The organism is Sorangium sp. So ce1014, from assembly GCF_051521505.1.
Lineage (GTDB): Bacteria > Myxococcota_A > Polyangia > Polyangiales > Polyangiaceae > Sorangium.
The window spans coordinates 2,189,517-2,304,859 of record NZ_CP150356.1 but is presented as its reverse complement, the minus strand read 5'-3'; the positions used below and the strand labels follow the sequence as shown (position 1 = coordinate 2,304,859).

The following is a 115,343-nucleotide window of genomic DNA, read 5'->3' as shown; positions in this document are numbered from 1 at the left end:
TGTCGCCTTCCCTGCGCGCCTCGGCGAGGAGCAGGCTCGCCCTGTCCAGGTAGCTCCCGGCCCAGGCCGGCAGCGCGACGAAGAGCGAGCAGAGCGCGAAGGTGAAGGCAAGAAACAGGTGACGGATCATCGACTGGGTCCTCGGTCGTTCACGGATTGCTCGGAGGATACCCCGCCGGCAGGCGGAGCACCCCTGCCCTCGGGCGTGCCATGCAGCGCCTCGGCGGGCGCCCGTTCATCGGATGCGGTCGCAGGCTCCGGCGCGGCGCACGCCACGAGCGCGGCGCGCGCGGCCGCCTGCTCCGCGAGCTTCTTCGACCGGCCCCGGCCGGTGCCGATGACCCTGCCATCGACCTCCACGGCGACGAGGAACGCGCGGTCATGGTCCGGCCCCTCCGTGCCCATCAGCCGGTAGCGCGGCGACGCCGCGCCGCGCGCCTGCACGCGCTCCTGCAGCTCGCTCTTCGCGTCGCGCCCGAGCATGCTGCCGCTCGCGAGCTGGGCGAGCGGGCTCGCGACGATCTTCCGGCTCAGCGCGCGCGCGCTCTCGAAGCCGCGATCGAGGTACAGGGCCGCGACGAGCGCCTCGGCGGCGTCGGCGAGCACGTTCGTCTGGTCGCGCTCCCCGGCGACCTCAGCGCCGCGTCCGACCCGGAGCGCCGCGCCGAGCTCGATCCCTCGCGCCCACGCCGCGAGCGCGTCCGTGTTGACGAGCGCCGAGCGCATCATCGAGAGCTCCCCCTCCCGCGCGCCTGGAAATCGCTCCATCAAGAGCTCCGTCACGCAGAGCCCGAGCACGGCGTCCCCCAGGAACTCGAGGCGCTGGTTGTCCACGCGCCGGCCGCCTCGCTGCTCGTTCGAGAAGCTCGGGTGCGTCAGCGCCTCCTCGAGGTGCGGCAGATCCCCCTCCAGCCCCAGATCCAGACGTTGCAGCAGCTCGCTCGGGAGCATCCCCAGCACCTTGCCCACGCGCGGAGTCAGCCCGCGCTCAGACGGTCGGTCAGCTCGGCCAGCTCTAGGTCGAGCGCCGTCAGACCGCCAGCGTCATGCGTGGACCACGCGACCCGCACCTTGCCCCACGACAGCTCGATGTCGGGGTGATGGTCACGCCGCTCGGCCAGGAGGGCGACCCGCATCACGAAGCCCACGCTGGCCCCGTAATCCGGAAACGAGTAACTCCGCTCAATCCGCTCGCCCGCCTGCGCCCAGCCCGGGTGAGCAGCGACGAACCCGGCGATCTCATCGCCCGAGAGCCGATCACGCTTGCCCATGAGGCGCAACTATGAGCTAAGCCCCGCCCCGGTGGAACCCCGGAATGCGGACCCCAGCCCCGCGCGCGCCGCTCGACGCGCGCTCGGCCGCGGTGCGCTATACCTCCCGCCGCGATGACCGGGCTTTACGCCTGCCCCTTCTGCCGGGAGATGTTCGAGGCAAAAGAGGCCCCCACCTGCCCCGCCTGCGGCCTCCGGCTGGAGGCGCTCTCGAAGCTCCCCCCCTCCTACGACGCGCTCCACGACGAGCCCGACGAGCCGCTCCCGCCGCACATGGAGCCGCTCCCGTGGAGCTACGCCGGGCGCGGCAGGGGGGTCCTGCTCGCGCTCGCCGTCCTCGGCCTCGCGGCGTTCTTCTCGCCGTGGATCCACGAGACGGCCCCGGAGCTCCGCGACCTCAGCGGCTTCGGGCTCGCGCGCAGGCTCGGGTGGATGTGGGCCCCCGCGGTCGCGTTCTTCGTGATGATCCCGCTCGTGCTGACGCGGCGGTCGATCCACAAGATGCGCGGCGCCCGCGTGGCCGTCGCGTTCCTCGCCGCGGTCGCCCTCACCACCGTCGCGATGCGCCTGCTGTTCACGCCGGCCAGCACGCTGCTCCGTCCAGTCCGCTTCACGTGGGGCTACGGGCTCTACGCGACCGGGGCGATCGCGCTCCTCGCGCTGGTGACCGCAGCGCTCTTCGGAGGAAGGAGCGACGACCTCCCCACGGGAAGGCGGCGGCGGGGCGACGAGGTGCTGCACTGAGCTCGCAGAGCGCGCAGCGCATGTGAACCATGGCCGACCTCCGGCGTCGCGACCCTCTCCGCTCCGAGCGCGACCCCGATCCCGATCCGCGAGGATCACGGCGCGCGGCCAGGCAGGAAGAGCGTGCTCAGGGGCATCTCGGGTCGACAGGCCCGCTCGTGCGACGTAACCTTGGTGGGAGTAGCCTCTGTCCGCTCCTCGAAGGTGCGCAATGGCCAAGAGATCTGCCAGCGTACGCCGTGAGCTCGCGCGGGACGACGAGGTGTTCGACGTCCCCGCAGCGGTGCTCTGCGCGTGCTGCGGCCAGCCCGATTGCGCCGGGTGCTCCGCTGCAAGCGACGAGGGCTCGGGGGTCGTCGCGATCATCCCCTGGGAGCGCCCGATCGACGGGGTCTGGTCGCGGCTCTGGGCCACCTCGAAGGCGACCACGCTGGGGGCCGAGACGTTCTTCGCGGCGATCCCCGACGGCACGATCTCGGCGGCCATGCGGTTCGCCCTGCTGGCGGAGACGCTCGCGATCCTCTCGATGATCGTCGCGCTCCTGCCCATCGCCGCGCTGGCGCTGCCGGGCCTGACGCTGGAGCTCGCCCGGAACCCGGCCGCGCGCGCGAGCGCCCTCCAGTGGCTCGCGCTCGGCGTCCCGGGCCTCACCGTGTGGATGGTGCTCGCGCACGCCTTGCACGGAGCCGCGCTCGACCTCGGCGCGCGCCGCCAAGGCGCGCGGCCAGAGCGACGGCGCGCGCTCCGCTTCGGGCTCTACGCATGCGGCTGGGACCTCATGGCCGGCCCGCTCGGCGCGCTGGTCATGCTCGTCACCGGCGGCGTCAAGGGCGCCGAGCAGGCCCTGTCGGCCTCGCTCCGGGTGCCGGGCAAGGCCTCCACAGCGCTGCTCCTCGGCGTCTATGCGCTCCACCCCGGCGCCGCAGAGCGCGCTCGGCGCGCCGGAAGCCTCGCCGCGCTCGCGCTCACCATCGCCTCCGGCTTCGCCGCCATCGCGCTCGCCGTCGCCTTGAACTGACGCTCACCCGACGATCGACGGCGGTGATCCGGGGCGGCGGCTCCGCCCTCCATGCGAGGTAGCGGTCCTCAGCGCATGTCGTTGCGCGGCACGGGCGAAGGCGGGGGCGCGCCCGGGCGGCGGCTGCTCGCGAGGGTGCCCGGGCGCTTCAGCGGCTGCAGATCGCCCGTCGAGGTGACGTCGAGGAGGTCGACGAGCTCGGGCGCGTGACCCGAAACGTCCTGCGCCCGCAGGCGCTCGAGGAGCTGCTTCAGCTGCGCCTCTGCCTTGCCGTGCGCGAGGATCTGGCGGATTGACGGCGCTTCCTGCTCCAGCGAGCGGCTCACGGGCCTCCTGCTCTGCCGCCGCCATAGCACGGCGAAGCGATCGCCCTCCGGCACCGGCTCGGGCACGAGCTCCGCGTCCTTCACCCGGGCGATAGCCTCCAGGAGCTCCGGGGCGACCTTGAGCCCCGGCTCGGTCGTGGTGCCGTCCGACGTCACGAAGCCGAGGTCGCCGCCGCGCATGCTGGTCGCCTTGTCGAGCGACTTCTCGCGCGCGATGTCCTTGAATCGCTGGGGCGACGGGTCCTTCTTGAGCTCGGCCAGGATCGCCTCGGCCTCCTCGCGCGTCGCGACGAGGATGCGCCAGAGCGCCACCATCGCCGGGGAGCTGAACCTGTCGCGGTGGGCCTCGTAGTAGGCGCGGAGCTCCTCGTCCGTCACCGGGGAGCTCGAGGCCGCCTCCGCCTGGATCCGCTGCAGCAGCGCGGCGCGCAGGACGCCGCGGATGCGATCCTGCACGTCGGCGCGCTCGGTGAGCTTCTGCGCGGCGGCCCCCTGGACAAGGAGCAGCTCCCGCGCGAGGACCTGGCTCACGAAGTTCTTCCGGATCTCTTCCGGGGTACGCCCGAGGCTCTGGAGCTGAAACGGCGGGATCTGCGCGATCCTGCGCTCGACCTCCGGCGCCGTGATCACCCTGTCGCCGACGCGCGCCACCACCGCGTCGACCGCGGCGCCGGCCGCTGGCTGGGCCTGCGCGCGGAGCGACAGGCCGGTCGACGCCGCGCACACGGCCGCCACGGCGGCCGCGGCGAGGGAGAGCTTCACCGTTCTCGCGCGCATCGGAGCGGGTTATCCCCGCGCCGGCGGGCAGGGTCAAGCCGCGCCGCGGCGCGCTGTCTCGGCGGACACGCCGCGCTCGCCGCTCCGCAGCACCCCTGCCTTCCGCAGGGCGTGCGCGTCGAGCCCGACGAACCGGTACACGTCCGCGGAGAAGCCGTAGGCGCGGTGGAGGTGCCGCAGGCCCTCGACGAGCTCGGCGGTCACCTCGACCGGGGGCGGCGGCGGGTATGCCTTGCGGATCGAGGCGAGCGGCTCGCCCAGCTCGAGGAGCTCCTCGACCCGCGACAGCACGTCGATCGGCTTGAGCGCCCGCTTGCCGCGCCGCGCGACGCCCTCGGCCAGCTCCGCGAGCAGGCGCCGACGCCGGCGCTCGGTGCGGCCGTCCCCGGCGCGTCCGCCGCCGCCCAGGAGCAGCTCGTTGAACCGGCGCGCCGCCCGGCGCTTCTCGACCGCATCGGGGCTTCCCCGGCGGTTCTGCGCATCGCCATCCCGCTTGGCTGGACGGGGCGCTTTGGTGGACCCGGCCCTGACGGCCGGCGAGCTCTTCGTCTTCACGGTCCTCGGCAGGAGCACAGCGGCGCGCGAGGAGCCGGTAGTCCCCGGCACATCTTCGTGCTGCCCCCGCAGTATAAGCAGCTCATCCCTCCGCTTCGAAGAAAGCGGCGAGCGCACGGCCGCGCGCGCGCCGCCCGGAGCGGGAGCGTCAGCCTCCGCCCTCACACCACGCGATGGCCGTTCCAACGGCCGCGATCAACCAGGCCGGCCACGTCGCGCGCGCGAAGCCGGCGAGGTCCGACAGGACGCCGCGCCGCGCGCGCCGCGCGGCCTCGGCGTGGCCGATCCGGCGCAGCTGCTCGCGCTCGATCTGCGCATGCTCCTCGTCGTCGACCGGATCGCTGCCGGCCAGGTGGTGCAGGTGGTGGATCACCTCGTGATCGATCGTCTCGGTGATCTCGGCGTTGACGTCGAACCCGGGGTCCTCGCGGGCTTCCGATCGAAACGTCCGGTAGAAGATCCGGATCTCCGGAGGGCGGGCGATCCCGAGCTCGTCCGCGGGCGTCCCGGGCGTGTAGCAGCCGAGCAGCGGCTCGCCTCCGTCGTCGCAGGCCGGCACCCCCGCGTCGATGAAGAGATCGATGTTCCGCACGCCGCGGGCCTCGTAGATGCGCTCGGCCGCCGCGCGAACGCGCGCCTCGAAGGCGTCGAGATCCGGGAAGGCGCCCGCGCTCCCCGCCGCGGCGCCGGGCTCCGCGGCATCGTCCGCGCCTGCGTCGGGAGCGCGGAGCGGCGCGCGCGCGAGCTCGCGCTCGAGAGGCACATCGAGATCGTTGCGGGCGCCGCAGCCCTGGCAGCGGTGGACCGCGACGAGCCGCGCGGGGTAACGCGCCTCGTGGTAGAGGTCGACGATCGCCGCCCACGCCTCGTCCGGAGCCCTGACGAGCGCGTCGGCGATCACCGGGGCGCGGCGCTCGCGGCCGAGCGCCGCGATCCCCATGGCCACGACCAGCGACGGCGTGATGCGGAGCGCGCCCTCGCCGGACAGGCGCAGCAGCGGCATCGCCTCCTCGACGGTCCGCTCGGCGAACCGCACGCCGCGGCAGACGGCGCGACCCACGCGCAGCGCCGGGATCGGGTGCACCACGTCGAAACCGAACGGGCGATCGAGCTCAGGATCGTCAAGCTCCCCGTCGGTGAAGGGCCCGATCTCGAGCAGGCTCGACGGGGCGACCTCGAACGGGGCGCCGCAGTTCTCGCAGGTGTACGCGCCCGGCTCCTCGGGGACGACGCCGGCCGACGCGAGGAGCGCGCGCAGGACATGGGCGTCGGCGAGCGGGAGGTCGAGCGGATCCAGCGGCGCGCCGCGCGCGTCGGTCAGGACCGACGGGCCCGCGAGGACCTGCACGTCGCGCGCGCACCTGCCGACGGAGGAACGCTCGTCGCCGCCGCGTCCGCCGGGAGCGCCGAAGACGGTCTCGGCCTGGGCGCGCACGGCCGCGTCCGACAGGCGCGCCACAGTGCCGGAAGGGAGGTGAACCTGAGCGGGGAGCTGGTGTTGCGCGGACCTCGGCATCGCTCGGCGGCCTATAAAGAAACGCGAGCGCGCCTTCCAGCACGGCGCGGCCTCGTCCGGCCTGGTGCTCCGCCGCGGGCAGCTGTCGTCAGGGGTCCTCGGTCACCGGCGAGCCGCCGGGGGCGCCCTCGTCGGTCGGAGCGGGAGAGCCCCACGCTTCGCGCGCCCTGTCGGCGCCGGGACCCCTGTCGGCGCCGGTGGGCTCGCGCGCCGCGCGGCCGCCGTCGATTCCGGCGGCGCTGGCGAGCTCGGCTGCCACCGCGGCGGAGAGCGAGCCTCCGCTGAGCGGAGACGCTCCCGCGACGACGGACACGGGCGACGGCTCCGACGACAAGCGATCGCGGCGGCGATCTCGACCGAGCACCGGCGCACGCTCGCCGTCGCCGGCCGGATCCGGCGCGGCGGCCCCCACGCGATGCACGGTGGCGCGGAGCTGCATGCGCCCGAGCGACAGGCTCGCCGCGCTGGCGGGCGGCACGCTCGACGAGGGCTCCGCGCTCACCGGGATGCCCTTCCCGAAATCGAGATAACGGGTGATGGCCAGGGCGTAGATGAGCTTGCGCACGGTCGGCTCCGGCGCGATCCCGGACCGGACGAGCGCCGCGAGCGAGGGCGTGGCGCTGCTCTGGAGCACGTCGAGCACGGCGAGCTCGCTCTCGCCGAAACCGAAGCGACCCGGCTCGAGGGCGGGGTGCAGGCGGAGGGGCACCGACCCGATCCGCTCCAGGGTCCGCTCCAGCCGCGTCGAGCGCTCGCCGTGGTCGCGCACCCCTGCCCAGAGGAGCGCGAGCGGATCGACCTTCGCCGGATCGCCCCCCCAGTCGGCGAGCACGTCGAGGCCGTCGAAGTAGCGGTACTTCGTCTCCGGAGGCAGGTCGAAGAGGCGCACCATCCGCCGCACGAACTGGACCTGGGCGAGCGAGTCGATGGTCGGGACGTCGAGGCACCCCGACAGCAGCAGCACGTCGCCCAGGAGGCCCCTGGTCGCGAGCGCGTCCCTCAGGATCTCCGCGGAGATCACCCCCTCCTCGAGCAGGATCTCTCCGAGCCGGGCGTAGTCGTCGCTCGGACGGAGCTTGACCGGGGACCCCCGGACGATCCGCAGGGTGTGCTCGGCGCCCGTGGGTTCCAGGAGGATGAGCGCGCCGGTCAGCCGATGATCGACGGCATAGACGAAGAGGTGAGCGAACGGCGTCCGCTCCAGATCTCCTTCCGCCGTCACGGGACTGTCGGCAGACATTCCACGCCAAGGTACCATAGCGCACGCGCGCCGGAGCCCCTTTCTCCACGCCGGACGGCGGAGGCGCGGCGGGCGTCGGCCACGGCGGTTCCGCGCTACGGTGGCAAGCATGCCGCGCGGACATGTGCTGGTGCTCGACGACGAGCGGGCGATCCTGACGACACTCCAGAAGGCCCTGTCGCTCGAGGGCTACACGGTCGACGTCGCCGGCGGCGTCGGGGTGGCCGAGGAGAAGCTCGCGAAGCGGAGCTATGACATCGCGCTCTTCGACGTCTCGCTGCCCGACGGCGACGGCGTGGAGCTGCTCAAGCGGATACGCGCTGCAGGGTCGGAGCTGCCCGTCGTGATGATGAGCGGGCACGCGACCGTCGACGCCGCCGTCCGCGCGACGCGGCTCGGCGCGATCGATTTCCTGGAGAAGCCGCTGTCGACCGATCGGCTGCTGCTCGTGCTCGAGAACACCCTGCGCCTCATCCGCGCCGAGGCCGAGGCGAAGGCGCTCCGGACGCAGACCGGCCAGGTGGGCGAGCTCATCGGGGAGAGCCGGGCGATGCTCGATCTGCGCGAGCAGATCGCGCGCGCGGCGAAGGCGACCGCGACGGTGTTCGTGACGGGCGAGCGCGGCACCGGGAAGGAGCTCGTCGCGCGCGCGATCCACGGCGCGTCGAAGCGGGCGCGCGGGCCGCTGGAGAAGATGAACTGCGCCGCGGTCCCGAGCGAGCTCATCGAGAGCGAGATGTTCGGCCACGAGGCGGGGGCGTTCACGGGCGCGACGAAGCAGCGACGAGGGAAGTTCGAGCGCGCGAGCGGCGGAACGCTGTTCCTGGACGAGGTCGGGGACATGCCGCTCGCGATGCAGGCGAAGCTGCTCAGGGTGCTGCAGGAGCGCGAGATCGAGCGCGTGGGCGGGAACGAGACGCTCAAGGTCGACGTGCGCGTGGTGGCGGCGACGAACCGCGACATCGAGGCCGCGTGCCGCGAGGGGCAGTTCCGGCCGGACCTCCACGACCGGCTGAACGTGCTGCCGCTGTCGCTGCCGCCGCTCCGGGCGCGGCGCGAGGACGTGCCGCAGCTCGCGCGGCATTTCCTCGCGATCGCGACGCAGGCGAACGATCGGCCCGGGATGGCGTTCACGGAGGGCGGGATGAGGATGCTCGTCGCCTACAGCTTCCCGGGGAACGTGCGGGAGCTGCGCAACATCATCGAGCGGCTGGTGATCCTGACGCCCGATGAGACGATCGACGAGGGCGACGTGAAGGTCTGCCTCGGCGGGCAGCAGGCCGCGATGAAGGGCGGGATCTTCCGGCCGGGGGTGCCGTTCCGGGTGCTCGCGGAGGAGGCGGAGCGGACCATCCTGGAGGAGGCGCTCGTCCATCACGGAGGGCAGATGGCCGCGACGGCGCGGGGGCTCGGGCTCGAGCGGAGCCACCTCTACAAGAAGTGCAAGGCGCTCGGGTTGCGCGGGGACAAGGGAGAGGCCGAGGACGAGTAGGCGGGGCGGCTACACGGCAGACGAGACCGTTTCCGGTCCGCCGAGGGCTCCCAGCTGCCCCCCAGGTCTCAGCAGCGCGACGGCCGCGCTGTCGATCACCTCAATCCGGCATCGCCCGCGGCGCGGGCGGCGACGCGCCCCTCATCGCCTTCTGATACTCCAGCGCCTGCTTCGCGTAGTCGTCCCGCTTCATCTTCGCGTACGCCTTGGCGAGCTCCCCGTAGATCTCGGCCGCGTCGCCGGCCTTCGGCCCGGACAGGAGCGCGCTGTTCAGCTCGTAGACCGCCGAGACATGCCGCCCCGTGCGCGCCAGCGCCCGCGCATAGAGCCGGTGGATCTCCGGGTTCGCCACGTCGACGTAGATCGCGCTCTCGCCGACCTTGCGCGCCTCCTCCCACGCGCCGCGCTCCACGAGCAGCCGGAGGAGCCGACGCCAGACCCGGCGATCGTGCTGATCGAGGAGCGCGAGCCGGCGCAGCGCCGAGAGCTCGCCCGCCGCGTCCTTCTGCCGGCGCGCGAGATCGCAGAGGCCCTGGAGCGGCTCGGCCTGCGTGGGATCCAGGCGCGACGCCGCCTCGAGGTTCGCCTTCATCCTCGCCGCGTCCTTCCTCAGCTCGGCGAGATCGGCCAGCTTCATCCGCACGACGTAGCCGTCGTGGCCGTCGGCGATCATCTTGCTCAGCAGCCTCGCCGCCTCGTCGGGCTTCTTCTCGCCGAACGCCGCGCGCACCTTGAGGTAGCTCGCGTCGGGCTGCTTCGGGTCCACCCGGAGCGCCTCGGCGAGCACCGCCTCCGCCTCCTGTCGCTGCCCGTCCTTCTCCAGCGCCAGCGCGAGCTCGACGAGCCGCTTCGCGTCCTTCGGCGCGCGCGCCGCTGCCTTGCGCGCCTCGTCGAGCGGCGGCGCCTGCAGGTCGGGGACGTACTGCTTCTCGTAGCGCCCGAGGCGGGGCTCCAGCCACGCGCGGAAGCGCCGATCCAGCTCCTCGGCGCCGATGCCGAGCGACTCCTTCACGACGTCCGGCGTCCGCTTGCCCGCGGCCCACCGGGGCAGCATCGACACGACCTTCGGGAAGCCGAACTCCTCGACCATGAAGACCACGATCTGGCTCGCCGCGAAGTAGGCCATCGTCACGTCCTCGATGTCGTCGACGTGCGTGAAGGCCCGGTTGAACCCCTCGACCCCCGGGATCCTCCCGCCCTTCAGGGCGGCGAACAGCGCCGGATCCTCCTCGCGGTGCCACTCCGGCCGCCGCACGATCGTCTCGTACTCGCTGAGCCCCTCGGTGAACCAGCGCGGGACGTGGTTCTTCGAGAGCTGGATCGCGAAGACGTGCCCGAGCTCGTGCCACAGCACGTTCCCCCAGTTGAACTCCGCCGCCGCCGGGCTCAGCGCGGCGAGCGTCTGGCCGAAGCAGACGCCCTGGATGCCCACGTTGGGCAGGCCGCTCGTCCTGACGCTGAAGTTCTCCGTCGACGCGTAGAGCTCGATCGAGACCGGCACCTTCGGCGTGAAGCCGTAGCGCTTCACCATCGAGCCCCAGGCCTCCTCGAGCATCCGCGGCACGTACCGCTCCAGGATCGCCCGCTCTTGCTTGTGGTAGCGGACGCGGAACGTCTGTCCCTCCACGGTCACGTACTGGGTGGCGATGTCCTTCTCGAAGAGGTTCAGCGTGTTGAAGACCCGCACGTTGAAGCGGTCCTTGTCCCACGCCTTCTGGAGCGCCTGGAGGCCGCCCTTCTCGTCGCCGGCGCGGATCAGGTTCAGCCCGAGCGTGGCGTACGCCTTCGCGTCGTTCGGATCGACCTGCGCGGCCTCCCCCATCATCTTGACGATGTCGTCGTAGCGGTGCTCCCACTCCGCGAACTCGCCGACGATCTGGAAGAACCGCGAGAACTCCGGGTTCAGGCCGAGCACCTTCGCCTTGAGGGCCTCGAAGCCAGCCGCGTCGTCGGCGAGGAAGCGGCCCGCCGCCTTGATCGAGAGCAGCTCCAGGTCGCTCGGGTTCACCTTGAGCCCGCGGTCCGCGGCGGCGTCCGCGGCGCCGATGTCCATGTCGCGAAGCGCGAGCCCGGCGCGCACGAAATAGGCCTGCGCGAGGTTCGGGTTCACCGAGAGCGCCTGCGCGATCTCGCTGTCGGCGCCGCCGAAGTCCAGCGCGCTGTCGAGCTTGACCCGCGCCATCGCGACGCGGGCCACCGGGTCCTTCGGGGCGAGCTTGAGCGCCTCCTTCAGCACCTGCCCGGCGTGGCCAGGGTCGTACTTGTCGAGGAACAGCTCGGCCCGCCAGAGCAACGTCTCGACCCGCTGCTTGCCCCCGACCTTCTCGGCCGCGTTGAACGCGTCGTTCGCGTCGCGCGCGCTCCGGAGCAGGTGCGCCGCGCGCCCGACCAGCGACAGCCCCTCCGCGTCGTCCGCGGTGATCTTGTCGTCGTTGTAGTCGTCGATGATCGTCATCAGCGGCGCGCGCGCCTCGCCGCGCTTGCCCGATCGGATCAGGAGCTCGCCGAGCAGGAGCCGCGCGCGGCGGGCCTCGTCCTCCCGCTCGACCTCGCGCGCCGCCGCGATCGCCTCGGCCATCTTCCCGCGGCGCGCGAGCGCCTCGACCCGGAGCGGCGCGGCGGCGATCTTCGCCTCCTTGCCGAGCGCGGCGGCCGCCTTCGCCGTCTTCGCCGCGTCGTCGTAACGGCCGGTGAGCAGCTCGATCCGCGCCTTCGTGAGCAGCGCCCCGGCGCGCTCCGTCCCGCCCTGGAGAGCGAGGACGACCTTCTCGGCGCCCGCGTGGTCGCCTTGCGCGAGGAGCGCCTCCGCGCGCGCGAGCGAGGGAGGCGGCTCGGCGGACACAGGAGCCTGGGCCGCGCAGGCGGCGGCGACGAGGAGAGCGGCGAGAGAGCGGCGGATCGAGTGGCTTCGCATGGGACCCCGTGCACAACCGTGCGCCATCGTTCGCAGTCGTAGGAACCCGCACGTCACCGCGCGGGTCCACTCGGAGCTGGCTGCTGGAGAGGCGGCGCCCGGTCGAGCCGGGCAAGGCCATCCTAGCCGAGAGGAGGAGGGCCGAGCATGAGCGAGCGGCCGGAGGCGCGCCAGGGCTCGCTCCCGCGCGATCGTGGTATGCGGGGAACCATGGCAAGCAGGCTCGCAGGGCAGGTCGTTCTGATCACGGGCGCGTCGTCGGGCATCGGCGAGGCGCTCGCGCGGGAGGTCGTCCGGCGCGGCGGCCGGGTCGTCCTCGCGGCGCGGCGGACCGAGCGGCTCGAGGCGCTCGCGAGCGAGGTCCGGGCGTCCGGCGGCGAGGCGATCGCGGCCCAGTGCGACGTCACGCGCGACGGCGACGTGGAGCGCGCCGTCGAGCAGGCGCGCGTGGCGTTCGGGCGCCTCGACATCGCCATCGCGAACGCCGGGTTCGGCGTGACGGGCCGCGTCGAGGATCTCTCGCTCGACGACTTCCGGCGGCAGCTCGAGACGAACGTCTTCGGCGCGCTGCGCACCGTGAAGGCCGCGCTGCCGGAGCTCAAGCGATCGCGCGGCGGCGTCGCGCTCATCGGCAGCGCGAGCGGCTACGTCGCGTTCCCCACGATGGGCGCCTACACCATGAGCAAGTTCGCGGTGCGCGCCCTCGCCGAGACGCTGCGCGGCGAGCTCCACGCCGAGGGCGTGGCGGTCACGCACATCGCGCCGGGGTTCGTCGAGAGCGAGATCCGTCGTATCGACAACGCGGGCAAGCTCCGCGACGGCGCCCCGGAGCCGGTGCCGCGCTGGCTCGTCATGCCGACGGAGGCGGCGGCACGGCAGATCATGGACGCCATCGTCGCGCGCCGCGCCGAGGCGATCGTCACCGGCCACGCGAAGCTCGGGGTGTCCCTCGCGAGGCACGCCCCCGGGCTGCTCAACGCGGCCATCGCGAGGCTCCCGCGCAGGAGCAGAGGCGCAGGCCGCTGAGCCGGCGCAGGCCCGCCTACGGCGCGGCCGTCCCGAGCTCGCGCCGGACGAGCGCCTCCAGGGCGTCGATGAAGCGCGGCCGCGCGTTCACGGCCGGCGCCCGCTCCAGGCGAGCGAGGCCTGCGTCCCGCGCGACGACGTGCGCCTCCACGTCGAGATCGTAGAGGGTCTCGACGTGATCCGCGACGAAGCCGATCGGCGCGATGAGCGCCTCGCGCGCGCCGCGCGCGGCGAGCGCCTCGAACGTCGACCGGAGATCCGGGCCGAGCCAGGCGTCGCCGGTCATGCCCTGGCTCTGGAAGGCGACGAGCACCGGGTTGCCCCGGGAGGCGACGCGGCGCTCCACCTCGGCGGCCATCGCGCGGAACTGGCGCTCGTACGGATCGCCCGCGTCGAGGATCCGCTGCGGCAGGCTGTGGGCCGAGAGGATCACCGCCACCTTCGCCCGGCTCTCCTCGGGGAAGCGCGCGAGCGCCTCGTCGATCACCTCGACGAAGGCGTCGATCAGCGCCGGATCGAGCCCCCACGCGGGCACGCACCGGACCTCCATGCCGCCGAGCCTGGCGGCCGCGTCGCGGACCACGGCGTGGTAGACGTCGACGGACTGCGGCGCGAGCGGCAGCGAGATGACGCGCCGCACGCCGCTTCCGTGGAGCGATCCGAGCACCTCCTCGGGATACGGGTGCCAGAGACGCCCCGCGATCACCACCGGGAGACCGAGCCGCGCGGCGAGCGCGTCCGCCTGGGCCTGCGTGATGCGCAGCAGCGGCGAGCCGCCGATCGTCTCGAAGCGGCGCCGCACCTCCGCGGTAAGCTCCGGCGGGGCCGGCCGGCCGCGGCGGATGTTGGAGAGGAACGCGGGCAGATCGTCGAGCCGCTCGACGGTGCCGTGGCAGCTGAGGAGGACGGCGGTGGTCACGGCGGCACTCTACATCGCCTCCGAGCGAGCAACGCCAACGTCGTCGGCGCGCGGCGGCGACGTCGCCGGTCCCTGGCAGCGGCTCACTCCGCGTCCCAGACGACGACGACGCGATCGTGGCCGATGAGCCCGTTCTCCTTGCGGGCGAGGTGCTGCGCGAAGACCCGATCGCCCGCGGCGTAGACCCGCACCTCCATGAACGCCAGCCCGTCGTCGGTCTCGATGCCGTCCAGGATCTCCGTCGCGTCGAGCTGGCGCTCCCAGCCCGAAACAGGATCGCGGAAGAGCTCGTTCTTGAGCCGCTCCAGGATCGCCTGCCTCCCGGTAGTGACGTTGGGGTGGGCCGGGGGATGTCGGCTGCTCACCTCCTCGATCACCGCGCCCTCGGCGTAGAGCTTGGAGAGGGCCTCGATGTCCTGGCCCTTCAGCGCGCGGGTGATCTCCGCGAGCAGTCCATCGCTCCCCCGCTGGGCCCAAGGTCGCGTCCGCGCCGAACCTTCCATGCCTGCTTGCATGGGACGCGGCGGTGGGGGCGTCGAGCCCACGAGGGCCGTGCCCGCGACGGCGGCGTGGAGGGCCGAGCTCGTCGGGTTGCGGTCCTCCGTCCTGGCGAGATCGCGCGACGGGCGGCCAGTTGCAGCGTCCGGACGGACGTGGTGAATAGGAAGGATCATGACGCAGCGCCGCACGGTCGTGCTCGCAGATCTCCATCTCGTGCGCCAGACGCCGGGCGACGTGACCGCCGATCTCGCCCGGTTCGTGGCGGCCCATCCGGGAGCCCGCATCGTGATCGCGGGCGATCTGTTCGATCTCTCCTCCGAGTCGCCCTGGATGCCGCGGCCGCGCGCGCTGCGCGAGGCGCTCTTCGCGCACCCGACCGCGCGGGCGGCGCTCGCCGAGCACCTCGACCGGGGCGGCGAGCTCTGGCTCGCGGGCGGCAACCACGACGCCGAGGTCGGAGCGCCCGACTTTCCGCAGGCGCTGGCGGAGGCGCTCGAGGCGACCGGCGAGGCCCGGTCGCGGATCCGGACGACGCCCTGGTTCTTTCGCGAGGGGGCGATCCATATCGAGCACGGGCACCTGTACGATCCGGATAACGCCCCGGCTCACCCGCTCGTGGTCGGCGAGCGCAGCCTCGGCGTTCACTTCGTCGAGGAGTTCATCGCGCCGACCGGAGCGCACCGCTACCTGCAGGCGAACGACCAGACGCCGCTCAGCCTGTTCGTCTCGGCGTTCACCTGGTACGGCCCCCGCGCGCCCCACGTCATCTACCGCTACTTCCACGCGGCGATCGGCGCGATGTTGAAGAGCGGGCCGCTCTACCGCGCGCGAGGCGAAGCGACGGTGGGGGCCGCGGTCGTCGAGCGCTTCGCGCACGAGCTCGGGGTGCCGCGCGCGATGGCCGACGAGCTCCTCGGGCTCGCGGCGACGCCGACGCTCGAGAGCGCGGCGAGCACGTTCACGCGGCTGTACTTCGATCGCGTGATCGCGACGCTGTCGATGGGCGCCGGGCTCGCGGCGCTCGGGCTGCGCGCGCGGGAGACCGGCGCCGCGGCGCTCGGGCTGGGCGCGCTGCTGATGGGCGTGAGCTGGGCGAACGGACACAACCGCTACGCCGGCACGGTCGCGGAGCGGCTGGCCGAGAGCGCCGGCCACGTGGCGAGGACGACCGGCGCGAAGCTTGTCGTCTTCGGTCACACGCACCGCGAAGCGCTCGGCGACGGGTACGCGAACACCGGCAGCTTCTCGTTCCCGCGCACCGCGCCCGGCAGGCCGTACGTCGAGATCGAGGGGCCTCCGGACGCGCCGCGCGCGGTGAGCCGCTTCTGGAAAGCCGTGGCCTGAGGCCCTAGCCGCCGCTCGCGTGCGCGGTGAGCGCGCCCTCCACCAGATCGAGCGCGATCGGGACGTCCTCGTCCGGGATCGGGGTACCGCCGAGCATCGCCGCGAGCAGGCGCTCCCGCGGCTCCGGGCGCAGCAAGAGAGGGCCGCCGCCGCACGCCCGGCACACGAGGCCGCCGCGCGCCGGGTCGACCCGGGCGGACTGCGTCGCGTCGCAAGCGCGCCCGCACCGGACGCACTGCGCGAGCTCGAGACCCCAGCCGAAGGCGGTCAGCAGGCGCAGGCCGGTCTCCGCCAGCAGCGCCTGCGGAGGCGCCGGGGACACCTCGTCGAGGCGGTCGAGGAGCTGGTTCAGCTCGTGCCACGCCGCGCGCTCGGCGGTGTGCGGCGGCGCGATCTCGCGCACCCAGCGCAGCGCCCGCCCGGCCACCTCGAGGCGCCCGAGATCCCCCGCGAGCCGCAGGCGCGGGCGCTCGATCCCGGCCTCGGTGAGCTGCGCCAGCTCGGCGCCGGGGCGGATCTCCAGGGTCACGCGGAGCAGGTGCATCGGCTCGAGCGCCGGGAAGCGCTTCGTCGAGCGGCGCGCGCCGCGCGCGGTGGCAGAGAGGAGCCCGCCCTGCTCGGTGAAGAGCCCGACCAGGAGATCGGCTTCACCGAAGGGGACACGCCGGACCAGGAGCGCCTCGGTACGGAGCCGCTCCGTCCGCGGGCGAACGGATCGGGGCATGGCAGGTGATGGACGGGGACAGCGGGTTGCAGCGCGAGCCGCGGCGAGCGCGCGGCGAAAATTTGGCCCTCAGGTCGAGAGGGCGTTACGAGCCCGCGAGAGGGTGCCCTCCGACAGCTCCGGCGGCATGTCATGGCCGCGGGGTCGAAGCACGATGCTGAGCGCCAGCGTGAACAGGATGAGCAGCAACACGAACGCGATCGCGACCCCGAACCGCCTGCTCTGGGTGCGGCGCGCGGGCGCTGCGATCGGCAGCGGCGTCACAAGCGCGATCCGGCGGCTCGCCGTGTACCGGGCCAGCACCTCCTCCATCGGGAGCGAGACGGCGCGGGCATACGCCTTCAGGAACCCGCGAACGAACACCTCGCCAGGCAGGTCATCGAAGTGATCTGCCTCGATCCGTTCGATGGAGATCACGGGGATGCGCGTGGCGCGGGCGACCTCCTCCACGCTCATGGCTCGGGCCTCACGCGTGCGTCTCAGGTAGCGTCCGATCGACTCCATCCCATTCCACCCATCGTCATTCGGTCGTCACTCTACTCACCCCGAGAACCGTTGCTCAACCCCTCATCGCGCCCCGACATCCTTCTCGGAGAGAGCGGCGCCGAGGGCCTATTGCAACGTCTGTAACTGTGCAGCGCAGCGCTGCCCTACCGCCGTCCTCTCATCGATCTCGCGGCACCGCTCGAGATCGGCGCGCGCGTCGTCCACAAGCCCCCTCTTCTCAGCGATACGGGCGCGCGCGTCAAACGCGTCCTGCAGCCGCCGGCACTCCGGCTGGTCGGTCTCGACCGCCCTGGTGAACGCTTCGCGCGCCAGATCGAGCTCGCCCCGCTTCTCATAGGCGAGGCCGAGCCGGTACTGCCCAACGCAGAAGAGCGGCTGCGCCGCGACGGCGCGGCGTAGCGCGTCGATCGCCTCGTCATTGCTGCCCTTGAGCAGGTACGCCCAGCCCAGGTTGCCCCACGATTTCTCCGGCGAGGCGTACAGGATGTCCTCGGTGAGCGGCTTGAGCACCGTGATCGCCTCGTCGTAGCGCCGCTGGTGCACGAGGATGACCCCCAGCGCGTTCTTCGCGTCCCGCATCTCGGGGTTCGCCTCGAGGGCCCGCCGCGCCATCTTCTCGGCGCTGTCGAAGCGGCAGTCGCTCGACTGAGCGTCGCCCGCGCAGAAGCCGAGCAGGAGCAGGGCGCCCAGATAGGCCGCCTCCGCGTTGTCCTCGTCGAGCGCGAGCGCCTGCTCGATGTGCGCGAGCGCCTCGCGCAGGCGGCCGTGCTGGAACGCATCGCGCGCGAGATCATACTCCGCGATCGACCGCGTCTCGTCCGCCTGCGCCGCAGGCTGCGCACCGCCGCACGCCGCAAGCGTGAACGACGCAACCGGCGCAACCGGCGCAACCGACAACAGAGAGCAGAGCGACGAGATGACAGCCGCGCCGCGGATGCACCCCGCGCGGGTCGCTGCTGTCATGTGTCGCTGCGATGTCATGTGCGATCTTGAATCCGCTGCTGAGCAACGCCGCAGCGCGGCAACACGTCAGGGCGGGAGGTCGACTGCCCTGCGGGGACCCCTGAGTAAACCAGGCCGCTGGTCACGTCAACCCGCGAATCTGCCCTGAAGACGCGGCGCGTCCTCGTGATCGCGATTCCGCTTCCAGCAGATGTCAGGTCGACTTAGGATGACGGAGCAGGCCATTCCTGGCCGTCACTGTTCGCCACGGATCTCGTCCTTGACGCCGAGTAGGCTGAACAGTCGCCGCAGCGCATCGATGTCGGGGATCTCGAGGCGCTCGTCGGCGACGCGCAGGTACTGGCCCTCGCGGAGCTGCTGCACCGCGCGCTTCACGGTATCCACGTCGAGACCGACGCGGGTCGACAGCTCCATCGGCGAGATCGCGAACGAGGCGCCGTTCGAGGAGGTGCCGCTCGCGGCGCGCGACTGCTGCGCGAGCTTGAGCAGCGCGTTCACCACCTTCGATTGCGTGTCGTTGAGCATCATGATCTCGATCTGGTCCTCCGCGTCGCGGAGCCGACCCACGAGCTGCTTGATGATGCGCAGGGCGACGGCCGGGTTGCGCTCGACGAGGTTCTGCAGCGTGCCGTGATCGAGCGCGAGCGCGACGCCGCGGGACAGCGCGATCGCCGTCGACCAGCGCGCCGCGCCGCCGAGGAGCGCGGACTCGCCGAACAGGTCGCCGGGCTTCAGGACCATCAGGCTGCGCTCGGCGCCGCGGACCTTCTTGATGAGCCGGATCCGCCCCTCCTCCAGGAGATACGCCTCGGTCCCGGGCTCGCCCTCGCGGAAGATGACGTCGCCCGCCTCGAACGGGCGGCCGAACCGAGCGCGGAGCCGCTCGAGATCAGGCCCCGAGCCCACCGGCTCCCCGTGGGCGGCGAGCTCGTCGGGCGCATCGAGCGCTGCAGAAGGGCTGGAGCGAGGACGCGCAGGCGCCGCGGCGGCGGGCAGCGGCGCGCGCTCCGCGTCGCCGGGGCCCGAGGCCTCGCCCTCCGCGTCGGGTGCGACGCCGTCCCCTTCAGACGAGCTGGTCATCGGGGCGCAGTGTATCCCAGCTCGGCTGGCTTCGCGTCCGGCGCACGCACATAGAGCGGCTCGAGGAGCGCCGGGTCGTGCTCGGCGGCCGCTCGCCCGCGCTCTCCGCCCGCAGCGGCGGCCCGAAGCCGGTCGATCGCAAGGCGCCCGATGAATGCGGCGTCGGGGAAATCGAGCGCCTCGCCCCGGGCGGCGAGCGGCCGGAGCGCCTCGATCTCCGCAGCGACCGCGCCGACGACGACGATCCGGCGCCCCGCGGCGAGCGATGCCACCGCGTCGAAGGCCGCGTCGCGCGGCAGGTGTCGCGGCGACATCTCCGGCGCGCCTGCGGGCCGGTCGAAGGCGGCGAGGAAGACCTCCCCCTTCTTGGCGTCGATCAGCGGGACCAGCAGGTCGCCGGGGGCCGCCGCGCCTCCGGCGAAGGCGGCGGCGGCCATCGCCTCGAGCGACGTGACGCCAGCGACCGGGACATCGAGCGCCAGCGCGACGCCCTTGGCCGCCGCCACCGCCACACGGACCCCGGTGAACGAGCCGGGCCCCACGTCGCAGCCGAGCGCCTCGATCGCGGAGGCCGGGATGCCTGCCGCGGCGAGCACCTCGTCGATGGCGCCGAAGATGCGCTCCGCGTGCCCGTGCAGGTCAGCGTACGTCGCCGCGGCGAGCAGGCGTGCGCCTGCGCCCGACGCCGCCGCGCGCTCACCGCCGGAGAGGGCGCCGCCTCGAGGCGCGGCCGCCTCGGCGGAACCGTCCAGGTCCGCTGCATCCAGGAGCGCGACGCTGCCGCGCGGGGTCGATGTCGAGAGGGCGAGGAGCTTCAAGGCGCGCTCGGGAACGTTGCAGACGCGATGCTGTCTGGCAGAACCACGGGCCACGGGCAACGAGCTTCAGCGAGGTGCTGGGAGTCGCGGCCCTTCGACCGGGCCCAGGCGCGGAGTGCGAGCCGATGCGCGATCAACGAGCGATGCTGCCGGCGCTCCTCGTATCGGCGCTCGTCCACCTGGGCGCGTGGGGGTCCGCGCGGCCGTCGCCGGAGACGCCAGAGAGCGATTCCGCCGTGCCCACGGCGGAGCGCGAGCCCATCGATCTCTGGACCGGGACCACCGCTGCGCTGCCAGGCAGCGGGGGTTCGACGCCCCCGGTCGACGCTCGCACCGGACCGGAGAGCGCCCCGGCGGCGCACGCTCCCGCAGACGCCACGCGGGCTCCAGCGCCCGCGGAGCGCCACGCAGCGGGCGGCGAGCCGGCGCCGCCGCCCGCGACGGCCGCGCCGCGCGTCCAGGCGGCGCCTCGGCCGAAGACGGGGCCTCGACCCAGGGCAGCGCCTCGGCCCGCAGACGAGCGCCGGGAGCCGGCGGCGAACGAGACCGCCGGCGACACGGCGCGCTCCGCCACCCCGCGGACGAGCGACGGCGCGGGCGAGGCCGGCCAGGGCGACTTCGGGGCGGCCGGCGCCAGCGCGGTGCGCAACCTCGGGCGCGCTTTCACGCGGGCCATTCCCCCTGCGTGCCAGGCGGACCCGATCTGGGCAACGCTGCCGCTGGGGAGCGCCGGCAAGGCGCGCTTCGTGATCGACATCGACGAGACCGGGCACATCGCGTCGTGGCGTCCAGAGGGGGAAGAGCCGCCCGCGCGGCACCTCGGCAACCTGGCGAAGCGGACGGTCGCGCTGCTCGGCCGCGGGACGTTCGCCGTGGGCCGCGGCGCCGTGACGGCCGGGAAGCAGACGCTGGAGGTCAGCGCCGTGATCCGCGCCGGCGCGGATCACGGCGAGACAGGCGCGCCGGCCGATCTGGCGTGGCGCTTCGAAGACGGCCGCGGCAAGGCGTCGTTCGCTCAGCCCGGCGGCCGCCTTGTGGAGGTCGTCGTCCAGGTGGTGCGCACGGAGGCCGCGCGAGGCGCGCCTCCCGGCTGAGCGCGCCGCGCCGCCCTGTCCAGGCCAGGTCGCCGCGTCGCCCGCCTGCGCGCGGGGCGCCCGCCTGCGCGCGGGGCGCCCGCCTGCGCGCGGGGCGCCCGCCTGCGCGCGGGGCGCCCGCCTGCGCGCGGGGCGCCCTTCAGCGCGTGGTCCTGGCGCTCCTTGCGGTCCGCCGTCGAAGCTCTACGTGCGGCGCGTGGGACGGCTCCGCGCTGCCGCATGGGCGTGTTGTGTCGGGTGGCTCGGCGCGGCGCCGCTCGCTGCCTGCGACAACCGGGCGGCCGCGCTCGTACCCCCGGCTGCGCCGCGCGAGGAGGCGAGCGCGCCGTGCTCGATCCCGCGCGAGGAGGCGCCGCCCGCGCCGCCGGCGGCCGGCGCCACGATGACCCTGCCTGCGCTGATCGAGCGCGCGCGGCCCGTGGTGGTGACCGTCGCCACCCTGCGAGCGACCTCGCTGCCGGGCGGGCGCGCGACGCCCATCTACCCCTTCGGCGGCGGCGTGCCGCGGGTGGAGCGGGCGATCGGATCGGGGTTCGTGATCGCCACGGAGGGGCTCGTGCTGACGAGCGATCACGTGGTCGGCGACGCGTTCGGCATCGAGGTGCAGCTCTCGGACGAGCGCGCCTTCGAGGCGACGGTGGTCGGGCGCGATCCGATGCTCGACGTGGCGCTGCTGAAGCTGCGCGGGGCGGGGTCGCTGCGCGTCGCGTCCCTCGGATCGAGCGCGCCGATCCGGCTTGGCGACGACGTCATCGTGATCGGCAACCCGTTCGGGCTCGGACCGACGGTGACCCGGGGCATCATCAGCGCGACGTCGAGGCCGATGGGCGCGGGGAGCCTCGACGGCTTCCTTCAGACCGACGCCGCCATCAACCCCGGCAACAGCGGCGGGCCGCTCTTCAACGCGGCGGGACAGGTGATCGGCATCGCGACGGCGATCCACGAAGGCGGCCGCGGCATCAGCTTCGCCGTGCCGATCGACGAGGTCCTGGAGATCCTCCCCGAGCTGCGGGAGACCGGCCGCGTGGACCGCGGGCGAATCGGGATCAGCTTCCAGGAGGTGTCCTCGCAGCTCGCGCGGGTGCTCCGGCTGCCCGTCCGGATGGGCGCGCTGATCACCGAGGTCGAGCCGGAGAGCCCCGGGTCGCGCCTGGGCTTCAAGCCCGGCGACGTGATCACGTCGGTCGAGGGGCGCCGCGTCGATCACGCCCGCGAGCTCGCGCGCGCGCTCCGGCGCACCAAGCCCGGAGACGAGGTGAAGCTCACCTACAAGCGCGACGGCGCGGACCGGCGCGCCACGGTGAAGCTCGAGCGGTCGGCCCGGCACGATGCGTGGCCGAGCCGGCGCGTGCCGGACGACCGCGCCCACGGGGACGCCGAGGAGCCGCCGCTCGGCGTGCTGGCGGGCGACGCGCTCGAAGGAGCGCGCATCGAGTCGATCGCGCCGCAAAGCCCGGCGGCCGGCCACCTCGAGGTCGGCGACGTGGTGCTCGACCTGAACGGCGCGCCGGTGCGGGACGGGACCGATCTGACCGCGCGCCTGCGCGCGGTCAGGCGCCAGGATCTGCTGCTCCGGGTGCGGCGCAACGGAGCGACCCGGTACCTCGCTGTCCCGGCGCGCTGAGCGAGCGCCGCTCCGGCGAGGTCGGTCCGCCGCGCCGAGGCGGGCTACATGCCCGCGCTGGACGCTGCTACGGTACGCCGCATGGGAGCTTCGGCAGGCGCGATGTGCCCGATTTGCCGCAAGCCGGCGGGGCCCAGGCCCGAGAACCCGGCCTTTCCGTTCTGCTCGGCCCAGTGCAAGCTGGTGGACCTCGGCCGCTGGCTCGACGGCGGCTACCGGGTGCCGGGCCCACCCGTTTCCTCGACAGAAGATGCCGAGGCGCTGGAGTCGATGGGACGGACAGGCGGGCTCGACGGCAATATCCAGGAAGAGGACGAATGATCGCTCGCCGCGCGCTTTGCCTGCTCACGGTGCTCACGTCAGCCGCCGCCGCGTCCACCGCCGCGGCGCAGCAGGGCCAGCCGGCGCCGGGGACGTCGCCGAGCGGTGCCAGCGCCGCCTCGCCCGCCGGTGCCGCCCCCGCGCAGCCGAACCCGTACGATCCGTCGATGCAGGCCGGAGGCCTTGCGCCGCCCCCTCCGATGACGATGCCCGAGCCGGAGCCCGTGTCGCCCGACGGCGGCACGGAGCGGCGCCTCGACGAGGCAAAGAGGGAGGACTCAGGACGAGGTCTCGAGATCGTCTGGTTGAACGTCGAGGGAGGCTACGAGAACGTCGGCCTCCAGACGTTCAACATCGACGAGGACGAGCTCACGGCCGGGTTCATCTCGAGCTCGGCGAACGGCGGCGTCCTCGGCGCCGGTGTCGGCGTCCGGCTCCTGTACTTCACGCTGGGCGCGCGCGGGCGGGTCGGGTTCTTCAGCGACTGGCAGCTCTTCAGCGCCGGCGGCGAGATCGGCATGCACCTCCCGCTCGGCCGGCTCGACCCGCACGTCGATCTGGGCTTCGGCTACGCCGGCCTGGGCAGCTTCAAGAGCGCGGTGAGCGGCGCGGCCGACGCCATCGCGATCCGCGGCTTCTACGGGAGGATCTCCGGTGGGCTCGACCTCTACCTGTCGCCGGTCTTCTCGATCGGCGCGAGCGCGAGCTGGGAGCTCCTGGCGCTGACCAGGCCGGGCCTCTCGTCGGCGGAGATCGACCGGATCAAGGGCGAGGCCGCCACGACTCCGCAGCAGGCCAAGGCCGATCTGCTGGCGGCCGAGGGCTCCAGCGTGGGCTCGGCGCTCGCCCTGACCGCCGTCGCCGGGCTCCACTTCTAGCCGCCGCGAAGCCGGCTCCGCCGCCTCGCCCCCCGCGCCATGAACGCCGTCTCCGTGCTCCTCTGGCTCGCCACCGTCGCCGCGCCGGTCGGAGGGCTCGCCGCGCTCCTCCTCGGGTCACGGCGCCTCTATGGCAGGCGCCGGTTCGTGGTGGGGACCGCGCTGCTCGGCGCGCTCGCGTTCGTTCCGGCGCTGCTGATCGAGAGCTTCCTCCAGCGCTGGCAAGGCCTCGACAAGAACGCCAGCACGCTCGATGCCGTGACGCTCGTCTACCTCTTCGTGGTCGCGGCGCCGCTGGAGCAGGGGCTGAAGGTGGCGGCTGTCGCGCCGATCGCGCGGCTGCGCGCCGTGGACGAGCCCTTCGATGGGCTCGTCTACGCGGCTGCCGCGGCGCTCGGGTTCGTGTCGGCCCACAACGCCGTGTACCTGTGGGGCCGGCCCCTCTCGTCGATCGACATCGTGCGGGCCCTGCTCGCCGTGCCGGCGCACCTCTCCTTCGCCTCGCTCTGGGGCTACGCGCTGGGTCGCGAGCGCAAGCGGCCGCTGGGCGGGCGTCGCTTCAACGCCGCGTGGCTCGGCGCGATGCTGCTCAACGGCGCCTACGACTACATCGTCTTCGCGTGCCGCCCGGTCGCGCTCTTCCTCGCGGCGCCGATGCTCCTCGGCATCGGCTCCGTGACCTTCCTCGCCGCGCGCGACCTGCTCCGCCGGAGCGCGTTGCCCCACAGCTCGCAGCGCAGGGAGCGCCGCTTCCTTCCGCACATCGCGCCGCCGTCGCTCGGAACGATGCGCGAGGCGCTGAGGCGCACGGAGCGACCGGTGACGCTCACCTGGATCGCCTTCGGCGCGCTCGTCACGGTCGGGGTCATGACGACCACGCTCGCCCTCGCGATCGCGCTCGGCCACCGCTTCGGCGTCGATTTCGCGGCGGTGGATCGGGGCGACGCCACGACCGCCGCGGCAGCGCCGCTCCTGCTGCTCGTCGCGGGGGCGATCGCGGCCTTCCCCTTCGCCGGCTACCTCGTCGCCCGGGCCTCGTCGACGAGCAGCCTCCTCGAGCCGGCCGCCTCCGCGGCGCTCGCCATCCTGGGCACCCTGGTGCTGCTCGGCCTCGCAGCGCCCGTCGCCGTCGTGTTCGCGACCGCGGTCGCCCCCATCGCCTTCAGCCTCGCCTGCGCGGGCGCCTGGATCGGCACGACGCGCTGAGCCCGGTGCGCTCTCGCGCCGCGCGCCCGAGCTCCTGCAAGACGCCGGGCCGCCGCATTGCGGCAAGATGCGCGCGGCCCTGACCGCGTCTCCCCTGGCGCTCTCCCCCGCCCCCGGCGGTCCGCCTGGCGCGGACCGGTCCTCGCGCGACCTGCGCTACGCGGTCGCCGCCTTCGCCGCCGGCTGGTTCTTCGCTACCTCGTCCTGGAACCTGCGGAGCAGCTCCTGCGCCGCGGGCGAGAGGTTCCGCGGCACCTCGACCTGGATGAGCACCTGGAGCGTGCCGCGGCCGCGGCCGTCGATCCGGGGCGCTCCCTTGCCCTTGACCGAGATCACCTCGCCGGGCTGGACGCCCGCCGGGATCTCGACGTCGACCGCGGTGTCGTCCGGCAGGTCGATCTTGACCGTGCTGCCGAGCGCCGCGTCGACGAAGGGGATGGGCACCCGCGTGATGAGGTCGAGGCCGTCACGCTCGAAGCGCTCGTCCGCGGCGAGATCGACGTCGACGTACAGATCGCCGGGCGGCGCGCCCTGGGCGCCCGGCATGCCCTGACCGGGCACCCGCAGCCGCTGGCCGCCGTCGATGCCGGCCGGGAAGTTCACCACGACCTTCCGCGTCTTCTCGACGGCACCGAACCCCTTGCAGATGGCGCACGGCGTCTTGATGACCGACCCCTCGCCCGAGCACTCGGGGCAGGTCTGGGTGAACATCACGAAGCCGCGCGAGGTCGAGACCTGACCGGCGCCGCCGCACGTACCGCACGGCTTGCGCTTGGTCCCCGGCTTCGCGCCCGAGCCGGAGCACTCCTCGCACGCCACCGGCGTGCGAAGGACGACCTCCCGCTTGCAGCCGAGCAGGGCGTCGCGCAGCGAGAGCCGCTGCTGAACCCGGATGTCCTGGCCGCGCGCCGGCCCGCGCCGCCGGCGCTGCCCGCCGCCGAAGCCGCCGAAGAACTCCGAGAAGATGTCCTGGAAGTGGGAGAAGATGTCGCTGTCGGCCCCGCCGCCCATCCCCTCGAGGCCGGCGTGCCCGAACTGGTCGTACCGCCCGCGCTTCTCCTCGTCGGAGAGGACCTGGTACGCCTCGGTGGCCTCTTTGAACCGAGACTCCGCCGATGCATCGCCGGGATTTCGGTCCGGGTGATACTTCAACGCAGCCTGACGATAGGCCTTGCGAATGTCGTCAGGCGTCGCGTCTCGCGCGAGGCCAAGAACTTCGTAGAAGTCGCGCTTTTCACTCATGAATCGTGGACCGCCGCGTCGATCCTGCCCGACAGGGGGCATAGGCGCCGGCAGACCATAAGTCCTCGCCTGCGCCTGTCAACGCGTAATACAGCGTGAACGCCCTGATGGGCTGTGCGTCGCGAGGTCCTCCGTGCAGACCGCGGCGCTGCTACTGGCCGCGGCGCTGGAACGCGGGCGTGTCCCAGTCGGAGTCGAGCGGCGGGACGAAGCTCGCGCGGTCGCGCGGGCCGCCGCCGCCGCCCGCCGACTGCACCTGCGGCGCGGGCCGGCGGGTGGTCGGGTACGCGACCTCTTCATGACGGTGCGGCTGGCGCTGCGTCATGGGAGGAGCGCTCGGGGCGGAGCGGGCCGACATCGGCCCGGCCGCCGCGGCGAGCGACGCGCCGATGGAGTGCGCGGTGGAGCGGGGCTGCGCGGCGCTCGCGTACTGCTGGGGGACCTCGGCGACGAGGTGATCGAAGCCGGTCGCGATGACCGTGACCTTGATCATCTCGCCCATGTTCTCGTCGATCGTCGCGCCGAAGATGATGTTCGCGTCCTCGTGCGCCTGCTCCTGCACGAGCGTCGCGGCCTCCTCGATCTCGCGCATCCGCATGTCGGGGCCGCCGACGATGTTGATGAGCACGCCCGTCGCGCCCTCGACCGAGATGTCGTCGAGCAGCGGCGAGCTGACCGCCATCTCGGCGGCGAGCCGTGCGCGGCCCTGACCCTTCGCGCAGCCGGTGCCCATGAGCGCGCGGCCCATGTTGGACATGACCGTCTTCACGTCCGCGAAGTCGACGTTCACGATCCCGTTCTGCGTGATGAGATCGCTGATGCCCTTGATCGCCTGGTAGAGGACCTCATCCGCCTTGCGGAACGCCTCGACGAACGAGAGGTCCTCGTCGCCCAGCGAGAGGAGCTTCTGGTTCGGGATCGTGATCAGCGTGTCGACGTGCTCCGTGAGCATCGCGAGGCCGAGCTCGGCGCGGCGCGAGCGCTGCTTGCCCTCGAAGAAGAACGGCTTCGTCACGACGCCGACGGTGAGGCAGCCCTCCTCGCGCGCGAGCTGCGCGATGACCGGCGCGGCGCCCGTGCCGGTACCGCCGCCCATCCCCGCGGTGACGAACACCATGTCTGCGCCCTGGATGCACTCCTTGACGCGGGTCACGTCCTCGAGCGCCGCCTTGCGCCCCTTCTCGGGATCGGCGCCCGCGCCGAGCCCCCGCGTGACGCTCGCCCCGATGTGGAGCTTGGTCGGAGCCAGGCTCGCGCCAAGCGCCTGTGCGTCCGTGTTGACGACGATGAACTCCACGCCCTCGAGGCCGAAGTTGATCATCGTGTTGACTGCATTGCCGCCAGAACCGCCACAACCGATGACCTTGATCCGGGCGTCGTACCCGGTGTGTTCGTCGGCAAACTCGATGGAGAAACTCATGAACTCCTCCCGGGGATGTACAGCTAGCCGCTCGGCCCGGCGCCGACCCTCGCGGTGGTCGAGCGGCACGGAACCCTAATGCGCGAGGACGTCCTCGCTCCGGACGGCGTTCCGAGGGGCGCCTCTTCCCCTTCGAACACCGTTTTCTCAAACCCTCTTGACTTAGATTTCAAGAGGGAACGCCGGTGCGTTCTCCGACCCTCTCAAACCCAATTCTCTAACAACTTTCTCTTGCTACGTCATGCCTAGAATGCTGCTCGGAGCCAGTTCCAGAACCTTCCGCTCGACCTCTTTTCAATCGACATTTCTTCGATGACTTCACGGCGCGACTCGCGCTCTCGGAGCTTCTCGCGGCGGCTCTCCGCGCGGCCGGCGTGGCCGACCTCGAGCTTCACCGGCGCGAGCGCGCGCGCCTGCGCGAGCGCGTTGGCGCCGTACTGGACGAGGCCCACGCCGGTCGCGTACTGCGGGCCGGCCACGAGCTGCGTGATACCCCGCACGCCGACCGGCACGCCGAGGCGCACCGGCATCCCGAGGATCTCCTCGGCGAACTCCGTCATGCCTTCCATCAGGACGCCGCCGCCGGTGAGCACCGCGCCGGCCGAGAGCTGCTCCAGCATCCCGGTGTCCTCGATCCGCTTGCGGATGACGGCGAAGATCTCCTCGACGCGCGGCTCGATGATGTCCGACAGGACGCGGCGCGACGCCTTGCGCGGCAGGTGCCCGCCGACGCCGGGGACCTCGATCTCCTCCTCGTCGCCGACCATGCGGCCGAGGGCGCAGCCGGCGTTGCGCTTCAGGCGCTCGGCCTCGCCCATCGGCGTGCGAAGCCCGGCGGCGATGTCCGCGGTCACGTTGTTGCCGCCCGCCGGGATCACGCTGGCGTGCGCGATGCCGCCGTCCACGTAGAGGAGCAGGTCGGTCGTGCCGCCGCCGATGTCGATGATGGCGACGCCGATCTCCTTCTCGTCCTCGGAGAGCACCGCCTCGGCGCTGGCCAGCGGCTCCAGCACGACGTCGGCCACGGTGAGGCCGCAGCGCTCCGCGCAGCGGACGACGTTCTGCACGCACGAGGTCGCGGCGGTGATGAGGTTCACCTTGACCCCGAGCCGGACGCCGCTCATGCCGACCGGATCGCGGATGCCGTCCTGGTTGTCGACCATGAACTCGCGCGGCAAGACGTGCATGATCTGGCGATCGGCGTCGACCGGGATGGCCCGCGCGCCCTCGAGGACCCGCTCGACGTCGAGCCGGGTGACCTCGCCGCCGGAGATCGCAGCGACGCCGTCGGACTGCTGGCAGCGGATGTGGCTGCCCGCGACGCCGGCATAGACGGTGCGGATCTCGACACCCGCCATCGTCTGCGCGGCCTCGATCGCCTCGGCGATCGAACGGACCGTCCAGTCGATGTTGCTCACGACGCCCTTTCGCAGGCCGCGGCACGGGACGTTGCCCACCCCGAGGATGGTGATCCCATCCGCGTCGATCTCGCCCACGACCGCCGAAACCTTGGTCGTCCCGATGTCCAGGCCGACGACGATCTCAGTAGTCTCCATCCGGCTCTTCATTGCGTGCACCACCTCATGCGGGGACGAGCCCCATGCGCGTGTCAGGCGGGCACGACGCTGCCATGAGCCAGCAGAACCGGCCAAATTTTGCTCGGCGATCGCCGACGCAGAGAGCGGGCGCGACGGCGGTCATTTCATCCTCACCACGACGCGCTCGGGGTGCGCGTCGTTGTCCAGGAAGATCACCGACGCGCTCGCCTTCCGCTGGGCGAGCTCGGTGAGCACCCGCGCCGCCTGGCCGACCTTGTCGCGGTAAGGCGGCTGGCCGAGGTGGAGCGCGATCCCCTCCTTGCCGATGGTGATGACGACCGACCCGTCCCGCTCGACGTGGAGCTCCTGGATCGGATAGCGGCGAGCAAGGCCGGCGCGCTCCATGTCCTCGACCACGTCGAGCAGGCGCCGCACCGCGATGACGACGCCGGCGCGATCCCGCGCCACCTGCTCGCCGGTGATCCCCGTGACGATCGGGAGATCGACCGGATCGTCCTCGGCGAGCTCCTTGAAGAGCTCGCCGTCGCGCGTCGCGAGGTAGAGATCGCCGCCGATCGCGACCAGGGCCTGCGCCTCCCGCTCGACGACGCTGACGTGGATCGTCGAGGGGAGCTTGCGGATGACCGTCGCCCTCTCGATCCAGGGATCGGTGGAGATCGAGGCGCTGGCGAGCTCGAGGTCGAGCGTGAAGATGTTCTTGCCGACCTCGATGCCGCCGGAGCTCGCCACCTGCTCGGCGGTGCGGCGCTGGACGCCGTCGACGAGCACGGTGCGCACGGCGAAGCGCGGGCTCGACACGATGTAGCGCCGCGCGCCCCACGCGACCGCGGTCGAGGCGATGAGCACGACGGCGGCGCCCGCGAGGAGCTGGAGCGCGCGGAAGTGGCGCGACATCGGCCGCGCAGGGCGCGCCTCTCCGGGCGAGCCGCCCTTCACCGGCGGGCGCGGCGGGCGCACGGAGACGCTGGTCGCGGGCGGGGCCGGCGACTCGTGCGACGACGGGGTCGCCGCGCGCACGCGCGCGTTCTTCGGCGCTCGCACCGGGGCCACAGGCTCCGGCTTCGAGCCGCGCGCGGCCGCCGCCCGACCAGGCGGCGCCGCGGGCGCCGGCGTCGACGCGCGACGACGGTTCGGCGGCGGGGCGCTCGGGCGCTCGGTCATGAGCTGCCCTCCTGCGGCGGGCTCTTCGCCTCGAGCCGCGCCTTCAGCTCCCGCACGCAGGCGTTCACGTCGCCCGCGCCGAGCGCGATGACCACGTCGCCCGGCCGGACGATCCGCTCGAGGGCCTCCGGGAGGTCGGCCTTGTCCGCGACGAAGCGCGCGTCGTGGTGGCCGTGCTCCCGGATCGACTGGACGAGGCGCTCGGCGGTGACGCCGGGGATCGGCGCCTCGCCGGCGGGGTAGATGTCCGTCACGAGCAGCACGTCGGCCTGGTTGAAGGCGCGCGTGAACTCGTCGTAGAGATCGCGCGTGCGGGTGTGCCGGTGCGGCTGGAAGGCCACGACGACGCGGTGGTCCTCGCCGGGGAACGCGCGCCGGGCCGCGTCGACGGTGGCGCGGATCTCGGCCGGGTGGTGGCCGTAGTCGTCGACCAGCGTGACGCCGCCGATGGAGCCGACGACGGAGAAGCGGCGCGCGACGCCGCCGAACGTGGCGAGCGACTGCTTGGTGACGTCGAGCGGCACCTCGAGCTCGTCCGCGACCGCGATCGTGGCGAGGCAGTTCAGGACGTTGTGCGCGCCCGGCATCTTCACCGTGAAGCCGCCGAGCGGCTCCCCCCGGCGGTACGCGTTGAAGCTCGTCTCGAGGCCGCGGAACTGGATGCCGCGCGCGGAGTAGTCCGACTGCGGCGAGACGCCGTACGTCACGTGGCGGCGCGGGATGCGCGGGAGCAGATCCTGGACGTGCGGGTGGTCGAGGCAGAGCACGGCGAGCCCGTAGAACGGCACGCGCGCGGCGAACTCGACGAAGGCGTCCTTGATGCGCTCGTGCGTGCCGTAGTGATCGAGGTGCTCGGCGTCGATATTGGTGACGACCGCGATCGTCGGGGTGAGCCGCAGGAACGAGCCGTCGCTCTCGTCGGCCTCGGCGACGAGCAGGTCGCCGGCGCCGAGCCGCGCGTTCGAGCCGAGCGCCGCCATCTTGCCGCCGACGACGACGGTGGGATCGAGGCCGGCGGCGCGCAGGACGGTGGCGACGAGGGAGGTCGTGGTGGTCTTGCCGTGCGAGCCCGCGATCGCGACGCCGTACTTCACGCGCATCAGCTCGGCGAGCATCTCCGCCCGCCCGATCGCCGGGATCCCGAGCGCGCGCGCCTCGGTGAGCTCGGGGTTGTCGGGCCGGACGGCGCTCGAGTAGACGACGACGTCGACGCCGCAGACGTTCTCGGCGCGGTGGCCGATGTCGATCCGGACGCCGAGCGACGTGAGCCGCCGCGTCGTCGAGCTCTCCTTGAGGTCCGAGCCGGAGACCTCGAACTCGAGCGAGCGCAGGATCTCGGCGAGGCCGCTCATCCCGACGCCCCCGATGCCGACGAAGTGAACGTGGCGAACGCGACCGCGGAACATCAGCCTGCCTCCTCCCGACCGAGGGCAGCACCGAGCGGCGCGGCCTCGTTCATCGCGGCGCGGCGCGGCGCCTCCCCCGCGCGCTCCGCGCGACCGCCGAGGACGGGGAGGCGCAGCGCGCGGTGGCGCGGAGCTCGCGCGAGATCGAGCAGATCGGCGGCGACGCGCGCCGCGGCGTCCGGCGTGGCGAAGGCCGCCGCGGCGTCCGCCATGCGGGCGCGGAGCGCCGGGGCCGCCGCGAGGCGGGCGATCTCGCCGGCGAGGCGCGCCTCGGTGGCGTCAGCCTGGGCGATGGCCACCGCGGCGGAGGCCCGCTCGAGGGACTGCGCGTTCTTCAGCTGGTGATCGTCGGCCGCGAACGGGTAGGGGATCAGGATCGAGGGGCGCCCGACGGCGCAGAGCTCGGCGAGCGTCGACGCGCCCGCGCGGGCGATCACGACGTCGGCCGCGGCGAGCGCCTCCGCCACGTCGTCGATGAACGGGACGACGCGCGCGCGCCCGGAGAGGCCGAGCTCGGCGTAGAGCGACCGGACGGCGGCCTCTCGGTCCCTGCCCGTCTGGTGCACCACGTCGAGGTCGACGCCGCGCTCGCGGCCCTGCGCGATCGCGCGCGGGACAATGTCGTTCAGTGCGAGCGCGCCCTGACTGCCGCCGAGCACGAGCAGGCGGAGCTTGCCCTCGCGCGGCGCGTACGGCGCGCGGGCGAAGGCGCGACGGAGCGGGACGCCGAAGAGACGCACCGTGCTCGGACGCAGCGCGCGCGCCGTCTCGGGGAAGGCGACGTACGCGCGATCGACGATGGGCGAGAGGAGCCGGTTCGAGAGCCCGAGGACGCTGTTCGGCTCCAGGATCGCGACCGGCACGCCGAGCGAGCGCGCCGCGAGGGAGACCGGGCCGCCCGCGTACCCGCCGAGCGAGAGCACCACGCGGGCGTCGAGCCGCTCGACGAGCCGCCTCGCCTCCGGGAGCACGCGGCCCGCGCGGACCGCGCCGCGCACGAAGCCGGAGAGGCCGCCCCCGCGGAGCGGCAGGACGTGGAGCAGCTCGAGGGTGTCGCCGCGCTCGCGCATGACGCGCGCCTCGATGCCGCGCGCGGTGCCGACGTAGACGACGCGCGCGGCATCGTCGCGCGCCGCGGCGCGGACGGCGTCGCCCACGGCGACCATCGGGAAGACGTGGCCGCCGGTGCCGCCTCCGGCGATCAGGACGGTCACCATGCGCCGCCCTCCTCGGCCGACGCGACGACCACGGCCGAGGCGCTCGGCGCGTTCGGGACGGGCGACGCGCCCGCCGCGCCGCGCTGCTGGGAGGCCACCGGGGTCCGCGATCGGCTGATGCTGAGCAGGATGCCCGCGGCCGCGGCGTTCACGAGCAGCGACGAGCCGCCGTAGCTGAGGAACGGCAGCGTGAGCCCCTTCGTGGGGAGGATCGCCATCGCCACCGCGAGGTTCGTCATCGCCTGCACGCCGAAGAGCGTCGCGATGCCGAACGCCATGAAGCTGCCGTAGTCGTCGTCGGCCTCGAGGGCGATCTTCACGCCCCGCGAGACGATGACGAGGTACGCCGCGCAGAGGCCGACGATGCCGACGAAGCCGAGCTCCTCGCCGACGATCGCCGACACGAAATCGGTGTGCGCCTCCGGCAGGTAGAGCACCTGCAGCCCCCGCCCGAGGCCGAGGCCGAAGAGCCCCCCGGAGCCGAAGCTCATGACCGACTGGAACGGCTGGTACGCCAGGTCGGCGCGGTTGTTGTCCATGTCGATCCACGCGAGGTAGCGCGCGTAGCGGTAGCCGCTGAAGCGCACGAGCGCGGCGCCGGCGAGCGCCAGCAGCATGGAGAACGCGGCGATGTACGGGACGCGCGCGCCCGCCACGAACAGCAGCGTGAAGGTCAGGAAGAGCAGCACGACCGCGCTGCCGAAGTCGGGCTGCTTGAGGCAGAGGAGCATCAGGATCCCGACCACGAGGAGGTGCGGGAGGAAGCCGACGGAGAACGACCTGATGCGGTCGGCCTTCTTGGAGAGCGAGTAGGCGAGCCAGAGGACGATCCCGAGCTTCGCCACCTCGGCCGGCTGCACGTGGACCGGGCCGAGCGCGATCCAACGGTAGGCGTTGCCCGCCTTGTGGCCGAGCCCCGCCACGCAGGCGACGAGCATCCCGGTCACGACGATGAGCACCGGGTACGTGAGGACCTTGAGCCGGCGATGATCGATGCGGCTCGTGATCCACATCGTGGCGATCGAGAGGACCGCGTAGATGGCCTGGCGCTTGAGGAAGAACTGCGCGTCCTTGTAGCGCACCGTCGCCTCGACCGCGCTCGCGCTGTAGACCATCACCACGCCGAAGCCGATGAGCGCCGTGACGACCGCCGCGAGGAGGGCGTCGACGGGCCCCGAGGGGCTCGATCGCCCCTTCCAGAACGCCTCGGCGACCGCCGCGACCGCGCCCTGCGCCGACTTGTCCTGCTCCGAGGGACCGATGTGCCGGTTCTTGGGCGCGTCGCCGCGCGCGCCGAGCCTGTCGCTCCACGACATCACGACGCCACCTCCCCGGCAGCTCGCTGGAGCTCGCCGACCGCGCGGACGAAGGCGTCGCCGCGATCCTTGTAGTCGCGGAACATGTCGAAGCTGGAGCACGCGGGGCTGAGCAGCACCGCGTCGCCCGGCCGGGCGAGCGCCCGCGCGGCGAGGACCGCTGCATCCATCGAGCCGGCCCGCGCGATCGGCAGGACGCCGTCGGCCGCGGCGGCGATGCGGTCCGCCGCCTCGCCGAGGACGACGAGGGCGCGCCCCCGCTCGCGCAGCGCGGCCACGAGCGGCGCGTAGTCGCCGAGCTTGTCGCGACCGCCCGCGATCAGCACGGCCTTCGCCTCGCGCAGGCCGGTGAGCGCGGCGACCGAGGCGCCGACGTTGGTCCCCTTGGAGTCGTCGTAGTAGCGGACGCCCTCGACGTCCGCGACGAGCGCGGTCCGGTGCGGGAGCCCCTCGAAGCGCGCGAGCGCGTCGGCGATCGCCGACGCGGGGGCGCCGAGCGCGGCGGCCAGCGCGACGGAGGCGCAGGCGTTCCCGAGGTTGTGCGCGCCCGTGAGCCGGACGCGATCCAGCGGATAGCTCGCGCCGGTGACGCGGTCGACGATCGCGCCGCCCGGGGCGCTGACGTCGGCGCGGGCGTCGCGCGCGCTGAACGTCACGACGCGGGCGCGCCCGCGCGCCGCCTGGCCGGCGGTGAGCTCGTCGCCGAAGGGCACGACCGCGACATCCTCCGGCGTCATGCGCTCGAACGGGTTGCCCTTCGCGTCGGCGTACGCCGCGAAGCTCGGGTAGCGATCGAGGTGATCGTCCGTGATGTTCAGCAGGGCATGGGCGCGAGCGCGCAGCGTCGGGACGCGCTCCGCCTGGTAGCTCGAGATCTCGAGGACGAGCACATCCCACGCCTCCCCGACGACCTCGGCGAGGGGGGTCCCGAAGTTGCCGCCGACGAAGGTGCGGAGGCCGGCCCGCTCGAGCATCGCGCCCGTGAGCGCCGTCGTGGTGCTCTTGCCGTTGGTCCCGCCGACGAGCACGATCGGCGCCGACACGAAGCGCGACGCGAGCTCGAGCTCGCCGATGACCTCGCGCCCGGAGCGCGCGACCGCGTCGAGCGCGGGGAACGACGGCACGCCCGGCGAGACGACCACGAGGTCGGCGCCGTCGAACAGCGCCGGGTCGTGCCCGCCCGGCGCGAGGACAGCGCCCTCCGCCTCGAGGGACGCCGCCGCGGCGGAGAGCCGCTCGCGCGGCGCGCCGTCGTTCGCGATCACGCGCGCGCCGCGCTCCAGCAGGAGGCGCGCAGCCGCGACGCCGCTCCGGCCGAGCCCGACGATGATCACTGTTCGCCCGCGGACGTCCATCATGCCCTCAGCGCAGCTTCATCGACGCCAGGGAGACCAGCGCCAGGAGGATGGAGATGATCCAGAAGCGGACGATGATCTTGGGCTCCGCCCACCCCTTCTTCTCGTAGTGGTGGTGGATCGGCGCCATCAAGAAGACGCGCTTGCCGGTGAGCTTGAACGAGAGGACCTGCGTGATGACGCTGACCGTCTCGATGAAGAAGATCCCGCCGAGGATGATCGACAGGAGCTCGTTCTTGGTGAAGACGGCGAGCATCCCGAGCCCGCCCCCGAGGGCGAGCGACCCGACGTCCCCCATGAAGACCTGCGCGGGGTACGTGTTGTACCAAAGGAAGCCGATCCCCGCGCCGATGACCGAGCCGCAGTACACCGACAGCTCGCCGGCCGACGCGATCGCCGGGATGTCGAGGTAAGTCGCGAGCGAGAAGTTCGCGATGGAGGCGCCGACGATGTACGCGAGGATGAGGTACGTCCCCGCGTTGATGATCACCGGGCCGATCGCGAGGCCGTCGAGGCCGTCGGTGAGGTTCACGGCGTTCGACGTCGCGACCACGACGAAGACGGCGAACGGGACGTAGGCCCAGAGCGGCAGCTCGATCGGGAACTTCGAGAACGCGACGAACGGGATCGAGAGCCGCGTCCTGATCTCCACCCAGTCCGGCGGGAGCTTGGACGCGAGCAGGAACGTGTAGGCCACGGCCGCGCCGCCGATGAGCACCTGGCCGATGAGCTTGTAGCGGCCCGGCAGGCCGCCGCTGCTCCGCCGCTTGATCTTGAGGAAGTCGTCCAGGTAGCCGATGACGCCGTAGCCGGCGGTCACCGCCGTCGTCGCGAGGACGAACGGGTTCCTGAGGTCGGCCCACAGCACGGTGGGGAGCAGCAGCGAGAGCAGGATGAGCGCGCCGCCCATCGTCGGCGTGCCCGCCTTGATCTTGTGCGTCTCCGGCCCCTCGGCGCGGACCACCTGCCCGATCTGCTTGCGCCGGAGCTCGCGGATGAACCACGGCGCGAGCACGAACGTCAGCACCATGGCGGTCATCGTCGCCATGATCGTGCGGAACGGGATGTAGCGCAGGACGTTGAGCCAGCTCAGCCAGCCGTAGTGGAACTTGAGCGGGTAGAAGAGCTCGTAGATCATCCCGCACCTCCGTGCGGCTGCCGCTCGGCCTGGACCCGAGCGCGGCGGGCGGCGAGCGCGCGGCGCGCCTCGTCGCGGTCGTCGAACGGCAGCGTGACATCGCCGATGATCTGGTACGGCTCGTGGCCCTTGCCCGCGATGAGGACCAGATCCCCGGGCTCGGCGTCGAGCACCGCGCGCTCAATCGCGCGCGCTCGATCGAGCTCGACGACGACGCGCGCGCGCCCGGCGGAGAGGCCCGGCAGGATGGCGCCGGCGATCGCGCGCGGATCCTCGCTCCGCGGGTTGTCGTTGGTCACGATGGCGACGTCGGCGGCGAGGCTGACCGCCTCGCCCATCCGCGGCCGCTTCAGCGGATCGCGGTCGCCGCCGCACCCGAAGACGCAGCAGATGCGCCCGCCGCCGAGGGCGCGGACGCTCGCGAGCACGCGGGCGAGCGCGTCCGGCGTGTGGGCATAGTCGACGAGCACGATCACCTCGTCGACGCCCGGCGTGTCGCAGCGCTCCATGCGGCCCGCGACCTGGATCGGCGACGAGAGCGCCGCGGCGGCGTCGTCGACGTCGAACCCGAGCAGGTAGGCCACGGCGAGGGCCGCCAGCAGGTTCGACACGTTGTACGCGCCGAGCAGGTGGGAGCGGATGGTGACCTCGCCGGCGGGCGTGCGGGCGCGGAGGAAGATGCCGCGCGCGTCGTGCGCGAGCTCGACGGGGGCGATCTCCGCCGCGTCCGGGCCGGCGCCCACCTCCGTCGAGTACCGCGCGAGCGTCGCCGCCGCCGGACGCGAGAGCCCGCCCGGGGCGATCCTCTGGACGAGCTGCCTCCCGAACGGATCGTCGACGTTGATGACCGCGGCGCCGGGGCCGAGATCCACGAACAGGCGCGCCTTCGCCTCCGCGTACGCCTCCATCGTGCCGTGGTAATCGAGGTGATCCTGGGTGAGGTTCGTGAAGACCGCGATCCGGAAGCGGACCGCGTCGACGCGCTTCGCGGCGAGCGCGATCGACGAGACCTCCATCGCGAGGTGCGTCGCGCCGCGGTCGACCATCGCGGCGGCGACGCGCGCGAGCTCGTCGGCCTCGGGGCTCGTGTGCGAGGCGTGGACGTCGAGATCGCCGAAGCGGTAGCCGAGCGTCCCGACGATCCCGGCCCGACCGCCGCACCGATCGATGCAGGTCTGCACGAGGTGGGCCGTCGTCGTCTTGCCGTTCGTGCCGGTGATGCCGACGACCTCGAGCGTGAAGGCCGGGTGCCCGTAGGCCACCGCGGCCGCCAGGGCGAGCGCGAGCGGCACGTCGGACACCTCGACGCGGGCGGCGCCGAGCGTGTCGGCCGTGCTCCCGCGCGCGAGGATGACCGCCCGCGCGCCGCGCGCGACGGCCTCGGGGATGAAGTGCTCGCCGTGCACCCGCGCGCCCGCGCGCGCGACGAAGATGTCCCCCTGCCCCACCTTGCGCGAGTCGAGGTGCACGCCCGTCACGAGCAGGTCCGCGGCGCCGGCGGGAGAGAGCGCGGCGCCCGGGATCTCGCGCAACACATCGCCGAGACGAAGCGCGAGCTCGACCTCGGCCACGCCGGCCTCGCTGGGATCGCGCCCTGTCATGTGGGGGGCTCGAAGATCAGCTTCAGGGGCGATCCCTTGGGCAGCACGGTCCCGGGCGGGGGCTCCTGGCGCGTGAGCCTCCCCGTGCCCTCGACGCTCGGGTCGAGCCCGAGCGTCGCGGCGCTCCTCACCGCCTCGCGCTGCGGCAGGCCGGTGAGATCGGGGACGCGCAGCTCCCCCGTCTTGAGCGGCGCCGACGGCGTGACCACCCCCGTCGAGATCGGCGCCGCCGCGGCGCGCGCCTCGCTCAGCACCTGGTAGGTGTTCGCCGCGATGTCCTCGCCCGACTGCTCGGCGACCTCCGACAGCTTCATCGGCACGCTCCCGCGCGGGGTAACGCCCAGGTAGCGCAGCGCCATCTCGCCGATCCGCCGGAAGACGGGCGCCGCGACCGAGCCGCCGCCGTAGGTGCCGCCCAGGGGCTCGTCCAGCACCACCGCGATGGCGAGCCGCGGCCGCTCGGCCGGGACGAACCCGACGAAGGACGCCACGTAGTGGGTGTCCGTGTACTTGCCCGTCGCGGGATCGATCTTCTGCGCCGTGCCCGTCTTGCCCGCGACGCGGAAGCCCGGGATGGCCGCCTCGACGCCGGTCCCGTCGCCCTCCGTCACCGCGACGAGCATCTCCGACACCATCCGCGCGATCGACGAGGGGACCGCGTCGCGGCGCACGCGCGGCGACGGCTCCGACAGCGTGACGCCTGTGCCGTCGGTGATCCGCTTGATCAGGATGGGCTCGAGCAGCCGCCCGCGGTTGGCGATCGCCGCCGCGGCCATGGCGAGCTGCAGCGTGGTCACGCTGATCCCCTGGCCGAACGCGGCCGACGCCGTCTCGACCTGCACCCAGGGGCGGCCGCGCGGCCGGAGCACGCCCACGGACTCGCCCGGCAGCGGCACGCCGGTCAGGTCCCCGAAGCCGAACCGGCGGAGGCCCTCGTAGAGCCGCTGCTCGCCGAGCCCGAGCGCGATCTTCGCCGTGCCGATGTTGGACGACTGGCTGAGGATCTGCGGCAGCGTCAGCCACTTGTGCACGTGCGTGTCGTGGATCACGACGTTGTCGATCGCCATGTTCCCCTCCTCGCAGTAGATGGTCGCGCTGGGGGCGACGCTCTTCGCCGCGAGCGCGCTCGCGATGGCGAACATCTTCACCGTGGAGCCGGGCTCGAAGCGATCGACGACGCAGCGGTTGCGCCGCGACCCCGGATCGCTCTGCGAGTAGTCGTTCGGGTTGAACCCCGGGGAGCTCGCCATGGCGAGGACCTCGCCGTTCTCGGGGTTGACGACCACGATCGAGCCGCCGATCGCCTCGTAGGTCTTCATCGCCGCCTCGAGCTCGCGCTCGGCGGTGAACTGGATGCCCTTGTCGATCGTGAGGTGGACGTTGTGCCCGGCGAGCGCCTGCTCGTCCTCGATCCCCTCGGAGAAGATGAGCCGGCCCGAGCGATCCCGGAGCCCGCGCACCTCCGATGCGTTGCCGCGGAGCTCGTGCTCCAGGCTGAGCTCGATCCCCTCCTTGCCCTCGCCGTCGGTGGCGACGAAGCCGAGCAGCGGGCCGGCGAGCTCGCGGTTCGGGTAGAAGCGGCGCCCCTCGCCCTCGATCACGAGCCCGCGCACCGGGTAGCGCTGCGTCCGGTCCCCGAGCGCGCGGACGCGCTCGACCTCCTGCTCCGAGACGCGGCGCTTGAGCCAGGCGAAGCGGCGCCGCCGGCTGAGCTTCTCCACGACGTCCTCGGCCGGCAGCGAGAGCGCCTGCGCGATGCGCTCGGCGTACTGCTGGATCCGCATCGGGATGTACTGCTCGTCGACGCCGCGGAGCATCTCGACCGCGTCGACGGAGACGCTGGGCACCTCCACGCTCTCCGCGAGCGGCGCGCCGTTCCGGTCGTAGATGGTGCCGCGCTTCGGCGTGATGTGGAGCCGCCGCTGGCGCTGCCGCTCCGCGAGGTCGTACCACGCGTCGCCGTCCTCGACCTCGATGCGGTAGGCGCCGTTCACGACGCCGCCCAGGCCGAGCGCCATCAGGCCGCAGAGCAGCCCCATGCGGATGCGGATCCACCGCGCGCGCCGGGGGTCGAGGTTCCTCATTCCCGGCGCCCCCCGCTCGGCGGCGCGCTGCCGGCCTCCCCGCTCGTCGGATCGCGCTCGGGCGGCGCCGTGTAGCCCCGCACCGGGATGATCCGCTCGGACGGGGGCGGCGTCATGCCGAGCAGCGAGCGGGCGACCATCTCCACGCGCTGCGGCGTCTCGTAGCTGGCCGCCTCGAGCGAGAGCACCCGCTTGACCTCGCGCAGCCGCGCCTGCTCGGCGCGCGCCCGACCGAGCCGGTAGCCGAGGTCGACCGTGCGCCCCCGCAGGGCCAGGTGCACGACGAACGCCGCCACCGTCGCGGCCACCGCGAGCGTCCAGAGCACGAGGAACGGGCGCTGCTGCGTCACGCGAGCGCCTCGCCGCAGACCCGTTGCGCGGCGCGGAGCTTCGCGCTGCGGGCCCTCGGGTTGTCGGCGATCTCGTCGTCGCCCGCGGTCACCGGCTTCTTCGTGAGCGGCTGCCAGACCTCGGGCTCGCGCAGCGCGCGCTTGACGATGCGGTCCTCGAGCGAGTGGAACGAGATCACGGCGAGCACGCCGCCAGGCGCGATGATCCTGGGCGCCGCCTCGAGCAGCGCCTCCAGCTCGTCGAGCTCTCCGTTCACGGCGATGCGCAGCGCCTGGAACGTGCGCGTCGCCGGATCGACGCCGCCGATGCGCGCCGGCCCGACCGCGCGCACCACGGCCCGCCGCAGGTCGAGCGTCGTCTCGAGCTCGCCGCTCTCGGCCGCCTGCTTGATACAGCGGGCGACCCGCCGGCTGCGGCGCTCCTCGCCGTAGCGGTAGATGAGGTCCGCGAGCTCCTCGTCGCTGAGCCGCTCGATGAGCTCGAGCGCCGTCTCGCCGCGGCTCGGGTCCATCCGCATGTCGAGCGGCCCCTCGGCGCGGAAGCTCATGCCGCGGGCCGGGTCGTCGAGCTGCATGGAGCTCAGGCCGATGTCGGCCACGAGCCCGTCCACCTGCGGGACGCCGAGGGCGGCGAGGTGCCGCTCGATCTCGGAGAACGCGCCGTGAACGTAAGTCACCCGCTCCCCCATCCGGGCGAGCCGGGCGCGCGCGATGGCGAGGGCGCGCTCGTCGCGATCGATCCCGATGACCCGGGTGCCGGGCGTCTCGAGGATCGTCGCGGTGTGGCCGCCGGCGCCGAGCGTCGCGTCGACGTAGACGCCCTGGCTGACCGGCGAGAGGGCGGCGAGCACCTCGCGGCCGAGGACGGAGACGTGCTGCTCGCCGCGCGGGCGCGGCGGCGGAGGGGGCAGGTGCATGGGGACTACATTGACGACGTTCATAGGCGGAACTGCTCCGCGATTGCTGTCTTGAAGCTCTGAAGCTCGACCTCGTTCATCTGCTGAGCGGCCTTCCACCGCTCCGTCGACCAGAGCTCGATCGTCTGTCCCATCCCCGCCCACAGCACGTCCTTCGTGAGGCTCGCGTGCTCGCGGAGCGACGGCGGGATGAGGATCCGGCCCTGCTTGTCGAGGTCGCACTCGACAGCCGCGGAGAGGTAGCGACGCCGGAATGCGACCACGTTGGAATCGAATTGCGGCAACGCTGCAATTTTAGCCTCCAGCTCCTCCCAGGCCTTCATCGGATACGCGTGCAGACAGGGGTCGAAGAGGGCCGGGGTGATGACCATGCGCAGGTCGTTCGCGGCCGCGAGCACATCGCGAAAGCGCGAAGGGAGGCTCGTGCGCCCCTTCGCGTCGATCGCGTGCTCGAAGTGACCGCGAAACATCGTGCTCATCGACCCCAGCTCCGGCTGGCCTGTCCCGCCGAGGGCTTGGCGCCGCGTTGCTCCACCGGGTGCACGCCGCGTCGTGACATTCTCTGCCACTTCTTCCCACGAAGCTCCGCCACGCTACGGAGGGAGGTGCCGAGTGTCAACAGTTTGGGAGATTTCTGGACCTCATCCACCACCTATGTAGGACACCTACCCCCAAGGTAATACCCCACAAAACAGCGAGAATTCTCGCGATCCGCTGGCAGACCCAGGTCCGTGGGAGGAAGTGGGGGGCCGCTCGGAGGGTTGCGCGACCGCCGCAGGCGGACGCTGGCAAGGCGGAAAGGAAGCGAGGCGGATCGCCGCCCTGGGCGCATGACGTCGCGCCCTGACAGGCGGGTCTACGCCGGATTACCGGACGGGCTCAGCGAGCCGGTTGCCCGGGAGGAGGTCCGGCGGGGAGTCGTGCGGTGGAGGAGAGTGGGGGCGCGCGCGGTGGGGGAGAGTGGGGACGCGCGCCGGCGCGGCGGTCAGCCGTGGGGGGTCACGTGGGTCTGGACCCACTCCACGATGCTCTTCAGGGTGGTCCCGGGGGTGAAGACGCCCTTCACGCCGGCGTCCTGGAGGCGCGCGATGTCCTCGTCCGGGATGATGCCCCCGCCGAACACAACGATGTCCTCGGCGCCGTGCTTGCGGAGGGCCTCGAGGACGGCGGGGAAGAGGGTGTTGTGCGCTCCGGACATGATCGACAGCCCCACGGCGTCGACGTCCTCCTGCACGGCGGCAGAGGCGATCATGTCGGGGGTCTGGTGCAAGCCCGTGTAGATCACCTCGAAGCCCGCATCGCGGAGCGCCCGGGCGACGACCTTGGCGCCGCGGTCGTGGCCGTCCAGGCCGGGCTTCGCCACGAGGATTCGGACTTTGCGCTCTGCCATGATCGCGTTCGATTACCGCCTGCCCGGGCAGGCGTAAAGCGCAGCGCCCCGGCGACGTGGGCCTCCCCTCCACGGGGAGCGTGTGCTCACTGGGCGGCGAAGACGAACGGAATGGTCACGGGCGTGGAGCCCGAGGACGGGGGAAACCGCCAGGACTTGATCCGCGAGCCGATACAGCTCGCCAGGCCGGGGTAGTCCTTCTCCGAGCCGCCGGCCGAGACGGACTGGACGGCGCCCGAGGCGCTGATGACCACGGAAGCCGAGACGCGGGCGGTGGTGGATGCGTTGCGGTCGCGCGCGTCGAGGGCGGGCTGCCAGCAGTGGCGCCGGACGCTGGGCCGGTTCGCCTCGACGACGCCGGCGATCTCCCCTTGAGAGAGCTGGCTCAAGCCGGAGCCGGCGCCCTGGCTGCCCGGCCCTGACGTCGGGCCGGGGACCGCGGCACCGAACCCGGATCGGTCGAGCGGAGCGGCGGTCGCGGAAGCGACAGGCTTCTCCGGCTGGGGGCGCTGGCTCGCCACGGCGCCCGGCTTGCCGGGCGAGGCGGGCTCCGGCCTGGCAGACGCTGTCTCGGCCGTCGGAGGCGTCTCCGGGTCGACGCTCGGCGGCGGCGGAGGGGCGGCCGTGGGCAGGTCGGCCGGGTGGCTCGGCGGCGGGGTCACGACCTGCACGGGGGCCTGCTGCGGCTTGGGCGACAGCAGGACATAGGCGGAGACGCCGCCGAACGCCGCTGCCATGGCGATGAAGGCGTAGGCGAGCGGGCTCATGCCCGAGCGCCGCCTCGGCGCGACCGTCTCCACCAGGCTGCCCGGGTTGGCCACGAGGGGGGCGGGCTCCGCGGAGGAAAGGCCACCGGCCGGCGCCGACGTCACGCCACCCGCGCGGGCCGTTGACGAGGGCGAGCCGCCGAGGGAAAGGCCGCCTGCGCCGCGAGCGATGTCGGCCGAGACGGGCGGCGCCAGCTCGGATCTCGGCGCGGAGACGACGGGGGCCGCCGGCCCGGCCGCAAACGGATCGGCCAGCACCGCGATCGGCGCCGCGCCCGCGGCGTGGGCCCGCGCGGCGCCCCCAGAAGCGTCGGGCCACGCGGCCGGCGCGCTCGCAGCGGGCGTCCCCGCCGCGGAGAAGGCAGCGACCGAGCCGACGCCCACCGACGACCGCTCGCTCAGGCCGGGAGGCTCCGGATCGCGCGTTGCCGAGCGCGCGGGCGCGGCCGCAGCGAGCGGAGGGACCCTCGCCGACGAGGGCGCCTTCGTCGAGGGCGGGACCTGCTGTTGGCCGACGGAGAAGCCCGTGCTGCTGGTGCGGCGCGCGGGCGCGGACACGCGGGTGGACTGGGCCTGGGTGACGATCTCGAGCAGCTCCGGGAAGTTCTTGAGGGGCAGCCACTCGTCGAAGCCCTCGCGCCAGACGAGCGAGTCGCCGTCCACCGCGCCGGCCAGCGCCTTCTCGCGGATGACGGCGAGCCGCACCGGGCCGAGCGGGACGCCGCCGACCCCGACGTACCAGTCCTCGCTCGACGTCGTGCGCGCGGCCGGCGTCTTCCCGAGCGGCCGGTCGTTGGACATCGATTGCGTGAACACGCTGGCGGCCCCCGCCGGCGGCATGGGCTCCGCCCGCGCGGCGGGCGCCGGCTGGGCGGCCCGCGCTACGGCCGGCGCCGGCTGGGCGGCCCGCGCCGCGGCGGGCGCCGGCTGGGCGGCCCGCGCCGCGGCGGGCGCCGGCGGCGCGGGCGCCGGGCGCGGGCTCGACACCGGTCCGGGCGCGGCGCGCGGCGCGACCGGAGGTCGAGGCGCGCCCCCCGGGCGCGGGAGGGCCTGCGATGCCGGTCGGGGCGGCGACGGCGCGGCGCCGTGGCCCAGGGCCGAAGCCGGCGGCGGCCTCGGGGCGCTCGCGCCGGCGGCGTCCGCCGCCGGCGTGCCGGCCGGCGCCTCGTCGCTCGGAGGGGCGATCTGCGCGTCGTCGCCCGCTGCGCGCGGCGGCTCGACCGGGAGAGCCCGCGCCACGGAGCTCTCGGTGACGCTCGCGCTCACCTGAATGAGGTGCCCGCATCGCCGGCACTGCATCCGCACCATCTTGCCGGCGACCTTCTCGTCGCCGATCTGGTACTTGGCCTTGCAGTTATCGCAGATGAATTTCATCCAAGGACGCGCCTGCCGGTGGAATCGGCGCAGTCTACGACAGCTTGGCCCCGGACGACATGGGGTAGGCGGTCAGAGCAACCCGAGCAGATGCTCCTTGATGGATTGCCGCGTCGGGTCATCGGGCGCGACGCCCAGGGCGCGCTCCCACGTCTCGATGGCTTTGTTGCGGAACCCGGCCTTCTGGTAGAGCACGGCGAGGTTCTTCAGCGCGGGGAAGTGCTTGCCGTTGATGTGCAGCGCCGTCTCCAGCTCCTGGATGGCGTCGTAGAGCTGGCCCTGCTTGCCGTAGAGCAGGCCGAGGTGAAAGTGCAGCCGGTAGGCGAGCGGATCGATCGCCGTGCCCTCGCGCAGGTGCCGCACGGCTTTATCGAAATCGCCCGCGCGGTACGCCGCGATCCCCGCGGCGAGGAGGCGCTCCGCCTCTGCCGAAATCCGGTCCTGGTCCCCGCGGATCGAGCGCGCCTGGAGCGCGTTCTCCACGGCGGCGACGACGTCGGCGACGCGGAACGGCTTCTCGATGTAGGCCTCCACGCCGTAGCTCGACTTCAGGTCCTCGGCGAAGCGCCACCCGCGGTAGACGGCCGAGATCATGATGATCGGGATGTGGCCGTAGCGCTGCGTGCCCTTCATGCGGCGGGCGATGTCGAAGCCGTGCACCTCGGGCAACATGGCATCGAGGATCATCACGTCGGGCGGATGCTCCTTGACCATGCGCAGGGCGAGGAGCCCGCGGTCGGCCTCCTCGACGCGGTACCCGCGCTCCTCGAAGATGCGGCGGAGCAGCTTCCGGATCTCGGGCTCGTCGTCGACGACCAGGATCGTGGTCTGATCGCCCTGCGGCGCCTTGCTCGCGCCCGGGAGCGACTCGACCACGGACAGGTCGCGGTCGGCGGTGCCGAAATCCGTGTCCGTGAGCTCGTCGGCTGCCGCTGCCCTCCGCATGGCGTCGTCGACGACGAGCGGCGGCCCCGCCGAGGACATGCGGCCCGGCGAAGCGGCTGCGCGCGGGCTCGGTTCGTCGGTGAGATCGGCGAACGAGATCTCCGCCTCTTCGCGCGAGCGCTCCGGCGCGGGTCGCGCCGGCGGCGGGGCGCTGGGCGCAGGAGGGGGATGGGCCACCATCGCCGGCGGCACGGCGGACGCAGACCGGCGCGCCGCAGGCTGCGCAGGGGCGGGCGCGGGCGGCGCTTCGGGAGCGGACGCCGCCGCGGCGCCGAGCCCGGCCCGCTTCAGCACCTCGGGCGGGCACTTGGCGCCGACGTAGAACGGCTCGCCCTGCTCCTTCATGTCGTAGGCGGCCGCGATGGTCCGCACGAGGGGGCCTGCGAGCGCGATGTACGGGAAGACGCGCTTGCCGGTCACGAACTCGAGCTCGTCGATCACCTTCTTGTCGGCGGGCGCGGCCATGGCCACGAGGATGCGGTCCTCGCGGACGAGCACGGGCAGGAGCTTGTGCTTCGCGGCGATCTCGCGGGGCAGGATCGAGAGGTCGCTCAGCTTGATGCAGACCTGGTTGAGATCGATGCCAGGAACACCGCTCTGCTCGGAGAGGGCCTTCAGCGCAGCGACCTCGGAGACCGTGCCGCTCTCGATGAGGTTCGTGGCGAGGGGAACCCCCTTCGCACGCGCATCGAGGAGCGCTTGTTCGAGCTGGGGCTGGGTGACCGCCCTTTGCTGGAGGAGGATGCGTCCGAGCGGCTTCTTGTTGGCGTCTTGCGTCATTCCGCGGGCCGAGTCCGAAGGCTAATGGACGAGGAAAGCGCGGGCAAGCACGCGACCCGCGCGCGAAGGCGGCCGTTCGGCTGGCACGACCGGCTCGGGCTCGTGCGCCGGCGGCTCGGACCTACGGCCTGGTCGAGCGCGGCCGAGGCGTCGCCCGGCGCACGCGGATGCGAGCGCGCGGCGCGGCGGAGGCGAGAGCTCACCATCCGCCCATGTTACTCCGGAACCCTCCGGACAGCGCGGACGTTGCGCCCGCCGCGCGATCCTCGCCGCGCCCGCGTCCGGACCGCATCGAGAGGCCATGGAGACGATGTAGGGCCACTCGATCACTCGGTCACATCGGGCGCGCCGAGCCACGCGCGGGCGAACGCCGCGTACCGCCCCTCGGCGATGGCCGCGCGCGCTTCGCGCATCAGGCGGCCATACAGGTGGAGGTTGTGCTCCGTCAGCAGGCGCAGCACGAGGATCTCGCCCGCCATGTAGAGGTGCCTCAGGTACGCGCGGCTGTACCCCCCGACGCAGGTCGGGCAGGCGCAGGTCGGGTCGAGCGGAGATCGGTCTTCCTTGTAGCGCGCCTGCTTGATGACGATCTTGCCGTGCTGCGTGAGCGCCTGCCCGTTGCGAGCGTTCCGGGTGGGGAGCACGCAATCGAACATGTCGACCCCGGCGCCGACGGCGTGAAGGAGGTCGAGCGGCGTCCCGACGCCCATGAGATAGCGGGGGCGCGAAGGGTCGAGGTGCGGCGCGATCTGCGCGACGACCTCGTGCATCAGCGGGATCGGCTCGCCCACGGAGAAGCCGCCCAGGGCGAGCCCGTCGAACGGCAACGCGCCGAGCTCGTCCGCGTGCGCCGTGCGGAGGGCGGCCGAGGTGCCGCCCTGCACGATGCCGAAGAGCGCCTGGGTGGGGCGCTTGGCGGCGAGGCAGCGCTTCCCCCAGCGCGTCGTCAGGCGGCAGGCCTCCTCGACCTCCGCGTGCGGCGCGCCGCCGGGCGGGCACACGTCGAGCTGCATCGCGATGTCGGCCCCGAGCAGCCCCTGCACCTCCATCGCGACCTCGGGCGTGAGCGCCTTGCGGGCGCCGTCGAGGTGCGAGCGGAACACGAAGCCGTCCTCCGTGAGGGTGCGCCGCTCGGCGAGCGAGAAGGCCTGGAAGCCGCCGGAGTCCGTGAGCATCGCGTGCGGCCAGCGGGTGAACGCGTGCAGGCCGCCGAGCTGCGCGACGAGCTCGGGGCCCGGGCGGAGCCACAGGTGGTACGTGTTGCCGAGGACGATCCTCGCGCCGGTCGCGGCCACCTCGCCGGGGGCCAGCGTCTTCACGCTGCCCTGGGTGCCGACCGGCATGAACGTCGGGGTCAGCACGTCGCCATGCGGCGTGGAGAGCACGCCCGTACGGGCATGACCGTCCCGCGCGAGCTCGGAGAAGGCGAAGCCAGGCGTCCGGCTCATGACGCGCTCGCTCCGGAGATCAGCATGGCGTCGCCGTACGAGTAGAAGCGGTAGCCGGCGTCGATCGCCGCGCGGTACGCGAGCAGCGCGCGCTCGCGGCCGGCGAAGGCGAACACGAGCGCGAGCAGCGTCGAGCGCGGCAGGTGGAAGTTCGTCAGCAGGGCGTCGACGACCTGGAACCGGTAGCCGGGCTGGATCAAGAGGCGCGTCTCCCCGGACTGCGCCCGCACGAGGCCCGCGCGCGCCGGGTCGGCCGCGCTCTCGAGCGCGCGCACCACGGTGGTGCCGATCGCGATCACCGGCGCCCCGCGCTCGCGCGCGGCCGCGACCGCGCCGGCGGTCGCCTCGGGGACCGAGTAGACCTCGGCGTGCATCGGGTGCAGGTCGAGGTCGTCGACCGTGACCGGCTGGAACGTGCCGAGGCCGACGTGCAGCGTGACGCTCGCGATCTCGACCCCGTTCGCGCGGAGCCGCTCGACGAGGCCGGGCGAGAGGTGGAGGCCCGCCGTGGGCGCGGCGATCGCGCCCGGGACGCGGGCGAAGATGGTCTGGTACCGCTCGCGATCGGACGCGTCGTCGCCCCGGCCGAGGTAGGGAGGGAGCGGGACGTGCCCGTAGGCCTCGATCGCAGCCGCGACGGACAGCCCTGCCGGCGAGGAGAGCTGCACCGTGAGCACCCCGTCCTCTGCGCGCTCCAGCACCTCCGCGACAAGCGCCCCGTCGCGCTCGAGATCGAGCACCGCGCCCGGGCGGATCGGCTTGGACGCGCGCCCCATCGCTCGCCAGCGCTCGGGGTTCGCCGCGCCCTCCCCGGGCCCGCCGGCGAGCTCGCGGTACCCGCCAGCGGGGTCCTCCCCCCCGGCCGGCGCCTCGTCCAGCCGGTGCAGCAGGAAGAGCTCCACCTGCCCGCCGGTGCCACGCTTCTTACCGAACAGCCGGGCGGGCACGACCTTCGTGTCATTGACGACGACGAGCGCGCCGCGCTCGACGTACCGGCCGAGATCGCGGATCGCGGCGTGCTCGACGTCGCCGGCCCCGCGGCCGCGGTCCACCAGGAGGAGCCTGGCGCCGTCCCGCTCCTCGGGGGGCCGCGACGCGATGAGCGCTTCAGGGAGTTCGTAGTCGAGCAGCTCGCAGCGCACGCCGCGCTACTAGCACGACGCGGGCGTGAGCACGTTCGTCTTGGCGCGGAGGAAGCGACAGATCTCGCCCACCTTGTACGGCTTCGGGACAAAGGCCACGGCGCCGCAGTCGGCGCGCTCGACCTGACGCGCGGAGAGGTGATACGCGCTGGAAAGCACGACCCGCACACTCGGGAACGCATGCCGGATGTGACGCGCGAGCTCCAGGCCGTTCAGATCCGGCATCATCAGGTCGATCATCGCCACGTCGACCGGGGAAGAGCCGAGGACGCGGTTCGCATCCTGGAACGAGGCGGCGAACACGACCTCGAACCCCTCGACGCTTAGCCCAGCTGAAAGGGCGCGACGCTGGGAATTCTCATCGTCCACGATCAGCATGCGGGCCATTAAGCGTCCTCCTGCGGCGAGCGCCGCCAACCATGACTACGCCTATCGGTCTAGGACCTAGCAATTACCGGGCCAAGCTGACGAATTATCGAGTTGCTGTTATCGACGCCGAAGTGAAACAGAAGCGCACAGTCTACATCAGCTGCCCCATTGCACTAAGGCAAATCCCGACCCACTTACATTGCAAAGATGCAAGCCAACGTGGGCTAGCTACCCTGATTTACTACCGAGTCAGGGGTGTTGCTCAGCCCGGTCGTACGTGCTGGTCGAACTGTGGGCAGGCGCGCGCAGGCGCAGGACGGCTGAGCCCGGTGAGCAGCAGCGGGCTCCACAGGTGAGCACAGGCAGGCTCGGCCGGGTCTGCAGGCGCCGGCTGTATCCCGAGGGAACGCCCTGCCGAGCCGGGTCGTCAGGAACGGCGGAGGCCGGCTGAGGAGGCGCTGGCTCAGCCCGGGGGGTACGTGATCGCCAGGCGGGTCATCTTGCGCCACAGGGTTGTCGCGCTGATCCCGAGCACCTCGGCGGCGCGCTCCCGGCTGCCGTCGCACTCCCGCAGCGCGGCCTCGATCGCCTGGCGCTCGGCGCAGTCGACAACGTCGGCGAGCAGCCTGCCGCCGCCTTCGGGCGCCCGCGTCGGCAGCAACGAGGCGGGCAGTACGTCGTCGACGCTGATGATGCCGCCGCCCGAGAGCGCCACCGCCTGCTCCACCATGTTCTCGAGCTCGCGAATGTTGCCCGGGAAGTCGTACTGCGTCAGCGCCTCGACGACGCCGTCCGCGGCGCGCGCGCGACAGGTCATCTTCCGGTTGTACTTCTCCAGGAAGAACTCCCAGAGGATCGGGATGTCCTCGCGCCTCGAGCGCAGCGGCGGGAGCACGAAGCGCGCGACGTTCAGCCGGTAATAGAGGTCCTGGCGGAACCGCTTCTCCGAGACCGCGGCCAGGAGCTCCTGGTTCGTCGCGGCGATGATGCGCACGTCGACGTTGATGGGCTTGTTCTCGCCCACCCGGCGGATCTCGTTCTCCTGGATCGCGCGGAGCAGCTTCGCCTGGAAGGTGAGCGGGGTCTCGGCGATCTCGTCGAAGAAGAACGTGCCCCCGTCGGCCTCCTCGAACAGCCCCTTCCTCGCCGAGATCGCGCCCGTGAACGAGCCGCGCGCGTGGCCGAACAGCTCGCTCTCGAGGAGCGTCTCGCTGATGGCGGCGCAGTTCACCGGGACGAACGGGCGATCCGCGCGCTTGCTGTTGGCGTGGATGGCCTTGGCGACCAGCTCCTTGCCGGTGCCGCTCTCGCCGGTGATGAGCACCGTCGCGTCGGTCGGCGCGACCTTCACGATCCGGCCCAGCACCTCGCGGACCGCCTGCGAGCGGCCCACGATGTTCTCGAACCGGTAGCGCTCCTTGAACTCGCTGGCGAGCAGCTGCACCTCCCCGGTGAGCTTCCGGTTCTGGATCGCGCGCTCCACCTTCACGAGCAGCTCCTGCTCCGAGAACGGCTTCTGGATGTAGTCGAAGGCGCCGAGCCGCATCGCCTCGACCGCGCTCTCGATGGTGCCGTACGCGGTCATCACGATGACCTCGGTGTTCGCGTTCGACTCCTTCACCGCGCGCAGGACGCCGATGCCGTCGAAGCCGCCCATCCGCAGGTCGGTGAGCACGGCGTCGTACGCGCCCTTGGCGCCCAGGTCGGCTCCCTGGCTGCCGTCGGCCGCCTCATCGACCTCGTACCCCGCGCCACGCAGCATCATCGCGAGCGTGGTCCGCATGTTCCGCTGGTCATCGACGACAAGAATCTTCGACATGGATTTCCCCCGCCGCGCTCATCCTCCTCGCGGGACGGGCGCGGCGCGACGAGCACGACCGACGCGCCGCGCTGGCGCGTAACCGCTCGAGCGCGGTCGTCCGCGGCGTCTTGGACATGCGTCCAGCGTATCGTACGTCAAGCGCGGCCTCCGCCGCCAGAAGGCGCGCGGGGTGCGGGGCGAGCCCCACCCTACCCTACTCGCGGATCTGCTGGGACAGGTAGGCGGTCTCCCCAAGCTTCTCGATCAGACCGATTTGCGTCTCTAGCCAGTCGATGTGCTCCTCCTCGGACTCGAGGATCTTGGCCAGGAGCTCCTCGGAGGTGCGATCTCCCTTGTCGCGGCAGAGGACGATCGCCGTGTTGAGCCGCTTGACCGCCTGGTACTCGAGCTCGAGGTCGCTCTTGAGCTGCTCCGGCACGGTCTGCCCGATGCGAAGGGTGTCCAGGCGCTGCAGGTTGGGCAGCCCCTCCAGGAAGAGGATGCGATCGATGATCGCGTCGGCGTGCTTCATCTCGTCGATCGACTCGGCGCGGCCGTGCGCAGCGAGCGTGACGAAGCCCCAGTGCGCGCACATCTTCGCGTGCAGGAAGTACTGGTTGATCGCGACGAGCTCTCCCGCGAGCACCTCGTTCAACACGTCGACGATATCTTTCGCACCCTTCATCGGACCCTCTCGCGCTCGTGCCTGTCGTGCTCGCCCCGCCTCGGCCGGCAAGGGGGCGCCGGCTGGAGCGCCAGCGCCCAGGTCAAATGCGCAAGGTCAGCGGAAGTGCGCAAGAAATTTCTAAGAAAACGGGCGGCAGCCCCCGCCGGCTCCAGGAAATCGGAGCGCAGCGGGGCGAGCCCGAGAATCAGGCGGCGCTGGAGACCGGCGCCATCGTCAGGCGGCGCGGCGCGGCGACGGGCGGGGAGGCGCCCTCGTCATCGCCGATGAGCTTGGCGATCGTCGGCTGGCAGGAGCCGCACCGCGTACCGGCGCCCGTGCACTCCATCACCTCGGCCACGGAACAAGCCCCCTCGTTCATCGCTTCGCGAATCTCTCGATCACAGACGCCCATGCAGAGGCAGACGTACATGCAAACCCCCGGCTCCGTTAACGGGTAGATTGATATTGAACATAGCTTTCAATATCGACGTGTCAAGCGAGAATGCTTCGTGGGCGGATCGCCGGGGTGGCTCGTGGTCCGGGGCGGGGCGAGAACGCAGGGACGCGGCAGGACGGCGGGGACGCGGTGGGGGGTACGCAGGGACGCCGCTGCGGTGGCGGCGTCACATCGTGAGGCCGCCGTCGACGTCGATGCAGCGGCCGTTGAAGTACTCGCACTCGATCACGAAGCGCACGGCCTGCCAGATGTCCTCGGGCACGCCGATGCGGCCGACCGGGATCATGGCGACCAGGGCGTCGCGCGCCTTCGGGTGCATGCCCTGCGTCATGGGGGTCTCGATCATGCCGGGCGCGACCGCGCCGACGCGGATGCCGAACGGCGCGAACTCGAGCGCCCACGTCTTCGTGTTCGCCGCGAGCGCGCTCTTCGCGGCGGTGTAGTTCGACTGGCCGCGGTTGCCGTGGCGCGCGATGGAGCTGATGTTGACGATGACGCCCTTCTGCTCGGTCTCGACCATCTTCGCGACGACCTCGCGGACCATGAGCGTGGCGCCGGTCAGGTTGACGTCGATGACGGCCTGCCACTGCGCCGCGCTCAGCTTGACGACCGCGCCCGTCTGGCGGTCCTTCTTGACCAGGAGGCCGTCCCGCAGGATGCCGGCGTTGTTCACGAGGCCGTTCAGGCCGCCCATCGCCCCGTGCGCGAAGCGGACGAACGCCTCGACCTCCGCCTCCACCGCCACGTTGAAGGGCCGCGCGTGGATCTTCCCGGGGAGCCCCTGGCTCGCCTCGACAAGCGACGCGAGCCCCTCCTCGTTCACGTCGCCCGCGGCGACCTGACCCCCGAGCTCCGCGAGCCGCAGCGCATAGTGACGACCCAGCCCCTGGGCGGCGCCTGTGACGACAAACCTCGTGTCCTCGAGTCGCATGATCGCATTCCTCCAGGGATCGCTCCCGACCGGTGTCTCGAAGGCGCGTCTACCATGGCGCTGCCACGAGGCGGCGGTCGACCTCGCGGCGCGCCGCGCTCCTCCCGCGCCACGCGCGGTAGCCGCTTGCGCCGGGTCGCATCGATGTTATTCAGCGCCCATGAGGTCGATCGCGCTCGCCGCCGCCGTGTGCGCAGGCACCCTGACGCTCGCACCGGCCTGTAACCGCGCGCCCCCCGTCCCCGAAACCTCCGATCCGACCGGCAAGGATCTGGTCGTCGGCGCCGTGGTCGCGGCCACCGAGAAAGCCGGAGGGATCCGCATCTACAAGATCGTCGAGGTGGAGGACCTGCCCCCGCCGTTCGGGCGAGACCTGCACATGATCGCCTACGATCCCAAGGTGCAGACCTTCCAGGAGGCCGCGGAGCTCCGCCGCAAAGGGGAGCTGACCGTCGCGATGGACCACCTGATGGTCCGGCTCGTGAACTTCATGCCGCGCGACCACCGCGTGATCAGCAACGAGCCGGTCAGCGACGACGAGCGGGCCCCGTATCTCCGCTCGGTCAAGAGCCAGCAGCGCTGACGGCGGTCCGTCGAAGGGGCGCGACGCGCCCGCGCTCGGCGCGCGTCAGCGCATGGCGCGGAGCAGCTCGCCCAGCCGCTCGATGGCCTGGCTGTGCAGGCGGCTCGCCCAGCTCTTGCTGATCCCGAGATCCTGCGCGATCTGATCGAAGCGCTCGTCGTCGAAGTAGTGGCGCTCGACGAGGGCGCGCTCGCGCTCGGGGAGCTCGCGCACGGCGTGCCGCACGGCCTGCGCGAGCTCGGCGCGCGAGGCGCGCTCCTCGGGGCTGTCGGCGGCGTCCGGGACCGCGGCGACGTCGCCCTGGGCCGAGAGCAGGCCGAGCGCCATCGCGGCCGCGTGCCCGGCGAGCAGGCCGCCGAGCCGCGCGGCGTAGGCCTCCTGCGTGGCAGGCGCGTCGGCGTCATCGTCCGCGCCGCGCCCCTCCGCGAACCGCGCCGACGCAGCGAGCGCGCTGGCCCGCGCGGCCGCGGATCGCCAGCGCGTCTCCCGCCGGATGCCGTCGAAGATCGCCCAGCGGATCTTCCGCTTGGCGTACGCCTCGAACGTGGATCGGCTCGGATCGTGCGTCCGCACCACATCGAGCAGCGCCGGGTGCCCGAGCGCGACGAGGTCCTCGACCGGGATGCGGCGGCCCAGACGGCGCGCGATGCGCTTCGCGACGAGCCGGAGCAGGTCGAGTCCCTCGGCGACCAGCCGGTCTTCCGCAGTGCGCACCGCTAACCCGCCTTGGCGCGCCCCGCTGCGCCGAGCACCCCGAAAGCCCGCTCGCCGCTCTCGTCGACCTCGCGCGGTTGCGCGCGCCGGAGGAGGCGGATCGCCTCCTCGTCGTGCAGCAAGACCTCGGCGAGCTGCTCGCGCATCCACGCGACCTCTTCCGCCGGCAGGCGACCCACGTAAGGCGCCACGGCGGCGTCGACCTGAGCGGCGATCCAGGGGTCGTCGAGGGGCGAAGCGTCCATGCGGGGCCACATTATATCTGCATCGAGCGCGCCGTCATCCGGCGCGCGCCGCGGAGGCGTCACTTGGCCGGCGGCGGCGCGTTGAGGCAGGCCTCGAACGCCCTGACGCTCCGCGCGTCGAACGCGCACTTGAGCGACCTCGGCTCCACGTGCTTGCCGACGTTCTGCTCGCACGCCTGCGCATACTGCTCTCCGAGGGTGGCGGCGACCGCGTCGATCTTCTTCTCGGTCTCGCCCCGCTGCTCCGGCGTCAGCTTGGCGCTCAGCGCCGCGACCTGCTCCGTGCGCGTGAGGGCCGTGAGCTGTTTGCCGAGATCCACGCAGTCGCCATGCATGAGCGCATAGTCGTCGGGCACCGAGCCCTCGCGCCGCGGCGCCGCCGGCGCTGCGGACGGCGGCGTCGCAGCGGGCTCCGCCTCCGGCGCCTCGACGCCCAGGGCGGCCTCCGGCGCGGGCTCGGCGCCCGGCGCGGGCTCCTCCGGTCGCGCGGGCTCGGGCTGCTCGGCCGGAGGTGGCGGAGCCCCGCCGCACCCGAACAGCAACATCGTCAACGGACCTGTGATCAAGAAAAGAGCTCTCCCCATGCGACCAGGGTTGATCGGTTCGCGCCGTGCGTCCATGCCGCGCCGGGCGCGCTCGGCGCGGCTCATGGGTCGAGCCCTCCCACGGCCTGCGCCCGACGGTGCACTGGCCGCCTTGGCAGGCTCCGTGCAGGGCGCACCGGGGCGACGGGCCGCGCCTGCGGGCGACGTCCCCTGTCCGCGCGGAGGCGAGCCATGCGGTCGCTCTGGATTGTTCTCGTCCTGGTGCTCGGCTCGGCGCTGCTGCTTCAGGTGGTGGTGGCGTCCGAGAGCCGCATTCCGTACGCGCGCTTCCGCTCGCTCGCGGAGAGCGGAGAGCTCGCCGAGGTCGAGATCCGGGACGGCGTGTACATCGGGCGAACGGCGCCCGGCCTGAGCGCGAGCGCGCCGCGGAGCTACCGCACGGGGCGCATCGAGCCGACCGAGAAGGATCTGCTCGCCGACCTCGACGGGCGCGGAATCCCGTACACGCGCGTCGCGGACGAGCGGGGGCTGCTGCCGTACCTCTGGCTGGCGCTGCCGCTCGCCGCGCTGGTCGCGATGGTCCATCTCGTGTCGCGGCGGGCGACGGCGGCAGGGAACGTGTCGAGCGCCGCGACCGCGTTCGGCAAGAACAAGGCACGGCTCTACGAGGAGCGGGGGGCGACAGCGACGTTCCGCGACGTCGCGGGCAGCGCCGAGGCGAAGGCCGAGCTCGGCGAGATCGTCGACTTCCTCAAGGCGCCCGAGCGCTACGAGAAGCTCGGCGGCCGGATGCCCAGGGGGGTGCTCCTGGTGGGGCCGCCCGGCACGGGCAAGACGCTGCTGGCGCGGGCGATCGCCGGAGAGGCGAGCGTCCCCTTCTTCAGCGCGTGCGGGTCGGAGTTCGTGGAGATGTTCGTCGGCGTCGGCGCCGCGCGCGTGCGCGACCTCTTCTCCCAGGCGCGCGAGAAGGGGACCTGCCTCGTGTTCATCGACGAGCTCGACGCGGTCGGCAAGGCCCGTGGCATCGGCGGCTCCGTCGGCGGCCATGACGAGCGCGAGCAGACGCTCAACCAGCTCCTGACCGAGATGGACGGGTTCGACGCGCGTACGGCGATGATCGTGCTCGCCGCGACGAACCGCCCCGAGATCCTCGATCCGGCGCTCCTCAGGGCGGGGCGGTTCGACCGCCGGGTGCACGTCGACAGGCCCGACCTCGCCGAGCGGAGAGAGATCCTCGCGGTGCACGGGAGGAAGGTGGTGCTCGATGCGGACGTGGACCTCGACGCCGTGGCCGCGCAGACCGCGGGGCTCGTCGGGGCCGACCTCGCGAACATCGTCAACGAGGCGGCGCTGCTCGCGGCGCGACGCAGGGCGGCCGCGGTGCGGCAGAGCGACATGGAGGCCGCGATCGAGCGCGGGATCGCGGGGATCGAGCGGCGAGGCCGGCGGCTCGGAGCGCGCGAGAAGCTCGTGGTCGCCTACCACGAGGTGGGGCACGCGCTGACCGCCACGCTGCTGCCGACGCAGGACCCGGTGCGCAAGGTGTCGATCGTGCCGCGCGGGGCGGGGGCGCTCGGGTACACGATGCAGCAGCCGCGCGAGGACCGTTACCTGTGGAGCCGGCAGGAGATCCTCGACCGGCTCGTCGTGCTGCTCGGCGGGCGCGCCGCCGAGGCGGAGGCCGTCGGGGACCTGTCGACCGGCGCGCAGGACGACCTGCTCAACGCGACGGAGCTCGCGCGCCGCATGGTGCGCGAGCTCGGGATGGGCCAGGGGGTGGGGCTCTCGGCGCTGGAGCCGCGCCGGCCGCTGTCGTTCCTGGGCGAGTCGCGGGGCGCGCCCTCACCGGGCGCGGGGCGGGAGTGCAGCGACGCGACCGCGCGCGAGATCGACGCGGAGGTCGCGCGGATCCTCGCGGACGCGGAGGCGCGGGCGCGCGCGATGATCCACGAGCGCCGCGCGACGCTCGAGCGCATCGCCGCGAGGCTGTACGAGGTCGAGACCCTGAGCGGCGACGAGATCAGGGCGATGATGACGAGCGGCGAAGTGTAGGGCCGCGGGCGCTCGGTCGACCTCAGTCGACGCTCAGCAGGGCGCGGGACAGGTCGAAGCCCTCGCCGTCGTGGTGATAGACGACGCTGAGCACGCGGCCGCGGACGAGCTCCCTCGGCACCGCCCCCATCGCCCGGCTGTCGAGCGAGGCGGCGCGGTTGTCGCCCATCACGAAGAGGTGGTCCGGAGGCACGACGACCGGCCCGAACGCGGCGAGGTCGGGCTCGCCCGCCGCGTGCGTGACCGATCCGAGGTGCTCCACCCGCGTGCCGTCCCCGAGCTGCTCGATCGCCTGCGCCGCGCCGTCGACGTACAGCAAGCCTCGCCGGAGCATCACCGTCTGCCCAGGGAGCGCGATCACGCGCTTGACGAGGAGGGTGGAGCCGCCGCGCGGATCCGCGAAGAGCACCACGTCGCCGGCGCTCGGACCGCTGCGCTCGAACAGGTAGCGATCCGTGAGCGGGACGCGGACCCCGTAGGCGACCTTGTCGACAAGGATGCGATCGCCCGGGGCGATCGTCGGCCACATCGAGCCGGTGGGCACATGGTACTGGTCCGCGAGGGTCGAGCGACCCAGCGTGAGGATCACGAGGGCCGCGAGGACCTTGAGGAGGCTCCGGGCGAGCGGCGCGACCGTGCGGTAGGCGCGCCGCGCGAACGCGCGATCGGATCGGGGCACGAACAGGCCGGCCTTGACGGGCTGGAGGCACGCTGTCGCAACCTCCACCGCCGGCCCGGGGGAGCTGGGTTCGCTCATCGCTGGCGGGGCTAGCATCCGCGCTGGAGACAGGCCAGCTTCGCTGCATGCACGGGTGTACTTCGTCGACTGCATCGTTCTCCCAGGATCTAGGCCGTCTCACACTCTGCGGATCAATGTCGCGTCATCCGGTATCGACAGGGGCCGCCATGCACCTCGCCGGCTACCGCGCGCTGGGGCTCGAATTTACCTATATCCCTTTTGCGGTGACCGATGTTGAGGGCGCGACGCGCGGGATGCGGGCGCTCGGGATCCGCGGCCTGGGTGTGTCGATGCCCTACAAGCAGGCGGTAATTCCATTGCTGGACGAGATCGACCCCGTCGCCGCGCGGATCGGCGCGGTGAACACCATCGTCAACGACGACGGGCGCCTCCGGGGCTACAATACCGACTGGATCGGCGCGGTGCGGGCGCTCGAGGAGGTGACGCCGCTCGGAGGCGCGCGGGTGCTGCTCCTCGGCGCGGGCGGCGCGGCGCGCGCGGTCGCGTTCGGGCTCGCGGAGCGCGGCGCCCGCGTCACGGTCGCGAACCGCGATCTCGAGAAGGCGCGGCAGCTCGCGGCGGCGGTCGGCGGCGCGGCCGCGCCGCTCGACGGGGAGGCGCTCTCGCCCGACCACGACGTCCTCGTCAACGCGACGTCGCGCGGCATGGCCGAGGTCGACCCGCGGAGCCCTGTCCCGGAAGAGGCGTTGCGGGAGGGTCTCCTTGTGATGGACATCGTGTACAAGCCGATGATCACGGAGCTCGTGGAGGCAGCGCGGCGGCGCGGGGCCACCGCCGTTCACGGCGGGAGGATGCTCCTCCACCAGGCAGCAGAGCAGTTCCGGCTCTACACGGGGCGGGAGCCGCCGCTCGACGTCATGGACGAGGCGCTCCGCGCTCAGCTCGGCTGACGCGCGCAGCCCACCGGGCCGACTCCGCTGTCCGGCCCACCGGCGCGGCCAGGCGGCGCGGCGCGCGACGACCGCTGTCGTAGGCCTCGATCGCCGCAGCCGGAGCAATGGCCAAGCGCGAGCGCCACGCGTAGGCTTCACCCGATGATCTCGTTTGAAATACGCGCAGCCGTGACCGGCGACGAGGAGCAGCTCCTCTATGTCGCGCGCCACCTGAACTCGGTCAACCTGCCGAACAACCGTGACGCAATCCACGAGATCGTCGCCGAGAGCCACAGGAGCTTCAGCGGGGCGATCCAGGACCCCCGTCTCCGCCAATACGTGTTTGTGCTCGTCGACCGGACGAAGGGCGACAAGGGCATGATCGTCGGCACCTCGATGATCATCGCGCAGCTCGGCCGGCGCGGCATCCCGTACATCTTCTTCGACGTGTTCGACGAAGAGAAGTACTCGGCCACGATCGACAAGCACTTCCATCATACCGTGCTGCGCATCGGCTACTCGTACAGCGGCCCCACGGAGATCGGCGGACTCGTGCTCATGCCAGACTACCGGCAGGGGCCCGAGCGGCTCGGCACGATGATCTCGTATGTTCGCTTCCTCTACATGGCCGCGCGCCCCGACCTGTTCCAGGAGGAGATCCTCGCGGAGCTGATGCCCCCGCTCGAGCCGGATGGAACAAGCCACCTGTGGGAAGCGCTCGGGCGCAAGTTCACCGACATGAGCTATGCCGAAGCAGACCTCCTCTCCAAGAAGAACAAGGAGTTCATCAAGGGGCTCTTCCCGGAAGGGACCATCTACGCTTCGCTGCTGCCCGAGGACGCGCAGCGCGTGATCGGAAAGGTGGGGTCGCAGACCCGGGGGGTGGAGAAGCTCCTGCGCCGCATCGGCTTCCGCTACGCCCACAGGGTCGACCCGTTCGACGGGGGGCCGCACTTCACCGCCCGCATGGACGAGATCTCGCTCGTGAGCGACACGCGCCGGGCGAAGGCAGGCCGCCCGTTCGCGCCGAGCCCGTCGGACCCGAAGGGCATCGTCGCGATCGAGCGCCCGGACGCCCCCTATTTCCGCGCGGTCGCCGCGCACTTCCGCGACGAGGGAGAGCGCGGCCTGGCGATCGCCGAGGACGCCTGGGACCACCTCGCGCTCCAGCCCCGCGCGCCGATCTGGGCCCTGCCCCTGCCGTGATCGGCGACGCCTGCGCGCTTCGTCCGGGACGCGCAAGACCGAGCGGGCCGGGCCACCTTGATTTTTGACGATTCTATTGCTACAGAATTAACAGAAGTTTTCGAAGGGGTTCGGACGACCATGACCCTGGGATTGGACCTCGATTTCAGGCGCTGGCCCGCGCTGGAGCGGAGAGGGCGCTGGGCCGGGACGGCGCAGCAGGCGGAGGGCGGCGCCGAGAGCGCGCCGCGGACAGGGGGCGGCGCGGGTGAGGGGCCCGCGCTCTCGGAGCGGGAGCTGCGCATCGCCGCCGCGCTCGCCGAGGCGGCGATGCCGGCCGGCCGCTTCCTCGAGGGCGCTGGCGCGGCGACCGCCACCCGCCTCGCGGCCTGGCTCTCCTCGATCCCGCCGCACCTCGCGCAGGGGCTGCGCGCAGCGCTGTGGGCCATCGAGCTCGCCCCGGTGCCGATGCGGCTCAGGCCGCTGTCGGCGCTGCCGCTCCAGGAGCGGATGGAGGTGCTCCGCAGCTTCGAGCAGAGCCGGGCGCTGGCGCTGCGCTCGCTGCTCCGCGCCGTGCTCACGCCGCTCAGGTTCATCCACTACGACCAGCCCGAGATGTTCGAGCACGTCGGCTGCCGCTACGAGCTGCCCACGGTGCGCGACGAGGCGCCCCGGTGGCTCTCGCAGGTGACGAACGGGCGCGAGGTCGAGGAGGACCTGGAGCTCGAGTGCGAGGTGCTCGTGATCGGCACCGGGGCCGGCGGAGCGGCCGCCGCCTACGAGCTCGCGTCGCGGGGACACGCGGTGCTCATGATCGAGGAGGGCGACTACCACCGCCGCTCGAGCTTCACCGGGCGGCCCGCGCGGGCGTACCGGGAGATGTACCGCGACCACGGGCTCGACATGGCGATCGGCAACGTGGGCATCCCGGTGTTCGCGGGGCGCGCCGTCGGAGGGAGCACCGTGATCAACTCCGGCACCTGCTACAGGGCTCCGGAGAGCACCTTCGCTTCGTGGCGGGGCGGCATGGGGATGCCGGCGGAGTTCTCGTCCGACGGGCTCGCCCCCTACTACGAGCGCGTCGAGCGCATGCTCCAGGTCGCCCCCGCCGATCCGCTGCACCTCGGGGCGATCGGGCCGATCGTCCGGCGCGGCGCGGAGCGGCTCGGCCTCCGCCACGGGGCGCTCCAGCGCAACGCGCCGGAGTGCGATGGACAGGGGATCTGCTGCTTCGGCTGCCCCACCGGGGCCAAGCGCTCGACCGACGTGAGCTACGTGCCCGAGGCGCTGAAGCGAGGCGCGCAGCTCATCACGGCGGCGCGCGTCAGGACGATCGACATCGTGGCGGGCCGCGCGCGTGGGGCGACGGCTGTGCTCGGCGGCGACGCGAGGGCCGGCGGTCGCGCGCCGAGCGGCGCCAGGCGGCGGAGGCCGCGGCTCGTGGTCAGGGCGGAGGCCGTCGTGGTGGCGGGCGGCGCGCTGATGACGCCGCTGCTGCTGCGCCGGAGCGGGGCATGCCTCTCGAGCGGCATGCTGGGGAAGAACCTGTCGATCCACCCGGCGTCGAAGGTGATGGCGCTCTTCGATGAGCGGATCGACCAGTGGCGAGGCATCCCGCAGGGCTACCAGATCGATCACTTCGCCGATGAAGGGCTGATGTTCGAGGGAGGCTCGCTGCCGTTCGACGTCGCCGCGCTGGCCGTGCCCTGGACGGGGCATCGCTACACGGAGCTCATGGAGCGATACCCGCACCTCGCGACCTTCGGGTTCATGATCAAGGACACGAGCCGCGGCGAGGTGAGGCCCGGGCTCGGCGGTACGCCGCTCGTGCTCTACACGATGAACCAGGAGGACGTGGCGAAGATGCAGCGCGGGATCGAGACGCTCTGCGAGGTGTTCCTGGCCGCGGGGGCGCGGCGGGTCCTGCCGCTCGTCGCCGGCTGCGACGAGGTGAACGGCCCCGCGGACCTGGAGCGGCTCAAGGCGCGGCAGATCAAGGCAGGGGACCTCGACGTGGCCGCGTTCCACCCGCTCGGGACATGCCGTATCGGGGTCGATCCGCGGTCGTCGTGCCTCGGGCCAGACCACCAGGCGCACGACGTCGCCGGCCTTTACGTGTGCGACGGGAGCGCGATCCCCTCGTCGCTCGGCGTGAACCCGCAGATGACCATCATGGCCATGTCGCTGCGCGCAGCCGAGCTCCTGAGCGAGCGCCTATCCGGCTGAGCCGCCGCGGTACCCGGTGGCCGCGGCGCGCTCGTTGCCGATGCGGTCGCTCTCGATGGCCCCGTCGCGCATGGTCACCACGCGCGGCATCGACTCGGCGAAGCTGAGGTTGTGCGTCACCACGACGATCGTGGTGCCGTGCTTGCGGTTCATCTCGAAGAACAGCTGGTGGATCGAGTCGCTCGTCGCGGTGTCGAGGTTCCCGGTCGGCTCGTCGGCGAGGAGGAGCTTCGGCGACAGGACGAGCGCCCGCGCCAGGGCCACCCGCTGCTGCTCGCCGCCCGACAGCTCCCCGGGCCGGTGCGTCGCGCGCTCGGCGAGCCCGACCTCGGCGAGCAACGAGCGCGCGAGCGGCTCCATATCGCGGCGGGTCTTCCCCTGGATGAGGCCCGGCATCATCACGTTCTCGACCGCGTTGAACTCGGGGAGCAGGTGGTGGAACTGGAAGACGAAGCCGATCATCCGGTTCCGGATCGCCGCGAGGCGCGAGCTCGGGAGGCCGGTGAGGTCGTCGCTGCCGAGGCGGATGCGGCCGCTCGTCGGGAGGTCCAGCGTGCCGATGCAGTGGAGGAACGTGCTCTTGCCGGCCCCGGAGGGGCCCACGAACGCCACGACCTCGCCCTGGTTGATGACGATATCGATGCCGCAGAGCACGTGGAGCTCGCGCCCCATGTGAACGAACGTCTTGCGGAGATCTTCGACGACGACGAGCGGAGTGGACATGGAGGGATTACTCGTAACGGAGCCCGTCGACCGGAGAGAGCTTCGAGGCGGCGCGGGCCGGGTAGAGGGTGGCGATGGTGCAGATGAGCAGCGCCGCCGCCGCGACCATCGCATAGTCGGAGCCGTTCACGTTCACGGGCAGCCGGTCGATGTAATAGACGTCCGGATCGAGCCGGACGCCGAACCAGGACAGGCCCGTGCAGGCGGCGAGCGCGGTGCCGACACCGTAGACGGTGCCGATGGCGCCGATGATGACGCCCTCCAGCATGAACACGCGCATCACCGCGTTGTCCGAGGCGCCGAGCGCCTTCAGGACGGCGATCTCCTTGCCCTTCTCCGTCACCATGAGGAGCAGCGTGCAGACGATGCAGAAGCTCGCGACCGCGATGGCGATGGACAGGATGATGAACGTCGCGATCTTCTCCAGCTTGAGCGCGCTGAAGAGGTTCTTGTTCATCTCCATCCAGTCGCGGACGCGGAGCTTCGGGGGCGGCTTGCCGCCCTCCGGCGGCGCCTCGTCCAGCGCAGCGCTCGCGGCGATCGCCGCCTCGACGGCCGGCCGAACCTCCTGCACCCGCTCGGGATCCGGGACCCGGATGTCGATGTGGGTGATCTTGTCCTCGAGGCTGAAGAACTTCTGCGCCTCCTCCATCAAGACGTACGCGTGCGTGACGTCGTACTCGTACATGCCGCTATAGAAGATGGCCGCGACGCGGAACCTGCGGGAGCGCGGCATCACGCCGGTGGGGCCGAGCTCGCCCATGGGTGACAGGAGGGTCACCTCGTCCCCGACGAGCACGTGGAGCGACTTCGCGAGCTCCCGGCCGATGATGACGCCCGGGTACATGCGCGTCTGCTGCTTCAGGTAGTCGCGCACCGACGGGTCGACGTCCGGCGGCTGGCGGAAGTCCGGCCCCTTGAAGTACGGCTCCCCGCCCGGGCCCCGGCCGATGATCTCCTCGGGGGGCAGGCTCGTCAGCTTCTCGGGATCACGCAGGTAGTCGAAGCTGCCGACCTCGATGTTCTTGGCGAGGTCGATGACCTGTCCGATGGTGTCCGGATCGATGCCGCGGACGAGGGCGCCGGCGGTGTTCGAGGCGCTGGAGCCCATCGCCTCGCCGGCCACGACGGGCGTCGCGGCGGCCCCATAGGGCGCGAGCGCGACGCGCACCTGGGTGAGCTTGTCGTCCCAGTCGCCGAAGCCGCCGGGGCGGCTGACGTCGACGACCATGTGCGCGTTGTTGCCGAGGATCTTGCGCTTCAGGTCGGCGCCGAAGCCGCCCATGATGCTCGTCACCGAGCACAGGGCGCACGAGCTGACGCCGACCCCGGCCATCGACAGGACCGAGATGACCGTGAGGAAGCCGCTCTTCGAGGCGCGCACGTGGCGCGCGCCCACGTAGGGCACGAAGCTCCGGCGCTCGAGCGCGTCGAGGATGATCGGCAGGAGCGCCGACAGCACGAAGAACAGGAAGATGACGCTCGAGACGAGCGCGGTGAAGCGGATGATCTGATCGGCGGCGTTGACCGACGCGAGCCGCCCCGTGGGCATCCTGGACGTGAGCGACGCGGTGACCCCGAACGTCACGCCCACGAGCGCGCCCCACCACCAGATGAGCGCGCGATACAGCCCCTTGCGGACAGGGCGGCTCCCGGCGACAAGATAGCCCACGCCCACGCCGGACAGGAGGCCTCCGAGGATCCACTTGGAGGTCGGCTGGATGGGCAGGACCGCGCCCCAGAGGACAACGATCGCGAGCGCGGCGAGGAATGACATCGCGCCGAGCGTCCTGAGCCCCGCGCGGACCCTGAACCCCCTCCTGCCGGAGAGCCACCTGGCGCTCTCCGTATCCGTTCCGGCCCGGAACAGCCGGAGGACGCTCCCCAGGACCAGCGCGGCGACGAGCTTCGCGATCCCCTCGGAATTACTGGAGAAAAAGGCGCCGACGAGCGCGAGGCCCTTCGAGGGCCCGCTGGACGTGATGAGCGTGAGCGCGAGCAGGCTGGCGCCCGCGAGCGCGACAACGAGCCCGACGCGCGCGACGACGGGGCGCCGCGGCTCCAGCTCGCCCTTCTTGTCGAAGCGGGTGGTGCCGCGCCAGACGAGCAAGAGGACACCCAGCGCCACGGCCGCGAGGAGCGCGACCTGCAAGGGTCTGGAGAGCTCGATCACGCGTCGGTCTCGGGGCGGAGGAGGGGGAACAGGATGACGTCGCGGATCGACGTCGCGCCGGTGAGGAGCATCGCCAGGCGATCGATCCCCATGCCGAAGCCCGCCGTCGGCGGGAGGCCGTGCTCCAGGGCGCGGACGTAGTCGGCGTCGTAATCCATCGTCTCCTCCTCGCCCCGCGACTTCTTGGCGACCTGCGCGCGGAAGCGCGCGTCCTGGTCCTCCGGATCGTTGAGCTCGCTGAAGGCGTTGCAGAGCTCACGGCCCTCGATGAAGAGCTCGAAGCGATCGACAAGCGCAGGATCGCTGTCCTTCTTGCGCGCGAGCGGGGAGACCTCGAAGGGATAGTCGATGATGAAGACGGGGACGCTCTTGTCGCCCGCCTCGGTGCGGTAGTCCTTCGTGAGGAACGGCTCGACCACGTACTCGTAGGCGCAGAAGACGAGCTCCCCGGGCGACTCGCACTTCTTCGCGCCCGAGCGGAAGTTCGTCCAGTCGATCTCGCGCCCGCTCGCCTTCGCGGCCTTCGCCCACTCCTTGATCGGGGCGTCGTCCGCGGCGACGCGCTGCGGGACGTCGGCCGGGAGCCCCGCCTTCGCCAGGGCGCGGGCGATCCCCTCGGCCATGGGGACGCGCGCGAAGCGATCGAGCGAGAACGCGCGCCCGGCCGCCCAGGCGGCGTGCTCGGCCGGGAGACGCTCGGCGAGGCGGGCGTCGACGTGGCGGAGCATCGCCTCGGTCGCGTCCATCAGGGTCTCGTACGTCGCGTACGCCTGGTAGTACTCGAGCATCGTGAACTCGGGGTTGTGCCGCGTCGACAGCCCCTCGTTCCGGTAGCAGCGCGCGATCTCGTAGACGCGCTCGAAGCCGCCGACCACGAGCCGCTTCAGGAAGAGCTCCGGCGCGATGCGCATGAAGAGCTCGAGGTCGAGCGCGTTGTGGTGGGTCTTGAACGGCTTCGCGGCCGCGCCGCCGACGAGCGTGTGCATCGTCGGGGTCTCGACCTCGAGGAAGCCACGCGCGTCGAGGAACTCGCGCAGCGCGGCGACGATCGCGCTGCGGGCGCGGAAGACCCCCGCGACGTGCGGGTTGGCGACGAGGTCGACGTACCGCATGCGGTAGCGCGACTCGACGTCCTTGAAGCTCGTCTTGGTCGGCAGCGGACGGTAGGCCTTCGTGAGCAGCCGGAGGCGCCCTGCGCGGATCGAGAGCTCCCCCTTCTGCGTGGCCATCGCGACGCCGTGGGCCTCGACGAAGTCGCCGAGATCGATCTCCTCCAGCCGCTCGAAATCGGCGAGGCTCCCCTGCTCGCAGATGAGCTGGAGCTCGCCGGTCCGGTCGCGCAGCCGCACGAACGTGACGCCGCCGAACGAGCGCACGAAGAGGACCCGGCCCGCGACGCGGAACGGGAGCGGCTCGACGCGCGCCGGGTCGTAGCGATCCGCGGCGGGCCGGTCCGGCGCCGCGCCCTCCAGCCTGGGCTCGGCCGCGGCCCGCGCCCCGTCGAAGCGGGCGCGGACGGCCGCGAGCTCGACGAGCGGCTCGCCCGCCGTGACGTCGTTGGCGAACGGGTTCTCGCCGCGGGCGCGGAGGCGCGCCGCCTTCGCCTTGCGGGTGGCGATCAGCGTCTCCTCGGCGCGCGCGGCCTCGGCGGCGTCCTTCGCTAGCCGCTCGGTCTTCCTGTCGTTCGGTCTGTCTTTTTGCTGGCTCACAGAGCGTCGTCCTGCGCGACCGAGCCGCCCTTCTTGAGCGAGCCGCCGGCCGCGGCGAGCAGATAAGCCTCGATGAAGCCTTCGAGATCGCCGTCGAGGACGGCGTCCACGTCGGTGGCGTCGGTGGAGGTGCGGACGTCCTTGACGAGCCTGTAGGGCGCGAGGACGTAGTTCCTGATCTGGCTGCCGAAGTTGATGGCGCTCTTCCCGGCGTTGTAGGCCTGGACCTCGGCCTCCCGCTTCTGGAGCTCCATCTCGTACAGCTTCGCCTTGAGGACCTTCATCGCCATCGCGCGGTTCTGGTGCTGGCTGCGCTCGGCGCGGCACACGATGTTGAGGCCGGTCGGGAGGTGGCGCAGGCGAACGGCGGTCTCCACCTTGTTCACGTTCTGCCCGCCCTTGCCGCCGGCGCGCATCGTCGTGATCTCGATGTCCTTCTCGTTGACCTGGATGTTGATCTCGTCGTCGCTGTCCGGGGTGACCTCGACGGCGGCGAACGCGGTCTGGCGCGTGTGATCGGCGTTGAACGGGCTCATCCGCACCAGACGGTGGACGCCGGCCTCGGAGCGCAGGTAGCCGTAGGCGGCGTCGCCGGTCACCGTGAAGGTGACGGCGTCGATGCCGGCCTCGTCGCCGTCCTGGTAGTCGATGATCTCCGTCTTGTAGCCCCGGCGCTCGCAGAAGCGCAGGTACATGCGGAGGAGCATGGACGCCCAGTCCTTCGCGTCGGTGCCGCCGGCGCCCGGGTGGATGCTGACGATGGCGTTGCCGCGGTCGGCGGGGCCGGACAGCATGCGATCGAGCTCGACCTTGCGCAGGCGCGCCGCGATGGCGTCGGCCTGCGTGTCGGCGTCGGCGATGACGCTTTCGTCGCCCTCGGCCGCGCCGAGCTCCAGGTACTCCGCGAGATCCTCGATCTCGCGGCCGAGCTTCTGCGCCAGCTCGAGCTTCGACTCGACCTGGGTGCGCTTGCGGAGGACGGCTTGGGCCTTTTCCTGATCGTTCCAGAACCCGGGCGACAGCGTCGTCTGGGTCAGATCCTGGAGCATCCGTTCGAGCTTAGGGACGTCAAAGATGCCCCCTTAGCGCCTCAAAGCGCCGTTTAATGTCCAGGACTTTCTCGCGGGTCTCGGAGAGCATGGCCGGGGATCTATTCGATCTCGGCGGCGATCGCCAGGAGAGACCGCCCCGCGCGCGCGGACCGCGGCAGCCCGCGCCGGGGCGCGGTGGCGAGGCCGCGGGTTGACGCAGCGCACGCAGCGCACGCAGCACGCAGGCCGCGATGCACGCCGGCTCGAGCGGGGGTCGGACCGGGGACAGATCTCCCGGGCGACGCGGCGGATCGCGGGTCAGATAGGCTGGGCTCTCGACGCCTGGCGCTGCCCCTGAACCGCGTCCCGGAGGGTCCTCATGGAGACGGGGGGAGGAGGCGCCGAGCTGCTCAGCGCTCCGTCGAGGTAGCGACCCAGGAGCTCGGTCAAGGCGATGGCGGTGATCGCGTTGGAGAAGAGACCGGCGACCGGGACGAGGCCGAGCGTGAAGTTGGCGAAGAGCCGCACGGCAGCTCCGCCCCAGATGATCTTGCTCACCTGAAGCCACGGAGCCCCGAGGAGCGGCGCGCCCCGCGCCCGCGTCAGCGACACGGAAAAGTAGTAATGAATGGGAACCACGATCAGCTCATCTGCGCCGGGAATGGGCTGCGTGACGAAGCTCGTCACTGCAGTGATGGCAGAATACTTGTTGGTCATCCGGCGGATCTTCGGTTCCATCAGCTGTATATACGGCGCGGAGCCAGCCACCGGGAGGCCCGGACGAGCCCGCCGGCTCGCGGCGCGACGCGCGAAGTCGAGGACGAATCGCGCTCGACCAGAACGAAGCACGGGAGTCGGGGCGCCGCCTTCGAGAGAGAGCGGCGAAGTGAGATCCGCCGGAGCACGGTAGAACGATCTGCGGCTCGAACCCGAGCGAGCTCCGGAAACACCGTTTCGCGCTCTCCGCGTCCTGGCGACCTCTCCAGCGCCGCCGGCGCTACGGATCCAGCCCTTCCCTGCAAGCGACCCTGAGCTCGGCGAGCCCGGCGACGAGCGACTCCCGCTCGCTCCGCCACGCCGGAGACACGTCCTCGGCGTCACGGCGGCGGAGGTGCTCGCGCGCCTCGTCCCAGAGCGGGCGCGGAGGATCCAGCGGGGGCACGCGCCGGCGCACGGCGTCCGTCAGGCGGAGCACGCGCTCGATGCGGGACAGCGCCTCGCCGAGCGGCACCTCGCCGGCCTTGCAGCGCCGGAGCAGGCCGCACTCGTAGCTGCTGCACACGGAGAAGCGCGTCTCGTACACGGTGCACCGCCGGTCGAGGTGGCAGGGGCACGGCAGCCTGAAGGCGTCGTGGTACTGGTTGCACGCGAGCGGCAGGCGCAGCTTCTCGGCGAGCGGGAGCTCCTGCTCCTCGAGCGGCGCGACGTCGAAGAGCAGCCCCGTGCAGCACAGGCCGCACGCGGTGCACAGGTCCGAGCCGCTCGGCCGCGCCTCGGGGGTCTCGCTCACGGGGGGAGAGCTCACCCGCCTCGATTGGCACGCTCGCGACCGCGCGTCGAGCCGCGACGCGGGCGAGGCACGCCCAAGGCGCGATCAGGTCGCGTCGTCGAGGACGAGCTCGCGCAGGTGGTCGAGCCCGACGGACCCGGAGCCGATCACCTTGGCGTGAAACGCCTTCAGATCGAAGGCCTCGCCCTGCCGGCGCCGCAGCGCCTCGCGCAGCTCCAGGACGACCCGCTCGCCGACCTTGTAGGAGATCGCCTGCCCCGGCCAGCCGAGATAGCGCGTCGCCTCGCTGTGCGCGTGCTCCGGCGCGAGGAAGGCCCGGCGGTGAAGGTACTCGACCGCGGTCTCGTAGCGCCACGGCTCGCCGGCGTGGAGCGGGGCGTGCCGGGGGATCGGCAGCTCGAGGTGCATGCCGATGTCGAGGACGACGCGGTAGGCGCGCGTGAGCTTGCCCGAGAGCATCCCGAGCACGTAATCGGGGCGCTCGAAATAGCCGAGCTCGTACATCAGCTGCTCGGCATAGAGCGCCCACCCCTCGGCGTAACCGGAGTACGTCACAAGGAAGCGGTGGAGCCGGCTCAGCCGGTCGTCGAGGTGCACCTGAAGCGCGCACTGCAGGTGATGGCCGGGGAATCCCTCGTGGTACGCCGTGGTGATCTCCTCGTAGAGAGGGAACTCCTGCCTCGCGCCAGGGGCGTACCAGACGGTGCCGGGCCGCTTGAAGCCGTCGCTCGGGGGCACGTAGTACGCACCGAGCGCGCCGCCCGGCGGGGCCAGCTTCACCTCGATGTGACGGATGGGCGCGGGGATGTCGAAATGGACGCCGTCGAGCTCGGCGAGCGCCTTCCGCTGGCGATCGGCCATGATCCGGAGAAATTCGTCGGCGCTGTGCGCGCACCGGGCGGGATCGGTCTTGAGCAGCTCGATCACCTCGGGCAACGACGCGCCGGGGAGGATCTCGCCAGCGAGGCGCTCCATCCGGGCCTCGATGTCGTGCACCTCGGACCACCCCCAGGCGTAGGTCTCGATCGGATCGATGCTCGCGCCGAGGAAGCGGCGCGTCAGGCGCAGGTAGCGCTCCTCGCCCACCGCATCCGCGGCGCGCGCGCTCGGCAGGTACGTCTGCTCCAGGTAGCCGGCGAGCGTCCCGAAGGCGGCGCGCGCCCGCTCGGCCCCGGCGGCGAGGCGCGCGCGGCCGGCGTCCGTGGCGCAGCCGGAGGCCTCGTAGGCGGCGGGCAACGTGAGGAAGAACGACGCCTCGCCCACCTGATAGCGGGCCTGCTCGATGACGGCGCGCGCCTGGCGGCGCGCGACGACCTGGCCTGCCCGGCGCCCCTCCTCCAGCGACGCCCGGTAGCTGTCGCAGGCCTGCGGGAGGCCTTCGAGGCGCGACGCGATGGCCTCCCAGCCGGAGGCGCTGCGCACGTCCATGAGGTCGAAGACCATCCGGAGGTGCTGGAACGCCGACTCGATGTTGTTGAGGTCGCGCAGGTGCTCGCCGTGACGGAAATCGTCGAGCCGCTCGTCCAGGTGATCGGCCATCACACGGCGTGCGAGGCGACCCCACCGCGCCTCCGCCCCGCGCCCAGGCGGCGGCAGCGACCGGAGCCTCTCCTGGAAGGACGCGACCGTCGAAGCCCAGGACGCCGCGCCGCTCGGGCTCCAGTCGTTCCAGGCGCCGTCATCGCAGGGGATGCCCGCCAGGGTGGCATGGGCAGGACATTGTGCGGCGAAGGCGTCGACGAACTCGTTGCTGAGGGCAAAGATCGGATCGCGCGCGTCGTGGTCTTGGCTCACCGCGACAGCATAGGCGGCCACGCCGGGATTTTCTCCGTGCACGCGAGACGATCCGTCGGGTCTTCGTTACGCTTGCTGGAGGGAGGCCGCTCACGCGGCGGCCCCGGGGAGCGACATGAACCACCGCAGCCTGCCAGGCGAGCTCCATGACGACGATGGGCGCTCCAGCGCCGCTCCTCCCCCCCATCCCCGGCCCCAGCGACGGCCCCGCTGGCCGCGCCTCTCCGGGCTGCTCGCCGCGGCGGCGCTCGCGGCGCTCGGCTGCAGCGCCGGCTCAGGCGGCCAGCCGGCGAGCACGGCGTCGCAGCCCTCGGCGATGACCCCGGCCCAGATCGCGGCGCGCGCCACGCCGGCGGTCGTCACGATCCGCGGCGACGGCTCGCTGGGGGCGGGCTTCCTCGTCCGCGAGGACGGCTGGATCGCGACGAACTACCACGTCATCGCCGGGATCTCGGATCTCAAGGTGGTCCTCTGGGATCAGAGCGAGCACCCGGTGCTCGAGGTGCTCGCGTTCGACGAGGACCGGGATCTCGCGATCGTCCGGATCCACGCGCCGCGGAGGCTCCCGCTGCTGTCCCTGGGCGACAGCCGCGCGGTCCGCCCCGGTGACCCGGTCGTGGCGATCGGCCATCCGCTCGGCCTGGCGGACACCGTGTCGAACGGCCTCGTGAGCGCGGTCCGCGTGGTCGACCCCGCGCTGACGCTGCTGCAGATCTCCGCGCCGATCGCGCCGGGCTCCTCGGGCGGACCGCTGTTCAACGAGCGCGGCGAGGTGATCGGCGTCGCCGCCGCGGTCGCGACGCAGGGGCAGAACCTCAACTTCGGCGTGCCCGCCGACTACCTGAAGAAGCTGCTCGTGCACCCCGACCCCGTCCCGCTCTCGACGTTCGCGGCCGAGACGGCCGACGACGAGCAAGCGCTGCCGGCGGTCAAGCGCGCGGTGCCCCACCACCGGCTCGCGGTCCTCCGCGGCTGCACCGAGGGCGACCTCCTCGTGCTGGCGCGGACGATGGACGGCGCGATCCAGGTCGGCTCGCCCCTCTACAACCAGGGGGATTTCGCGTCCTGCTATCACATCTACGAGGGCGCCTCGTTCGACATGGAGCGCCGGCTCGGCCCCGCGTGCAGGGGCCCGAAGCAGGCGCTCGCCGAGGGCCGCCGCAAGGCCGCCAGGCTCGACGACAACGCCGCCCAGGCCTGGGCAATGCGCGACGCGTTCGACGGTCTGCTGGATGTGATCCTGCGCAAGGTGAACGGCGACGCGGGCTGAGCGGCGACGCGTCGCGATCGCTCCGGGGGCCGGGCGCGGCGCGCCGCGGCCCCGGAGCGCGGCCAGGCGGCGCGGCTAGTCGAGGTGGGCCCCCGCCGGACGGCCCCCCTCGTGCGCGATCGCGGCGCGCGCCGCGGCGCCGTGAGGCCCCGCCGCGACGCCCGCGTCCCCCGCCGGAGCGACGCCGCCCTCCCCCGCCCCGCGCGGCGCGCCCTGGTCGTCGCTGCCCCGCATGAAGGGCAGGACCCGCTTCAACCACGACGACATGTCGTCGAACAGCGAGTAGGCGACCGGGGTCGCGAGCAGCGTCAGGAGGAGCGCCAGCGTCTGCCCGCCGATGATCACGAACCCGGTCGCGCGGTTCGTGCCCGAGCCCGCGCCGCTCGAGGCCACGAGCGGGATCATGCCGGCCACGAACGCGAGCGTGGTCATCAGGATGGGCCGGAGCCTGTCGCGGTTCGCCTCCAGGATGGCCTGCGCGCGCGGCAAGCCGTGCTCGCGCAGCTTGATCGTGTGATCGATCTGGAGGATCGAGTTCTTCTTCACGACGCCGAACAGCACGACGATGCCGAGCAGCGAGAAGATGTTGAGCGACTGCCGGAAGATGATGACCGCAATGAACGCGAACGGCACCGTCAGCGGCAGCGACAGGAGGATCGTGATCGGGTGCAGCCACGACTCGAACTGCGCGGCGAGCACGAGGTACATGAAGACCAGCGACAGGAGCAGGGCGACCAGGAAGCTCTTCATCATCTTGACGAGCTCCTTCGACGCGCCGACGGGCCCGGCGGAGTAGCCGGACGCCAGGTTCAGCTGCGACGCGGCCTTGTCGAGCTCCTGGACGACCGTCTGCTGCGAATAGCCCGCCTCGAGGTTGGCGGTCAGCATGACCTGCCGCTGGCGGTTGTAGCGCTCGATGCGCGACGGCCCTGTCCCCTCGGCGAACGTCACCACGTTGTCGAGCGTGACCGCGCCGAGCTTCGTCGACGGCACCGTGATCTTCGCGAGGCCCTCCTTGTCGGAGCGGAAGCTCGGCAGCGCGCGCGCGCGCACCTCGTACTGCTCCCCGCCCTCGTTGTAGGTCGACACCTTGTACCCGCCGACCAGGAGGCGCAGGGTGGTGGCCACGTCGCCGACCTGGACGCCCAGATCGGCGGCCTTCTTCCGGTCGATGAGCACGCGGATCTCCGGCTTGCCGACGAGCAGCGACGTGTCCGGATCGACGACGCCCGGCATCGCCTTGAGCTTCTGGAGCAGCGTGTCGGAGTACTGGCCGATCCGCTGGAGGTCGGGGCCCTGCACCTGGTACGCGATCTGAGTGCTCTGGCCGCCGGAGAAGGCGGGCACGGGGCCGATGTTCGCCCGGAGCTTCTCCGCATCGAACCTCGGCTGGAGCTCGCGCCGGGCGCGATCGATGAGGTCCTGCTGCGACAGTTCGCGATCGTCCGCGGTCTTGAGCTTCACGTAGATGTTGGCGAGGTTCGGCGTCTTCTGCGGATCGTCGCCGATCGTCGTCAGCGTGTAGAGCACGCCCGGGAGCTTCTCGAGGTCCGAGGCGAGCCGCGCGGCGATGACGCGCGTCCCGTCGAGGCTCACGCCCTCGGGCGCGCGCATGCTGACCTGGAACTGCGACTCGTCCTCGATCGGGAGGAAGTTGAACTTCGCGAGGCCGCCCAGCACCGGGATCGAGAGCAGCGCGAGGACCGAGGCGAGCACGATCACCCAGCGGTGCGCCATCGACCAGCGGAGGAGCGCCATGTAGCCGCGCTCGATCGGCCCGTAGAAGCGCGACTCCTTGGAGCTGCCGGCGTCGTGCTTCTCCGGCTTCCTCAGCCACCGCGCCGACAGCATCGGCGTCAGCGTGAAGCTCACGATCAGCGAGACAATGATCGAGAACGCCATGGTGAGGCCGAACGAGTTCAGGAAGCGGCCGACGATGCCGCTCATGAACGCGACGGGGACGAACACCGCGACCAGCGAGAGCGTCGTCGCGAGCACCGCGGGGCCGATCTCCCGCGTGCCCTGGAGCGCCGCCTCCCACGGGCTCGCGCCCTTCTCCTCGATCCAGCGGTAGCAGTTCTCGAGGACGACGATCGCGTCGTCGATCACGATGCCGACCGCCAGCGTCAGCGCGAGGAGCGTGATCCCGTTGAGCGTGAAGCCCGCCACCTTCATCAGGGCGAACGTGGAGATGATGCTCGTCGGGATGGCGATCGCGGAGATGAGCGTGCTGCGGACGTTCGCGAGGAAGAGCGCGACGATGATCGCGGCGAGCACCGCGCCGAGCACCAGGTGCTCCTTGACGGCGTTGACCGAGTTCTTGATGAACTCCGACTGGTCGCGCGCGATGACGATCTGGTAGCCCGGGGGCAGGCGCTTCTCGACCTCGCTGATCCGCGCCTTCAGCCCGTCGATGACCTCGACGGTGTTCGTCCCGCTTTGCTTGCGGATGCTGAGGAGCACGGCGGGATCGAGGCCGCGGAAGCCGGCGGACTCCGGCTCCGCCATGCCGTCCTGGACCTCGGCGACGTCGCCGAGCCGGACGGAGTAGCCGTCGCGGTCCACGAGCACGATGTCCGCCATCTGCTCGACCGACTGCACGCGGCCGCGCGTCCGCAGGGTGAGCGCCCTGCCGCCCTGCTCGATCCGGCCGGCGGGGATCTCGACGTTCTGGCTCGCCAGCGCCTGGGTCACCACGCCGCCGGTCAGCGCGTACTTCTCGAGCTTCTCCGGATCGATCCAGATGTTGATCTGGCGGCTCCGGCCGCCGATGAGCAGCACCTGGCCGACGCCGGCGAGCGACTCCAGCTCGCGCCGCAGCGTCTTGTCGGCGAACTCGGTCACCTCGCGGACGCTCGCCTTCGGCGACGAGACGGCGAGCGTGAGGATCGGGGCGGCGTCCGGATCCAGCTTGCCCACGATCGGCGGGTCGATGCCCTCCGGGAGCTCCGCGAGGATGCCCTCGACCTTGTCGCGGACCTCCTGCGCGGCCACGTCGACGTCCTTCTCGAGCTGGAAGGAGATCATGACCTGGCTCAGCCCCTCGACCGACGCGGAGCGCAGCTCGTCGATGCCGCTGATGGTGTTGACCGCCGACTCGATCTTGTCCGAGAGCTCCGTCTCCACCTCCTCGGGCGCCGCGCCGGGGAGGACCGTCGTCACGACGATGAACGGGAACTCGACCTTGGGGAACCGATCCACGCCGAGGCCGAAGTAGGAGAACGCCCCGAGCACGGTCAGGAGCAGGACGATCACCGAGGCGAACACCGGCCTACGGATGCAGATTGCCGCGAGCCATTGCATGGTCGCTACCTTTCCTAAGTAATGAGATGCGCGTGCGCTCGGCTCACTGCGCCGCCGCGACCTCGATGCCGTCCGCCAGCTCGCTCACCTTGTCGATCGCGACCTCATCCCCCTCGGCGAGCGGACCGATGATCTCGACGAGGCCGTCGATCTTGCGGCCGGTCTTGACCAGCCGCTCCGTCACGCGATCGCCGGTCCTCACGAACACGCGCGCGCTCGTCCCGGAGGTGCCGACCGCCGGCTCGGGCACGAGGAGCGCCGTTCTTGACTCGCCGGTCAGCGCCAGCTGCCCCTGCGCGAAGAGGCCGGGCCGGAGCTTCCCCTCGCTGTTGTCGAACTCGGCCTCGACGGGCAGCGTGCGCGAGGAGGCCCTGAGGCTCGCGCCGATCCGCTTCACGACGCCCGGGAACGTGCGGTCGGGGAAGGCGGCGACCGAGACCCTGACGGGCTTGCCGATCTCGATGGCCGCGATGTCCCCCTCGGGCACGTCGATCTGGAGCCGCAGCGGGTTGTCGCGGACCACGACCGCCACCACGCGGCCCGGGCTCGCGAACTCGCCGACGCTGATCCGCTTCTCGGCGACGGCGCCGTCGAACGGCGCCCGCACCGTCGTGTCGGACACCGACTTCGAGGCGAGCCCCGCCTGCGCCTGCGCCGACGTGAGCGAAGCGACGGTCGCGCGGATGCCGTTGACCGCGGCCTCGTACTGCGCGGCCGCGTTCTGGGCCTGCGTGCGCGCCGAGTCCCAGGTCGACTGGGCGACGGCGCCCTGATCGAAGAGCTGCTTCACGCGATCCGCCTCGGACTTCGCGAGCTCCATGCTCTGCTTCGCGGCCCGGACCTCCGGCACCTGGTCGGGATCGATCCCCTTCGGCGACGCGCCCTCCTGCAGCGCGAGCTTGGCCCGGGCCTGCGCCACGGCGGCGGAGGCCGCCTGCGACTGGAGCGCGGCGTTGCGCGAGTCGAGCACGACGAGCGGATCGCCCTTCTTGACCCGGGAGCCCACGTCGACCGCGACGCTCACGACCGAGCCGGCGACCTGGGTGGCCACCTCGCTGCGCTCGTCGGCGACGAGGGTGCCGCTGACGTCGAGCGTCTGCGCGAGCGGGCGCGCGGTCACCTTCCCGAAGCGCACGGCAGGCTTCTCGCGAGGCGCGGCGGTGTCGCGCGCCGCCGACGGCTGCGCGTCCGCGTCCGCGCGGCGGCAAGCGGCCAGCGTGGGCAGCGCGAGCGCCGCGAGCAGCGCCGCGATGACGGCGGCGCGGGAGTGGATCGAGGCGGCGCTACGAGCGCCGAAGGCCCTTCGAGCGATACGGTGCTCGGGTCCGCAAGGAGGATGTGTCATGGGGAGTTCGCCCGGTTCTTTGCCAGCGCCTGCCGGTGCGGTCCAGGAGCAAAGCTGGCGGTCACCACAGTAGGGTGCTGACCGGCCGGTCATCAAGGGGGTGCTCCGGGCAATGTCTCCGTCCCTCTCGCACTTTATGCCGCCATGGCCGAGGAAAACGTGCTTCACGCCGTGGTCAAGGCGGCGCCGGCCGACGCTCGGCAATGAAACGACCCGGTGAATCGCCGGTCATCATCCAGAAAGACGGCGCCGAGCGCCGAGCCGCCGCGTGGATGCGCCCTCCGTGGCGCCGCGATTCCGCGACCTCGACCTCAGCGACCTGCGCGAGCGCAATGGTGCTGCGCAACGGGGCGAGCGGCCAGCTGCCACGACAAATTCCGTCACAGAATATTTCAGTACAAGTAGATTCGCTGTTTCCGCGAGCTGTTCAGTCCCTCGCCGCCGGAGATGTCAGGAGACGGGGCGACAGGGTGGGAACGCGACTCATGGCCACGGGTCGAAGGCGTCCTGGAGCGCAGGGCCCGTGAGCTCGGCGAGGAAAGGGTCGAGCCTGCAGAGCGCGTCGAGCCAGGCGACGTCGGCGGGAGCGGCCGTGGGTTGCTGGGCCAGGCTCGCGAGCCGGCGGGCACGGGCCGCGTGGGCGCGGGCGCGCGCCTCCGCATAGGGAACCATCTCGCCGGCGGACATCATGAACGCCCAGTCGCTCGACTGGAGGAGGAGGAGCTCGCGGATCGCCTGGTCCAGCGCGCGGCCGGGTAGTCCGCTTGCGCCGCGGCAGCGCGAGAGCGCCCCGAGCACCGCGCGCTCGGCGTGATGGGCGTGCCGCCACAGGGGCGCGGCGCTCGGGCCCGTCCAGAACGCGCCGAACCCGCCTTCGCCCCACGTCGAGGCGGCGGGCGCGACGACCTCCACGGGCGGGTGGCGCTCGAGGTACGCGCCGAGCGCGATCGGGACGGCGCGGTCCGAGGCCGCGAGGCGGCGCAGGGCGTGGTCGAGGAACTCGGGCCCTTCGAGCCACCAGTGGCCGAAGAGCTCGGCGTCGTACGGGGCCACGAGGATGGGCGGGGCCGGCGCGCCGCGGCTCGACGCGAGCGCGGCCTCGCGGCGGGCCACGAACTCCGCGGCGTGGGCGCGCGCCTGCGCGGACGCGCGGGCCGGGTCGTAGGGCGCCTTGTCGGGGCCAGGCCCTGTCACGCGATGGAGCTTGAGGCCGGTCATGAGCCGGGTGCCGCCGGGACCGATCTCGCCGTCGAGCTCGCGCTCGGGGAGGTCGAGCCCGACGTCGCGGTAGAACTCGCGGTAGGCCGGGTGGCCCGGGTAGCCGGCGTCGCGCGACCAGACCTCACGCGCGCTGTCGCGATCGCGCGCGAAGCACGCGACGCCGGCCGGCGAAAGCACGGGGACCGAGGCGCCGGCGGACGGAGGCGGCGCGGCGAGCGTGAGGGCGTGCGCGTCGAGCACGGTGAAGCGGACGCCGGCCGCCGCGAGATCGGCGTCGATGCCGGGCGCGTAAGCGCACTCGGGCAGCCAGAAGCCGCGCGGCTCGGGCGCGCCGGCGAGGGCCGCGAAGGCGCGGCGGCCGAGCCGGAGCTGCGCCCGGATGGACGCCGGCGTGGGGAGCAGGCCGGGCAGGTAGGCGTGCGTCGCGGCGGTGGTGAGGAGCTCGACGCGGCCCGCCCCGGCGTGGCGCAAGAGGGCGCCCGGGAGATCGCCGTCCAGCGCCTCCCAGGCGCTCGCCGCGTCAGCGAGCCGCGCGCGGTAGAGCGCGGCGGCCGCCGCGAAGCCGCTCCCGGCGAAGCGGGCCTCGACCCGGGCGGCGAGCGCGGCGAGTCGGCGGAGGTGATCCTCGAACCGGCGAAGGAGGAGCTCGTCGCGCAGCATCGCGAGGAGCGACGGCGAGACGGAGAGGGTCAGCGGGGCGACGACGCGATCGGCAGCGAGGCGATCGAGGACGCCGAGCAAGGGGAGGTAACACTCCCAGAGCGCCTCGAAGAACCAGCGCTCCTCCAGCGAGCGGGCGTGCTCGGGGTGGCGCACGTACGGCAGGTGGGCGTGGAGGACGAGGGCGACGTAGCCCGGCATGAGCGCTGGGCGGCGGGAGACCGCCGGCAGGTCCGGCCTCGCACGGGCGCGCCGGCGTGGGAAGCGCGGGGCGAACGCGCCTCAGCCTTGCTTGAGCTCCACCCCGAGATCCTCTCCCAGGCGCGCGGCTTCGCGCGCGTCTCCGGGCCACGCGAGGCGCCGCTCCGCCCGCCGCAGCCGGGAGCCGTCGGGCTCGGCGAGGAACGCCCGCAGCCAGAGCGCGTCGCCGTCACGCATCGCGTAGGCGGCCACGGGCGTCCGGCAGCTGCCTTCCACGGCCGCCATCACGGCTCGCTCCGCCGTGACACAGACGGTGGTCTCGCGATCCGCGAGCGCCGCCAGGACGTCGCGCACGTCGGCGTCCTCCGCGCGGCACTCGATGCCGAGCGCCCCCTGGCCGATCGCCGGCAGCGACACCTCGGGCGACAGGACCTCGGTGGCGCGGCCCTCGATGCCGAGCCGCTTCAGGCCGGCGAGCGCCAGCACCACGGCGTCGAACGACCCGTCGAACACCTTGCGGAGGCGGGTGTCGACGTTGCCGCGGACCGGCTCGATCACGAGATCCGGGCGCGCCTCGCGCAGCGCGACCGCCCGGCGGAGGCTCGAGGTGCCGACCCGGGCGCCCGCCGGCAGCTCCGCGAGCGGAGCGCCGCTCCGGGTGACGAGCACGTCGCGAGGGTCCTCCCGCGCGGGGATGCAGGCGAGGCAGAGCGCCGGGGCGATCTCGGCGGGGACGTCCTTGATCGAGTGGACCGCGAAATCGGCGCGCCGGTCGAGCAGCGCCTCCTCGAGCTCCTTGATGAACAACCCCTTGCCGCCGATGTCCTGGAGCGAGCGATCCTGCGTCTTGTCGCCCGAGGTCACCACCTCGAGCTCGCGGAGGGTGAGATCGGGCACCGCCGCCTCGAGGGAACGAGCGAAGGCGCGGGACTGGGCGAGGGCGAGCGCCGAGCGGCGCGTGGCGAGGGTGAGCTCCATGGGGTCACGCTCCCTTTAACCCAGCTGCGCGCACGGCCGCGGCTGGATTCGCCACGGCCATGACGCCGGCCTCGGCGGGCTGGGGGCGCGCGCCGGGCTGCCGGGCGTAGAGGCCGTTGTCCTCCGCGGCCTGAGGGCACGGCTCGGCCTGCCGGGGCGATGCGCCGTTGCGAGCGCCGGAGGCGGGCGGCGCTGCCCCGCGGGCAGACCGCGGCGTGGGAGGGCCGTCCGCGGCGCCGCGCAGCTCCCCCTCGGCGAGCGCCGCGGCGCCGCTCTCGGCCGGCGCGCCGTCGATGTCGAAGAGCTCGCGGAGCGAGTCGACGTGCTCCGCTACACGGGGATCGCTGGCCATCGCGCGGAGGCGGGTGGTGGGCACGTGGAGCAGCTTGTTCGTGGCGGCGTCGACCATCAGCGCGAGGGCCTGGCGCTCGGCCGGGCCGAGGTGACGGAGCTTGCCGGCGAGGCTGCGCTCGACCTCGGCCACGAGGATGGAGCGGGTGCGGGCCCGCAAGCCCACGATCGCGGGCGTCAGGGCGCGCTCGAGCGTCCACGTCTCGAAGGCGTGCGCCTCGTCCGCGACGATCGCCTCGGCCCGCGTCGCCTCGGCGGCGCGCCCCTCGACGGACTGCGCCACGATCTGCGAGAGGTCGTCGACGTCGTAGAGATAGACGCTGTCGAGCTTGTTGACGGCAGGGTCGATGTCGCGCGGGACCGCGATGTCGATGAGGAACAGGCTCCTGCCCCTCCTGGCCTTGCGGGCCCGGCGGACGAGGTCGGGCGAGACCACGTAGCTCGGGCTCGAGGTCGACGAGATCACGATGTCGGCGTCGATGACGGAGCGCTCGAGCTCCGCCCAGGGGCGGGGCTCGCCGCCGACCTCGCGCGCGAGCGCGGCCGCGCGATCCAGGCTCCGGTTGACCACGACGAGGCGGGCGCCGGCGCGGACGAGGAGCTTCGAGGCGGCCTCGGCCATCTCGCCGGCACCGATGAGCAGCGCCGTGTGGCCGGCGAGCTCCGCGAAGATCTGGCGGGCGAGGTCGATCGCGACGCTGGAGACCGAGACCTGGCCCGCGCCGATCGCCGTCTCGGTGCGCACGCGCTTGCCGACCTTGATCGCCCGGTGGGCCGCGCGGCCGAGCTTGACGCCGAGGGTCCTCGCCCCGCGGGCGATCTCGATGGCCTCCTTCATCTGCCCGAGGATCTGCGGCTCGCCGACGACCATCGAGTCGAGCGAGGCGGCGACGCGGAAGAGGTGGAGGACGGCGTCGCTGCCGACGCGGCCGGCGAGGTGGCCGCGGACGCCATCGCCGCCGATGCCGACGAGCACCGCCACGGCGGCGCGGAGCGCCTCGTTCTCGAGCGGGAGCTCGTCGTCGGGCGGAGGCGAGGCGCTGCCGGGGCGGGGCAGCGCGGGCGCTTGCTGCCGCGGTGAGGCGTAGACCTCGACGCGATTGCAGGTGGAGAGCACGAGCGCCTCCCCGATGGCGGGGTGCGCGGTGAGGCGCGCGAGCACCTCGGGGAGCTGGTCCCGCCCGATCGCGAGCCGCTCGCGCACCTCGATGGGCGCGCTCTTGTGGGAGAGCCCGACGAAGATCACCGGCGCTAGCCTCCGAGCCCCGGGGCGGGGCGGACGAGATAGATGACGAGCACCGCCGCGGCGCAGGCGAGCCCCGCGATGGTGCCGTACGCCGCGCGGCGACCGCGCCAGCCCGCGGCGGCGCGCAGGAGCAGCACGAGCGCGACGAGGAGCCACGTGGCGTAGCCGAAGATGGCGCGCATCACCTCGTCGGTGTTGCCCAGCTCGAGCTGGTGCGCCCAGTACGTCCCCGTGACGATGCCGAGCGTCAGCAAGGGGAAGCCGGCGCTCAGGAAGCGGTGGACGGCGCGATCGAGGGTGTCGAGCGGCGGGAGGCTGCCCATGCGCTCGACGTGCCGCTTCCGCTTGAGCCGCTTCTCCTGGACGAGGTAGAGCGCGGCGGAGGCGCCGGCGAGGAGGAAGAGGGCGATCCCGAGCAGGTTCGCCATGACGTGGGCCGCGATGAACAGCGGGCTGAGCTTCGGCTCGGGGTGCGGCTTTCCAAGGAAGAAGGTGCCGAGCAGGAAGGCGAGCCCGAGCGGCCCGATGAGGAGGCCGAGCGCGTCGATGCGGAAGCGGCGGCGGGCGATGAGATAAACGGCGATCGCGAGGAGCGACGCGACCGAAAGCATGAAGTGAACCGAGTGGACCGGGCAGACGCGCGCGACGAAGCTGGCGATCGTGACGTAGGTCGCGTGTCCGAGGGCGCCCAGGCCGAGCAGCAGGGGCGCGTGCCGCGAAACGGAGACGACGACGGCAGAGCTCGGCCGCGCGGTGGGGTCGTGGACGTGCACCCGACCGCCAAGGAGGCCCGCGAGGTCGCCCGCGGAGGGGAGCCGCGTGCGGCTCCGGGCGACGTCGAAGAAGAACAGGGCGCTGGCGGCACCGTAGAACAGCAGCGCGAGCGCAAAGCTGATCCCGGAGATGACCTCGGGCATGGCCCCCGTTATAGCGTGCCTCACCGGGGATGGCCCGCCGGCCTCGAAGGCGGAGGCGTACTCTCGTCGGAGCCGACCCGATGGCGCGGAAGAGCCGGTTCATGCGCGGACGGGAGCCCCCGACCGCCGGCGCGCCGCTGCGTCAGGGGCGCCGGTGCGCCCCGATCAGGGACACCGATGCGCCCCCGACCGAGGCGCCGACGCGACGTGAAGCGGTGTCGCTACATCTCGCTCGTCAGGAACGCGGCGAGGAGCTCTTCGTCGCTCGTCAGGCTGCTGTTCGTCGCGATCGACGCCGTCGCGGCCTTGCGGTGCTCGGCGAACGTGCCCACCGGCGCGCCGATGAACCCCGGGATCACGTCGTACGCGTTGTCGCCGATGATCATGGACCCCTCGAGGATCTCCGCGCCGAGCTCCCGCAGGAACGCGCGCGTCTTGACCCTGCCGAGGACCTCGTGGATGTCCGCCGAGCCCGTCACCTCGCGGAGGACGCGGATCGCCTCGATGATCTTGTAGCGGCGGCCCTCGGTCTTGATCAGAAGCTCGTCGTTGTTCAGATCGACGCGGTCGCTCGCGATCCAGTCGTCGAGCGCGGCCTGCGGAAAGAACACGCGGTTCTTCATCGCGCGCAGTCTACTCAAAAACAGGCCCGAGCGGTTGGACCGCGACGCCGTCGGCAAGGGATGGCCCCGGGCCAGGCACGCGTCAGGCCGGAGGGGGCACCCTGGGCGGAGGCACCGAGTCCCGCGGCAGGCCGCGGAGGCGCGCCGGCAGGTGCCAGAGCGACTCGAAGATCCCGAGCAGCACGTAGAAGCCAAGCAGCCACACGAGCACGAACGCAGGCTGCAGCTGCGTCGAGATCACCGCGCTCGACCCGACCGCGAACGCGACGAAGAGCACCGTCCGGACGTTGAGCCGGAGATCCTTGAACGAGCGGAACCGGATCGTCGAGACCATCAGCAGCGACAGGATCGTCGTTGTCACGAGGATCGCCGAGGCGTAGCGCTCGCCGCCGATCTCGCCGGCGGCCGCGTGGTTCGCCACCACGATCGAGACAAGGATCCCCGCCGCGCCCGGGATCGGCAGGCCGACGATGTACTTCGAGGGCTTCGCGGGCTTGCCCGCCTCGCCCATGGAAAGGACGTTGAAGCGCGCCAGCCGGACCGCGCCGCACGCCGTGAAGATGAACGCGACGAGCAGCCCCGCGAGATCGAAGCGGTGCAGCGTCCACTGGTACACGAGCATCGACGGCGCCACGCCGAACGAAACGATATCGGCCAGCGAGTCGATCTGCAGGCCGAAGGCGCTCTGGGTCTTCGTCATCCGCGCGACACGCCCGTCGAGGGTGTCGAAGAACATCGCGAAGACGATCAGCAGGGCGGCGCGGTAAAAGTCATCCTCCGACTGCGCGGTCGCAGAGCGCCGGATCGAGTCGAAGCCGCAGAATATCGATGAGAGCGTGATCAGGTTCGGAAGCAGAAACAGCGTCTTCCTGAGCTCGAACCGCCGTCGCTTCCGGATCATGCCGCCTCCCTTTCAGGCAGGCCAGGCTATCGCCGCAGAGACCACCAACGCAAGCGCCGAAGCGCAGACGCGGGGCCCTGGAAGGTTACCGCAAGCCAGGATCCGGGATCGTTTCATCGCACCATCTGCTTCGTTTCATTCATCCTTTTTTGGGCCGTCGCTCAGCGCTCAGCCATCGGGGCGCGCCGTGGCCGGCTCGCTCCATACCGCCTCCGGGACCTTCGCACCCGGATCGAAGCGGCAGGCCATCGGGCGGAGCTCGACGGCCGTGCCGCCCGCGCCGCTCGCGCCCGACGAGCTCGCTGCAGCCCGGAACAGCCACGACTGCGCAAGATCGCCGGGGAGAATCGCGGACAGGGGAGCCCGCCCGATCGCCCGCGCGTCCCAGCCGGCGACGCACGGCGCGGCCGGCGTGCCGTGGAGCACCGTGGAGGCGGTCAGGAGCACCATCACCTCGGGCGCGCCGGAGGGGCCGGCGGCGTCGGTGACGACGACGGGGTGGCGCGTGCCCGGGAACAGGGCCTCGCTGCCGAGGAAAAGCGGCGCCTCGTGGCGCGCGGTCGCCGCGCGATCGGCGGCAGTGCACGGGCGCGGCGCGTCGCCGAGATCGAACGGCGTCGGCAACGGCTGCGCAGGACCGAGCGTTCCGTCTCCACGGAAGGGCTGGAAGACGGCCCAGGCGATCGCATGCCCTGGATCGGCGACAAGCGTCGTGACGCCGATCGACTTGCCAGCGTAGGTCCAGTCGGTGTGCACGACCCGATCGCGGCCCGCGGGAGGCGCGACGGTCACGGCGTCGATCGTCCACGCGGCGCCTGGGCCCGGTGAGGTGGACGCGCCGGCAGAGGGCGCCGGGGCCGGGCGGTGAGCGAGCAGCATCCCCGTCACCGGGCCGCTCGACGCCTGCCGGACCATCCCCACGCCGACGGGCCGGCCGTCCGCGAAGACGGCGTCGGCACGCACGTCGAGGCTGCCGTGGAGGCCCGACGCGGGCCAGGACGGGAAGTCGAAGCGCTGGAGCTTGCCGGACGGCTCGTAGAAGAACGTGAGCGCCGAGTGCGCGCTGCCGGAGTGCGGGCGGACGAAGAGCCCGCCCAGCGAGACCGACAGGAGCGCGGGATCGAAGAAATCCTCGGGAGGCGGCGCGCGGCGCGGGGCCGCGCCTTGAGGGCCGGGCTGAGGGCGCGCGCCCGCCGGCGGCTGGCGCGCGGCGTCCGGAGCGACCTTCACGTCGCCGAGCTCGAACGGGCCGGCGTCGGGGATCACGCCGCGGCCCGAGGTGCCGTCCATCCAGTTCTCCCAGGCGACCTCGACGTTGCGCATCGGCGCGCCGGGCTTCGCCGCGCCGCCGGGGATCCGCACGCGCGCCGCGGCGTAGCCCTCCATCTGCAGGGTGAGGTTGGTCGCCACCCGCGCTCTCCCGGCCCCCGCCGGCACCGCGGGGAACAGCGGTCGCGTGATGACGCGCGCCTCGCCGGCGCCGGACTCGGGGAGCACCGCGGAGACGACGTCGATGGCGCCGCTCGGGGCGCGCGTGAGCAACGACCAGACCGACCGGCCGCGCAGGAGCTCGTCGGCGTCGGGCAGGCCGAGGCCGCTCGAGTCGACGTGGTCGATGCGCGTCCACTTCGAGGACGGCAGCGTCTCGCAGACGATGGGCGCGCGCACGGCAGGCTGGGCGCGCGGCGCAGGCTCAGGCGCGCGCGGCGGCGCGCCCTCGGCCTGGCCGCCCCAGCCGACGCGGGTCGCGACGTCGCCGAAGAGGCAGCCGCTCGCGCCGCACGCGATCGGGGCCTGGGAGAGCTCGCGCGAGAGCGCCGGGATCTCCGGGAGCTCCGCCCAGGTCACGCCGCCGTCGAGCGACTCCCAGAGCGCCGCGACGTCCTCGCCGCCAGCGCGCGACGACCGCGCCGCCAGCGCGACAACGCGCCGCCCGAAGCCGGCGAGCGCCGCGGCGTCCGTCGGCGTGGTCGCCACCGTGAGCACCCGGCCGTCGTCGTCGGCGGTCAGGTACGTGAGCGAGCCGCGCTCCGAGAGCAGCAGGCCGACGGTGCCGTCGTCCGCGGGGCGCAGCGCGCTCTCCTCGACGATCTCGAGCCCCTCGGGCGACGCGCCGTCGCCCGGCCCGCCCTCGGCGTCCTCCTCCTCGTCCTCGGCGCCGTCTCCCCGGGGCGCCGGCGACGCCGCGGCGGTCGTGTCGAGCGAGCGCGGCGCGAAGGTCTCGCCGCCGTCGTGCGAGACGAACAGCGCGAGGCGCTCGTCCTTGCCGCGGTACCCAAGGAAGTAGGCGGAGCGCCCGTCCGCCGAGAACGCGGGCAGCACGGCGGAGGCGCCGAGCGTGGGGGCCGCCGCGAGGGCCACCGCGTCGCGCTCGTCGCTCTCGCCCTCGCGGGTCAGGAGCAGCGGCGCGGTCGGCTTGCAGCTGTCCGCGCCGTCGCTCGGCTTGCAGACGCCGGTCAGGAGCGCCGCGCCCTCGGGCGCCACCGCGACGCCGACCTGGTCGATGTCGGGCGTCTCCAGCGTGGCGGCCGGCGACCACGCGCCGCCGCCGTCCTCGCTGCGGAGCACCCGCGCCACGATGCGGTCGCCGTCCGGCTCGGAGCACACCGCGACGATGCGCCGGCCGCTCGCGCCGAGCTTGATGCTCCCGCACTCGCCCGTGCCCGGCAGGGGCGCTTCCTTGAGCGGGCCGTCGATGGGGCCGCTCGCGAGGCGCCACGGCGCGCCGGCGTCGTCCGGGCGCACCGCCTCGACGTAACGGTCGCCGGTGATCGCCGCCCGCCCGAACCCCATCGAGGCGGCGGACGGGGCGCGCGGGGCCGCGATGGCGAGCTCGACGTCGGCGCGCGGGAGCGTCGCCGCGCTGCGCGAGAACGCCGGCGCACGCCGCGGGTCCCAGGTCGCCGACGCGAGGAGCCCCTCGGCGAGGAGCTCGCCGCCGAGGACGCCGACCCGCGCGAGGCCCATCGTCGGGAGCGGCGCGCGCGCCCAGGTGACCCCGCCGTCCTCGCTCGCGAACAGCGCCTCGGGCAGCGCGAGCGCGAGCGCGCGGCCGCCCTCGGCCATGGCGACGTCGAAGGCGCGCGGCAGAGACCCGGTCTGCGCCGCGGCGCCGTCGAGCAGGACCGGCTGCCACCCGAGCTCCTCGCGCCACCGGAGCACGCCGCCGCGCCGGGTCACCCCGATCAGCGAGCCGCCGGCGCCCGCGAGCTGCGCGAGCGGCACCGGCGGGGACAGCGCCCGCGTGAACTGGCCGAGCGGCGAGGAGGCCTCGTAGATGGCCCCGCTCGCGCCGACGAACCCCCAGGAGGCCGGCGAGCGCCGCACGATCGCGGTGAGCTCCTCGGGCGCGGGCGAGGCGCTGGTCCTGCCCTGCCCAGCGCAGCGGCCGGGCTGCGCGCCGGCGCCCGGCGGCGGCGCGGGCGCGCGGGGATCGGGCGTCACCGTCCAGCGCTGGCCGCCCTGGGCCACGACGACGCAGCCGGCCCCGGCGAACGGCGCCCACGCGACCGCGGACTCGGGCGGCGCCGGGTGATAGCTCCAGCGCGCCGGCGAGGCGTAGGCCGCGCCCGCGATGTCCGCCGAGGGGAGCGCGGCCGCGGCGGGGCGGGCCGGCTGCGCGGGGGCGCTGGAGCAGCCCGCGAGCGCGCACGCCGACGCCAGGGCGATCGGCGCGCGAGTCCGCGACGGCGGCGCGGTCATTCGACCCAGCGAGCCACGAACAGGTTGGTCTCGCCGGGCTTCGCGCCGTACCGGTTCGAGGCGAAGACGACGTGCTCGCCGGTCGGCGAGAACATCGGGAAGCTGTCGAAGCCATCGTAGAACGTCACGCGCTCGACGGGCGGCACGCCGTCCGGCCCCGGAGGCGCCTCGGAGTCGACGAGGTAGAGGTCGAAGTTCGGGATGCCCCGGGCGCCCTGCGGGGTGCTGAAATCCGAGGCGAAGAGCAGCCGCCGCGAGTCCGGCAGGAAGTAGGGCGCGAAGTTGGCGCGGCCGTTCCGCGTCACCGCGCGCGGGTTCTGCCCGTCGGCGCTCGCGACGAAGATCTCGAGCGCGCTGGGGCGCACGAGCCCCTTGGCGAGCAGCGCGCGGTAGTCGTCGAGCGCCGCGCCGGTCGGGCGGCTCGCCCGCCAGACAAGCTGGGTCGAATCGGGCGAGAAGAAGGCGCCGCCGTCGTAGCCGGGCGTGCTCGTGATGCGCTGGACGTCGGAGCCGTCGAGCTTCGCAGTGTAGAGCTCGATGTCCCCGTCGCGCGTGCTCGTGAACACGAGGCGCGAGCCGTCGAACGCGACGGTCGCCTCGGCGTCGTAGCCCTTGCCCTGGATGAGGGGGCGGAGATCCGAGCCGTCGGCGTTCGCGGCGTAGATGTCGAACTCGTCGAGCGGCCACACGTACCCCTGCGAGTGGTCGGGCTTCGGCGGGCACGCCTCGCCGGCGGCGTGCGTGGAGGCGAAGAGGACGCGCGGCTGCGCCGGGGCCGGGGGCGCCGGGAAGAGGAAATAGCCGCAGGTCGTCTTGCCCTGGCCGTTCGACACCCGGCGGATCTCGCCGCTCTCCAGGTCGATGACGTACTGCTGATCGCACTTGTTGCCGTCGCGGGTCGACTGGAAAATGAGCTTCCTGCTGTCGGGCGACCAGTAGGCCTCGGCGTTCTCGCCGCCGAAGGTGAGCTGCCGGAGGTCGGCGAGGTGCTTCTCGCGCGGGTCGGCGGCGACGCTCTTGCCGGCGCGGATGCGGAACGGGAGCCACTCGGGCTTCGCCGTGGTCGTCGCCTCGGGGATCTGACCGAGGGGCTCCTTGGGCCGGGGTTCCGGGGAGGCGCAGGCGGCGACGAGCACACAGGCGAGCAGGGCGGGCGGCCTTCGGTTCATGGCGGCGCGACTCTAGTACGAAAGCGGGGAGCCGTCGCGGGAGAGACGCCCGCCGCGAAGGGGCCAGGCCGAGGCGGGAGAGAGACGACGATGCCCGTGGATCACGGCGTGAGCGCCGCGCTGGCCAGCCTCGTCCTCGTTCAGGAGGTCAGGGACCGGCGCGCGCGGCTACTGCCGGTAGATCGTCACCGTCGTCGGCATCTTGTGGCCGCCGCCGGCGCAGTTCCGGAAGCTGCCGTCCGCCGCCGGTGAGCCGCAGTGCGCGTCGCACCCGCCGAGGACGTCGACGACGCAGTCCTGCGTGTCCACGCCCGCCCCGCCGCACACGCGGCGGATGAGCGTCGCCCCGGGCGACCTGCACGCGAACCGGAGCTGCTCCGGCGCGAAGAGATCGCCGAAGTAGGCCCCCTCCCGGTGAGGGAACGACTCCCGCTCGACGGGATCCGCGTCAAGGGCCTTGTTCTGGCCACGCATCGAGATGGGGAGGCTCTCCCCGAGGTGGTTGACCCTGGCCAGCATGCAGGCCGACACCCAGCCCTGACATCGTGCGTTGCAGTGCCCGTGCGCCCTGCCCCACGCGGGCGAAAGACCGATGTCCCCCTCGAACACGTGAGTCTCGCCGTCCAGCGAGACCTCCACGGACTGCCCCGCAGGGAGCGCGCAGCCCGCCACGTACGTCAGGAACTCGCGGGCCAGGGGATCCCGCAGCGCGCTCATGACATCGCTGCTGCTCGCGATCGCGGCGCTCGTCAGCGGGTTGCCCGTGAGCGCCGCCGTCGCGAGCCTGTCCGTCGTGAGCGCGCTGGCCGTGAGCGCGTTGTTCGTGAACGCGTTCCGCGTGAACACCGCTTGCGCCGCCGTCTCGCTGTCCTCCTCGACAGGATCGGCTTCATGGATACAGGCCGGCAAGCAGACGCTCACCAGGCCCAGGAACGAGATCGCGAGTACGATACGATTTCGCATAGCCCCCTCAACACAAATGAAACACGCATCAGGAATTTCCTCAACGCATTTTCAGGAGGAAACTTAAGATTCTGCGCCTGCGGTGAGCTCGCGAAAACAGCGAGAGAGCGGCCGATCAGGCGCGCTCGTGGGCGGCGCGCGGACCCCGGGAGAGCCGCTGGCAGGGAGTCCTACGTACGGCGGATCGCAACGTCACGAAGCATCGCTGTCGCCGAGCCACCGCGCCGCGAGCGCGAGCGTCTCGCCGTTGTCGAGCGACGAGAGGAACTGAGCCCGGTAGCGAGGACTCGAGATCTGCCCGGCGCGGGAGAGCACGCTGTGGCGCGCCCGCGTGATCGCGGCGATCGCTTCATCGTGCCTGCCGCTCGCGAAGAGGGCCTCGGCCCGGACGAGCCGGATCAGCGACTCGCCCTCCTCGACCGCGCCGAGCGACTCCAGGAGGGAGAGCGCCTCGCCGGACAGCGCGAGCGCCTCGTCGGCGCGGCCCCTCCGGAGCAGCACGCGCGCGGAGAGGGCCCACGCAGCGGCGCGCAGCGGCGGCGCGCTCTGCAGGAGCTCCGCGGCCGCGCGGGCCTCGGCCTCCGCGGCGGCGAGGTCGCCGCCGAGCAGCGCCGCCTTCGCCAGGTAGGCGCGGGCGACCCCCTCGGCCCGCGGATCGCCCAGCCGCTGGAACGTCGCGATCGCCTCCGCCTCGACCCGCCGCCCCTCGTCGAGATCGCCGCGGGCGATCATCACGTTGCCGAGGTTGCTGCGGGCGAACGCGGCCAGATCCGTGAGCTCCATCTGCTCCGCGGCGCGCAGCGCGGCGCGCAGCGCGGCCTCGGCCCCCTCGTAGTCGCCGAGCTCCATGGTGATGGCGCCCAGGTTCACCCGCAGCGAGCAGGCGTTGCGCCGGTCGCCGCTCCGCTCGAACACCGCGAGCGCCGCCTCGATGCCCTCCAGGCAGGCCCCGGGGTCGCCGGAGGTCATCGCGCGGATGGCGCGCGCCTCGTAGAGCCTGGCGAGCACCTCGACGTCGAGCGCTCGGCCCTCCCCCTCGCTGCGCTCGAGCGCGGCGATGATCCCGTCCGCGGCGGCGTAACGGCCGCCAAAGACGAGCCAGAGGGCCCCCTCGACGAGCGCGATGTCCCTCCGGGTCAGCGCGCCCTCGCGGGGCGACGCGCCCCGCGCCGTCACCACCCAGGACTCGACGCGATCGAGGGCCCCCTGCTTGCCAGCGGACATCACCACCTCGGTCACGGCGGAGTACCAGGACGGCGAGCCCGGCTCGAACAGCGCGATCGCCTCGAGCGCGCGCTGCTCGGCCAAGGCGAAATCGCCGCGCCACACGCGGGCCTCCGACTCGACGAGGAGCAGCCCGCCCGCCTCCGCCCCGGCGGCGCCGCACGCGCGGCCGCGCTCGGCGTGGCGGATCGCGGCGAGGAGGTCGTTGCCGCGCAGGGCCTGCTCCGCGGCGCGCCGGTACCACGCCGCCGCCCGCCCCGGCTCGGCGCCGCGCTCGAAGTGCTCCGCGAGCTCCGCCGCGTCGCCCTTCCCCTCCCCTTCCAGCCACTCGCCCGCCAGCCGGTGACCGAGCTGCCGATCGTAGTCGGTCAGCGCCCCGTACGCCGCCTCGCGCACGAGGCCGTGCCGGAAGCTGTGCTCGGGCTCGGTCGTGCCCGCCTCGCCCGGCACGTCGAGATCGAGCGCCGCGGCCTCGCACGCCGGCGACGCGTCGCGCTCGGGCCCGTCGCCGAGCACCGCGCGCGGGGAGGACGAGCCGGCGGAGGAGAGGCCCTCGCCGCGCGCGCCGCCCCGACCCGGCTGCCGCCTCGGGACGATCACCTCGCGCTCGACGAGCTCGGCGAGCCGGTCCGCCACCTCGGCGTCGGCGCCGCCGAGCAGCGCGGCCACGCCGGCGGGTCGGAAGCTCTGGCCGAAGACGCTCGCCGCCCTGAGCACTCGCCGCGCCTCGGGGTCGAGCGCCTCGAGCCGCGCCTGCACCATCGCCAGCACCGTCTCCGGCAGCGCGGCGCCTCGCCCCTCGGCCGCGGCGCGGATCTGCTCTTCCAGGAAGAAGGCGTTGCCGTCGGCGCGCTCGACCAGCGTGGCGACGACCTCGTCGGTGACCACGTTGCCGAGCGCCTGGCGCACGAGCCGCTCGCTGGCGCGGCGCGAGAGCCCCGTGAGCTCGACCTCCTGCACGCCGCGGCCAGCCCATAGCTTCGGGAACATCTCGCGCACCTCGGGCCGGCCGAGCGCCAGCACCATGAACGGCGCGTCGCGCAGGTTGCGGAGGGCGCTGTTGATCATGGTCACCGTGGGCAGGTCGCCCCAGTGCAGGTCCTCGAGCACGAGCAGCACCGGCTGCGCCGCGCACTCGGCGCGCAGGAACTCCTCCCAGGCGAGGTGCAGCTGATCGCCCATGAGCACGGAGCTCCGGCGCGCCACCCGGAGCGCCTCGCTCTCCTCGTCCGGGAAGGGCGCGCCCACGAGCTCGCCGAGGAACGGCGCGAGGCGGGCGCCGTGCGCGCCATGGCCACCGACGCGCTCGCGGATCTTGCGCTGCACCGCCGCGGCCGGCGCGCCGTCGGCGACGCCGAGCGCGCGCCGGAGCACCTGCGCCAGGAGGCCGAAGGCGGCGCCGGCGCTCATCGGATCGCCGCGCGCGATCCAGACCTCCATCGGCTCGCCCCGCGCCCGGAGGCGCCGGAGCAGCTCGGTGCGCAGGCGCGATTTGCCCAGGCCGGCGGGGGCCGTGACCAGCACCGCGGACGGGGTCTGCTCCTCGATGCACTGGACGAAGGTCGCCTCCAGGAGGGACAGCTCGCGGTCGCGGCCCACGCACGGCGTCGGCTTGCCGAGCAGGCGCGGCACGACCTCGAGGTCGTCGCGCTCGCCGCGCAGGAGGTGGCCGGCGTGATCCGATGCGAGATCGAACCGCGCGCCGAGCAGGCCGGCCGTGACCTCGTCGATGCGGACGACGCCGGGCCGCGCCGCGTCGCCGGCGAGCAGCGCGGCGGCCTGATCGATGAGGTTGCCGATGGGGGAGCGGGCGGTGAGCTCGGTGCGCCCCGAGACCAGCGCGACCGGCGCGCCGCCGAGCAGCACCTGCATCGCGAGCGCGCACCGCGCCCCCCGGGCGGCGAGATCGGTCGGCGCGACGGCGCCGGACAGCACGACGACGGGGGAGCGCGACTCGATGATCTCGAGGCGGCCCTGGTGGCGCTCGGCCAGGGCGCTGAGCGCGCGCACCCGGAGCGCGTCCTCGCCCTCGGACCGGGTCGCGTCGCTGTCGAGCGCGCCGTCGCGGGCGAGGAGGAGGCAGATCATCCGTCGCTCGCCGGTCGTGAGCTCGGGGGCGGGGCCGCCGATCGGCGAGGGGAGGCCGCGCCGCGAGCCGGGCGCGACATCGCCGAGCGACGCGAGCTCGGCGGCCACGGCCGCGCCGTCGCGAGGGCGGTCGCGCGGGGCCTTGGCGAGCATGCGGGTGACGAGGTCGTCGAGCGCGGCGGGCACCTCGCCGCGGAGCTCCCGGAGCCGCGGCGGATCCTCGAGGAGGACCTTCACGAGCACGGAGAGGCCATCGTTGCCGACGAACGGGGGCCGGCCGGTGAGACAGCGGTAGAGGACGCAGCCGAGGGCGAAGACGTCGGCGCGGGCGTCGATGGTGAGCTCGCCGCGCGCCTGCTCGGGGGCCATGTAGCCGGGGGTGCCGAGCATCACGCCCGGCATGGTGAGCTCCTGGCCCGCCTCCGCGACGCGCGCGACGCCGAAGTCGAGCAGGGTGACCTCGTCGACGGAGCCGCCGACGAGCAGGAGGTTGCTCGGCTTGAGGTCGCGGTGGACGATGCCGAGCCGGTGGAGGGCGCCGAGCGTGGCGGCGATGCGCGCGCCGAGCGCGAGGCTCTCGGTCACGGTGAGCGGCTCGCGGAGGAAGCGCTCGGCGAGCGTCTCGCCGGCGAGCCACTGCATGGCAAGGAAGAGGTCGCCGCCCTCGGTCGTGCCGTGGGCGACGTACCCGACGATCCCGGGGTGATGGAGCGTGGCGAGCGCCTGGGCTTCCCGGACGAAGCGGAGCATCTCCTGGGGGCCCTTGCGCTGGAGGATCTTCACGGCGACCGGCGAGCCGGTGAGCCGGTCGCGGGCGCGGAAGACCTGCGCCATGCCGCCGGCGGTCGCGTGGCCCTCGATCTCGAAGCGGTTGCCGACGACGTCACCTGCGCGCATCAGCGGTACCCCCGCGGCGGCTCCGGAGCCGCAGCGCTCGCCAGTGCGGTGCGTCGGAACCCATCGCAGTGGGCGAGGATATCCAGAACCGTGCCGCTTCCAGGCAGCAATTTATCTTGTAAGCAGGGCAACCGTTGCGAGGTACCGGGGAAGGTTTGTCGCGGGGCGATGAAAAGGTGTGCAGGACATTGTGCTCCGTACCACAACGCGTGTCCGGAGCGGTCATTCCCGCGAGCGTCCGTCCTCGGCTCCCGAGAGGGCCTCATCGGCCGGCCTCACCCAGGCGCGCTTTCGCCGACGGCTGCCCCAGTCGTGCACGGGCGCGGCGCCGGCAGGGCCGAGGATGAAGCCGTGATAGGGCTTCTCCGGCTCCTGGTCGGCGGGGTCCTGATAGGCCATCACCGTGACGGACAGTAAAGAGGTTGCCCTCGAGGGCGGCAGATAAGAAGTTCCGGAACAAGCGCGTCACCTCATTGAAGGCGTCGTTCAGATCGCCGGACTGGAGGGGCGTGTCGTACTCGTCCGCTCCGCGCAGGGGAGTGTCTCCGCCGCCCCCCTGCGGGTAAAGCGCTCCGCCGGGACGGCGCGAGGCGCCTGCCGAGCTCACCCGCCCGGCGCGCCGCGGCGCCCGGACCGCGCCCCTTCCTGAAGCCGCTGCCGCCGCTCCGCGTGGCCCGCCGCGCACCGCCGGTCTACCCTACCCCGGTGCGATCCCTTGTTCTGGCCGGCTGCCTCGCGGTCCTGATCCCCGCAGCCGCGACGCTCGCGGTCCCGCACGCCGCGGCCGCGGATTTCGATCCCTCCGGCCGCGGCAAGCGGCCCAGGCCCAAGGCCCCGAAGCCCGGCGGCGGCAAGCCGGGCCCCGCCGCGCAACCGCAGCCCGGACCGCGGCCGCAGCCCGCACCGCGGCCGCAGACGAAGCCCGCGGCAGACGAGAGCGGCGACGCGAAGCGGGGCGGGCCGTCGAGCGACGCGCTGATCGCTCGCTACACGGCCATCGTCATGAGCCAGCCGAGCGCGCCGTTCCCGCTCCAGCGCCTCGCCCAGCTCTACCGCGAGCGCGACGGGAACCTGAAGAAGCTCGTCGAGGAGTTCGAGCGCCGCGCCGCGCAGCCCGGCGAAGGCGCCTGGGCCTCCAAGGTGGTGCTCGCCGGCATCTACAAGCAGGACGGGCGCTACGACGACGCCATCAAGACGTACGAGGCCGCCATCGCCGACCGGCCGACGGACCCGGCGGCGATGATGGCGCTCGCCCAGCTCGAGGCGGACCGCGGCGACAAGGCCCGCGCGCGGGCGCACTACGAGAAGGCGCTGCCGCTGCTCAAGGTCACCGCCGACGTCGAGCAGACCCGGCGCACGCTGCTCGCGCTCTGCCTCGACCTCTCGGACTTCGACGCGGCCAAGGCGCAGCACGATGCGCTCGTGAAGAACGCGCAGGGCTCGCTCTTCGTGAAGGCGGAGCTCGGGCGCGAGCTCTCCGCGCGCGGGCACCACGCGCGCGCCGAGGCCGAGTTCCGCGAGCTCGTGAAGGCCGCGACCGGCGACAACCGGGCGCTCGCGCCGGCGCTGCGCGACCTCGGGCAGGCGCTCGCCAGGCAGAAGAAGATGGACGAGGCGCTCGCCGTGCTGAGGCGGGCGCTCGCCATCGCCGGCAACGCCGCGGGGGTGCGGGCCGAGATCCTCCTCATCATGACCGACGCGTTCCGCGCCGAGGGGAAGCTCGCGGAGCTCATCACCCTCCTCGAGGCCGAGAAGGGGCAGGATTTCCAGCGGCTCTCGACCCTGGGCGCGCTGTACGAGGAGACCGGCGACGTCGACAAGGCGATCGCGATCTACAGGAGGGCGCTCGCGCTCGACGGCAAGCACATCGACACGCGGCTCCGGCTCGTCCACCTGCTCCAGACCGCCGGCGAGCTCGACACCGCGATCCGCGAGTACGAGCTCCTGATCAAGGCGGCCCCGAACAACGCCGACTTCGTGTTCGAGCTGTGCGAGACGCTCATCCAGCGGGGCGATCGGCCCAAGGCGCTCGCGCTGCTCACCCAGCTCGAGGGGCGCGTCGCGGACGAGCCCGAGACGCTCGCGGCCGTCGCCGACTTCTACGAGCGGGTCGAGGAGAAGGACCGCGCCCTCAAGGTGCTCCAGCGGCTCGCCGGGGCCGCGGGCGGCGACCCGAGCCACCTCGTCGACCTGGGCGATCGGTACTTCCAGGCGGGCGACAAGAAGAAGGCGCTGGAGACCTGGGCGCGCATCAAGCAGGTCGTGCCGGGCCGGGCGCGCGCCGCGGCCACCCTCGGCGAGGTGTACCTCGACCACGACATGGCGGCCGAGGCGCTCGCCGCGCTCCGGGAGGCCGCGCAGCTCGAGCCCGCGAACGCCCGCTACAAGAAGGCGCTGGCGATCGCGCTGGAGCGCACCGCGAGCTCGCTCGGCAACGCCGCGCCGCGCTACGGGGAGGCGCGCGAGCTCTGGGAGCAGCTGCTCGCCGGCGCGGGCAACGACAAGCTGCTCGCGCGCGAGGCGCGCGCCCACATCGTCAGCCTCTGGTCGCTCACCCACGAGCTGCCGGGCCGCGTCGGGCCGCTCGGCGCGCGCTTCAACGCGACCCCGCCCGACCTGGAGGCGGGGCGGCTGCTCGCCGAGGTGCAGCGCAAGCTGCACCGGCTGCCCGACGCCGAGGCCACGCTCCGGAAGCTCGTCCAGGCCGCGCCGGGCGACGAGGACTCGCTCCTCGCGCTGGAGCGCGTGCTCGTGCTCCAGCAGAACCTCCTCGGCGCCATCGACGTGCTGGGCAAGCTCGTCGAGGTGAACCCGAAGCGGGCCCGCGAGTTCTACCAGCGCATGGCGCAGTACGCCGCGGAGCTCTACCGCGACGACGACGCGATCCGGTACGCCGCGCGCGCCGTCGAGCTGTCGCCCGAGGACGCGAGCGGCCACCAGAAGCTCGGCGACATGTACCGGAGGCGGCAGGATTTCCCGCGCGCCATCGCCGAGTACCGGCAGGCGCTCACGAAGAACGACCGGCTGTTCCCCGTCTACTTCGACCTGGCCGAGCTGCTGCTCACCGCGGGGCAGGCCGACGAGGCCGACCGCCTCTTCCGGCGGGTGGTGCGGGCGTCGAACGACGAGGAGCTCGTCGCGCGCGCGGCGCGGATGTCGATGCAGGTGAACCTCGGCAGGAGCTCGCTCGAGGTGCTCGAGCGCGAGCTCCTGCCGGTCGCGGTCGGCAACCCGCAGAAGCCGCTCTACCGGCGGCTGCTCGTGGAGCTGTACGGGGCGATGACCTTCCCCCTGATGCAGAAGGTCCGCGCCGACGACCGCGCGACGAGCGCGCCCGCGCGGGCCGAGCTCGCGAAGATCGGCGCGCGCGCGGTGAAGCCGCTGCTCGACGCGCTCGCCGACGAGAAGGAGTCGCAGCAGAAGATCGCGATCGAGGTGCTGGCCTACGTCGAGAACAAGAGCGCCGGGCCGGCGCTCTACAACTTCGCGATCGGGCAGGCGGACAAGGGCCTGCGCGCCCGCGCGATGATCGCGTGCGGCGCGCTGCGCGACCCGGCGATGCTGCTGCGCTACGAGCAGATGCTCGCGCCGAGGGACGCGGCCGCGAGCGTGCTGCCGAACGACGCGGTCGCGGTCGCGGCGACCTGGGGCGTGGCCCGGCTCGCGGCGGGCGGCGGCCGGCCCGCGGCGGCGAAGGCCGAGGCGCTGCTCGCGCGGCTCCTGTCGTCGCCGGCGCCGGAGGTGCGGGCCATCGCGGCGATCGGCCTCGGGCTGACGCACGACCGGAAGCACGCGGCGGCGCTGTCCGCGGTCGCGCGGGCGCCCGAGGCCGGCTCCATGCCGCGCGCGGCCGCGGTCCGCGCGCTGGGCGAGCTCGGGGGCGGCGGCGAGGGGCCCGCGCTGTTCATGTCGCTCGCCGACTCCAGCGAGCCGGAGCTCCGCCGCGCGGCGCTGATCACGCTCGCGCGGCTCGGCGGCGGCGGCGCCTCGAAGGGCGGCGGCCCCGGCGAGGCCGACGTGTCCGCCTCGCCGGGGGCCGCCCAGGCGATCGCGGCCGGCGCGTTCTCGTCGGACGAGGGGCTGCGCGCCGCCGCGGTGTCGGCGGCGGTCGCGCTCACGCGGCGGGAGTACCCGCGCGCGCGCGAGCCGCTGCCCGTACCGGACGGGGCGCTGACGGTGAAGGACGTGCTCGCGGGGCTCGATCCGGATCCGCCCGGCCCCGAGGACCGCGCGGCGGCGCTCGTGGCGCTCGGCCCGGCGCTCCAGAAGGCGGCGGTCGCCGCGGTCGCGACGTCGCCGGAGCGGGCGCTTGTCGTGGCGGACGCGATCCTGTCGCGCGGCGCGGGCGTGCCCGGCGAACGCGGCGCCGCCGGGGGCGGGGCGGCGCTCGGGCTCGCGCCGTTCACGGAGGCGCGCGCGGAGCTCGCCCCGGAGCTGAAGCGGCAGGTGGAGGCGGCGGTGGAGGCGGTCGCGGCCGCGGTCGTGAGCGGGTTCGTGGCGCTCGTGCGGCACCCGGCGATCGAGGTGCGCACGCGCGCGGTGGAGCTGCTCGCGACCCGGCCCGAGCCCGAGGCGCAGGCCGCGGTGGTCGACGCGCTCGGCGATCCGGAGGAGAGCGTGCGGCGGGCGGCGCTCGCGGCGCTCGGCGCGGTCCGGCACGGGCCGACGATCGCGGCCGTCTCGGAGCTCCTGCGGACCTCGCCCAGCTGGCCGCTCCGCGTGCGCGCGGCGGAGGCCCTGGGTCGGCTGGGCGCGCCGGCCGGCGGCAGGTCGGGTCAGGTCGCCGGGACGCTCGGCGCCGCGGCCCGCTCCGACGCGTACGCCTTGGTGCGCGAGGCGGCGGCGCGCGCCCTCGCCTCGGCGGATCGCGCGGCGGCGGCGCCGGTGCTGAAACAGCTCGCGGCGCGCGACCCCGAGCCGCGCGTGCGCCAGGCCGCGGCCGAGCTGATGCGGAGCGCCGCGCCTTGAGCTGCGCCGCTCTGCCCGGGCCGCGGCGCGTCGCGCTGCGGCTCGCGCCGCTCGCCCTGGCCGGCGCCCTGAGCGCGGGCGCGGCGGCCGGCTGCGACGACGTGAGCCGGTTCTCGACGGCCGACGGCGAGGCCTACTGCGGCGCGATCACGCTGGGCGGCGCGTTCCGCGCGGGCCTGAGCCCGCGGGTGCAGATGCGGCTGTGGCTCGACGCGGACGCGCTCGACGGGCCCGAGCCACCGGGCGCCCTGTGGACCTACGAGGCGCCCGACGGGGCCACGCCGGAGCGGCGCCTCCTCGACGGCGCGTCGCTGCGGCCGATCGGCGCCCTCGCCCACGATCCGCTCTCTCGGCTGGAGCTCGGCGAGGGCCGGGAGCGCAACGCGATCTACGCTGTCAGCGCGTCGGATCCGGAGGTGGAGCCGCTGCTCGCGATCCTGTCGCTGCGCACGGACGGGTCGGTCGAGGTCCGCCTGCTCCGGCCGGGCCGGGAGCCGCTCGCGTCGGGCGAGGCGCCGGGGGAGGGACAGCGGCAGGTGTTCGGCAACTTCAGGCTGACGCGGCGGACGGGAACATGCGGGTTCTAGGGATCGAGACATCGTGCGATGAGACGGCGGCGGCGGTGGTGACCGAGGGGGGCGACGTCCTCTCGGACGTCGTGCGCAGCCAGGTGGCGCTGCACGCGCCGTACGGGGGCGTCGTGCCCGAGATCGCGGCGCGCGATCACGCGCGCGCGGTGGTCCCGGTGGTGCGCGAGGCGCTGGCGCGCGCGGGCATGACGGCGGCGGACCTCGACGGCGTCGCGGTGACGTCGCGGCCGGGCCTCGCGGGGGCGCTGCTCGTCGGCATGCAGGCCGCGAAGGGGCTCGCGTGGGCGGCGGGCAAGCCGCTCGTCGGCGTCGATCACCTCGTGGGGCACCTGCTCGCGGTGTTCCTGCGGCGGGACGGCGCGCCGCTGCTGCCCTCGCCGGAGCCGCGGCCGTCGTTCCCGTACGTCGCGCTGCTCGCCTCGGGCGGGCACACGGCGATCTACCGGGTGGACGGGCCTGCGATCGGCGCGATCCGCGAGCTCGGCGCGACGCGCGACGACGCGGCGGGCGAGGCGTTCGACAAGGTGGCGAAGCTGCTCGGCCTCGGGTATCCGGGCGGCCCGGTGGTCGACCGGCTCGCGGCCACGGGGGACGCGGCGGCCGCGGCGGAGGCGGTGCCGGCGCTGATGGCGCGGAAGGAGTCGCTCGAGTTCAGCTTCTCGGGCATCAAGAGCTCTGTGGCGCGCCACGTGGCGAGGCGGGGGCGGCCGGAGGGCCAGGCGCTCCACGACCTGTGCGCGGCGTTCCAGGGCGCGGTGGTCGACGCGCTCGTGCAGAAGACCGTGCGGGCCGCGCGCGCCGAGGGCGTCGAGCGGGTGGTCCTCGGGGGGGGCGTCGCGGCGAACCGGGGCCTCCGGGCGAGGATGGCGGCGGCGTGCGAGCGGCGCGGGCTTGCGCTGTTCGTCCCGCCGTTCGCGAGCTGCACGGACAACGGGGCGATGATCGCGTATGCGGGCGCGCTGCGGCTCGCGGCCGGGGAGCGGGACGCGCTGGATCTCGCGCCGGAGACGAGGACGGCGCTGCCGCGGGTGACCCGGAAGGGGGGCGGCGCGAGGTGAGCGGGGCAGGCCGGTAGCGGGACGTCGCGGGGAGAGCGGGCTGCGGCGACGAGGGCGCGGGGCGCTCGCGTGTGGGGCGGTGGCGGGCGGTGGCGGGCAGTGAATGAGCGGCTCGTGCCGAGGATTACCTCGCACTTGTCCGCTGCGGCGAGCCGTGGTCTGATGAGAGCTCAGGACTCAGGCCGGCCCGCGCTGGCCGTTTTTCCGGCCGCACGGGACAGGACAGCTTGGGAGAGCCGCCCGGCGGGGCGCGAGGGTTGTGAGCCATGCAGGTTGTTCTACCGATTGTGCTCGGGTTGATTGCGGTGGCGTGCGGCGCAGGCGCCGTGTTCCTGCTGATGCAGGTGATGCCGTTGAAGCGGCAGCTGAAGGACGCGAACCAGCACATCGAGGCGCTCCGGCAGGCCAAGGGCCAGCTGGAGCAGGTGCGGGCGCAGTACGCTCAGCTCCAGCAGTCGCTCGACATGGCGCGGGGCGAGGACCGGCAGAAGGTCGACTGGCTCGACGCTCAGCAGAAGGAGATCGACTGGTACAAGAGCGAGCTCGAGAGCCGGCCGAAGATCACGCAGAAGCGGTACAAGATCCTGACGCTTGGCATCAAGTGGACCGGCAAGACGTCGCTCACGCTCAAGTGGGCGAATCCGCTCGTGGATCTCGGCACGCTGCAGGGCACGAAGATCGAGCGTTACGAGCGGACGGTGAGCCACGTCCAGACGAAAGAGGTCTTGACGGAGCACGTGTTCGAGGTCGGCGACTGGGGCGGCGAGCACATCGTGGACGCGCAGCAGGAGCTCATCATGGAGGAGATCCATGGGCTCCTGATGGTGGTGGATCTGGCGGGCAAGGACGGGCTGAAGCTCGAGCCGTCGCGGATCCAGGAGCAGCTCCGGGAGTTTCAGCCGCAGTCGCTGCAGTTCTTCTTCAGCCCGAAGACGCTGGCGTCGTGCAAGGCGGTGGTGCTGTTCATCAACAAGTCCGATGTTCTGTCCGGGACGCCCGCCGAGGTGGAGAAGGAGGCGCGCGGGTATTACAAGCCGCTCATCGACAGCCTGGAGCGGTACAAGAACCACATTGATATCCGGGTGCTTGTCGGGTCGGCGAGCTACGGGCACAGCACGCACCATCTGTTCTCGCACTTCGTGGAGCGCATCCTCCCGAAGAACGCGTACGACCCGCAGCTGCTCCAGCGGATGAAGCAGGACATGGGGCCGAATCCGGCGCTGTCGCGGACCGCGCAGCTCCCTGCCCCGCAGATGCCGCAGCAGGTCAGGCCCAATGTACGGTAGCGAGGGCGCCTCGGGGTATGTGATCCCGCGGTATCGCGCGCCTGCGGAGGCGTCGTGGTATCACGTGCTGCACGGGAACATCCCTGGGCATCAGATCGATTTCATGTACTGCCCCGAGGTTCCCCAGGGGGCGCTCACGACGACGCATTTCAGCCACCTGGCGCGGCTGATGAAGTACATCGAGCCGGCGACGGGGGCGACGCATGCGTTCGCGATCGGCAACCTGTCGCGCGACGACACGCAGCATGAGCCGGGGCACGGGGCGGTGGGGCTCATCTTCGGGTTCCGGATCGGCGGGGCGATCGATCACGCCGGGCGTGGGAATCCGCCGTTCGCGCACGGTCTCGTCGCGGTGGATCGGGACCTCGGTTACACGTCGCTCCTGGAGGCGTCGGCGACGTTTTACCGGCATGTGATGAACGCGACGGAGGTCAACTCGTCGGCGGGCATGTTCTACCGCGAGTACGCGGGCGCGGTGCGCGAGGCGCCGGAGCGGGTGGCGCACGTGCTGGAGCGGTATGTCGAGGAGTTCGGGGATCTGCCGTACCTGCGGCGGAGCAGCGCGACGTGGGACTGGGTGGCCGACGAGGGGGCGCTGCCGAAGCGCGTCGTGATCGTGCACAAGCACGATGAGCCGTTCGGCGCGATCGCGCATGCGGCGGCGAAGATCGCGATGGTGCTGTACCGGTCGAACATCAAGTGGACGTCGATCACGAGCGGGCGCGAGGCGGATATCCCGGGTGGGGTCTCGGTGCGGTTCGTGAGGGAGCGCGACATGACGATGGAGGACCGGCACGGGGTGCTGATCCGGATCGAGGACCTCGCGGAGGACGAGGGGGAGATCGCGCGCAAGGTGTTCGGGGCGCGGCCGCAGGGCGAGCCGGGGGACAACAAGCCGCAGTTCGGGGGTTGGCGCGAGCGGTACGCGGCGCAGCAGGCGGGAGGCGCGGCGCAGTTGGTGCAGACCGCTGGAGGGGCGATGCCTGCGGGGCCCGTGTCGGAGCGGGGGCGGGCGCCGTCGGCGTCGCCGCCGGCGCAGCGGCGGGTCGAGTGGGGCGAGGCGCACGCGTCGGAGGGGCCGAGCGCGGGGCCGGCGTCGCAGGCGATGGGGCCGAAGGGGACGCTGGTCATCGATGCGGAGCAGCTGCTGCGGGACACGGGGCTTGTGGAGGCTCGGCCGGGCCATGCGATGAGCGGGGGTACGGCCGCTGGACGACCGGCGGTGGGCGGCGGGGCGCCGATGGCGAGCGGCTCGGCGGACGCGGCTCGGCGGGGGGCGGGGGCGGGGCCGCCGCCCTTGCCGAGCGCTGCGGGCAGGGGCGCGCCGCACGCGCCGGTGCTGTCGTCTGTCGCGGCGGGGGTGAACACGGCGGATGACGACCTCGGGGACATTCCCATCGTCGTCGAGCAGCCCCGGACATCGCGGAAGGCGCTCTGGGCGGTCGCGGGGCTCGGGTGCGCCGTCGCGGCGGGGGCTGTTGCGTGGGTCGTTGTGTCGAAGGGTCCGGGAGCGCCGCCGGCGCCGCCGCCGGCGGTGGCGCCCTCGGCGGCCCCGGAGCCGGAGCGCGGGACGCCGGGGGCGAGCGTGAAGGAGGGGGCGGAGACGGCGGCGCCGCAGGCGACGGGGGCGGCTCCGGCTGCGGGGCAAGCGGCGCCGCCGGAAGAGGCGGCGAGCGCCGAGGGGGATCCGCAGGCGAAGCCGCCTGCGTCGGCGTCGACGGCGGGCCAGCCGCGGAAGACCGGCGGCGGGAGGTCGGGTGCGAAGCCGTCTGCCGCGCAGCAGCAACGCGGGAAAGAGTCAGCGCGCGAGCCAGAGGACCAGAAGCCTGTGGGCGCGATTCAACCGAAGGTAAAGTTTTGACCATGCGTCTCGCGCAGAGTGTTCCGTGGATGTGCTTCGTCGGCTTGCTGGCGGCCGCCTCGCCGAGCGAGGCGCAGCCGAGGGGCGGCGCCTCGCCGAGGGGCGCGGGGCAGGCGGGAGCTGCGGGCCAGACGGCCATCAAGGCCCCGAACGCGCCCAGCGAGGCGATGAGCGACAAGGCCAGGAAGCTCTACATCGAGGGCGTGGCCGCGTCGGAGAAGGGGCGCTGGGCTGACGCGTATGCGTCGTTCGTGGCGGCCTGGGCGCTGCAGAAGCACTACACGATCGCCGGCGGCATGGGGACCTGCGAGCTGATGCTGCAGCGGTATGTTGACGCGGCGAAGCACCTCGCGATCTACGTGCGCGAGATCGAGAAGGACGCGACGGCGACGGCGGAGGAGCGCGCGGCCGCGCTCAAGACGTACGCGCAGGCGCGGGCGAAGGTGGGCGCGGTCGAGCTGCGCGTCGACGTGGAGGACGCGGAGGTGCGCGTGGGGCAGGAGGTCGTTGGAGCCGCGCCCCTTCTGGATCCGGTGTTCCTCGAGCCGGGGGCGCATACGATCACGGTGCGGCGGCAAGGGTACGAGCCGGCGAGCGTGGCGGTGGAGCTCAAGGCGGGGGAAGAGATCGAGCGCAGCGTCGAGCTGAAGAGCGCGCAGGTGAGCGAGCGGCCGCAGGAGACGAAGCCGGGGACGCCGTGGCAGGGGAATGTCGTGGGCGACCGCGACCCCGGGCCGAACAAGACGCTGCTCATCACAGGAGGGGCGGTGGCCGGGGTGGGGGTGATCGCGGGGACGGTGCTCACGCTCCTTTACTTCGGGAAGGCGGACGAAGCGGAGGATCTACGTCAGAACATTCGTGCCGGTGGCGCGCCCGAAAGATACTGCCCCAACCCCGGATCGCCGCCGATCTGCGCGAAATTGAACGACACGGTCGACGTCCAGTACATATTCGCCAATGCGGCAATTGGCAGCTTCATTGTCGGGGCGGCCGGGGCGGGGACGGTGATCTACGCGCTCGTCAATAGGCCCTCCGCACAGGATCGTCGCGTGCAGGTCGCGCCGCTCGTGGGTTCAAATGTGACCGGTCTCTCCGTGAGCGGTCGATTTTGAGCGGAGATATCGTGAACCGGGGAATCAGCAAGATGGATCATCGTCATGGTTGTCGCTTCGCGGCCACGTTTCTCCTGGGGGCGATGGCCATAGGGATTCAGGCGAGCGGGTGCTCGGCTGGGGACTGCGAACGATTGCCCACGCTGGCCTGCTTGACAGGTGCTGGCGGGAGCGGTGGGACCGGCGGCGACGGCGGTGGTGGTGGAGTGGTCATTCCGCCCCCTGAGTGTGACCCGCAAATAGCCGATGGCGGCGTCGGCGAGGGCTGCGGGGTGTTCGTGTCTGTGAACGGCGAAGATGGCGCCGCTGGCACCAAGCAGGCGGCGCTCAAATCGATCGAGGAAGCTATCGGTCGCGTGGTGGACAGCGAGAATCCGCGCGTCTATGTGTGCATCGGGGAATACACGGAAGCCGTCACGGTGCCCGCGGGCGTGACGATTTACGGACGGCTCGACTGCGACGCCAATTGGACACGGGTCGATGAAGAAGGCAAAGAGACGGTCCTGACGGCGGAGGCTGGAACGGTTCCTCTCACGATCACCGCGGCGGGCGGAAGCGCTCGAATTGAAGACCTCCATGTCAAAGCAGAAAAGTTCGATCCGCAGGATGTCGCGATGCGTAAAACGTCGTCCATCGCGACAATCGCCGAGGGCGGCAACATAACGCTCGTGCGCTGCACGCTTGAAGCAGACGACGCGGCGCCGGGCCCTACGGGAGCGCCCTCCGATCCGCCGGACAGCGAGATGGATGGAAAGCCGGGCAACGACGGTAACGCTGCATGCACGATGGAGGTCGTGGCCCCAAATCCACAGCCACGTAAGGAGTGCGGGACCGGGGATTCCCGTGAGGAATCGAGGGGTGGAGTGGGCGGACTCGGCTTGAGTGCCCAATGGAACCCTGGCGGCAACGGTACTTCCGACGGCAGTGCCAATGCCGGGTCCCGCCAGGGGAACGGTGGCTGCGGCGACGGCGGCATGGGCGAGGCAGGTGCCCGCGGAGAGCCAGGCCGGGGCGCCACTGGACCAGGAACCATCAGCAGCACCGGTTATGAGGACACTCCTTCTGAGGGCGCTACTGGGAAGCCGGGTCGACGCGGGAGACCCGGCCAGGGCGGTGGCGGCGGCGCAAGTGGGAAGGGTGAGGGCGCCTGCACCGGCGCCTCAGTAGACTTTGGCGGCGCGAGCGGCGGCTCCGGCGGAACCGGTGGCTGTGGCGGCAACGGCGGCAACGGCGGCCGAGCAGGTGGCTCCAGCATCGCCCTTCTCAGCATCGATGCAGCGCTCACCTTTGAGGAGGTTCGCCTCATCGCCAAGGACGGTGGGAATGGGGGCGCCGGAGCCTCTGGCCAGCTCGGCGGAAGCGGTGCCGACGGCGGAGCCGGCGGCATGGGCATATCCCTGAGCGCCGGCTGTGCCGGTGGTCCGGGCGGCGACGGCGGTCAAGGCGGAAAAGGGGGTGGCGGGCTCGGCGGGCACTCCATCGGCATTGCCTTCCGTGGCACACCGCCCCCGACCGTCGGGGTCGAGATAGACCACGGTGCTGCTGGCGACGGCGGCGAAGGAGACGACAGCGACCCGGAATACGACGGCAAGCCTGGCGTCGCGGCCGACACGTTCGAGTTCGCCAACCCCTGACCTCCTCGTGATGAGATTCCTGCTGTGAGGTCTTGCCGGCAGCTCAATCCGGGCCTTCTTCTCGGGCTCGCGCTCCTGGCCATCCCGGCAACCGCCGCCGGCCAGCCGTCCCAGCCGTCCCAGCCGACCGCCGAGGCGAAGCTCGCTGCCCGCGCCCTCGCCAACAAGGGCGTGGAGCTCTTCGACGCCGGCCGCTACGAGGACGCTCTCACGACCTTTCGCGGCGCCGAGGCCCTGGTCCACGCCCCTCCGCTCCTGGTCATGGCGGCGCGCTCGTGTGAGCGCCTCGGCCGCCTGCTGGAGGCGCGCTCGCTCTACCAGCGCGTCCTGGACGAACCGCTGGCAGCCACCGCTTCGCGCGCCTTCCAGGAGGCCCAGGCCGAAGCGAAAACCGAGCTCGCCGGCCTTGCTCCGCGCATCCCGACCCTGGAGGTCGCCCTCGCTGGTACGGCGCACGGCGCGGTGCAGCTGACACTCGACGGAGCGCCCATCGCCCCGGCGACCCCCGTGCAGCGCGACCCCGGCGAGCATACGCTGGTCGGCGTTGTGCCAGGGCGTCCTCCGGTGACAACCAGATTCCGGCTGGACGAGGGGAGGAAGCGGTACATCCTCCTCGACCTGACGCCGCCATCCCCAGAAGCCCCGCCGACGCGCAGCGCGCCAGTCGCGTCACAAGGCGATCGGCGAAAAATCCTGTTCATCGGCGGCGGAGCTGCGGCAGGCGCAGGTGTGATCGCGGGGACGGTGTTCACGATCCTCGCGCTGGGCAAGGGAGGCGACGCGGAAGACCTGCGTACGTCGCTTCGTTCCGATCCCGCGCTCAAAGGGTTCTGCCCGCGCACCACCCCCCCGCCGGTGTGCACGGAGCTGCGGGATACGGTCGATCTCCAGTACACCTTCATCAACGCGGCCCTCTACAGCTTCATCGTCGGCGCAGCCGGGGCGGGGACGGTGATCTACGCGCTCGCGGATCGGCCTGCTGCACCGGCCAGCCGCATGCAGGTCGTGCCGCACGTGGGTTGGGGCTCGGCAGGCCTTTCCGTGACCGGTCGATTCTGAGCGGAGGCATGGTGAACCGGGACGTTAGCAGGATGGGTCATCGTCGTGGTTGTCGCTTCGCCGCAACGCTTGTCCTGACCGCGGTAGCCACGGGGCTCCACGTGAGTGGGTGCATAGAACCTCCGGCCTCGGCGTACCCAGAATCGTCCGACACTGGTGGAGACGGTGGTAACGGCGGAAACGGTGGCAGTGGCGAAATCGACCCTCCGCTTGCGGGGTGTGACCCGGGAACAGCAAAAGACGGTGTCGGCGACCACTGTGGGGTGTTCGTGTCCGAGGCGGGCGTCGACGGCGCTGATGGCACGAAGCAGGAGCCGCTCAAGTCGATCAGCGAAGCTATCGGCCGCGTGGTGGACAGCGAGAGCGAGAATCCACGCGTCTATGTGTGCATCGGGACCTACACGGAAGCCGTCACGGTGCCCGCGGGCGTGACGATTTACGGACGGCTCGACTGCGACGCCAATTGGATACGGGTCGATGAAGAAGGCAAAGAGACGCTCCTGACGGCAGCCCCCGGAACGGTTCCTCTCAAGATCAGCGCTGCCGGCGGAAGCGCTCGAATTGAAGACCTCCATGTCAAAGCAGAAAAGATCGACCCGCAGGATGTCGCGATGCGTAAAACGTCGTCCATCGCGACAATCGCCGAGGGCGGCAACATAACGCTCGTGCGCTGCACGCTTGAAGCGGACGACGCGGCGCCGGGCCCCACGGGAGCGCCCTCCAATCCGCCGGACAGCGAGATGGATGGGAAGCCGGGCAACGCCGGCAACGCTGCATGCACGATGGAGGTCGTGGCCCCAAATCCGCAGCCACGTAAGGAGTGCGGGACCGGGGATTCCAGTGATGACTCGAGGGGCGGATTGGGCGGGGTCGGATCGAGTCCCCAATGGAACCCTGGCGGCAACGGCACTTCCGGCGGCAGTGCCAATGCCGGGTCCCGCCAGGGGAACGGTGGCTGCGGCGACGGCGACATGGGCGAGGCTGGTAACCACGGAGAGCCAGGCCGGGGCGCCACTGGACCAGGAACCATCAGCAGCACCGGTTATGAGGACACTCCTTCTGAGGGCGCTACTGGGAAGCCGGGTCGACGCGGGAGACCCGGCCAGGGCGGTGGCGGCGGCGCAAGTGGGAAGGGTGAGGGCGCCTGCACCGGCGCCTCAGTAGGCTTTGGCGGCGCGAGCGGCGGCTCCGGCGGAACCGGTGGCTGTGGCGGCAACGGCGGCAACGGCGGCCGAGCAGGTGGCTCCAGCATCGCCCTTCTCAGCATCGATGCAGCGCTCACCTTTGAGGAGGTTCGCCTCATCGCCAAGGACGGTGGGAATGGGGGCGCCGGAGCCTCTGGCCAGCTCGGCGGAAGCGGTGCCGACGGCGGAGCCGGCGGCACGGGCATGTCCCTGAGCGCCGGCTGTGCCGGTGGTCCGGGCGGCGACGGCGGTCAAGGCGGAAAGGGGGGTGGCGGGCTCGGCGGGCACTCCATCGGCATTGCCTTCCGTGGCACACCGCCCCCGACCGTCAGGGTCGAGATAGACCACGGTGCTCCTGGCGACGGCGGCGAAGGAGACGACAGCGACCCCGAATACGACGGCAAGCCTGGCTTCGCGGCCGACACGCTCGAGTTCGCTAACCCCTGACCTCCTCGTGATGTGAGCCCCCGTCGGCGCCCCCTCGTCCCCTCCCCGGGCCGCCGGGGGCCGCCTGGGCCTGCCGCGAGACGCCTCTGCCCACGAGGCCGCCGCCGCCAGACCCGCGAGCGCCGGTCCACGACAGCACGTGAAGCCTGTCCAGGCAGCAAGGACGGCGACGATGTCGCCCGTTCCGCTGGACCCCACGTCGGCAGCCCCACGATCCGCAGCGCGGCGCGGCCCGTCAAAAACCGCGGCGAGCACTCGAACCGCGGGTAAGATGGTGGCATGCGCCTCACCCCGGTGGCTCCGCTGCTCTGCTTCCTCGGCCTGCTCGCGGCCACCTCGCCGAGCGAGGCGCAACCGAAGGGCAGCGCTCCGACGGGAAACAGCGCGGAGCCGAAGCCCGGGCCTCGGCCAGGCATGCAGCGCGCGCCCGGCGAGGCCATGAGCGACAAGGCGCGAAAGCTCTATCTCGAGGGCGTGGCCGCGTCGGAGAAGAAGCGATGGGCGGACGCTCACGCGTCGTTCGTCGCGGCATGGGCGCTGCAAAAGCACTACACGATCCTCGGGGGAATCGGCACGTGCGAGCTGATGCTACAGCGTTACCGCGACGCTGCCGAGCACCTCGCGGTCTACGTGCGCGAGCTCGAGCAGGACGCGACCGCGACCCCGCACGAGCGCGCCGCCGCCGCCGAGACGTTCGCGAAAGCGCGCGCGCACGTCGGCGCAGTGCTCGTCCACGCGGACGTCCCAGGAGCGGCGGTGGTGGTGGACGGCGCTGTTGTAGGGAAGACGCCGCTCCTCGATCCGGTGTTTCTGGAGCCGGGGCCGCACACGATGGGCGTGCGGCATGACGACCATGCGCCGCAGGAAACCGCCGTGGAGGTCGCGGCGGGGAGCGAGATCCGGCGCGCCTTCGAGCTCGAAAGACCGCCGGTGAGCGCGCCGCCGCCGAGTCCGGCGCCTCCGCCACGGGACGGCGCGAAGCGCTCGAACGTGGGGGTGCTCTTGGCCGGCGGCGCGGCGGCCGGTGCCGGGGTGATCGCGGGGGTGGTGTTCACATTGGCCGCGAACGGCAAGGCGAGCGACGCGAGACGACAGTGGACCGTGGTCGATGCCATGGACGGTGGAGCCGTGAACTGCTCGCGCCCCGCCCCCGGCAGTCAAGGACAGCAGTGCGAGGACCTGAGCTCGCTGGTCGACGACAAGTACCTCTTCAGCAACATCGCAATGTGGAGCTTCATCGGTGGGGGCGTGGCCGTGCTTGGGACGCTCGGCTACTGGGTTGCGACCCCGCCGAGCACGGCGGAGAAGCATGTGCGCGTCGCTCCGCTCGTGACCCCAGGCGGCGGGGGGATCGCCGCCGGCGGCGTCTTCTGAGTCGAGGAAATCATGAACCGACAGACCAAGAGGGCAATGCGGCTCACCGCACACGGGGCTTCGGCGTTGGTCATAGCATCGGCGATCGGCGTGGTGCAGGCAGCGGGCTGCCTTCAACCGGATTGCGACGAGCAGCATCGGTGTGGAAGCCTTGGGACAGACGGAGTGGACCCGCCGGACGCGGGACCGCCGGATGCCGACCCGCCGGACGCGGGACCGCCGGATGCCGACCCGCCGGACGCAGACTCGCCGGACGCCGATCCGCCGGACGCTGACCCGCCGGACGCGGGACCGCCGGACGAGACGTGCGTGCCCCGCGAGAGCACCGGCGCGGTCGACGACACGTGCGGCGTGTTCGTGTCGGCGAGCCGCGCCGGCTCCGGGGGCACAGGAACGAAGACGGAGCCGTTCGGCTCGCTCCAGGAGGCCATCCTCCAAGCCCAGCAGAATAAAACCGGGCGCGTCTACGCGTGCGCTGGCGCCGGTGAGGAGTTCAGCGAAGTCGTCGCGGTGCCGGGCGGCGTCACCCTCTACGGCGGGCTCGACTGCAACAACGGCTGGATCTGGGCCGGCGAGGCGACCAAGACAGTGCTGACCGCGGACGAAGGCATGATCCCACTGACCATGGGCGGGCCATCGGGGACCGTCCGGATCGAGGACCTGCACGTCGCGGCGAGGCCGACCGCGCAGCAACACAACGGCGCAGGGGTCTCGTCGATCGCCGCCATCGCACACGGCACGGCCGTGGAGCTCGTGCGCTGCGAGCTGGAGGCCGGAGATGCAGCGCCGGGCGCGGATGGCGCGTCGTTCACGGAGCCGCCCATTCCAGGCCTACCAGGGCTGACCGGGAGCCCCGCATGTAGCCGCACGGATAGTGAGCGCGCACCCGGCGGAGCCGGCCTGGTGAATCAGTGCGGCACCCCCGACGATTTGACCGATGATTCGACCGGTGGATTCGGCGGATGGAGCTGGCCTGCGATGGGAGGCCCGGGGGGCGACGGACTACCCCTTCTCGCGGCAAGCGGCGATGAGCCAAACCACGGCACAGGCGGGGGCCCATCGGGCCGCTGCACCAATGGCAACCCGGGCAACATTCGTCCCAGGGGTACCCCCGGCACAGGCGCAGAGGGCCCCGGTAGCATCTCCATGACCGGCTATGCCGGCGTCCCCGGAGCCTCTGGGCGCCGTGGCGCGCCTGGACAGGGCGGTGGCGGCGGCGGTGGCAACCGAGGCGAATCGTCGCTCTCGAGAGACTATCGTTGTCGCGATGACCTCATCGCAGACCGCGCCGGCGCGGCCGGTGGCTCCGGCGGGACGGGCGGCTGCGGCGGTCTGGGTGGCCGAGGTGGCCTCCCGGGCGGCGCCAGCATCGCGCTCATCAGCGTCGGTGCCACGCTTTCCTTCGAAGCCGTCGTCCTGAAGGCTGGCGATGGCGGCCGTGGTGGCAACGGCGGCGACGGACAGCCGGGCGGCGAGGGCGGCGCGGCCGGTCTGGGCGGAACGGTTGATCCGAACGAGTCCCTAGGCCTGTACGGCGCCTGCGACGGCGGCCGAGGCGGCCGCGGCGGCGATGGCGGCAAGGGCGGCGGCGGGCAGGGCGGCCATTCTCTCGGCATCGCCTTCAACGGCACCCCGCCGCCCCTCAGCGGTGTCGCCATCCAGCTCGGCGTTGCTGGCCTCGGCGGCGGCGGCGACGACGACACCGGCCTCAGAGCCGACACAGGGATCGCGGCCGACACGCTCGCATTCAACTAGATCGCTCCGGCACCCCTCCAGCCATGACACCTCGCCGCCCCCTGCGCCTCGTCCTGCTCCTGGCGCTCGTCCTCCCGACCATGCCGGCCGCCGCCATCGCGCAGCAGGTCGAGCCGACCGATCAGGCCAGAGCCGAGGCCCGGAGTCTCGCCGACAAGGGCCAGGCTCTCTTCGATGCCGGCCGCCACGAAGAGGCGCTCGCGGCCTTCCGCGAGGCCGCGGCCCTGGTCCACGCCGTTCCGCTCTTGCGCATGATCGCGCGCTCCTGCGAGCGGCTCGGCCGCCTGCTCGAGGCGCGCTCGTTCTACCAGCGTGTCGTGGACGAGCCGCTGGCGGCCGACGCCCCGCGCGTATTCCGGCAGGACCAGGCCGACGCGAGGGTCGAGCTCGCCGCGCTGGCGCCGCGCATCCCCGCGCTGGAGGTCGTCGTCAGGGGCGCGGCGCCGGACGCCGTGGTGCTGACGCTGGACGGAGAGCGCATCGGTCAGGGGACGCCCGTGGAACGCGACCCCGGGAGCTACACGCTGGTCGCCGTCGCGCCGCGCCGGAACCCGATCACGAAGACGATCCGGCTGAACGAAGGGACGAGAGAGCTCGTCACCCTCGATCTGCCGCCGCCGGCCGCAGCACCGCGACCGGAGAGCGCATCCGCCTCCCCGGGCAACGATATCAGAACAGCCGTGCTCCTCGGCGGCGGAGTCGCGGCCGGATCCGGGATGATCGCGGGCGTCACGTTCACGCTGATCGCGAATGGCACGGAGAGGGCCGTGAGGAGGCAGTGGGAAGCGGTCCATGCCGTCCGAGGCGGCAATGTGGATTGCACGAACCTCACCATCGGAGATCCGGTGACGGCTTGCCAGAAGCTGAGCTCGCTGGTCGACGACAGAGACCTGTTCAGTAACCTGGCGCTATGGAGCTTCGTCGGCGGAGGGGTCGCCGCGCTCGGGACACTCGGCTACTGGATTGCCAGCCCGTCGAGCGTGCCGGAGGAGCAGCATGTGCGCGTCATTCCGCTTGTGAGCCCAGGCGGCGGGGGGATCGCCGCCGGCGGCGTTTTCTGAGTCGAGGGATCCATGAACCGACAGACCAAGAGGGCGATGCGGCTCGCCGCACACGGGGCTTCGGCGCTGATCATGGCATCGGTGGTCGGCGTGATGCAGACAGCGAGCTGTGTCTACGATACGCCATTAGGGAACTGCGAGAACCGGCATCAAGGTTGCCCGGACGGCGCCGCAGGCGGACCCGCGGTGGAGATGCCGGACGCTGACTCGCCGGACGCTGACTCGCCGGACGCGGGACCGCCGGACGCCGACCCGCCGGGCGAGACGTGCGTGCCCCGCGAGAGCACCGGCGCGGTGGACGATACATGCGGCGTGTTCGTGTCGGCGAGCCGCGCCGGCTCCGTGGGCACAGGAACGAAGACGGAGCCGTTCGGCTCGCTCCAGGAGGCCATCCACCAAGCCCAGCAGAATAGTACCGGGCGCGTCTACGCGTGCGCCGGCGCCGGTGAGGAGTTCAGCGAAGTCGTCGAGGTGCCGGGCGGCGTCACCCTCTACGGCGGGCTCGACTGCAACAACGGCTGGATCTGGGCCGGCGAGGCGACCAAGACGGTGCTGACCGCGGGCGAAGGCATGATCCCGCTGACCATGGGCGGGCCATCGGGGACCGTCCGGATCGAGAACCTGCACGTCGTGGCGAGGTCGACCGCGCAGCAACACAACGGCGCAGGGGTCTCGTCGATCGCCGCCATCGCGCACGGCACGGCCGTGGAGCTCGTGCGCTGCGAGCTGGAGGCCAGAGATGCAGCGCCGGGCGCGGCTGGAGCGTCTTTCACGGAGCCGGCCATTCCAGGCGTACCAGGGTACACGGGAAGCCCCGGATGTACCCGCACGGATGGTGAGCGCGTCCCCGGCGGAGCCTCAGTGGTGAATCAGTGCGGCACCCCCGACGATTTGACCGATGATTCGGCCGGTGGATACGGCGGATGGAGCTGGCCTGCGATGGGAGGCCCCGGGGCCGACGGAACGCCCCTTCTCGCGGCAAGCGGCGATGTGGAAAACCACGGCACAGGCTGGAGCTCATCGGGCCGCTGCGCCAATGGCATCTCGGGCAACAGCCGTCCCAGGGGTACCCCCGGCG

The 115,343-nt window shown here is 72.6% G+C and carries 92 protein-coding genes (2 of these 92 cut by a window edge); 29 read left to right on the top strand and 63 right to left on the bottom strand.

What is annotated here, in order from left to right; genetic code table 11:
* The 3 genes in view from WME75_RS08810 to WME75_RS08800 are tightly spaced (at most 26 nt apart) and all read right to left on the bottom strand, a layout consistent with a single transcriptional unit that may run on beyond the window.
* Positions 1 to 130: the 5' end (the start) of a hypothetical protein gene (locus WME75_RS08810; protein WP_437488467.1), read on the bottom strand. Its footprint begins 290 nt before the window's first position; the window shows 130 of its 420 coding nt (coding positions 1-130); its start codon is at positions 128 to 130; its stop codon lies beyond the left edge, outside the window.
* Positions 127 to 951 carry a ribonuclease III gene (gene rnc / locus WME75_RS08805; protein WP_437488465.1) on the bottom strand — a complete coding sequence of 275 codons (825 nt, stop codon included), beginning with the start codon at positions 949 to 951 and terminating at the stop codon, positions 127 to 129. The genes WME75_RS08810 and rnc overlap by 4 nt, the downstream gene beginning before the upstream one ends.
* 26 nt (positions 952 to 977) lie before the next feature.
* Positions 978 to 1,271, bottom strand: a complete 294-nt coding sequence (locus tag WME75_RS08800; RefSeq protein ID WP_437488463.1) for a 4a-hydroxytetrahydrobiopterin dehydratase — start codon at positions 1,269 to 1,271, stop codon at positions 978 to 980.
* 114 nt (positions 1,272 to 1,385) lie between these two features.
* On the opposite strand from WME75_RS08800, the gene WME75_RS08795 reads away from it, so the two are divergent.
* Together WME75_RS08795 and WME75_RS08790 are read left to right on the top strand one after the other, a co-directional pair.
* Complete coding sequence (locus WME75_RS08795) at positions 1,386 to 2,015, top strand: hypothetical protein (protein WP_437488460.1); 630 nt, start codon at positions 1,386 to 1,388, stop codon at positions 2,013 to 2,015.
* A gap of 211 nt (positions 2,016 to 2,226) precedes the next feature.
* Positions 2,227 to 3,033, top strand: coding sequence for a hypothetical protein (locus tag WME75_RS08790; RefSeq protein WP_437488457.1), 807 nt, complete (start codon positions 2,227 to 2,229; stop codon positions 3,031 to 3,033).
* Between the two features lie 68 nt (positions 3,034 to 3,101).
* On the opposite strand, the gene WME75_RS08785 is transcribed toward WME75_RS08790, so the two are convergent.
* From WME75_RS08785 to WME75_RS08770, 4 genes are all read right to left on the bottom strand, one after another.
* The gene (locus WME75_RS08785) at positions 3,102 to 4,136 is read right to left on the bottom strand and encodes a peptidyl-prolyl cis-trans isomerase (RefSeq protein ID WP_437488454.1); all 1,035 of its coding nucleotides are present in this window, start codon (positions 4,134 to 4,136) and stop codon (positions 3,102 to 3,104) included.
* A 33-nt stretch (positions 4,137 to 4,169) separates the two neighbouring features.
* The gene (locus WME75_RS08780; RefSeq protein WP_437488451.1) at positions 4,170 to 4,691 is read right to left on the bottom strand and encodes a hypothetical protein; all 522 of its coding nucleotides are present in this window, start codon (positions 4,689 to 4,691) and stop codon (positions 4,170 to 4,172) included.
* Between the two features lie 148 nt (positions 4,692 to 4,839).
* Entirely contained in the window at positions 4,840 to 6,150 is a 1,311-nt protein-coding gene (locus WME75_RS08775; protein WP_437488448.1) for a metallopeptidase family protein, read from the bottom strand.
* Between the two features lie 145 nt (positions 6,151 to 6,295).
* Positions 6,296 to 7,429: a hypothetical protein gene (locus WME75_RS08770; protein WP_437488446.1), complete on the bottom strand. Its 1,134-nt coding sequence runs from the start codon at positions 7,427 to 7,429 to the stop codon at positions 6,296 to 6,298.
* Positions 7,430 to 7,556: 127 nt separating this feature from the next.
* On the opposite strand from WME75_RS08770, the gene WME75_RS08765 reads away from it, so the two are divergent.
* Positions 7,557 to 8,939 carry a sigma-54-dependent transcriptional regulator gene (locus WME75_RS08765; protein WP_437488443.1) on the top strand — a complete coding sequence of 461 codons (1,383 nt, stop codon included), beginning with the start codon at positions 7,557 to 7,559 and terminating at the stop codon, positions 8,937 to 8,939.
* A 100-nt stretch (positions 8,940 to 9,039) separates the two neighbouring features.
* Here WME75_RS08765 and WME75_RS08760 read toward each other — a convergent pair whose 3' ends face one another.
* Positions 9,040 to 11,853: a tetratricopeptide repeat protein gene (locus WME75_RS08760; protein ID WP_437488440.1), complete on the bottom strand. Its 2,814-nt coding sequence runs from the start codon at positions 11,851 to 11,853 to the stop codon at positions 9,040 to 9,042.
* Between the two features lie 210 nt (positions 11,854 to 12,063).
* Here WME75_RS08760 and WME75_RS08755 point away from each other — a divergent pair, with 210 nt between their 5' ends.
* A complete protein-coding gene (locus WME75_RS08755) occupies positions 12,064 to 12,879 on the top strand; it encodes an SDR family oxidoreductase (protein WP_437488437.1) in 816 nt (271 codons plus the stop codon).
* A gap of 16 nt (positions 12,880 to 12,895) precedes the next feature.
* Here the strand turns inward: WME75_RS08755 and hemH are convergent, their stop codons facing one another.
* Together hemH and WME75_RS08745 are read right to left on the bottom strand one after the other, a co-directional pair.
* Entirely contained in the window at positions 12,896 to 13,798 is a 903-nt protein-coding gene (hemH, locus tag WME75_RS08750; protein WP_437488434.1) for a ferrochelatase, read from the bottom strand.
* An 83-nt stretch (positions 13,799 to 13,881) separates the two neighbouring features.
* Positions 13,882 to 14,472, bottom strand: coding sequence for a hypothetical protein (locus WME75_RS08745; RefSeq protein ID WP_437488432.1), 591 nt, complete (start codon positions 14,470 to 14,472; stop codon positions 13,882 to 13,884).
* On the opposite strand from WME75_RS08745, the gene WME75_RS08740 reads away from it, so the two are divergent.
* Positions 14,471 to 15,643 carry a hypothetical protein gene (locus tag WME75_RS08740; protein WP_437488429.1) on the top strand — a complete coding sequence of 391 codons (1,173 nt, stop codon included), beginning with the start codon at positions 14,471 to 14,473 and terminating at the stop codon, positions 15,641 to 15,643. The genes WME75_RS08745 and WME75_RS08740 overlap by 2 nt on opposite strands.
* 4 nt (positions 15,644 to 15,647) lie before the next feature.
* On the opposite strand, the gene recO is transcribed toward WME75_RS08740, so the two are convergent.
* The 5 genes from recO to tsaB form a co-directional block, all read right to left on the bottom strand.
* Positions 15,648 to 16,367 (bottom strand): DNA repair protein RecO, encoded by a 720-nt coding sequence (gene recO, locus WME75_RS08735; RefSeq protein ID WP_437488426.1) that lies wholly within the window; start codon positions 16,365 to 16,367, stop codon positions 15,648 to 15,650.
* Positions 16,368 to 16,436: 69 nt separating this feature from the next.
* Positions 16,437 to 16,871, bottom strand: coding sequence for a helix-turn-helix domain-containing protein (locus tag WME75_RS08730; RefSeq protein ID WP_437488424.1), 435 nt, complete (start codon positions 16,869 to 16,871; stop codon positions 16,437 to 16,439).
* A gap of 108 nt (positions 16,872 to 16,979) precedes the next feature.
* A complete protein-coding gene (locus tag WME75_RS08725) occupies positions 16,980 to 17,837 on the bottom strand; it encodes a tetratricopeptide repeat protein (RefSeq protein ID WP_437488421.1) in 858 nt (285 codons plus the stop codon).
* Positions 17,838 to 18,071: 234 nt separating this feature from the next.
* Positions 18,072 to 18,917: a Crp/Fnr family transcriptional regulator gene (locus WME75_RS08720; protein WP_437488418.1), complete on the bottom strand. Its 846-nt coding sequence runs from the start codon at positions 18,915 to 18,917 to the stop codon at positions 18,072 to 18,074.
* On the bottom strand, positions 18,914 to 19,735 hold the full coding sequence (gene tsaB, locus WME75_RS08715; RefSeq protein WP_437488415.1) for a tRNA (adenosine(37)-N6)-threonylcarbamoyltransferase complex dimerization subunit type 1 TsaB: 822 nt from the start codon (positions 19,733 to 19,735) through the stop codon (positions 18,914 to 18,916). The genes WME75_RS08720 and tsaB overlap by 4 nt, the downstream gene beginning before the upstream one ends.
* Before the next feature lie 125 nt (positions 19,736 to 19,860).
* On the opposite strand from tsaB, the gene WME75_RS08710 reads away from it, so the two are divergent.
* From WME75_RS08710 to WME75_RS08690, 5 genes are all read left to right on the top strand, one after another.
* Positions 19,861 to 20,829: a hypothetical protein gene (locus WME75_RS08710; protein WP_437488412.1), complete on the top strand. Its 969-nt coding sequence runs from the start codon at positions 19,861 to 19,863 to the stop codon at positions 20,827 to 20,829.
* 196 nt (positions 20,830 to 21,025) lie between these two features.
* Positions 21,026 to 22,453, top strand: a complete 1,428-nt coding sequence (locus tag WME75_RS08705) for a trypsin-like peptidase domain-containing protein (protein ID WP_437488410.1) — start codon at positions 21,026 to 21,028, stop codon at positions 22,451 to 22,453.
* 48 nt (positions 22,454 to 22,501) lie between these two features.
* A complete protein-coding gene (locus WME75_RS08700) occupies positions 22,502 to 22,774 on the top strand; it encodes a DNA gyrase inhibitor YacG (RefSeq protein ID WP_437488407.1) in 273 nt (90 codons plus the stop codon).
* Positions 22,771 to 23,652 (top strand): hypothetical protein, encoded by an 882-nt coding sequence (locus tag WME75_RS08695; RefSeq protein ID WP_437488404.1) that lies wholly within the window; start codon positions 22,771 to 22,773, stop codon positions 23,650 to 23,652. Before WME75_RS08700 ends, WME75_RS08695 begins: the two co-directional genes overlap by 4 nt.
* A 39-nt stretch (positions 23,653 to 23,691) precedes the next feature.
* Complete coding sequence (locus WME75_RS08690; RefSeq protein WP_437488401.1) at positions 23,692 to 24,858, top strand: PrsW family intramembrane metalloprotease; 1,167 nt, start codon at positions 23,692 to 23,694, stop codon at positions 24,856 to 24,858.
* Between the two features lie 156 nt (positions 24,859 to 25,014).
* On the opposite strand, the gene dnaJ is transcribed toward WME75_RS08690, so the two are convergent.
* The 24 genes from dnaJ to WME75_RS08570 all read right to left on the bottom strand — a co-directional run bounded on the left by dnaJ (position 25,015) and on the right by WME75_RS08570 (position 53,695).
* Positions 25,015 to 26,100 (bottom strand): molecular chaperone DnaJ, encoded by a 1,086-nt coding sequence (dnaJ, locus tag WME75_RS08685; RefSeq protein WP_437488399.1) that lies wholly within the window; start codon positions 26,098 to 26,100, stop codon positions 25,015 to 25,017.
* A gap of 151 nt (positions 26,101 to 26,251) precedes the next feature.
* Complete coding sequence (ftsZ, locus tag WME75_RS08680) at positions 26,252 to 27,520, bottom strand: cell division protein FtsZ (protein WP_437488396.1); 1,269 nt, start codon at positions 27,518 to 27,520, stop codon at positions 26,252 to 26,254.
* 245 nt (positions 27,521 to 27,765) lie between these two features.
* The gene (gene ftsA / locus WME75_RS08675; protein ID WP_437488393.1) at positions 27,766 to 29,088 is read right to left on the bottom strand and encodes a cell division protein FtsA; all 1,323 of its coding nucleotides are present in this window, start codon (positions 29,086 to 29,088) and stop codon (positions 27,766 to 27,768) included.
* 129 nt (positions 29,089 to 29,217) lie between these two features.
* Positions 29,218 to 30,240, bottom strand: coding sequence for an FtsQ-type POTRA domain-containing protein (locus WME75_RS08670; protein ID WP_437488390.1), 1,023 nt, complete (start codon positions 30,238 to 30,240; stop codon positions 29,218 to 29,220).
* A complete protein-coding gene (murC, locus tag WME75_RS08665; RefSeq protein WP_437488387.1) occupies positions 30,237 to 31,646 on the bottom strand; it encodes a UDP-N-acetylmuramate--L-alanine ligase in 1,410 nt (469 codons plus the stop codon). Before murC ends, WME75_RS08670 begins: the two co-directional genes overlap by 4 nt.
* Positions 31,646 to 32,863: an undecaprenyldiphospho-muramoylpentapeptide beta-N-acetylglucosaminyltransferase gene (gene murG, locus WME75_RS08660; protein ID WP_437488384.1), complete on the bottom strand. Its 1,218-nt coding sequence runs from the start codon at positions 32,861 to 32,863 to the stop codon at positions 31,646 to 31,648. Before murG ends, murC begins: the two co-directional genes overlap by 1 nt.
* Positions 32,857 to 34,179 (bottom strand): putative lipid II flippase FtsW, encoded by a 1,323-nt coding sequence (ftsW, locus tag WME75_RS08655; RefSeq protein WP_437494772.1) that lies wholly within the window; start codon positions 34,177 to 34,179, stop codon positions 32,857 to 32,859. The genes murG and ftsW overlap by 7 nt, the downstream gene beginning before the upstream one ends.
* Positions 34,179 to 35,537 (bottom strand): UDP-N-acetylmuramoyl-L-alanine--D-glutamate ligase, encoded by a 1,359-nt coding sequence (gene murD / locus WME75_RS08650; protein WP_437488381.1) that lies wholly within the window; start codon positions 35,535 to 35,537, stop codon positions 34,179 to 34,181. The genes ftsW and murD overlap by 1 nt, the downstream gene beginning before the upstream one ends.
* A 4-nt stretch (positions 35,538 to 35,541) precedes the next feature.
* Positions 35,542 to 36,672, bottom strand: coding sequence for a phospho-N-acetylmuramoyl-pentapeptide-transferase (gene mraY / locus WME75_RS08645; protein WP_437488378.1), 1,131 nt, complete (start codon positions 36,670 to 36,672; stop codon positions 35,542 to 35,544).
* Entirely contained in the window at positions 36,669 to 38,273 is a 1,605-nt protein-coding gene (locus WME75_RS08640; RefSeq protein ID WP_437488375.1) for a UDP-N-acetylmuramoyl-L-alanyl-D-glutamate--2,6-diaminopimelate ligase, read from the bottom strand. Before WME75_RS08640 ends, mraY begins: the two co-directional genes overlap by 4 nt.
* Entirely contained in the window at positions 38,270 to 40,357 is a 2,088-nt protein-coding gene (locus WME75_RS08635; RefSeq protein WP_437488373.1) for a penicillin-binding protein, read from the bottom strand. The genes WME75_RS08640 and WME75_RS08635 overlap by 4 nt, the downstream gene beginning before the upstream one ends.
* Positions 40,354 to 40,707, bottom strand: a complete 354-nt coding sequence (locus WME75_RS08630; protein WP_437488371.1) for a hypothetical protein — start codon at positions 40,705 to 40,707, stop codon at positions 40,354 to 40,356. The genes WME75_RS08635 and WME75_RS08630 overlap by 4 nt, the downstream gene beginning before the upstream one ends.
* Positions 40,704 to 41,648, bottom strand: a complete 945-nt coding sequence (rsmH, locus tag WME75_RS08625; RefSeq protein ID WP_437488368.1) for a 16S rRNA (cytosine(1402)-N(4))-methyltransferase RsmH — start codon at positions 41,646 to 41,648, stop codon at positions 40,704 to 40,706. Before rsmH ends, WME75_RS08630 begins: the two co-directional genes overlap by 4 nt.
* A complete protein-coding gene (mraZ, locus tag WME75_RS08620; RefSeq protein ID WP_437488365.1) occupies positions 41,645 to 42,103 on the bottom strand; it encodes a division/cell wall cluster transcriptional repressor MraZ in 459 nt (152 codons plus the stop codon). The genes rsmH and mraZ overlap by 4 nt, the downstream gene beginning before the upstream one ends.
* Positions 42,104 to 42,609: 506 nt before the next feature.
* Positions 42,610 to 43,014: a cobalamin B12-binding domain-containing protein gene (locus tag WME75_RS08615; RefSeq protein WP_437488362.1), complete on the bottom strand. Its 405-nt coding sequence runs from the start codon at positions 43,012 to 43,014 to the stop codon at positions 42,610 to 42,612.
* 86 nt (positions 43,015 to 43,100) lie between these two features.
* Positions 43,101 to 45,155 (bottom strand): GYF domain-containing protein, encoded by a 2,055-nt coding sequence (locus WME75_RS08610; protein ID WP_437488359.1) that lies wholly within the window; start codon positions 45,153 to 45,155, stop codon positions 43,101 to 43,103.
* Between the two features lie 72 nt (positions 45,156 to 45,227).
* Positions 45,228 to 46,880, bottom strand: coding sequence for a response regulator (locus WME75_RS08605; RefSeq protein WP_437488357.1), 1,653 nt, complete (start codon positions 46,878 to 46,880; stop codon positions 45,228 to 45,230).
* Positions 46,881 to 47,206: 326 nt separating this feature from the next.
* On the bottom strand, positions 47,207 to 48,328 hold the full coding sequence (gene tgt, locus WME75_RS08600; RefSeq protein WP_437488354.1) for a tRNA guanosine(34) transglycosylase Tgt: 1,122 nt from the start codon (positions 48,326 to 48,328) through the stop codon (positions 47,207 to 47,209).
* Positions 48,325 to 49,470, bottom strand: a complete 1,146-nt coding sequence (queA, locus tag WME75_RS08595; protein WP_437488351.1) for a tRNA preQ1(34) S-adenosylmethionine ribosyltransferase-isomerase QueA — start codon at positions 49,468 to 49,470, stop codon at positions 48,325 to 48,327. Before queA ends, tgt begins: the two co-directional genes overlap by 4 nt.
* A 9-nt stretch (positions 49,471 to 49,479) precedes the next feature.
* Complete coding sequence (locus tag WME75_RS08590) at positions 49,480 to 49,857, bottom strand: response regulator (RefSeq protein WP_437488348.1); 378 nt, start codon at positions 49,855 to 49,857, stop codon at positions 49,480 to 49,482.
* 445 nt (positions 49,858 to 50,302) lie between these two features.
* A complete protein-coding gene (locus tag WME75_RS08585) occupies positions 50,303 to 51,658 on the bottom strand; it encodes a sigma-54-dependent transcriptional regulator (protein WP_437488346.1) in 1,356 nt (451 codons plus the stop codon).
* Between the two features lie 196 nt (positions 51,659 to 51,854).
* A complete protein-coding gene (bfr, locus tag WME75_RS08580; RefSeq protein ID WP_437488343.1) occupies positions 51,855 to 52,325 on the bottom strand; it encodes a bacterioferritin in 471 nt (156 codons plus the stop codon).
* A gap of 187 nt (positions 52,326 to 52,512) precedes the next feature.
* Positions 52,513 to 52,737, bottom strand: a complete 225-nt coding sequence (locus WME75_RS08575; RefSeq protein ID WP_437488340.1) for a (2Fe-2S)-binding protein — start codon at positions 52,735 to 52,737, stop codon at positions 52,513 to 52,515.
* A gap of 193 nt (positions 52,738 to 52,930) precedes the next feature.
* On the bottom strand, positions 52,931 to 53,695 hold the full coding sequence (locus tag WME75_RS08570; protein WP_437488337.1) for an SDR family oxidoreductase: 765 nt from the start codon (positions 53,693 to 53,695) through the stop codon (positions 52,931 to 52,933).
* A 160-nt stretch (positions 53,696 to 53,855) separates the two neighbouring features.
* Between WME75_RS08570 and WME75_RS08565 the strand changes: the two genes are divergently transcribed.
* Positions 53,856 to 54,278 (top strand): hypothetical protein, encoded by a 423-nt coding sequence (locus WME75_RS08565; protein ID WP_437488334.1) that lies wholly within the window; start codon positions 53,856 to 53,858, stop codon positions 54,276 to 54,278.
* A gap of 45 nt (positions 54,279 to 54,323) precedes the next feature.
* Here the strand turns inward: WME75_RS08565 and WME75_RS08560 are convergent, their stop codons facing one another.
* From WME75_RS08560 to WME75_RS08550, 3 genes are read right to left on the bottom strand one after another with little or no spacing between them, the layout of a single operon-like run.
* A complete protein-coding gene (locus WME75_RS08560; RefSeq protein ID WP_437488332.1) occupies positions 54,324 to 54,992 on the bottom strand; it encodes a sigma-70 family RNA polymerase sigma factor in 669 nt (222 codons plus the stop codon).
* A 2-nt stretch (positions 54,993 to 54,994) separates the two neighbouring features.
* Positions 54,995 to 55,237 (bottom strand): hypothetical protein, encoded by a 243-nt coding sequence (locus WME75_RS08555; protein ID WP_437488329.1) that lies wholly within the window; start codon positions 55,235 to 55,237, stop codon positions 54,995 to 54,997.
* A 59-nt stretch (positions 55,238 to 55,296) separates the two neighbouring features.
* Complete coding sequence (locus WME75_RS08550) at positions 55,297 to 55,803, bottom strand: hypothetical protein (protein WP_437488326.1); 507 nt, start codon at positions 55,801 to 55,803, stop codon at positions 55,297 to 55,299.
* Positions 55,804 to 56,013: 210 nt separating this feature from the next.
* Between WME75_RS08550 and ftsH the strand changes: the two genes are divergently transcribed.
* Positions 56,014 to 57,834: an ATP-dependent zinc metalloprotease FtsH gene (gene ftsH, locus WME75_RS08545; protein WP_437488323.1), complete on the top strand. Its 1,821-nt coding sequence runs from the start codon at positions 56,014 to 56,016 to the stop codon at positions 57,832 to 57,834.
* A gap of 22 nt (positions 57,835 to 57,856) precedes the next feature.
* On the opposite strand, the gene lepB is transcribed toward ftsH, so the two are convergent.
* Positions 57,857 to 58,591, bottom strand: a complete 735-nt coding sequence (gene lepB / locus WME75_RS08540) for a signal peptidase I (protein WP_437488320.1) — start codon at positions 58,589 to 58,591, stop codon at positions 57,857 to 57,859.
* Between the two features lie 47 nt (positions 58,592 to 58,638).
* On the opposite strand from lepB, the gene WME75_RS08535 reads away from it, so the two are divergent.
* The 3 genes from WME75_RS08535 (at position 58,639) to WME75_RS08525 (ending at position 62,877) form a co-directional block, all read left to right on the top strand.
* Positions 58,639 to 59,484 carry a shikimate dehydrogenase gene (locus WME75_RS08535; RefSeq protein ID WP_437488317.1) on the top strand — a complete coding sequence of 282 codons (846 nt, stop codon included), beginning with the start codon at positions 58,639 to 58,641 and terminating at the stop codon, positions 59,482 to 59,484.
* Positions 59,485 to 59,628: 144 nt separating this feature from the next.
* Positions 59,629 to 60,672, top strand: coding sequence for an arginine N-succinyltransferase (locus WME75_RS08530; protein ID WP_437488314.1), 1,044 nt, complete (start codon positions 59,629 to 59,631; stop codon positions 60,670 to 60,672).
* Positions 60,673 to 60,792: 120 nt separating this feature from the next.
* On the top strand, positions 60,793 to 62,877 hold the full coding sequence (locus WME75_RS08525) for an FAD-dependent oxidoreductase (protein ID WP_437488311.1): 2,085 nt from the start codon (positions 60,793 to 60,795) through the stop codon (positions 62,875 to 62,877).
* Here the strand turns inward: WME75_RS08525 and WME75_RS08520 are convergent.
* From WME75_RS08520 to WME75_RS08490, 7 genes are all read right to left on the bottom strand, one after another.
* On the bottom strand, positions 62,866 to 63,600 hold the full coding sequence (locus WME75_RS08520) for an ABC transporter ATP-binding protein (RefSeq protein WP_437488308.1): 735 nt from the start codon (positions 63,598 to 63,600) through the stop codon (positions 62,866 to 62,868). The genes WME75_RS08525 and WME75_RS08520 overlap by 12 nt on opposite strands.
* Before the next feature lie 7 nt (positions 63,601 to 63,607).
* The gene (locus tag WME75_RS08515) at positions 63,608 to 65,773 is read right to left on the bottom strand and encodes an FtsX-like permease family protein (RefSeq protein ID WP_437488305.1); all 2,166 of its coding nucleotides are present in this window, start codon (positions 65,771 to 65,773) and stop codon (positions 63,608 to 63,610) included.
* The gene (gene lysS, locus WME75_RS08510) at positions 65,770 to 67,482 is read right to left on the bottom strand and encodes a lysine--tRNA ligase (RefSeq protein ID WP_437488302.1); all 1,713 of its coding nucleotides are present in this window, start codon (positions 67,480 to 67,482) and stop codon (positions 65,770 to 65,772) included. The genes WME75_RS08515 and lysS overlap by 4 nt, the downstream gene beginning before the upstream one ends.
* Positions 67,479 to 68,622, bottom strand: a protein-coding gene (gene prfB, locus WME75_RS08505; RefSeq protein WP_437488299.1) for a peptide chain release factor 2 whose coding sequence is annotated in 2 segments (ribosomal slippage) — positions 67,479 to 68,552 and positions 68,554 to 68,622 — 1,143 coding nt in all. Because the reading frame shifts where the segments join, the coding sequence is not laid out codon by codon here. The genes lysS and prfB overlap by 4 nt, the downstream gene beginning before the upstream one ends.
* 209 nt (positions 68,623 to 68,831) lie before the next feature.
* Positions 68,832 to 69,251 (bottom strand): hypothetical protein, encoded by a 420-nt coding sequence (locus WME75_RS08500; protein WP_437488297.1) that lies wholly within the window; start codon positions 69,249 to 69,251, stop codon positions 68,832 to 68,834.
* A 259-nt stretch (positions 69,252 to 69,510) separates the two neighbouring features.
* The gene (locus WME75_RS08495) at positions 69,511 to 70,023 is read right to left on the bottom strand and encodes a hypothetical protein (RefSeq protein ID WP_437488295.1); all 513 of its coding nucleotides are present in this window, start codon (positions 70,021 to 70,023) and stop codon (positions 69,511 to 69,513) included.
* An 84-nt stretch (positions 70,024 to 70,107) separates the two neighbouring features.
* Entirely contained in the window at positions 70,108 to 71,817 is a 1,710-nt protein-coding gene (locus WME75_RS08490; protein WP_437488292.1) for a DUF885 domain-containing protein, read from the bottom strand.
* Positions 71,818 to 71,932: 115 nt separating this feature from the next.
* On the opposite strand from WME75_RS08490, the gene WME75_RS08485 reads away from it, so the two are divergent.
* Complete coding sequence (locus tag WME75_RS08485) at positions 71,933 to 73,087, top strand: S1C family serine protease (RefSeq protein ID WP_437488290.1); 1,155 nt, start codon at positions 71,933 to 71,935, stop codon at positions 73,085 to 73,087.
* 75 nt (positions 73,088 to 73,162) lie between these two features.
* Here the strand turns inward: WME75_RS08485 and WME75_RS08480 are convergent, their stop codons facing one another.
* From WME75_RS08480 to WME75_RS08420, 13 genes are all read right to left on the bottom strand, one after another.
* Positions 73,163 to 76,390, bottom strand: coding sequence for an efflux RND transporter permease subunit (locus WME75_RS08480; protein WP_437488287.1), 3,228 nt, complete (start codon positions 76,388 to 76,390; stop codon positions 73,163 to 73,165).
* 43 nt (positions 76,391 to 76,433) lie between these two features.
* Positions 76,434 to 77,735 (bottom strand): efflux RND transporter periplasmic adaptor subunit, encoded by a 1,302-nt coding sequence (locus tag WME75_RS08475; RefSeq protein WP_437488284.1) that lies wholly within the window; start codon positions 77,733 to 77,735, stop codon positions 76,434 to 76,436.
* A gap of 483 nt (positions 77,736 to 78,218) precedes the next feature.
* Complete coding sequence (locus WME75_RS08470) at positions 78,219 to 79,817, bottom strand: glycoside hydrolase family 57 protein (protein WP_437488281.1); 1,599 nt, start codon at positions 79,815 to 79,817, stop codon at positions 78,219 to 78,221.
* A gap of 81 nt (positions 79,818 to 79,898) precedes the next feature.
* Positions 79,899 to 80,795 carry a hydroxymethylbilane synthase gene (gene hemC, locus WME75_RS08465; RefSeq protein ID WP_437488278.1) on the bottom strand — a complete coding sequence of 299 codons (897 nt, stop codon included), beginning with the start codon at positions 80,793 to 80,795 and terminating at the stop codon, positions 79,899 to 79,901.
* 4 nt (positions 80,796 to 80,799) lie between these two features.
* A complete protein-coding gene (gene hemA, locus WME75_RS08460) occupies positions 80,800 to 82,392 on the bottom strand; it encodes a glutamyl-tRNA reductase (protein WP_437488275.1) in 1,593 nt (530 codons plus the stop codon).
* A 5-nt stretch (positions 82,393 to 82,397) separates the two neighbouring features.
* Positions 82,398 to 83,309 (bottom strand): cytochrome C assembly family protein, encoded by a 912-nt coding sequence (locus tag WME75_RS08455; RefSeq protein WP_437488272.1) that lies wholly within the window; start codon positions 83,307 to 83,309, stop codon positions 82,398 to 82,400.
* A gap of 221 nt (positions 83,310 to 83,530) precedes the next feature.
* Entirely contained in the window at positions 83,531 to 83,932 is a 402-nt protein-coding gene (locus WME75_RS08450; RefSeq protein WP_437488269.1) for a hypothetical protein, read from the bottom strand.
* A gap of 82 nt (positions 83,933 to 84,014) precedes the next feature.
* On the bottom strand, positions 84,015 to 84,833 hold the full coding sequence (pssA, locus tag WME75_RS08445) for a CDP-diacylglycerol--serine O-phosphatidyltransferase (protein ID WP_437488266.1): 819 nt from the start codon (positions 84,831 to 84,833) through the stop codon (positions 84,015 to 84,017).
* A gap of 168 nt (positions 84,834 to 85,001) precedes the next feature.
* A complete protein-coding gene (locus WME75_RS08440) occupies positions 85,002 to 88,535 on the bottom strand; it encodes a hypothetical protein (RefSeq protein ID WP_437488263.1) in 3,534 nt (1,177 codons plus the stop codon).
* Positions 88,532 to 89,704 (bottom strand): hypothetical protein, encoded by a 1,173-nt coding sequence (locus WME75_RS08435; RefSeq protein ID WP_437488261.1) that lies wholly within the window; start codon positions 89,702 to 89,704, stop codon positions 88,532 to 88,534. Before WME75_RS08435 ends, WME75_RS08440 begins: the two co-directional genes overlap by 4 nt.
* Before the next feature lie 168 nt (positions 89,705 to 89,872).
* On the bottom strand, positions 89,873 to 90,667 hold the full coding sequence (locus WME75_RS08430) for a hypothetical protein (RefSeq protein ID WP_437488259.1): 795 nt from the start codon (positions 90,665 to 90,667) through the stop codon (positions 89,873 to 89,875).
* A 192-nt stretch (positions 90,668 to 90,859) separates the two neighbouring features.
* Entirely contained in the window at positions 90,860 to 94,876 is a 4,017-nt protein-coding gene (locus WME75_RS08425) for a protein kinase domain-containing protein (protein ID WP_437488256.1), read from the bottom strand.
* A gap of 222 nt (positions 94,877 to 95,098) precedes the next feature.
* A complete protein-coding gene (locus tag WME75_RS08420; RefSeq protein ID WP_437488253.1) occupies positions 95,099 to 95,278 on the bottom strand; it encodes a hypothetical protein in 180 nt (59 codons plus the stop codon).
* Between the two features lie 303 nt (positions 95,279 to 95,581).
* On the opposite strand from WME75_RS08420, the gene WME75_RS08415 reads away from it, so the two are divergent.
* The 13 genes from WME75_RS08415 to WME75_RS08355 all read left to right on the top strand — a co-directional run.
* Positions 95,582 to 99,844 carry a HEAT repeat domain-containing protein gene (locus tag WME75_RS08415; protein WP_437488250.1) on the top strand — a complete coding sequence of 1,421 codons (4,263 nt, stop codon included), beginning with the start codon at positions 95,582 to 95,584 and terminating at the stop codon, positions 99,842 to 99,844.
* A complete protein-coding gene (locus WME75_RS08410) occupies positions 99,841 to 100,431 on the top strand; it encodes a hypothetical protein (RefSeq protein WP_437488248.1) in 591 nt (196 codons plus the stop codon). The genes WME75_RS08415 and WME75_RS08410 overlap by 4 nt, the downstream gene beginning before the upstream one ends.
* Positions 100,419 to 101,492, top strand: a complete 1,074-nt coding sequence (gene tsaD, locus WME75_RS08405; protein WP_437488245.1) for a tRNA (adenosine(37)-N6)-threonylcarbamoyltransferase complex transferase subunit TsaD — start codon at positions 100,419 to 100,421, stop codon at positions 101,490 to 101,492. The genes WME75_RS08410 and tsaD overlap by 13 nt, the downstream gene beginning before the upstream one ends.
* A 266-nt stretch (positions 101,493 to 101,758) precedes the next feature.
* Complete coding sequence (locus WME75_RS08400) at positions 101,759 to 102,778, top strand: hypothetical protein (protein ID WP_437488242.1); 1,020 nt, start codon at positions 101,759 to 101,761, stop codon at positions 102,776 to 102,778.
* Positions 102,768 to 104,639 carry a hypothetical protein gene (locus WME75_RS08395; RefSeq protein WP_437488239.1) on the top strand — a complete coding sequence of 624 codons (1,872 nt, stop codon included), beginning with the start codon at positions 102,768 to 102,770 and terminating at the stop codon, positions 104,637 to 104,639. Before WME75_RS08400 ends, WME75_RS08395 begins: the two co-directional genes overlap by 11 nt.
* A 2-nt stretch (positions 104,640 to 104,641) precedes the next feature.
* Positions 104,642 to 105,751, top strand: a complete 1,110-nt coding sequence (locus WME75_RS08390; RefSeq protein WP_437488236.1) for a PEGA domain-containing protein — start codon at positions 104,642 to 104,644, stop codon at positions 105,749 to 105,751.
* An 11-nt stretch (positions 105,752 to 105,762) separates the two neighbouring features.
* Positions 105,763 to 107,385 carry a hypothetical protein gene (locus WME75_RS08385; RefSeq protein ID WP_437488233.1) on the top strand — a complete coding sequence of 541 codons (1,623 nt, stop codon included), beginning with the start codon at positions 105,763 to 105,765 and terminating at the stop codon, positions 107,383 to 107,385.
* 171 nt (positions 107,386 to 107,556) lie between these two features.
* The gene (locus WME75_RS08380) at positions 107,557 to 108,444 is read left to right on the top strand and encodes a tetratricopeptide repeat protein (protein WP_437488230.1); all 888 of its coding nucleotides are present in this window, start codon (positions 107,557 to 107,559) and stop codon (positions 108,442 to 108,444) included.
* A gap of 263 nt (positions 108,445 to 108,707) precedes the next feature.
* Complete coding sequence (locus WME75_RS08375) at positions 108,708 to 110,075, top strand: hypothetical protein (RefSeq protein WP_437488227.1); 1,368 nt, start codon at positions 108,708 to 108,710, stop codon at positions 110,073 to 110,075.
* Between the two features lie 279 nt (positions 110,076 to 110,354).
* Complete coding sequence (locus WME75_RS08370) at positions 110,355 to 111,449, top strand: PEGA domain-containing protein (protein ID WP_437488225.1); 1,095 nt, start codon at positions 110,355 to 110,357, stop codon at positions 111,447 to 111,449.
* 12 nt (positions 111,450 to 111,461) lie between these two features.
* A complete protein-coding gene (locus WME75_RS08365) occupies positions 111,462 to 113,204 on the top strand; it encodes a hypothetical protein (protein ID WP_437488222.1) in 1,743 nt (580 codons plus the stop codon).
* Between the two features lie 23 nt (positions 113,205 to 113,227).
* The gene (locus WME75_RS08360) at positions 113,228 to 114,265 is read left to right on the top strand and encodes a hypothetical protein (RefSeq protein WP_437488219.1); all 1,038 of its coding nucleotides are present in this window, start codon (positions 113,228 to 113,230) and stop codon (positions 114,263 to 114,265) included.
* 12 nt (positions 114,266 to 114,277) lie between these two features.
* A protein-coding gene (locus WME75_RS08355; protein WP_437488216.1) for a hypothetical protein crosses the window boundary here: on the top strand, positions 114,278 to 115,343 show its 5' portion. Its footprint extends 638 nt past the window's final position; the window shows 1,066 of its 1,704 coding nt (coding positions 1-1,066); it begins with the start codon at positions 114,278 to 114,280; its stop codon lies beyond the right edge, outside the window.

Coding starts and splice junctions, on each gene's coding strand:
- rnc (WP_437488465.1), bottom strand. CDS start 951: ATGCTCCCGAGCGAGCTGCTGCAACGTCTGGATCTGGGGCTGGAGGGG.
- WME75_RS08800 (WP_437488463.1), bottom strand. CDS start 1,271: ATGGGCAAGCGTGATCGGCTCTCGGGCGATGAGATCGCCGGGTTCGTC.
- WME75_RS08795 (WP_437488460.1), top strand. CDS start 1,386: ATGACCGGGCTTTACGCCTGCCCCTTCTGCCGGGAGATGTTCGAGGCA.
- WME75_RS08790 (WP_437488457.1), top strand. CDS start 2,227: ATGGCCAAGAGATCTGCCAGCGTACGCCGTGAGCTCGCGCGGGACGAC.
- WME75_RS08785 (WP_437488454.1), bottom strand. CDS start 4,136: ATGCGCGCGAGAACGGTGAAGCTCTCCCTCGCCGCGGCCGCCGTGGCG.
- WME75_RS08765 (WP_437488443.1), top strand. CDS start 7,557: ATGCCGCGCGGACATGTGCTGGTGCTCGACGACGAGCGGGCGATCCTG.
- WME75_RS08760 (WP_437488440.1), bottom strand. CDS start 11,853: ATGCGAAGCCACTCGATCCGCCGCTCTCTCGCCGCTCTCCTCGTCGCC.
- WME75_RS08755 (WP_437488437.1), top strand. CDS start 12,064: ATGGCAAGCAGGCTCGCAGGGCAGGTCGTTCTGATCACGGGCGCGTCG.
- WME75_RS08740 (WP_437488429.1), top strand. CDS start 14,471: ATGACGCAGCGCCGCACGGTCGTGCTCGCAGATCTCCATCTCGTGCGC.
- WME75_RS08745 (WP_437488432.1), bottom strand. CDS start 14,472: ATGATCCTTCCTATTCACCACGTCCGTCCGGACGCTGCAACTGGCCGC.
- recO (WP_437488426.1), bottom strand. CDS start 16,367: ATGCCCCGATCCGTTCGCCCGCGGACGGAGCGGCTCCGTACCGAGGCG.
- WME75_RS08730 (WP_437488424.1), bottom strand. CDS start 16,871: ATGGAGTCGATCGGACGCTACCTGAGACGCACGCGTGAGGCCCGAGCC.
- WME75_RS08725 (WP_437488421.1), bottom strand. CDS start 17,837: ATGACAGCAGCGACCCGCGCGGGGTGCATCCGCGGCGCGGCTGTCATC.
- WME75_RS08720 (WP_437488418.1), bottom strand. CDS start 18,917: ATGACCAGCTCGTCTGAAGGGGACGGCGTCGCACCCGACGCGGAGGGC.
- WME75_RS08710 (WP_437488412.1), top strand. CDS start 19,861: ATGCGCGATCAACGAGCGATGCTGCCGGCGCTCCTCGTATCGGCGCTC.
- WME75_RS08700 (WP_437488407.1), top strand. CDS start 22,502: ATGCCCGCGCTGGACGCTGCTACGGTACGCCGCATGGGAGCTTCGGCA.
- WME75_RS08695 (WP_437488404.1), top strand. CDS start 22,771: ATGATCGCTCGCCGCGCGCTTTGCCTGCTCACGGTGCTCACGTCAGCC.
- WME75_RS08690 (WP_437488401.1), top strand. CDS start 23,692: ATGAACGCCGTCTCCGTGCTCCTCTGGCTCGCCACCGTCGCCGCGCCG.
- dnaJ (WP_437488399.1), bottom strand. CDS start 26,100: ATGAGTGAAAAGCGCGACTTCTACGAAGTTCTTGGCCTCGCGCGAGAC.
- ftsZ (WP_437488396.1), bottom strand. CDS start 27,520: ATGAGTTTCTCCATCGAGTTTGCCGACGAACACACCGGGTACGACGCC.
- ftsA (WP_437488393.1), bottom strand. CDS start 29,088: ATGAAGAGCCGGATGGAGACTACTGAGATCGTCGTCGGCCTGGACATC.
- WME75_RS08670 (WP_437488390.1), bottom strand. CDS start 30,240: ATGACCGAGCGCCCGAGCGCCCCGCCGCCGAACCGTCGTCGCGCGTCG.
- murC (WP_437488387.1), bottom strand. CDS start 31,646: ATGTTCCGCGGTCGCGTTCGCCACGTTCACTTCGTCGGCATCGGGGGC.
- murG (WP_437488384.1), bottom strand. CDS start 32,863: ATGGTGACCGTCCTGATCGCCGGAGGCGGCACCGGCGGCCACGTCTTC.
- ftsW (WP_437494772.1), bottom strand. CDS start 34,179: ATGTCGTGGAGCGACAGGCTCGGCGCGCGCGGCGACGCGCCCAAGAAC.
- murD (WP_437488381.1), bottom strand. CDS start 35,537: ATGATGGACGTCCGCGGGCGAACAGTGATCATCGTCGGGCTCGGCCGG.
- mraY (WP_437488378.1), bottom strand. CDS start 36,672: ATGATCTACGAGCTCTTCTACCCGCTCAAGTTCCACTACGGCTGGCTG.
- WME75_RS08640 (WP_437488375.1), bottom strand. CDS start 38,273: ATGACAGGGCGCGATCCCAGCGAGGCCGGCGTGGCCGAGGTCGAGCTC.
- WME75_RS08635 (WP_437488373.1), bottom strand. CDS start 40,357: ATGAGGAACCTCGACCCCCGGCGCGCGCGGTGGATCCGCATCCGCATG.
- rsmH (WP_437488368.1), bottom strand. CDS start 41,648: ATGAACGTCGTCAATGTAGTCCCCATGCACCTGCCCCCTCCGCCGCCG.
- mraZ (WP_437488365.1), bottom strand. CDS start 42,103: ATGAGCACGATGTTTCGCGGTCACTTCGAGCACGCGATCGACGCGAAG.
- WME75_RS08615 (WP_437488362.1), bottom strand. CDS start 43,014: ATGGCAGAGCGCAAAGTCCGAATCCTCGTGGCGAAGCCCGGCCTGGAC.
- WME75_RS08610 (WP_437488359.1), bottom strand. CDS start 45,155: ATGAAATTCATCTGCGATAACTGCAAGGCCAAGTACCAGATCGGCGAC.
- WME75_RS08605 (WP_437488357.1), bottom strand. CDS start 46,880: ATGACGCAAGACGCCAACAAGAAGCCGCTCGGACGCATCCTCCTCCAG.
- tgt (WP_437488354.1), bottom strand. CDS start 48,328: ATGAGCCGGACGCCTGGCTTCGCCTTCTCCGAGCTCGCGCGGGACGGT.
- WME75_RS08590 (WP_437488348.1), bottom strand. CDS start 49,857: ATGGCCCGCATGCTGATCGTGGACGATGAGAATTCCCAGCGTCGCGCC.
- WME75_RS08585 (WP_437488346.1), bottom strand. CDS start 51,658: ATGTCGAAGATTCTTGTCGTCGATGACCAGCGGAACATGCGGACCACG.
- bfr (WP_437488343.1), bottom strand. CDS start 52,325: ATGAAGGGTGCGAAAGATATCGTCGACGTGTTGAACGAGGTGCTCGCG.
- WME75_RS08575 (WP_437488340.1), bottom strand. CDS start 52,737: ATGTACGTCTGCCTCTGCATGGGCGTCTGTGATCGAGAGATTCGCGAA.
- WME75_RS08570 (WP_437488337.1), bottom strand. CDS start 53,695: ATGCGACTCGAGGACACGAGGTTTGTCGTCACAGGCGCCGCCCAGGGG.
- WME75_RS08565 (WP_437488334.1), top strand. CDS start 53,856: ATGAGGTCGATCGCGCTCGCCGCCGCCGTGTGCGCAGGCACCCTGACG.
- WME75_RS08555 (WP_437488329.1), bottom strand. CDS start 55,237: ATGGACGCTTCGCCCCTCGACGACCCCTGGATCGCCGCTCAGGTCGAC.
- ftsH (WP_437488323.1), top strand. CDS start 56,014: ATGCGGTCGCTCTGGATTGTTCTCGTCCTGGTGCTCGGCTCGGCGCTG.
- lepB (WP_437488320.1), bottom strand. CDS start 58,591: ATGAGCGAACCCAGCTCCCCCGGGCCGGCGGTGGAGGTTGCGACAGCG.
- WME75_RS08535 (WP_437488317.1), top strand. CDS start 58,639: ATGCACGGGTGTACTTCGTCGACTGCATCGTTCTCCCAGGATCTAGGC.
- WME75_RS08530 (WP_437488314.1), top strand. CDS start 59,629: ATGATCTCGTTTGAAATACGCGCAGCCGTGACCGGCGACGAGGAGCAG.
- WME75_RS08525 (WP_437488311.1), top strand. CDS start 60,793: ATGACCCTGGGATTGGACCTCGATTTCAGGCGCTGGCCCGCGCTGGAG.
- WME75_RS08520 (WP_437488308.1), bottom strand. CDS start 63,600: ATGTCCACTCCGCTCGTCGTCGTCGAAGATCTCCGCAAGACGTTCGTT.
- WME75_RS08500 (WP_437488297.1), bottom strand. CDS start 69,251: ATGGAACCGAAGATCCGCCGGATGACCAACAAGTATTCTGCCATCACT.
- WME75_RS08485 (WP_437488290.1), top strand. CDS start 71,933: ATGAACCACCGCAGCCTGCCAGGCGAGCTCCATGACGACGATGGGCGC.
- WME75_RS08480 (WP_437488287.1), bottom strand. CDS start 76,390: ATGCAATGGCTCGCGGCAATCTGCATCCGTAGGCCGGTGTTCGCCTCG.
- WME75_RS08475 (WP_437488284.1), bottom strand. CDS start 77,735: ATGACACATCCTCCTTGCGGACCCGAGCACCGTATCGCTCGAAGGGCC.
- WME75_RS08470 (WP_437488281.1), bottom strand. CDS start 79,817: ATGCCGGGCTACGTCGCCCTCGTCCTCCACGCCCACCTGCCGTACGTG.
- hemC (WP_437488278.1), bottom strand. CDS start 80,795: ATGGAGCTCACCCTCGCCACGCGCCGCTCGGCGCTCGCCCTCGCCCAG.
- WME75_RS08455 (WP_437488272.1), bottom strand. CDS start 83,309: ATGCCCGAGGTCATCTCCGGGATCAGCTTTGCGCTCGCGCTGCTGTTC.
- WME75_RS08450 (WP_437488269.1), bottom strand. CDS start 83,932: ATGAAGAACCGCGTGTTCTTTCCGCAGGCCGCGCTCGACGACTGGATC.
- pssA (WP_437488266.1), bottom strand. CDS start 84,833: ATGATCCGGAAGCGACGGCGGTTCGAGCTCAGGAAGACGCTGTTTCTG.
- WME75_RS08440 (WP_437488263.1), bottom strand. CDS start 88,535: ATGACCGCGCCGCCGTCGCGGACTCGCGCGCCGATCGCCCTGGCGTCG.
- WME75_RS08435 (WP_437488261.1), bottom strand. CDS start 89,704: ATGAACCGAAGGCCGCCCGCCCTGCTCGCCTGTGTGCTCGTCGCCGCC.
- WME75_RS08430 (WP_437488259.1), bottom strand. CDS start 90,667: ATGCGAAATCGTATCGTACTCGCGATCTCGTTCCTGGGCCTGGTGAGC.
- WME75_RS08425 (WP_437488256.1), bottom strand. CDS start 94,876: ATGCGCGCAGGTGACGTCGTCGGCAACCGCTTCGAGATCGAGGGCCAC.
- tsaD (WP_437488245.1), top strand. CDS start 100,419: ATGCGGGTTCTAGGGATCGAGACATCGTGCGATGAGACGGCGGCGGCG.
- WME75_RS08400 (WP_437488242.1), top strand. CDS start 101,759: ATGCAGGTTGTTCTACCGATTGTGCTCGGGTTGATTGCGGTGGCGTGC.
- WME75_RS08395 (WP_437488239.1), top strand. CDS start 102,768: ATGTACGGTAGCGAGGGCGCCTCGGGGTATGTGATCCCGCGGTATCGC.
- WME75_RS08390 (WP_437488236.1), top strand. CDS start 104,642: ATGCGTCTCGCGCAGAGTGTTCCGTGGATGTGCTTCGTCGGCTTGCTG.
- WME75_RS08370 (WP_437488225.1), top strand. CDS start 110,355: ATGCGCCTCACCCCGGTGGCTCCGCTGCTCTGCTTCCTCGGCCTGCTC.
- WME75_RS08365 (WP_437488222.1), top strand. CDS start 111,462: ATGAACCGACAGACCAAGAGGGCAATGCGGCTCACCGCACACGGGGCT.
- WME75_RS08360 (WP_437488219.1), top strand. CDS start 113,228: ATGACACCTCGCCGCCCCCTGCGCCTCGTCCTGCTCCTGGCGCTCGTC.